The 115343-nt window shown below is 43.2% G+C and carries 128 protein-coding genes and 1 other RNA gene (1 of these 129 only partly in view); 101 read left to right on the top strand and 28 right to left on the bottom strand.

The annotated features are described in order from the left end of the window. The 14 genes from P8596_RS14345 to P8596_RS14280 form a co-directional block, all read left to right on the top strand. Positions 1–401: the 3' portion of a CCA tRNA nucleotidyltransferase gene (locus P8596_RS14345; protein WP_279724201.1), read on the top strand. It extends 793 nt beyond the left edge of the window; 401 of the gene's 1194 nt are visible here — the last part of the coding sequence; its start codon lies beyond the left edge, outside the window; its stop codon occupies positions 399–401. Beyond that, complete coding sequence (locus tag P8596_RS14340) at positions 386–1369, top strand: biotin--[acetyl-CoA-carboxylase] ligase (RefSeq protein ID WP_229592395.1); 984 nt, start codon at positions 386–388, stop codon at positions 1367–1369. Before P8596_RS14345 ends, P8596_RS14340 begins: the two co-directional genes overlap by 16 nt. Before the next feature lie 275 nt (positions 1370–1644). After that, positions 1645–2484, top strand: coding sequence for a 3-methyl-2-oxobutanoate hydroxymethyltransferase (panB, locus tag P8596_RS14335; protein ID WP_279724200.1), 840 nt, complete (start codon positions 1645–1647; stop codon positions 2482–2484). Further along, a complete protein-coding gene (panC, locus tag P8596_RS14330; RefSeq protein WP_279724199.1) occupies positions 2481–3350 on the top strand; it encodes a pantoate--beta-alanine ligase in 870 nt (289 codons plus the stop codon). Before panB ends, panC begins: the two co-directional genes overlap by 4 nt. After that, a complete protein-coding gene (panD, locus tag P8596_RS14325; RefSeq protein WP_224519640.1) occupies positions 3343–3726 on the top strand; it encodes an aspartate 1-decarboxylase in 384 nt (127 codons plus the stop codon). The genes panC and panD overlap by 8 nt, the downstream gene beginning before the upstream one ends. Before the next feature lie 108 nt (positions 3727–3834). Next, positions 3835–6624 carry an ATP-dependent DNA helicase DinG gene (gene dinG, locus P8596_RS14320; RefSeq protein ID WP_279724198.1) on the top strand — a complete coding sequence of 930 codons (2790 nt, stop codon included), beginning with the start codon at positions 3835–3837 and terminating at the stop codon, positions 6622–6624. A gap of 77 nt (positions 6625–6701) precedes the next feature. Then, complete coding sequence (locus P8596_RS14315; RefSeq protein WP_279724197.1) at positions 6702–7538, top strand: hypothetical protein; 837 nt, start codon at positions 6702–6704, stop codon at positions 7536–7538. Between the two features lie 133 nt (positions 7539–7671). After that, positions 7672–7842: a YpmA family protein gene (locus P8596_RS14310; protein ID WP_079533122.1), complete on the top strand. Its 171-nt coding sequence runs from the start codon at positions 7672–7674 to the stop codon at positions 7840–7842. A 12-nt stretch (positions 7843–7854) separates the two neighbouring features. Beyond that, complete coding sequence (locus tag P8596_RS14305) at positions 7855–8331, top strand: cell wall elongation regulator TseB-like domain-containing protein (RefSeq protein ID WP_229592407.1); 477 nt, start codon at positions 7855–7857, stop codon at positions 8329–8331. 18 nt (positions 8332–8349) lie between these two features. Beyond that, positions 8350–9540, top strand: coding sequence for a pyridoxal phosphate-dependent aminotransferase (locus P8596_RS14300; protein ID WP_224519644.1), 1191 nt, complete (start codon positions 8350–8352; stop codon positions 9538–9540). A gap of 142 nt (positions 9541–9682) precedes the next feature. Then, a complete protein-coding gene (gene asnS, locus P8596_RS14295; protein WP_224519645.1) occupies positions 9683–10975 on the top strand; it encodes an asparagine--tRNA ligase in 1293 nt (430 codons plus the stop codon). Between the two features lie 494 nt (positions 10976–11469). After that, complete coding sequence (locus P8596_RS14290; RefSeq protein ID WP_224519646.1) at positions 11470–12180, top strand: DnaD domain-containing protein; 711 nt, start codon at positions 11470–11472, stop codon at positions 12178–12180. 88 nt (positions 12181–12268) lie between these two features. Beyond that, positions 12269–12925: an endonuclease III gene (nth, locus tag P8596_RS14285; protein ID WP_224519647.1), complete on the top strand. Its 657-nt coding sequence runs from the start codon at positions 12269–12271 to the stop codon at positions 12923–12925. Continuing rightward, positions 12922–13425: a YpoC family protein gene (locus tag P8596_RS14280; protein ID WP_279724196.1), complete on the top strand. Its 504-nt coding sequence runs from the start codon at positions 12922–12924 to the stop codon at positions 13423–13425. The genes nth and P8596_RS14280 overlap by 4 nt, the downstream gene beginning before the upstream one ends. Before the next feature lie 45 nt (positions 13426–13470). Here the strand turns inward: P8596_RS14280 and P8596_RS14275 are convergent, their stop codons facing one another. Next, complete coding sequence (locus P8596_RS14275) at positions 13471–16215, bottom strand: transglycosylase domain-containing protein (protein ID WP_279724195.1); 2745 nt, start codon at positions 16213–16215, stop codon at positions 13471–13473. A gap of 104 nt (positions 16216–16319) precedes the next feature. Continuing rightward, positions 16320–16928 carry a Holliday junction resolvase RecU gene (recU, locus tag P8596_RS14270; protein ID WP_034758455.1) on the bottom strand — a complete coding sequence of 203 codons (609 nt, stop codon included), beginning with the start codon at positions 16926–16928 and terminating at the stop codon, positions 16320–16322. A 115-nt stretch (positions 16929–17043) separates the two neighbouring features. Here recU and P8596_RS14265 point away from each other — a divergent pair, with 115 nt between their 5' ends. The 3 genes from P8596_RS14265 (at position 17044) to P8596_RS14255 (ending at position 19344) form a co-directional block, all read left to right on the top strand. Next, the gene (locus P8596_RS14265) at positions 17044–18081 is read left to right on the top strand and encodes a DUF2515 family protein (RefSeq protein WP_279724194.1); all 1038 of its coding nucleotides are present in this window, start codon (positions 17044–17046) and stop codon (positions 18079–18081) included. A gap of 581 nt (positions 18082–18662) precedes the next feature. Continuing rightward, positions 18663–18917 (top strand): hypothetical protein, encoded by a 255-nt coding sequence (locus P8596_RS14260; protein ID WP_224519651.1) that lies wholly within the window; start codon positions 18663–18665, stop codon positions 18915–18917. Positions 18918–18987: 70 nt separating this feature from the next. Further along, a complete protein-coding gene (locus tag P8596_RS14255; RefSeq protein WP_224519652.1) occupies positions 18988–19344 on the top strand; it encodes a YppE family protein in 357 nt (118 codons plus the stop codon). 27 nt (positions 19345–19371) lie between these two features. Here the strand turns inward: P8596_RS14255 and yppF are convergent, their stop codons facing one another. Continuing rightward, positions 19372–19554: a YppF family protein gene (yppF, locus tag P8596_RS14250; protein ID WP_279724193.1), complete on the bottom strand. Its 183-nt coding sequence runs from the start codon at positions 19552–19554 to the stop codon at positions 19372–19374. Between the two features lie 209 nt (positions 19555–19763). On the opposite strand from yppF, the gene P8596_RS14245 reads away from it, so the two are divergent. Then, a complete protein-coding gene (locus P8596_RS14245) occupies positions 19764–20261 on the top strand; it encodes a YppG family protein (protein ID WP_224519654.1) in 498 nt (165 codons plus the stop codon). Between the two features lie 37 nt (positions 20262–20298). On the opposite strand, the gene P8596_RS14240 is transcribed toward P8596_RS14245, so the two are convergent. Beyond that, positions 20299–20748 carry an Hsp20/alpha crystallin family protein gene (locus tag P8596_RS14240; RefSeq protein WP_224519655.1) on the bottom strand — a complete coding sequence of 150 codons (450 nt, stop codon included), beginning with the start codon at positions 20746–20748 and terminating at the stop codon, positions 20299–20301. A gap of 211 nt (positions 20749–20959) precedes the next feature. Between P8596_RS14240 and P8596_RS14235 the strand changes: the two genes are divergently transcribed. The 11 genes from P8596_RS14235 to P8596_RS14185 all read left to right on the top strand — a co-directional run bounded on the left by P8596_RS14235 (position 20960) and on the right by P8596_RS14185 (position 32629). Then, on the top strand, positions 20960–23224 hold the full coding sequence (locus P8596_RS14235) for a DEAD/DEAH box helicase (RefSeq protein WP_279724192.1): 2265 nt from the start codon (positions 20960–20962) through the stop codon (positions 23222–23224). Positions 23225–23246: 22 nt separating this feature from the next. Further along, a complete protein-coding gene (locus tag P8596_RS14230) occupies positions 23247–24539 on the top strand; it encodes a ribonuclease H-like domain-containing protein (protein ID WP_279724191.1) in 1293 nt (430 codons plus the stop codon). A gap of 309 nt (positions 24540–24848) precedes the next feature. Continuing rightward, the gene (locus P8596_RS14225) at positions 24849–25160 is read left to right on the top strand and encodes a CotD family spore coat protein (RefSeq protein ID WP_079534565.1); all 312 of its coding nucleotides are present in this window, start codon (positions 24849–24851) and stop codon (positions 25158–25160) included. Between the two features lie 251 nt (positions 25161–25411). Next, positions 25412–25969: an SLOG family protein gene (locus tag P8596_RS14220; RefSeq protein WP_224519658.1), complete on the top strand. Its 558-nt coding sequence runs from the start codon at positions 25412–25414 to the stop codon at positions 25967–25969. A gap of 116 nt (positions 25970–26085) precedes the next feature. After that, positions 26086–26397, top strand: a complete 312-nt coding sequence (gene gpsB, locus P8596_RS14215; RefSeq protein WP_034758475.1) for a cell division regulator GpsB — start codon at positions 26086–26088, stop codon at positions 26395–26397. 60 nt (positions 26398–26457) lie between these two features. Next, an RNA gene (gene rnpB / locus P8596_RS14210) (RNase P RNA component class B) lies at positions 26458–26845 on the top strand. A 134-nt stretch (positions 26846–26979) separates the two neighbouring features. Next, complete coding sequence (locus P8596_RS14205; RefSeq protein ID WP_481900298.1) at positions 26980–28134, top strand: THUMP domain-containing class I SAM-dependent RNA methyltransferase; 1155 nt, start codon at positions 26980–26982, stop codon at positions 28132–28134. Positions 28135–28231: 97 nt separating this feature from the next. Then, positions 28232–28402: a hypothetical protein gene (locus tag P8596_RS14200; protein ID WP_156029993.1), complete on the top strand. Its 171-nt coding sequence runs from the start codon at positions 28232–28234 to the stop codon at positions 28400–28402. Between the two features lie 190 nt (positions 28403–28592). Continuing rightward, positions 28593–30518 carry an ATP-dependent DNA helicase gene (locus tag P8596_RS14195; RefSeq protein WP_279724189.1) on the top strand — a complete coding sequence of 642 codons (1926 nt, stop codon included), beginning with the start codon at positions 28593–28595 and terminating at the stop codon, positions 30516–30518. 110 nt (positions 30519–30628) lie between these two features. After that, the gene (locus P8596_RS14190) at positions 30629–32143 is read left to right on the top strand and encodes a carboxypeptidase M32 (protein ID WP_279724188.1); all 1515 of its coding nucleotides are present in this window, start codon (positions 30629–30631) and stop codon (positions 32141–32143) included. A gap of 18 nt (positions 32144–32161) precedes the next feature. Beyond that, positions 32162–32629 (top strand): GyrI-like domain-containing protein, encoded by a 468-nt coding sequence (locus P8596_RS14185; RefSeq protein ID WP_229592433.1) that lies wholly within the window; start codon positions 32162–32164, stop codon positions 32627–32629. A gap of 168 nt (positions 32630–32797) precedes the next feature. On the opposite strand, the gene P8596_RS14180 is transcribed toward P8596_RS14185, so the two are convergent. Both P8596_RS14180 and P8596_RS14175 read right to left on the bottom strand, forming a co-directional pair. Then, the gene (locus P8596_RS14180; RefSeq protein WP_279724187.1) at positions 32798–34444 is read right to left on the bottom strand and encodes a b(o/a)3-type cytochrome-c oxidase subunit 1; all 1647 of its coding nucleotides are present in this window, start codon (positions 34442–34444) and stop codon (positions 32798–32800) included. Next, positions 34445–34921, bottom strand: coding sequence for a cytochrome c oxidase subunit II (locus P8596_RS14175; RefSeq protein ID WP_279724186.1), 477 nt, complete (start codon positions 34919–34921; stop codon positions 34445–34447). Between the two features lie 371 nt (positions 34922–35292). On the opposite strand from P8596_RS14175, the gene P8596_RS14165 reads away from it, so the two are divergent. Both P8596_RS14165 and P8596_RS14160 read left to right on the top strand, forming a co-directional pair. Further along, positions 35293–35427: a hypothetical protein gene (locus P8596_RS14165; RefSeq protein WP_256503891.1), complete on the top strand. Its 135-nt coding sequence runs from the start codon at positions 35293–35295 to the stop codon at positions 35425–35427. 55 nt (positions 35428–35482) lie between these two features. Beyond that, positions 35483–36253, top strand: coding sequence for an SDR family NAD(P)-dependent oxidoreductase (locus tag P8596_RS14160; protein WP_034758496.1), 771 nt, complete (start codon positions 35483–35485; stop codon positions 36251–36253). Between the two features lie 52 nt (positions 36254–36305). Here the strand turns inward: P8596_RS14160 and P8596_RS14155 are convergent, their stop codons facing one another. Continuing rightward, entirely contained in the window at positions 36306–36755 is a 450-nt protein-coding gene (locus tag P8596_RS14155; RefSeq protein WP_279724185.1) for a chemotaxis protein CheX, read from the bottom strand. A gap of 192 nt (positions 36756–36947) precedes the next feature. Between P8596_RS14155 and P8596_RS14150 the strand changes: the two genes are divergently transcribed. From P8596_RS14150 to P8596_RS14125, 6 genes are all read left to right on the top strand, one after another. Next, on the top strand, positions 36948–38018 hold the full coding sequence (locus tag P8596_RS14150; RefSeq protein WP_224519666.1) for a type III polyketide synthase: 1071 nt from the start codon (positions 36948–36950) through the stop codon (positions 38016–38018). A 2-nt stretch (positions 38019–38020) separates the two neighbouring features. Continuing rightward, positions 38021–38584 carry an isoprenylcysteine carboxyl methyltransferase family protein gene (locus P8596_RS14145; protein ID WP_224521063.1) on the top strand — a complete coding sequence of 188 codons (564 nt, stop codon included), beginning with the start codon at positions 38021–38023 and terminating at the stop codon, positions 38582–38584. Between the two features lie 1305 nt (positions 38585–39889). Further along, positions 39890–43501 carry a dynamin family protein gene (locus P8596_RS14140; protein WP_279724184.1) on the top strand — a complete coding sequence of 1204 codons (3612 nt, stop codon included), beginning with the start codon at positions 39890–39892 and terminating at the stop codon, positions 43499–43501. 21 nt (positions 43502–43522) lie between these two features. Next, positions 43523–43702: a hypothetical protein gene (locus P8596_RS14135; protein ID WP_034758519.1), complete on the top strand. Its 180-nt coding sequence runs from the start codon at positions 43523–43525 to the stop codon at positions 43700–43702. Further along, positions 43699–44529 (top strand): sulfurtransferase, encoded by an 831-nt coding sequence (locus P8596_RS14130; protein ID WP_224519668.1) that lies wholly within the window; start codon positions 43699–43701, stop codon positions 44527–44529. Before P8596_RS14135 ends, P8596_RS14130 begins: the two co-directional genes overlap by 4 nt. Positions 44530–44606: 77 nt before the next feature. Beyond that, positions 44607–45539, top strand: coding sequence for a 5'-3' exonuclease (locus P8596_RS14125; RefSeq protein WP_481900341.1), 933 nt, complete (start codon positions 44607–44609; stop codon positions 45537–45539). 49 nt (positions 45540–45588) lie between these two features. On the opposite strand, the gene P8596_RS14120 is transcribed toward P8596_RS14125, so the two are convergent. Beyond that, positions 45589–45726: a small, acid-soluble spore protein L gene (locus tag P8596_RS14120; protein WP_224519670.1), complete on the bottom strand. Its 138-nt coding sequence runs from the start codon at positions 45724–45726 to the stop codon at positions 45589–45591. 108 nt (positions 45727–45834) lie between these two features. Between P8596_RS14120 and P8596_RS14115 the strand changes: the two genes are divergently transcribed. Next, a complete protein-coding gene (locus tag P8596_RS14115) occupies positions 45835–46323 on the top strand; it encodes a divergent PAP2 family protein (RefSeq protein ID WP_224519671.1) in 489 nt (162 codons plus the stop codon). A 34-nt stretch (positions 46324–46357) separates the two neighbouring features. Then, a complete protein-coding gene (locus P8596_RS14110; RefSeq protein WP_034758529.1) occupies positions 46358–46624 on the top strand; it encodes a DUF6123 family protein in 267 nt (88 codons plus the stop codon). Positions 46625–46735: 111 nt separating this feature from the next. Here the strand turns inward: P8596_RS14110 and P8596_RS14105 are convergent, their stop codons facing one another. Continuing rightward, complete coding sequence (locus P8596_RS14105; protein WP_034758532.1) at positions 46736–47122, bottom strand: reverse transcriptase-like protein; 387 nt, start codon at positions 47120–47122, stop codon at positions 46736–46738. Between the two features lie 141 nt (positions 47123–47263). After that, positions 47264–47944 carry a queuosine precursor transporter gene (locus tag P8596_RS14100; RefSeq protein ID WP_279724182.1) on the bottom strand — a complete coding sequence of 227 codons (681 nt, stop codon included), beginning with the start codon at positions 47942–47944 and terminating at the stop codon, positions 47264–47266. Between the two features lie 103 nt (positions 47945–48047). Here P8596_RS14100 and P8596_RS14095 point away from each other — a divergent pair, with 103 nt between their 5' ends. Together P8596_RS14095 and P8596_RS14090 are read left to right on the top strand one after the other, a co-directional pair. Then, positions 48048–48704 (top strand): reverse transcriptase-like protein, encoded by a 657-nt coding sequence (locus tag P8596_RS14095; protein WP_224519673.1) that lies wholly within the window; start codon positions 48048–48050, stop codon positions 48702–48704. Between the two features lie 70 nt (positions 48705–48774). Next, the gene (locus P8596_RS14090) at positions 48775–48972 is read left to right on the top strand and encodes a zinc-finger domain-containing protein (protein WP_224519674.1); all 198 of its coding nucleotides are present in this window, start codon (positions 48775–48777) and stop codon (positions 48970–48972) included. A 55-nt stretch (positions 48973–49027) separates the two neighbouring features. Here P8596_RS14090 and cspD read toward each other — a convergent pair whose 3' ends face one another. Further along, positions 49028–49228, bottom strand: a complete 201-nt coding sequence (gene cspD, locus P8596_RS14085) for a cold-shock protein CspD (RefSeq protein ID WP_034758543.1) — start codon at positions 49226–49228, stop codon at positions 49028–49030. A 298-nt stretch (positions 49229–49526) separates the two neighbouring features. On the opposite strand from cspD, the gene mntR reads away from it, so the two are divergent. Further along, positions 49527–49943, top strand: coding sequence for a transcriptional regulator MntR (gene mntR / locus P8596_RS14080; protein ID WP_279724181.1), 417 nt, complete (start codon positions 49527–49529; stop codon positions 49941–49943). Positions 49944–50037: 94 nt separating this feature from the next. On the opposite strand, the gene P8596_RS14075 is transcribed toward mntR, so the two are convergent. Beyond that, on the bottom strand, positions 50038–50256 hold the full coding sequence (locus tag P8596_RS14075) for a DUF3892 domain-containing protein (RefSeq protein ID WP_224519675.1): 219 nt from the start codon (positions 50254–50256) through the stop codon (positions 50038–50040). Positions 50257–50452: 196 nt separating this feature from the next. Between P8596_RS14075 and P8596_RS14070 the strand changes: the two genes are divergently transcribed. The 9 genes from P8596_RS14070 to P8596_RS14030 all read left to right on the top strand — a co-directional run bounded on the left by P8596_RS14070 (position 50453) and on the right by P8596_RS14030 (position 59580). Beyond that, the gene (locus P8596_RS14070; protein WP_279724180.1) at positions 50453–51127 is read left to right on the top strand and encodes a class I SAM-dependent methyltransferase; all 675 of its coding nucleotides are present in this window, start codon (positions 50453–50455) and stop codon (positions 51125–51127) included. Positions 51128–51298: 171 nt separating this feature from the next. Further along, positions 51299–52990 carry a formate--tetrahydrofolate ligase gene (locus tag P8596_RS14065; RefSeq protein ID WP_279724179.1) on the top strand — a complete coding sequence of 564 codons (1692 nt, stop codon included), beginning with the start codon at positions 51299–51301 and terminating at the stop codon, positions 52988–52990. Between the two features lie 27 nt (positions 52991–53017). Continuing rightward, a complete protein-coding gene (locus P8596_RS14060; RefSeq protein ID WP_254651719.1) occupies positions 53018–53515 on the top strand; it encodes a hypothetical protein in 498 nt (165 codons plus the stop codon). 43 nt (positions 53516–53558) lie between these two features. After that, entirely contained in the window at positions 53559–54416 is an 858-nt protein-coding gene (locus tag P8596_RS14055; protein ID WP_224519679.1) for a DegV family protein, read from the top strand. A gap of 98 nt (positions 54417–54514) precedes the next feature. Beyond that, a complete protein-coding gene (locus P8596_RS14050) occupies positions 54515–55159 on the top strand; it encodes an HD domain-containing protein (RefSeq protein ID WP_279724178.1) in 645 nt (214 codons plus the stop codon). Then, positions 55156–57042 carry an ABC-F family ATP-binding cassette domain-containing protein gene (locus P8596_RS14045; protein WP_279724177.1) on the top strand — a complete coding sequence of 629 codons (1887 nt, stop codon included), beginning with the start codon at positions 55156–55158 and terminating at the stop codon, positions 57040–57042. The genes P8596_RS14050 and P8596_RS14045 overlap by 4 nt, the downstream gene beginning before the upstream one ends. 73 nt (positions 57043–57115) lie before the next feature. Continuing rightward, entirely contained in the window at positions 57116–58243 is a 1128-nt protein-coding gene (locus P8596_RS14040; RefSeq protein WP_279724176.1) for a conserved virulence factor C family protein, read from the top strand. A gap of 21 nt (positions 58244–58264) precedes the next feature. Next, a complete protein-coding gene (locus P8596_RS14035) occupies positions 58265–58699 on the top strand; it encodes a BrxA/BrxB family bacilliredoxin (RefSeq protein WP_224519683.1) in 435 nt (144 codons plus the stop codon). 104 nt (positions 58700–58803) lie between these two features. Beyond that, a complete protein-coding gene (locus P8596_RS14030) occupies positions 58804–59580 on the top strand; it encodes a class I SAM-dependent methyltransferase (protein ID WP_279724175.1) in 777 nt (258 codons plus the stop codon). A 494-nt stretch (positions 59581–60074) separates the two neighbouring features. Here P8596_RS14030 and P8596_RS14025 read toward each other — a convergent pair whose 3' ends face one another. Beyond that, entirely contained in the window at positions 60075–61355 is a 1281-nt protein-coding gene (locus P8596_RS14025) for an IS110 family RNA-guided transposase (RefSeq protein WP_279724108.1), read from the bottom strand. A 515-nt stretch (positions 61356–61870) separates the two neighbouring features. On the opposite strand from P8596_RS14025, the gene P8596_RS14020 reads away from it, so the two are divergent. The 5 genes from P8596_RS14020 (at position 61871) to P8596_RS14000 (ending at position 65453) form a co-directional block, all read left to right on the top strand. Further along, a complete protein-coding gene (locus P8596_RS14020) occupies positions 61871–62461 on the top strand; it encodes a YpjP family protein (RefSeq protein WP_254651713.1) in 591 nt (196 codons plus the stop codon). A 164-nt stretch (positions 62462–62625) separates the two neighbouring features. Beyond that, entirely contained in the window at positions 62626–63315 is a 690-nt protein-coding gene (locus P8596_RS14015) for an anthrax toxin lethal factor-related metalloendopeptidase (protein WP_254651712.1), read from the top strand. Positions 63316–63337: 22 nt separating this feature from the next. Next, complete coding sequence (locus tag P8596_RS14010; RefSeq protein WP_254651711.1) at positions 63338–64132, top strand: thymidylate synthase; 795 nt, start codon at positions 63338–63340, stop codon at positions 64130–64132. Then, a complete protein-coding gene (locus P8596_RS14005) occupies positions 64129–64614 on the top strand; it encodes a dihydrofolate reductase (protein WP_279724174.1) in 486 nt (161 codons plus the stop codon). Before P8596_RS14010 ends, P8596_RS14005 begins: the two co-directional genes overlap by 4 nt. Positions 64615–64730: 116 nt before the next feature. Next, a complete protein-coding gene (locus P8596_RS14000) occupies positions 64731–65453 on the top strand; it encodes a lysophospholipid acyltransferase family protein (protein ID WP_279727008.1) in 723 nt (240 codons plus the stop codon). 52 nt (positions 65454–65505) lie between these two features. Here the strand turns inward: P8596_RS14000 and trhA are convergent, their stop codons facing one another. Next, positions 65506–66144 (bottom strand): PAQR family membrane homeostasis protein TrhA, encoded by a 639-nt coding sequence (gene trhA, locus P8596_RS13995; protein WP_279724173.1) that lies wholly within the window; start codon positions 66142–66144, stop codon positions 65506–65508. A 182-nt stretch (positions 66145–66326) separates the two neighbouring features. Between trhA and P8596_RS13990 the strand changes: the two genes are divergently transcribed. The 3 genes from P8596_RS13990 to P8596_RS13980 all read left to right on the top strand — a co-directional run bounded on the left by P8596_RS13990 (position 66327) and on the right by P8596_RS13980 (position 68375). Then, positions 66327–66989 carry an SOS response-associated peptidase gene (locus P8596_RS13990; RefSeq protein WP_254651709.1) on the top strand — a complete coding sequence of 221 codons (663 nt, stop codon included), beginning with the start codon at positions 66327–66329 and terminating at the stop codon, positions 66987–66989. Positions 66990–67082: 93 nt separating this feature from the next. Further along, positions 67083–67334 carry a DUF2535 family protein gene (locus tag P8596_RS13985; RefSeq protein WP_034758584.1) on the top strand — a complete coding sequence of 84 codons (252 nt, stop codon included), beginning with the start codon at positions 67083–67085 and terminating at the stop codon, positions 67332–67334. Between the two features lie 198 nt (positions 67335–67532). Further along, positions 67533–68375: a DegV family protein gene (locus P8596_RS13980; RefSeq protein ID WP_279724172.1), complete on the top strand. Its 843-nt coding sequence runs from the start codon at positions 67533–67535 to the stop codon at positions 68373–68375. 79 nt (positions 68376–68454) lie between these two features. Here the strand turns inward: P8596_RS13980 and P8596_RS13975 are convergent, their stop codons facing one another. Next, entirely contained in the window at positions 68455–68940 is a 486-nt protein-coding gene (locus P8596_RS13975) for a PCYCGC motif-containing (lipo)protein (protein ID WP_224519692.1), read from the bottom strand. Between the two features lie 216 nt (positions 68941–69156). On the opposite strand from P8596_RS13975, the gene P8596_RS13970 reads away from it, so the two are divergent. From P8596_RS13970 to P8596_RS13960, 3 genes are all read left to right on the top strand, one after another. Beyond that, positions 69157–70146: a nucleoside hydrolase gene (locus tag P8596_RS13970; RefSeq protein ID WP_279724171.1), complete on the top strand. Its 990-nt coding sequence runs from the start codon at positions 69157–69159 to the stop codon at positions 70144–70146. 78 nt (positions 70147–70224) lie between these two features. Next, complete coding sequence (locus P8596_RS13965; protein WP_034758592.1) at positions 70225–71055, top strand: SGNH/GDSL hydrolase family protein; 831 nt, start codon at positions 70225–70227, stop codon at positions 71053–71055. Beyond that, positions 71052–71639, top strand: a complete 588-nt coding sequence (locus P8596_RS13960) for a YpmS family protein (protein WP_224519694.1) — start codon at positions 71052–71054, stop codon at positions 71637–71639. The genes P8596_RS13965 and P8596_RS13960 overlap by 4 nt, the downstream gene beginning before the upstream one ends. Positions 71640–71702: 63 nt before the next feature. Here the strand turns inward: P8596_RS13960 and P8596_RS13955 are convergent, their stop codons facing one another. Then, on the bottom strand, positions 71703–72443 hold the full coding sequence (locus tag P8596_RS13955; protein WP_061811463.1) for a DUF4397 domain-containing protein: 741 nt from the start codon (positions 72441–72443) through the stop codon (positions 71703–71705). Positions 72444–72770: 327 nt separating this feature from the next. Here P8596_RS13955 and rsgA point away from each other — a divergent pair, with 327 nt between their 5' ends. The 5 genes from rsgA to P8596_RS13930 all read left to right on the top strand — a co-directional run bounded on the left by rsgA (position 72771) and on the right by P8596_RS13930 (position 75914). Further along, the gene (gene rsgA, locus P8596_RS13950; protein ID WP_279724170.1) at positions 72771–73796 is read left to right on the top strand and encodes a ribosome small subunit-dependent GTPase A; all 1026 of its coding nucleotides are present in this window, start codon (positions 72771–72773) and stop codon (positions 73794–73796) included. 153 nt (positions 73797–73949) lie between these two features. Beyond that, positions 73950–74495: a peptide-methionine (S)-S-oxide reductase MsrA gene (gene msrA / locus P8596_RS13945; RefSeq protein ID WP_159362136.1), complete on the top strand. Its 546-nt coding sequence runs from the start codon at positions 73950–73952 to the stop codon at positions 74493–74495. Continuing rightward, complete coding sequence (gene msrB / locus P8596_RS13940) at positions 74488–74910, top strand: peptide-methionine (R)-S-oxide reductase MsrB (protein ID WP_061811462.1); 423 nt, start codon at positions 74488–74490, stop codon at positions 74908–74910. Before msrA ends, msrB begins: the two co-directional genes overlap by 8 nt. Before the next feature lie 109 nt (positions 74911–75019). Then, the gene (locus P8596_RS13935; RefSeq protein ID WP_061811461.1) at positions 75020–75520 is read left to right on the top strand and encodes a PTS sugar transporter subunit IIA; all 501 of its coding nucleotides are present in this window, start codon (positions 75020–75022) and stop codon (positions 75518–75520) included. 247 nt (positions 75521–75767) lie between these two features. Continuing rightward, positions 75768–75914: a YjcZ family sporulation protein gene (locus P8596_RS13930; protein WP_079531961.1), complete on the top strand. Its 147-nt coding sequence runs from the start codon at positions 75768–75770 to the stop codon at positions 75912–75914. Positions 75915–75980: 66 nt separating this feature from the next. On the opposite strand, the gene P8596_RS13925 is transcribed toward P8596_RS13930, so the two are convergent. Further along, positions 75981–77771 (bottom strand): methyl-accepting chemotaxis protein, encoded by a 1791-nt coding sequence (locus P8596_RS13925; RefSeq protein WP_279724169.1) that lies wholly within the window; start codon positions 77769–77771, stop codon positions 75981–75983. A 329-nt stretch (positions 77772–78100) separates the two neighbouring features. Here P8596_RS13925 and P8596_RS13920 point away from each other — a divergent pair, with 329 nt between their 5' ends. The 9 genes from P8596_RS13920 to P8596_RS13880 all read left to right on the top strand — a co-directional run bounded on the left by P8596_RS13920 (position 78101) and on the right by P8596_RS13880 (position 86059). Continuing rightward, positions 78101–79408, top strand: coding sequence for an aspartate aminotransferase family protein (locus P8596_RS13920; protein ID WP_224519698.1), 1308 nt, complete (start codon positions 78101–78103; stop codon positions 79406–79408). Continuing rightward, positions 79409–80107, top strand: coding sequence for a 3-oxoacid CoA-transferase subunit A (locus P8596_RS13915; RefSeq protein ID WP_279724168.1), 699 nt, complete (start codon positions 79409–79411; stop codon positions 80105–80107). It begins immediately after the preceding gene. Beyond that, the gene (locus P8596_RS13910) at positions 80086–80748 is read left to right on the top strand and encodes a 3-oxoacid CoA-transferase subunit B (protein ID WP_279724167.1); all 663 of its coding nucleotides are present in this window, start codon (positions 80086–80088) and stop codon (positions 80746–80748) included. The genes P8596_RS13915 and P8596_RS13910 overlap by 22 nt, the downstream gene beginning before the upstream one ends. A 14-nt stretch (positions 80749–80762) precedes the next feature. Next, complete coding sequence (locus P8596_RS13905; RefSeq protein WP_279724166.1) at positions 80763–82028, top strand: peptidase; 1266 nt, start codon at positions 80763–80765, stop codon at positions 82026–82028. Between the two features lie 237 nt (positions 82029–82265). Beyond that, positions 82266–83099 carry a putative beta-lysine N-acetyltransferase gene (gene ablB, locus P8596_RS13900; protein ID WP_279724165.1) on the top strand — a complete coding sequence of 278 codons (834 nt, stop codon included), beginning with the start codon at positions 82266–82268 and terminating at the stop codon, positions 83097–83099. A 53-nt stretch (positions 83100–83152) separates the two neighbouring features. Then, complete coding sequence (kamA, locus tag P8596_RS13895) at positions 83153–84580, top strand: lysine 2,3-aminomutase (protein ID WP_224519702.1); 1428 nt, start codon at positions 83153–83155, stop codon at positions 84578–84580. Continuing rightward, positions 84573–84863, top strand: coding sequence for a YokU family protein (locus tag P8596_RS13890; RefSeq protein ID WP_224519703.1), 291 nt, complete (start codon positions 84573–84575; stop codon positions 84861–84863). The genes kamA and P8596_RS13890 overlap by 8 nt, the downstream gene beginning before the upstream one ends. Positions 84864–84966: 103 nt before the next feature. Then, positions 84967–85191 (top strand): YozE family protein, encoded by a 225-nt coding sequence (locus tag P8596_RS13885; protein ID WP_279724164.1) that lies wholly within the window; start codon positions 84967–84969, stop codon positions 85189–85191. Positions 85192–85399: 208 nt separating this feature from the next. Continuing rightward, entirely contained in the window at positions 85400–86059 is a 660-nt protein-coding gene (locus tag P8596_RS13880) for a germination protein YodN (RefSeq protein WP_034758621.1), read from the top strand. Here P8596_RS13880 and P8596_RS13875 read toward each other — a convergent pair. Next, a complete protein-coding gene (locus tag P8596_RS13875) occupies positions 86043–86213 on the bottom strand; it encodes a hypothetical protein (protein ID WP_156029996.1) in 171 nt (56 codons plus the stop codon). The genes P8596_RS13880 and P8596_RS13875 overlap by 17 nt on opposite strands. A gap of 124 nt (positions 86214–86337) precedes the next feature. On the opposite strand from P8596_RS13875, the gene P8596_RS13870 reads away from it, so the two are divergent. Continuing rightward, positions 86338–86514 (top strand): YozD family protein, encoded by a 177-nt coding sequence (locus tag P8596_RS13870; RefSeq protein ID WP_079531952.1) that lies wholly within the window; start codon positions 86338–86340, stop codon positions 86512–86514. A 124-nt stretch (positions 86515–86638) separates the two neighbouring features. On the opposite strand, the gene P8596_RS13865 is transcribed toward P8596_RS13870, so the two are convergent. Then, positions 86639–87730 carry a DUF2515 family protein gene (locus tag P8596_RS13865; RefSeq protein WP_279724163.1) on the bottom strand — a complete coding sequence of 364 codons (1092 nt, stop codon included), beginning with the start codon at positions 87728–87730 and terminating at the stop codon, positions 86639–86641. 373 nt (positions 87731–88103) lie between these two features. Here P8596_RS13865 and P8596_RS13860 point away from each other — a divergent pair, with 373 nt between their 5' ends. Both P8596_RS13860 and P8596_RS13855 read left to right on the top strand, forming a co-directional pair. Beyond that, positions 88104–88874, top strand: coding sequence for a sporulation protein (locus P8596_RS13860; protein WP_279724162.1), 771 nt, complete (start codon positions 88104–88106; stop codon positions 88872–88874). A gap of 97 nt (positions 88875–88971) precedes the next feature. Beyond that, positions 88972–89292, top strand: coding sequence for a YodL domain-containing protein (locus tag P8596_RS13855; protein ID WP_224519707.1), 321 nt, complete (start codon positions 88972–88974; stop codon positions 89290–89292). A 71-nt stretch (positions 89293–89363) separates the two neighbouring features. Here P8596_RS13855 and P8596_RS13850 read toward each other — a convergent pair whose 3' ends face one another. Continuing rightward, on the bottom strand, positions 89364–89507 hold the full coding sequence (locus P8596_RS13850) for a hypothetical protein (RefSeq protein ID WP_167562123.1): 144 nt from the start codon (positions 89505–89507) through the stop codon (positions 89364–89366). A gap of 17 nt (positions 89508–89524) precedes the next feature. Then, the gene (locus tag P8596_RS13845) at positions 89525–89647 is read right to left on the bottom strand and encodes a hypothetical protein (RefSeq protein ID WP_263497516.1); all 123 of its coding nucleotides are present in this window, start codon (positions 89645–89647) and stop codon (positions 89525–89527) included. A gap of 131 nt (positions 89648–89778) precedes the next feature. Here P8596_RS13845 and deoD point away from each other — a divergent pair, with 131 nt between their 5' ends. The 5 genes from deoD (at position 89779) to P8596_RS13820 (ending at position 94895) form a co-directional block, all read left to right on the top strand. Next, positions 89779–90483, top strand: a complete 705-nt coding sequence (deoD, locus tag P8596_RS13840) for a purine-nucleoside phosphorylase (protein WP_034758629.1) — start codon at positions 89779–89781, stop codon at positions 90481–90483. Between the two features lie 148 nt (positions 90484–90631). Continuing rightward, complete coding sequence (locus tag P8596_RS13835; RefSeq protein ID WP_224519708.1) at positions 90632–91477, top strand: M15 family metallopeptidase; 846 nt, start codon at positions 90632–90634, stop codon at positions 91475–91477. A gap of 178 nt (positions 91478–91655) precedes the next feature. Then, positions 91656–92243 carry a YitT family protein gene (locus P8596_RS13830; RefSeq protein ID WP_279724161.1) on the top strand — a complete coding sequence of 196 codons (588 nt, stop codon included), beginning with the start codon at positions 91656–91658 and terminating at the stop codon, positions 92241–92243. Positions 92244–92360: 117 nt separating this feature from the next. After that, a complete protein-coding gene (locus tag P8596_RS13825; RefSeq protein ID WP_254651701.1) occupies positions 92361–93821 on the top strand; it encodes a lmo1851 family serine protease in 1461 nt (486 codons plus the stop codon). 135 nt (positions 93822–93956) lie between these two features. Next, positions 93957–94895, top strand: coding sequence for an LCP family protein (locus P8596_RS13820; protein WP_279724160.1), 939 nt, complete (start codon positions 93957–93959; stop codon positions 94893–94895). On the opposite strand, the gene P8596_RS13815 is transcribed toward P8596_RS13820, so the two are convergent. After that, the gene (locus P8596_RS13815; protein ID WP_279724159.1) at positions 94883–95608 is read right to left on the bottom strand and encodes an AlbA family DNA-binding domain-containing protein; all 726 of its coding nucleotides are present in this window, start codon (positions 95606–95608) and stop codon (positions 94883–94885) included. The genes P8596_RS13820 and P8596_RS13815 overlap by 13 nt on opposite strands. A gap of 201 nt (positions 95609–95809) precedes the next feature. Here P8596_RS13815 and P8596_RS13810 point away from each other — a divergent pair, with 201 nt between their 5' ends. The 5 genes from P8596_RS13810 (at position 95810) to P8596_RS13790 (ending at position 99740) form a co-directional block, all read left to right on the top strand. Further along, positions 95810–96730: a CobW family GTP-binding protein gene (locus P8596_RS13810; RefSeq protein WP_224519712.1), complete on the top strand. Its 921-nt coding sequence runs from the start codon at positions 95810–95812 to the stop codon at positions 96728–96730. A 27-nt stretch (positions 96731–96757) separates the two neighbouring features. After that, positions 96758–97051 (top strand): hypothetical protein, encoded by a 294-nt coding sequence (locus tag P8596_RS13805; protein ID WP_229592525.1) that lies wholly within the window; start codon positions 96758–96760, stop codon positions 97049–97051. A 12-nt stretch (positions 97052–97063) separates the two neighbouring features. Then, a complete protein-coding gene (locus P8596_RS13800; RefSeq protein ID WP_279724158.1) occupies positions 97064–97423 on the top strand; it encodes a DUF2085 domain-containing protein in 360 nt (119 codons plus the stop codon). 138 nt (positions 97424–97561) lie between these two features. Next, positions 97562–97939 carry a MarR family winged helix-turn-helix transcriptional regulator gene (locus P8596_RS13795; protein WP_051758245.1) on the top strand — a complete coding sequence of 126 codons (378 nt, stop codon included), beginning with the start codon at positions 97562–97564 and terminating at the stop codon, positions 97937–97939. A 181-nt stretch (positions 97940–98120) separates the two neighbouring features. After that, a complete protein-coding gene (locus P8596_RS13790; protein ID WP_061810783.1) occupies positions 98121–99740 on the top strand; it encodes an MDR family MFS transporter in 1620 nt (539 codons plus the stop codon). A gap of 67 nt (positions 99741–99807) precedes the next feature. Here the strand turns inward: P8596_RS13790 and P8596_RS13785 are convergent, their stop codons facing one another. Continuing rightward, a complete protein-coding gene (locus tag P8596_RS13785; RefSeq protein ID WP_224519717.1) occupies positions 99808–100056 on the bottom strand; it encodes a DNA alkylation repair protein in 249 nt (82 codons plus the stop codon). Between the two features lie 71 nt (positions 100057–100127). On the opposite strand from P8596_RS13785, the gene P8596_RS13780 reads away from it, so the two are divergent. The 4 genes from P8596_RS13780 to P8596_RS13765 all read left to right on the top strand — a co-directional run bounded on the left by P8596_RS13780 (position 100128) and on the right by P8596_RS13765 (position 102953). After that, entirely contained in the window at positions 100128–100412 is a 285-nt protein-coding gene (locus tag P8596_RS13780) for a hypothetical protein (RefSeq protein ID WP_279724157.1), read from the top strand. Between the two features lie 102 nt (positions 100413–100514). Beyond that, positions 100515–100874 carry a rhodanese-like domain-containing protein gene (locus P8596_RS13775; RefSeq protein ID WP_279724156.1) on the top strand — a complete coding sequence of 120 codons (360 nt, stop codon included), beginning with the start codon at positions 100515–100517 and terminating at the stop codon, positions 100872–100874. Between the two features lie 320 nt (positions 100875–101194). Continuing rightward, the gene (locus P8596_RS13770) at positions 101195–101995 is read left to right on the top strand and encodes a CAP domain-containing protein (protein ID WP_279724155.1); all 801 of its coding nucleotides are present in this window, start codon (positions 101195–101197) and stop codon (positions 101993–101995) included. A gap of 181 nt (positions 101996–102176) precedes the next feature. After that, a complete protein-coding gene (locus tag P8596_RS13765) occupies positions 102177–102953 on the top strand; it encodes an SDR family oxidoreductase (protein WP_279724154.1) in 777 nt (258 codons plus the stop codon). 42 nt (positions 102954–102995) lie between these two features. On the opposite strand, the gene P8596_RS13760 is transcribed toward P8596_RS13765, so the two are convergent. After that, positions 102996–104354, bottom strand: coding sequence for an MATE family efflux transporter (locus P8596_RS13760; RefSeq protein WP_279724153.1), 1359 nt, complete (start codon positions 104352–104354; stop codon positions 102996–102998). A gap of 148 nt (positions 104355–104502) precedes the next feature. On the opposite strand from P8596_RS13760, the gene P8596_RS13755 reads away from it, so the two are divergent. The 7 genes from P8596_RS13755 (at position 104503) to P8596_RS13725 (ending at position 110806) form a co-directional block, all read left to right on the top strand. After that, positions 104503–105270: a carotenoid biosynthesis protein gene (locus P8596_RS13755; RefSeq protein ID WP_279724152.1), complete on the top strand. Its 768-nt coding sequence runs from the start codon at positions 104503–104505 to the stop codon at positions 105268–105270. Then, a complete protein-coding gene (locus tag P8596_RS13750; RefSeq protein WP_224519725.1) occupies positions 105267–105983 on the top strand; it encodes a lysophospholipid acyltransferase family protein in 717 nt (238 codons plus the stop codon). The genes P8596_RS13755 and P8596_RS13750 overlap by 4 nt, the downstream gene beginning before the upstream one ends. A 13-nt stretch (positions 105984–105996) precedes the next feature. Further along, positions 105997–107091 (top strand): glycosyltransferase family 2 protein, encoded by a 1095-nt coding sequence (locus P8596_RS13745; RefSeq protein ID WP_279724151.1) that lies wholly within the window; start codon positions 105997–105999, stop codon positions 107089–107091. Continuing rightward, positions 107088–108575 carry a phytoene desaturase family protein gene (locus P8596_RS13740; RefSeq protein ID WP_279724150.1) on the top strand — a complete coding sequence of 496 codons (1488 nt, stop codon included), beginning with the start codon at positions 107088–107090 and terminating at the stop codon, positions 108573–108575. Before P8596_RS13745 ends, P8596_RS13740 begins: the two co-directional genes overlap by 4 nt. A 139-nt stretch (positions 108576–108714) precedes the next feature. Then, complete coding sequence (locus P8596_RS13735) at positions 108715–109785, top strand: undecaprenyldiphospho-muramoylpentapeptide beta-N-acetylglucosaminyltransferase (RefSeq protein ID WP_224519728.1); 1071 nt, start codon at positions 108715–108717, stop codon at positions 109783–109785. 60 nt (positions 109786–109845) lie between these two features. Then, on the top strand, positions 109846–109995 hold the full coding sequence (locus P8596_RS13730) for a YflJ family protein (RefSeq protein ID WP_079531931.1): 150 nt from the start codon (positions 109846–109848) through the stop codon (positions 109993–109995). Between the two features lie 232 nt (positions 109996–110227). Next, complete coding sequence (locus tag P8596_RS13725) at positions 110228–110806, top strand: hypothetical protein (protein WP_279724149.1); 579 nt, start codon at positions 110228–110230, stop codon at positions 110804–110806. Positions 110807–110868: 62 nt separating this feature from the next. Here P8596_RS13725 and P8596_RS13720 read toward each other — a convergent pair whose 3' ends face one another. The 4 genes from P8596_RS13720 to P8596_RS13705 form a co-directional block, all read right to left on the bottom strand. Continuing rightward, positions 110869–111426, bottom strand: a complete 558-nt coding sequence (locus tag P8596_RS13720; RefSeq protein WP_254651691.1) for a GNAT family N-acetyltransferase — start codon at positions 111424–111426, stop codon at positions 110869–110871. 275 nt (positions 111427–111701) lie between these two features. Next, entirely contained in the window at positions 111702–112832 is a 1131-nt protein-coding gene (locus tag P8596_RS13715; RefSeq protein ID WP_279727007.1) for an amidohydrolase, read from the bottom strand. Positions 112833–112895: 63 nt separating this feature from the next. Continuing rightward, a complete protein-coding gene (gene uptA, locus P8596_RS13710; RefSeq protein WP_279724148.1) occupies positions 112896–113495 on the bottom strand; it encodes an undecaprenyl phosphate transporter UptA in 600 nt (199 codons plus the stop codon). A 10-nt stretch (positions 113496–113505) separates the two neighbouring features. Continuing rightward, positions 113506–114285, bottom strand: coding sequence for an undecaprenyl-diphosphate phosphatase (locus P8596_RS13705; protein ID WP_279724147.1), 780 nt, complete (start codon positions 114283–114285; stop codon positions 113506–113508). Between the two features lie 223 nt (positions 114286–114508). On the opposite strand from P8596_RS13705, the gene P8596_RS13700 reads away from it, so the two are divergent. Beyond that, the gene (locus P8596_RS13700) at positions 114509–114832 is read left to right on the top strand and encodes a DUF4870 domain-containing protein (protein ID WP_254651689.1); all 324 of its coding nucleotides are present in this window, start codon (positions 114509–114511) and stop codon (positions 114830–114832) included. The last annotated feature ends 511 nt before the right edge of the window (positions 114833–115343 follow it).

Genomic DNA, 115343 nt, shown 5'->3' with positions numbered 1-115343 from the left:
TGCAGACCTTTCTGAAAGGGTGGAGACTTCCTACCAAAATGATCAGGCTCCGTTCCAAAGAGCTAGATATTCTAAAGGAACGTCAATCCGGATGGACAAAGACATTATTATATCGTGCCGGGCTCGGTGCAGCCCTCAATGTTGAAAAGGTATACGGATGCCTGGAACCGTCATCAGACTTTTCGGTGGAGAGAGTGATGGAGCAATATCACAAGCTCGCAATCTCGTCCAGGCAAGAACTCGATGTAACAGGTACAGACTTAATGGCTTGGGCCGATCAAAAGGGTGGTCCGTGGGTGAAAGAACGATTATTGGAAATTGAATCAGCTATCATCAATGAGACGATACAAAATGACAAAGAAGAGATAAGGAGGTGGCTGGAATCATGCAATCGACTATAAGAAAAAAAGTCCTTCAGGCATTATTCGAATCGGACCGGGAATTTTTATCGGGACAAGCACTTGCTGATATTGTGGGTTGTTCACGGACTGCGATCTGGAAGCATATCGAAGAGCTTCGTAAAGAAGGGTTTGTATTAGAAGCTGTGAGGAAAAAGGGATACCGGATCATCGAGACGCCTGATAGTGTCACAGAAAGTAAAATACGTTTAGGCTTACAAACCCGGACGTTAGGAACCGTGATCCATTATGAAGAGTCTGTTCAGAGCACCCAGCGGATCGCTCACACCCTTGCAAGTGATGGAGCGGAAGAAGGGACATTGGTCATCGCAGACGAACAGACCGCCGGACGGGGCAGATTGATGAGGGAATGGCACTCCTCGAAAGGTACTGGGATTTGGATGAGCTTAATCTTAAAGCCGCACCTTCCGCCTCAAAAGGCCCCCCAATTCACACTCATTGCTGCCGTGGCCGTGGTCCAGGCAATCGAGGAAGTTACCGGTCTCCATCCCCAGATCAAATGGCCAAACGACATACTCATCGATGGGAAAAAGGTGACGGGCATCCTGACGGAACTTCAGGCTGAATCGGATAAAATCAATTCCATCATTATAGGGATCGGGATGAATGTCAACCAGACGAAAGACCATTTCCCCGATGAGATTCAAAAAATTGCAACCTCGCTTTCCATTGAGGAAGGACGTACTTTATCAAGGTCTGTCATTGTTCAGAGGTTGCTGGAACGGATAGAGGCGTTGTATTCCCTTTATATGAAAGAAGGATTCACACCAATCAAGCTTTTATGGGAAAGCTATGCCATCAGTATCGGGAAGAAGATCCGGGCAAGAACCATTAATGGTACCATTGAAGGAAGAGCACTCGGGATCACGGACGAAGGTGTGCTGAAAATCGAAGACTCAAGTGGGACGATCCACCAGATCTACTCCGCCGATATTGAAGTGAATGTTTGAACTTGCAGCGGGATGGAAATCTGTGTAGCCATCCCGTTTTTTTATGGTATAATCCTATTGGGCAGTATCCTCGGAACTGCACCTTTAATGAACGTACATTTACTATTCAATACTATTTCTGCCTTGATCCATTGTGGACTGGGACAGAGGGTCGAAACAATGATATCAACCACTTATGATCCTTCTGTCATTTTTTACAGGAGGTTTTTTTATATTCATCATGAAAGTGCTTTCATTTCGTTTCGTCACCTCTGACTGAAAAGAAGGAGGATCACATGAAACAAACAACCGATTTTCTTAAGATGAAGAATGAAAAAGAAAAGATTGCCATGGTTACAGCGTATGATTATCCAAGTGCGAAAGTAGCCGAGGAAGCGGGAATCGATGTCATTCTGGTGGGAGACAGCCTTGGGATGGTCGTTTTAGGATATGACTCTACGGTACCTGTAACGGTATTCGATATGATTCATCATACGAAAGCCGTAAAAAGAGGGGCATCGAATACGTTTATCGTGACGGATATGCCTTTTATGTCATACCACCTATCGAGGGAAGAAACCCTTAAAACAGCTGCGGACATCCTTCAACAGGGAGGAGCCCATGCCGTCAAGGTCGAAGGAGGCGCTCACGTCATCGATCGAATAAGGGACCTTACCAGTGCGGGAATTCCCGTGGTGGCCCATTTAGGGTTGACTCCTCAATCTGTTGGGGTCCTTGGAGGTTATAAAGTTCAGGGGAAGACGGCAGACACAGCGAAGAAGTTGATCGAAGATAGTATGAAATGTGAAGAAGCCGGTGCCTTTGCACTGGTCCTGGAATGCGTACCGAAACAAATCGCAAGGGAGATATCAGAAGCCTTGACGATCCCGACGATCGGCATCGGGGCCGGGGTTGATACTGACGGTCAGGTATTGGTATTCCATGACCTTGTGACGTATGGTGTGAACCGCGTCCCTAAGTTTGTCAAGCAATTCGGGAATGCATCTGACGTCATGCATGACAGCCTTGAGAGCTATATTCATGAAGTAAAGGACAGTAGCTTTCCGACAGGTGAGCATTCCTTCACTATGCGGGATGAAGAACTTCATTCTCTCTATGGCGGGTTGAAAAAATGAAGGTCATAACCAAAATAAACGACTTGAGAGTAACGATAGATCATATGAAAAATACGGGGGAAACGATAGGGTTTGTCCCTACAATGGGATTCCTTCATGAGGGGCATCTGACCTTGGCGAAGGAAGCAAGGGCTAACAATGAAGTCGTTGTGATGAGTATTTTTGTGAACCCCCTGCAATTCGGGCCGAATGAAGATTTTGACCGCTATCCCCGGGATGTGGAGAGGGATACGGAGTTAGCAAGGATGTCAGGGGTGGATATTCTTTTCATTCCTGATGTGGCTGACATGTACCGGGGGAAGCAGTCAATCACGATGAACGTGAACGAGCGTGTGGATGTACTGTGCGGCCGGAAGCGGGAAGGTCATTTTGACGGGGTTGTGACCGTCCTGACGAAATTGTTTCATCTTGTGCAGCCTACGAGGGCCTACTTCGGGCAGAAGGATGCGCAACAAGTTGCTGTGGTGGAAGGCTTGGTGAGCGATTATTTCTTTCCGCTTGAAATCATCCGGGTCCCTACAGTCAGGGAAAAGGATGGACTGGCCAAGAGTTCAAGAAATGTCTATCTGTCACAAGAGGAAAGACAAGTTGCCCCTTTCCTTTATGCAAGTTTGAAAGAAGCTCATAAAAGGATTGAAGACGGAGAGAGGATCCCTTCAGTCCTTACGGGGATGATTTCTAAAATCATACAAGAAAACACTTCTGGTACCATCGATTATGTAGAAGTGTATTCATACCCGGAGCTCGAGGAACTGAAGCGGCTGGAAGGCGACATCATCATAGCTGTAGCCGTTCAATTTCAACAGGCCAGGTTAATAGATAATATAATCATCAGTGTACAACCGGAGGAGGATTCAGATGTTTAGAACGATGATGAGTGGAAAAATTCATAGAGCGACTGTAACCGAGGCAAACCTTGAGTATGTCGGGAGCATTACCATCGATCAGGATATTCTCGATGCAGTCGGAATGATGGCAAATGAAAAGGTTCAGATCGTCAACAACAATAACGGGGCCCGCCTGGAGACCTATATCATACCGGGGGAAAGAGGAAGCGGCGTCATCTGTCTGAACGGTGCGGCTGCAAGGCTCGTGCAAAAAGGGGATATCGTCATCATCATTTCGTATAAACTGGTTGCTGAGGAAATGGTTCATGACCATATTCCTAAAGTGGCGATCATGGGAGAAAATAACCGGGTGATCGATATGATCGGAACAGAACCCGAAGCGACAATACTATAAAAGATGGGCAAGTCTTCTAATGTGGGAATAGAAGACTTGCTTTTTTGTTTATGGTACACTTATTTAGAAAATCATAAGAGTAGGATCTATATAAAGGCAGTGAATAACATGTACCCATTTAAACTGGTTGTCATCGACTTGGAAACAACAGGAAATTCCCCTAAAAAGGGTGAAAAAATCATTCAACTATCAGCGGTTATTATAGAAGGTGGGAAAATCATCGATCAATTTACGTCCTTCGTATCTCCGGGAAAACCCATTCCTGCATTTATAGAGGAGTTAACCGGGATCAATGATGACATGGTGAAGGACGCGCCGTTCTTTCACGAAATTGCACCGAAAATCCTGGAATTATTGGATCATGGTATCTTTGTCGCCCACAACGTCCAATTTGATCTTTCTTTCCTTCAGGCAGAGCTGGAAGAAGCAGGGTATAACCCATTTAAGGGACCTGCCTTTGATACAGTGGAGCTCGCAAAGGTGGCTCTGCCATCGGCGGACAGCTTTAAACTGACGGAGCTATCCAATTCATTGAATTTGAGCCATGTCAGGCCGCATCAGGCGGACAGCGATGCTTATGTGACAGCTGAAATCCTTCTTTATTTTATCGAAGAACTTTCAAAGCTTCCCCTGGTCACCCTTGAAAAACTTCATAAACTCTCAAATCACTTAAAGAGTGATATTGACTTGTTGTTTGACAGCATCGTGACAAATAAACAAAAGCATGTAGAGGATCTCTCAGAAGACCTGGAGGTATACCGGGGCCTTGCCCTTCGGAAGAAGAATCTCCCGGTGACAAGCGATGCAGAGGTCGATTTTGACCTATCCGATATAGAAGGACACCTGGCGCAGCATGTTCCTTTCTATGAAAAAAGAGAGCAGCAAATGGTCATGATGAAAGAAATAGGGCATGCCTTTGATGAAGCACAGCATGTGGTCATCGAAGCGGGTACCGGTGTTGGAAAGTCACTGGGTTACTTATGGCCAGCCGTTCTGTTTGCCAAACGCACACACGAAAGAGTGGTCATCAGTACATATACCATTCAATTGCAAGAGCAACTGCTTCATAAAGAAATTAAATTACTGGAGAAAATGAGTCCAACCCCTTTTAGGACCGTTCTTTTGAAGGGGAAGAATCATTACATAAATCTGTTTAAATTCGAGCAGTCCCTCAGGGAAGAAGAATCCCAGTACGATGTGGTCCTGACAAAGATGCAGATTCTTGTATGGCTGACACGGACCGAGACCGGGGATATGGATGAATTGAACCTCACTTCCGGGGGGCAGTTGTTTTGGAATCGATTAAAACACGACGGCTGGCACCTCGCCCATACAAAAGATCCCTGGATCGGGAAGGATTTCTATCTTGCCGCAAGAAAGAATGCCCAGGAAGCAGATATCATCATCACCAACCATTCAATGCTATTAACCGATATGGTGAGGGAGAGCAGCATGCTCCCTCCCTATGATTATTTAGTGATCGATGAGGCCCATCATTTGGAAAAATCAGCGCGGCAGCATCTAGGAGTAATCATGGATTATCTCTCCATTAAGTTCAGCACTTCACAGCTGGGGACGTTGGATCATAAACAACTGTTCTACCGGTTGGATCAGCTTCTTTCCAGTCACTCTGTCGATTTGAAGACCCATACCTTTGTATTGGATAAAATCATCGGGCAGTTCTATCTGGATCTGGAAGAAGCGTTTTCTGTCTTGACAAGTATATTCTACAAAAAGGCTAAAAAGAGAACCGGGATACAGAAGATCCAGCTGCGCATTACCGATGAAATGAAAAACAGCCGTTATTGGCAACCTGTCCTCATGTCGATGGAACGTGTGATTTCAGGAATGAAGCATATGGAAAGGGAGTTTCAGCAGGTGCTGGATACCATCAAGGAGAAGAAAGTCAAACTCCTTGATAAAGAAAAGGCACTAATTGAAGAATTCTATAGCTTTTTGGTGGATTTGAAGGAATTGAGAACGAACTTTCAAACCGTGTTTCTAAAAGATATGAACAATCATGTTCTCTGGCTTGATGGAGATACACGGTCGCTGCCGAACAGCCTGACCATCCAGGCTCAGCCGATCATGGTCGACGGGAATCTTCAGAGTGAGATTTTCGCCAAGAAGAAAAGCGTGGTGTTGACATCTGCCACGTTGACCGTCAGCGGATCATTTCAATACTTCCTGAATGAAATCGGACTTGCAGACAATGTGAAAAAAGTGCAGCTGACTTCCCCCTTCGACTATCATGAGGTCTCAAGGCTTTTCGTCCCAACGGATGTACCTGAAATTCAACAGGTTCAAAGCGAGGAATATATTGAGGCCATCAGTTCCCATTTAATAGGGGTCGCCCAGGCGACAAAGGGACGGATGCTCATATTATTCACGTCCTACGATATGCTGAGGAAAACATACGAGCTCATGAAGGAAAGTGGCTTATTGGAAGAATATGTGTTGATGGCACAGGGGATCACATCAGGCAGCCGGACCCGGTTGACCAAGAACTTCCAACGGTTCGACAAGGCGATTTTATTTGGGACGAGCAGTTTCTGGGAAGGGGTGGACATTCCAGGAGAGGACCTGTCCTGCCTTGCCATGGTGAGACTGCCGTTTTCCCCACCGGATGAGCCGGTCAATCAGGCGAAATCTGATATCCTGAAAGCCCAGGGGAAGAACCCGTTTTCTTTACACTCTTTACCTGAAGCCATCATCCGCTTCAAACAAGGGGTAGGAAGGCTGATCAGAAGAAGCAGTGATCGGGGGATCGTGATTGTGTATGACCGTAGAATCAAGACAACAAGGTACGGTAAAGCATTCCTGCAGTCGATCCCTTCAATGGAAGCCAAAGAAGGCGATCTATTTGATCTTGTTTCCTGGATCGAGGATTGGCTCTGAAATCCGTTTGAACTTCAGTGATAAAATCTCTCCTTTGACACAATCTAAAGGGGAGATGTGAAACTGGAGGATTGTAAATGAGAGTGATTTTACTGGCCGTGCTGTCTTTTCTCCTGATGACGTCAAATGCTTATGGAATGAAAGTACCCAAGGTGAATTTACATATCTCCCAAGAAGAGTATGCGCTTAGTTTCCTCCCTGTCGAAAAAGGGGAAGTCGCTGTCCTTCACCTGGCATCTGGCAATCATTATTTGATCAATACAGGATCATTTAAGGACCGCAGGCAACTTTATTATTATTTCAATCAAATTCATATAGGCACCATCAAGGGTTTGATCATTACGGAGAAGAATGAAGTCGACGTGAGAATGATCGTTGAACTGGTGAAAAAGTTCGGCATTGAAGAAATCATCGTAGGGAAATCCCTTGAAACACTTATGCCGAAAAGAGTCTCCCGATACCTTCATACGATACAAGAGGACCAGACCTGTACATTTTCAGATGAATTAACCATGAGGGCTCTACACGAAGGAAACGAAAAGAGAGAAGGGTTGGACTTTTCCTTCACTTTTTTTCAGCATCGCTTTCTCTGGCTGAGTTCCCAATCATCACATGCTGAAGGGGTGCTGCTCAGTAAACCCTTGAAAAACGTTAACATCGTGAAACTGCCGGTCCATGCCAAATCAGAAGGTATGTCTCACAGGCTTCTTAAGCATGTTGACCCACAAACCGCCATTCTCTACCGTTCTAAAGAAAGGCTGCTGAATGGTGAAATGCTTGAAGCTATCAACGAAGCGTGGATCGACCTTTACTTAACGGGTCAACACGGGCTGATAGCAGTAAAATTTAACAGAAGAAACTACGAGGTGCTCACGTTTGATCAGGAAGATGGAGTATTCAAGGAGGGAGGCTGACAGCTCAGCCTTCCGTGTATGAATTCATCACTGTTTTTATGATATTCCCCTACCAAGGTGGCCCCTTATGTTGTTATAATGTGTGTAGAGTTTTTTTACTCGAATGAGGGTAATAGTTAAAAGGAGGACCAACATGGAAAGCCGAATTGAAGTTCTTTCCACTGTTCGTATCGAGTATACGGATAACTTATATAAAGTGGTTGATACATTGAATAGAACGTTAAAAAAAGATGATTATATGTTTGGTTTAGCATTAGATCCGGAAGATCAGAATCAAGCAGTATTAACAATTTATCGTACATAAAGAGTGATTGTAATGAAAAAATGGATAACCATCATCGTACTATTGTTCCTCGTCATTGGAATCTCAGCCTCTGTACTTGTGTACCAGCTTTCCCGGAATCCTCTTGATCATCAGAGGGACCTGGCCTTGAAGCGGGTGGAAGATGAAACTGCCATCGTGAAAGTGGAGGACACGAGCTTTTATAATGGCTCGAAGTCCTATGTAGTGGTAACCGGCCAAAATGAAAAGAGGGAAAAGCTGGTTGCCTGGGTCCCGGGTAAGAAGGGGAAAATTATTGAGAAAAAATGGGCCAATGGCATTACAAAAGATCAGGCAATCAATAAACTAAATGATGAAAAGAAACCAAAAGAATTACTATCGGTCCGTTTAGGGTATGAATCCGTCGGTCCGGTATGGGAAATGACCTACTTAGATCAACAAGACAATTTAAATTATTATTATCTGCTGTTTTCTACCGGGGAATGGTGGAGAAAAATTGAAAATTTATGATCAGGGGGAACAGGACAAATGAAATTCACGTTAGCTGATAGAGTCAGTGCATTAACACCATCCACGACATTAGCAATCACGGCTAAAGCGAAGGAAATGAAGTCACAGGGTATCGATGTCATCGGTTTGGGTGCCGGAGAACCCGACTTCAATACACCGGAACATATCATCAAGGCGGCCTATGAGTCCATGACGGAAGGTCATACGAAATATACTCCGTCCGGTGGGATGGCCAAACTGAAAGAAGCGATCATCCATAAGTTTGAAACCGATCAGCACCTGATCTACAAACCATCCGAGCTCATAGTGACAAGCGGGGCAAAGCATGCCCTATATACATTATTTCAAGTTTTATTAAATGAAGGGGATGAAGTCATCATCCCTACACCATACTGGGTAAGCTATCCTGAACAAGTGAAGCTGGCCGGTGGGACTCCTGTCATTGTCGAAGGAAAAGAAGAGAATGAGTATAAAATCACCCCCAAACAGCTGGAAGAGTCAGTCACTTCGAAAACGAAGGCAGTCATACTCAACACACCAAGCAACCCTACAGGTATGCTGTATTCCCGTGAAGAGCTTGGGGCCATCGGCGAAGTGTGCTTGGAAAAGGGCATCATGATCGTGTCTGATGAAATATATGAGAAGCTGGTTTATGGTGGGAACACCCATACGTCCATCGCAGAATTGTCCCCGGAATTGAAAGAACAAACCATTGTGATCAATGGAGTCTCTAAATCACACTCCATGACGGGATGGAGAATCGGGTATGCGGCAGGAAACGAATCCGTCATCAAAGCGATGACCAATCTTGCCAGCCACTCAACTTCCAACCCCACTACGACCTCACAATACGGGACCGTTGCAGCTTACATGGGGGACCAGAAGCCTGTAGAGGATATGAGGGAGGCATTCGAAGAGCGCTTAAACATTGTGTTTGATAAATTGAACCGTATTCCAGGGTTCCATTGTTTGAAACCTCAAGGTGCTTTCTATCTATTCCCAAATGTGTTGGAAGCCGCAAAGAAAACAGGCTATCACACTGTTGATGAATTCACGAAGGCCCTCCTTGAAGAGGCGAAGGTGGCCGTCATCCCAGGTTCAGGATTCGGGTCGGAAAACAATATCCGCCTTTCATATGCCACAAGCCTCGATGCTCTTGAAGAAGCGATCGGGCGCATGCATAAATTTGTTGAGGATAAAAGCAGATAATGCAGGGAATCGCAGACCGTATACCGGTCTGCTTTTTCCTTAAACTCATCTCGTTTCGCTCTATCTATTGCGACGGGATAATGGTAAATGTATAATAAATAACGATACATAAGCGTCTTAGTTTTTTTGGAGGGAAAAAATCGTGAAAACTACTATATCTCAAGTAAGTAAGTTCGTTGGTGAAGAAGTAACCATCGGAGCATGGCTTGCCAACAAACGTTCAAGTGGAAAAATTGCCTTTCTTCAGCTTCGTGACGGTACTGGATTCATTCAAGGTGTTGTCGTCAAAAGTGAAGTGGAAGAAGAAATCTTTCAAAAAGCAAAATCATTGACTCAAGAAACGTCTCTATATGTAACAGGAACGGTTTCAGAAGATTCCCGTTCACCATTTGGATACGAGCTGCAGGTGAAGAGCGTGGAAGTGATCCACGAAGCCGTGGATTATCCCATCACACCGAAGGAGCATGGAACTGAATTCCTGATGGACCATCGTCACCTTTGGCTTCGTTCCCGCAAGCAGCATGCCGTGATGAAAGTGCGGAACGAAATCATCCGTGCTACATACGAATTCTTCAATCAAGAAGGATTCGTCAAGGTGGATCCACCGATCCTCACTGGAAGTGCACCGGAAGGAACGACTGAATTATTTGCCACTAAATATTTTGAAGAAGACGCATTCCTTTCCCAAAGTGGTCAGCTTTATATGGAAGCGGCTGCCATGGCATTAGGGAAAGTATTCTCATTCGGCCCTACATTCAGGGCGGAGAAGTCTAAAACACGTCGTCATCTGATCGAATTCTGGATGATCGAGCCAGAAATGGCTTTCTATGATTTCAAGGACAACCTTGAAGTTCAGGAGCAGTACGTTTCTTATATCGTTCAATCCGTACTGGATAATTGCAAGCTTGAATTGGACCGCCTTGGAAGAGACGTGTCTAAACTTGAGCAGATCAAAGCTCCGTTCCCGCGCATCACATATGATGATGCCCTGAAATTATTGCATGAAAAAGGCTTTGATGATATCGAGTGGGGAGATGACTTTGGTGCTCCGCACGAGACGGCCATCGCTGAAAGTTATGATAAGCCTGTGTTCATCACCCATTATCCGACTTCACTAAAACCATTCTATATGCAGCCGGATCCGGATCGTGATGATGTGGTACTATGTGCTGACCTGATTGCTCCTGAAGGGTATGGGGAAATTATCGGTGGTTCAGAACGTATCCACGATGCAGAGCTGATGAAAGCGCGTATCGAAGAGCATGAACTCGCTACAGACGCATACAAGTGGTATCTGGAATTAAGGGAATATGGATCAGTCCCTCACTCCGGCTTCGGACTTGGACTTGAACGAACAGTAGCCTGGATCAGCGGAGTAGAACACGTAAGGGAAACCATCCCATTCCCACGTCTGTTAAACCGTCTATATCCTTAATTACACTGACCCTAGAGCTGGCTGGATTGCTTAAGAGCATTCCAGCCGGTTCTTTTCTTTTATAACTGTCGTTAGGATCTTAATTTAGAGCCTAAGGGTTTTGGCTAATGTGAAAACCACTTCTCCTTTTGATTTCAAATTCTTATAACACCATGGTTTTCGAATTTAAAATTCTGTGCAAAGCGATCTCTTTTAGTTAGGTTTATAATTTGACAGTCAGTATGTAGAAGCACAGAGTGGATTGAAGCGGAAGGCACTTGACTCCTGCGGGAAAAAGAGGAAAGGTCGAGACCCCGCAGGGCAAAGCCCGAGGAGGCTCGACTTCCTCCCCGCGGAAAGCAAGTGGCTGGAGCGGAAAGGAACGGTCGATGTTTTACACTAAATTTGGAAATAAATGAATCATGAGATCTTTTGTTTTTCCAACTTTCTTCTAATCCATAACCATGTCCACATATATTGAATCATGATATACTAATGAGTGAGGTGTACTGAATATGGATTATAAACAATTAATGGTGTCCTGGATCGAAGAGGGGACACTGAACATCCCGCAATTATTATTATCAAACTACCATACACTGGGCTTAAATGAATCAGAATTTGTCCTGCTTTTGCATATTTACGGGCACTTGGAAAAGGGAAACTATTTTCCCACACCGGAAGAGCTTTCCAGTCCCATGAGCATTTCCAGTGAATTTTGTTCATCCCTATTACGAAAGCTCATTCAACAACGATTTTTATCGATTGAAGAAGGTTCATCAGCAGAAGGGATCCTATTTGAGAAGTATTCTCTCAATCCACTATGGGAAAAGATGGCGGAATTCGTCATCCAGGATTCGAAAATGAAACAAATGCAGCAATCGATGGAAGAAGAAGCGGATATCTATACGACATTCGAACAAGAATTCGGCCGCCCTCTTTCTCCATTAGAATGTGAGACCCTGGCCATGTGGCTGGATCAGGATGATCACAATGCCATTATCATTAAAGCGGCATTGAGGGAAGCGGTCATTTCAGGGAAGCTGAACTTCAGATACATCGATCGGATCCTTTTTGAATGGAAGAAAAATGGTGTGAAGACCATTGAAGATGCACGGAGCCAAAGTCAACGCTTCAGGTCTCACCAAAAACCGGCTGCTTCGAATGAACCAGCTTCTTCTCCAAAGCGAAAATCAGTACCATTCTATAATTGGCTTGAGCAATAAAACAATGAAAGGGGACTGACTCTCACATCTTTGGGTTGGTCTCTTTTTTTGATACAATTCATTCCTTGGGTTGGAGGTAGCAGGAAACATGTTAAATAAAAAACAAATACATATTTGTCTCGATGAAATGAGAAAGATGTTCCCCGATGCACATTGTGAACTCCGTCATGACAATCCCTTTGAACTCGTCATAGCAGTCCTTCTATCGGCGCAGTGTACGGATGTCCTGGTGAATAAAGTGACAAAAGGTTTATTTGAGAAATATAAAAAACCTGAGGACTATCTGGAGGTCTCATTGGAGGAAGTTCAACAGGATATACGCTCTATCGGTCTATATCGTAATAAAGCTAAAAATATCCGCAAATTATGTGAAATACTCCTTACTGAGTATGGGGGAGAAGTGCCGAAAAGACATGAGGAATTAGTGAAGCTTCCCGGCGTGGGCAGGAAGACGGCAAACGTCGTGGTTTCCGTTGCCTTTGGAGAACCCGCCTTAGCAGTCGACACCCATGTGGAACGCGTCAGTAAAAGGTTGGGAATCTGCAGGTGGAAAGACAGCGTATTGGAAGTGGAAAAAACATTAATGAAAAAAATCCCGAGAGAAGAATGGTCAGAAACCCATCACCGGTTGATTTTTTTCGGTAGGTATCATTGTAAGGCGCAATCTCCTCAATGTGAGGTTTGTCCCCTGGTAGACCTGTGCAGGGAAGGTCAGAAAAGATTAAAGAAAAAGGGCCGCATATGAGTGATACTGTCTTCCCCATTCCGAAAGAATTGCGAGATCCTTTTTTCTTTGCGGGGGATATTGTAAAGATCGATGAGAATCACGTTAAACCTTGTGAACCATTTTTCGCATATGAACTCCTTTATTACAATGGGAGGGGTGCTGATTCCCCGCCTTGGCTGGTTCAAGGGTCATGGGTTAAAGACATCCTCATGGAGTGGAAAAAAGAAGAGGAGCATCTTAACGTGCTATTCAAAGGCCGCTTAAAAGGCATACCGGAGTCAATGAAAAAAAGTATCGCCAGGTTTTATGTGCTTTTGTATTGGAGCAATAAGCATCCGGTCAGGTTGGAGAATTGGCAGTCATCAATTGAACACTTTTCCTTAAAGCCTGTTAATGTCATTGAACGTTTAACCTTCATCAGAAATAATCCGGCACTCTATCACTCGTTTATTCAGCTGTCCCAGCTTTTTGAAGAACAGCATAAGCAATATGCCAAGTATCAGGCTTTGAATCAATAGGCAAATAAATAAGGCAACGAGAGAAAATCTCTCGTTGCCTTATTTTTATTCTTGATTTCTTCTAGGTTCAGATTGAGTAGCAGGTGTACCATTGCCATCACCTGTTCCGGTCCCGGCCCCGGCCCCGGTATCATCTCCGGTTCCAGTTCCGCCAGTGCCATCACCGGTCGTTCCGCCATCACCGGTTCCAGTGTCACCCGCGCCGCCTGTTCCTCCGTCTCCGGTCCCGTCTCCTTCAGGTGGGGGAGTGGTACCATCCTCGTTACCTGGAGTACCGCCGTCATTGCCGGAGTTATCATCATTTCCGTTTCCTTGACCGTTACCATTGCCATTTCCATTTCCTTGGTCATTTCCGTTTCCTTGACCATTGTCGTTGTTGCCTTCATTGTCATCTTCCGGCTTTCCTTCATCCTTTTTATCCCCTTTAACTTCTACGTTTACGGATGCAGGGTTACTTCGTTGATCACCTGAAATGGCTACAACTTCAAAGGTGAAGGTACCTTCGGACTGAATGTTTTCGACATTTAATCCTTTTTTATCTGTAGTCGTCAAGACTTGTTTCGCTTCACCATTGATGGATACGGAAACTTCGAACTGTACTTCTTTTTCTTTACCGTAATCCCATGCAAGGGTGATGGTTTTATCCTTCTTATTAAATTTCCCTTTCAGTTTGGAAGGGGCATCGATTTTATCGAATTCCTTGGAAACTTTGGAAGGTTCCGTTCCCTTCACGAATAGTTCTGTGATGATTCTGTCATCAGGTGTATATTCGCTTGGCAGTCTCGCAGGATCGCTTCCCATTTCCACTTTCGATTCCACTACGCTGTCAGGCTTTTTGAAGTCAGCTGTATCGACGCCATCATGAACATAGCTCATCAAGTCACTTACGATATATTGAGCGACATGGCGATCAGTAGGGGACAGTGGAATGGATTGAGTCTTGTAACCGGTCCAAACGGCTGCCGTGTAATTGGTCGTGTATCCTACAAACCATGAATCAGGTGCACCTGATTTTGCGATGCCATATTTATCCCGCTCTTCTTGGGAATAGTTGGTCGTACCTGATTTACCTGCCATCGGTAACCCGGGCACTTTAGCGAATTTACCCGTACCTTGCGGGTGATCGATGACGCTTTTCAGCATATCGGAAACCATATAAGCCGTGTATTCTTTCATCGCCGGTTCTGGTTTGTTCTCATTCTTAATTTCTGTTTCTCCATCGCGCAGGACGATTTTCGTTACGGTGTGAGGCTTATTATAAACACCTTCATTACCGAATGCACCATACGCACCGGCCATTTGTACGGAGTTTACACCAGGTGAAACCCCTCCAATGGAAGCTGATTCATAGTAATGGTCGAACTTCAGTCCCAAGCCATTGACGAAATCCGCCGCCTTCTCAGCTCCAACTGCCTGGAAGGCTTTTAAAGCTGTGATATTGCGGGAATCCCACAGTCCTTCACGGATGGTGATCGGTCCTTTGAATTGACCGTCGTAGTTGTTGATTTCTGTACCGTTTGAATATTCATAAGGCTCATCTTTTAAAATATGGTAGGTTGACCATTTTAAATGTTCGATGGCAGGAGCGTAGTCAAGCAATGGCTTGATAGTCGATCCCGGCTGACGTTTGGAGTCAATGGCGTAGTTGAAACCACGCTTGACCTCGGGATCTTGTTCCCTTCCGCCACCAATGGCCCTGATTTCTCCGGTTTTCGTATCCATGAGGGTTACACCGGCCTGCATTGGCTCTTCACCATTTTCAGGATAGCTGAAACTCGTGTTTTCACCTGCCAGGATTTCTTCCAATCGTGTTTGGGCATCCGGGTCGACGGTTGTATAGACTTTTAAGCCATCGGAAAATAGGTTGTAATCTCCCATCTTCTGAACTTCATCTATCACCGCATCGACAAATGCAGGATACTTATCTCCGTTTTTCTTTTCCACATCTTCAGCCGATACCAGTCCTTTTGTAATCGGGACGGCTTGTGCGGCTTTCTTTTCTTTTTCCGTAATTTTACCGTGCTGAGCCATTAATGACAGAACGATATTTCGTCTTTTCTCTGCACTTTCAGGGTGCTTAAGAGGGTTATAATTATTCGGGCTTTGTGGAAGTCCCGCAATCATAGCTGCTTCGTGCAATTTGATATCCTTGATGTCCTTACCGTAATAATGATCTGCAGCTGTCGCCATCCCATTGATTCCGTCGGACATATAGACCTTATTGAAGTACATTTCAAAGATTTCTTCTTTTGTATATTCCTGCTCAAGTTTCAGCGCAAGCCACGCTTCCTGAGCTTTTCTCTTCAAGGTTTTCTCAGGGCTTAAAAAGGAGCCCTTGATGACTTGCTGGGTGATCGTCGAAGCACCTTCTGAACCGAATCCACCGGTCACATTGGCAATGACTGCACCACCTAAACGGATGAGATCGATACCGTTATGTTTGTAGAACCGGTTATCCTCCGTTGCAATGACGGCGTCCTGCATGACCTGAGGAATGTCGTCGAAGTTTGCGTACTCCCGTTTTTCTTTTCCTACAGTCGTGATCAGGTCTCCGTTCATATCATAAATCTCCGATGCGATCGGATCCTTCAGCAACTTTTCGTCAAGCTTTGGTGCGCTTGATGCGTAATAGGCAAATAACCCTGCACCCGCGAGCATCCCGATGATCCCGATAATAAATAATGATATAATGACGCGCTTAACCATAGAGCCTTTTTTCTTGCCCTTAGGGGATTTAGACTTCTGTTGGGCCAGGCGTTTTTCTTCCCTTGACTTATATTGACCAGCCATATTGTTTCCTCACTTTCAGGTCTTCTCTGTTTTTAGTATTGTCTAAGATTAAAAATATACTACTCATAATGAGATAAAATATAGATTAACTCATTTTTCATAAACTAAAAATATAACTGATGGACTATTTTTAAATAATCGACCCTGGGATGGAGTCCCAGGGGAATGGAGAACCCTTTCTCTTCCATTTCCTCCCGCTTGATTGATTTTCTCCCGCCACCTGCCATGCGGTCCCAGTAAACACGCAGTGCCTCGTAGGGGAGGAGGAATACCTCTTCTGAGAGGGAGAACCTTATTAGTACGAAAGTGATACCTTCCTGCTTATGGACGGACTCCATGTGAAGAATCTGGTGTTCATGAAAATTTTGAAGGGGGAAGGACGTCTTATTTTTCGTTTCCTTCGCTTCAAAGTCAATGTATCTTCCTTTGAAGACCCCGTTATAGTCTGTCGTTGACGGCTGTTTAAAGTACGCTTCCTTTATGACGGCGGCACTCCTTGAAGGATAGTGGACATCCACAATTTGAACCGGGGTGGGTTTTTTGTGAATCACCGCTTTTTGAAACGTCAAATAATATTGATTGGTTTCATTGATATCTTCTTCCAGTGTCATCCCTCTATTGCTGTACGATACTTGTTTCGGTTTTGCCTTTGGTTTTTTTGAGGGTAATGTCGCTTCCACATATTTCTTCCCATTGGGATAATGGAATTTCATGGTAATTCACCTCGCAGACTAATCTATATCATAACAGAAACCACTCCATTTTGTGTGAATAATTGTTTACAAATCTCCTCATTCTAGGATTAGATGGGGAGGTGGGATAGGAAGGATGGATAAATTCAGCAATACTTATCGCTTTTTACCCTATTTACCTGAACCTAAACGTACAAAAGAATGGATACACGATGTAAATCATCTGGTGGATGAATACAATCAGGATAATATATCACGCACAAAAGCTTATCAAACATTTTTTCTCCTTCATCCTGAGATCAAATGGTCTTTCCTTGCCTCTATGGTATCAAGGAATGCAGGATGGAATATGACCGATTTAAAGGGGGATATCTTTCCCGACCTCTTGAGTCATAAGACATGCGATCTTCTGTTTATGACATATGAAAGGGCGAATTGGAGCATCTTTCAGGATGCATTCCCTCAACTCCTTCTCTATCATTATTCGACGTTATATAAGAAGAAAATGTTTCATCTCTTTCAAGACTTTCACATTTCGCATTTTATGGAAGAGGAATGGAACCGGTTCTGGGAGGAGAGGGATGAAAGGCGATTGGTCCAGTCACTCATCATAAATGAACAGCATCTTATCCAGGGGCCGGTCATCGAGCATGGGCTGTACAAGAGAAGGGTGTTTGGCACGTCGCTCTTCTTTATAGAAGATCACCTGCATTTCAGTTCCGTCCTTTTCCCGACTTTACATGGAGACCTTTACGGGGCGAGTGTACATGGTTTCAGAAAAGTTGAAAATAGAATCAAGTTGGGTAACCTCTTATTTGAACTATTATTTCATCCTGAATACCATAGTCTTTTTCTTGAATTTGCTTTAAAGGTCGAGCATACAGGTACCAGGACGGATTACGAGAAATACTGCCGTGGAGTACCTGATACGAATACACCTTTTCTTAAAAAGGCATACGGTCCAATAACCCATAATTGGGCTCATCGCAAAGACTGGTCCGTCGACAAAATCATTGAGGGGAACTGGTATGAAAAGCAGGAACTCCCTGGAGACGTCATCATGACAAAGTGGTTTTTCCATAAGCAGCGGCAACTGCAGAAAATGGCAGTCACCAAGAAGTTTTTCAAGGGGATATGGCCTGGTCGAAAGAAAAAGAAGATGCGGACATTTTGAAACTGTCCGCATCTTCTTTTGAAAGTTGAATTGTTTAGCGTAGTCCAGCTCCGGGGCTTAGAGGCTCGAGGTCATAAGTCAAGAACACCAAAAAGGCAAAGGGCGCCTTTCCGGTGTTCTCGCCTTATGCTTGTCGCCTCTGGGCAAAGCCCCTCCGCTTTCTTATTTAGTCCAGCTCCGGCGGCTAGACCCTCGAGGTCATAAGTCAAACCATCCAAAAAGGCAAAATGCGCCTTTCCGGATGGTTCGTCTTATGCTTGTCGGGCCTGATCAAGCCGCCTCCGCTTTCTTAGGTAGAGGGCCTGTTTTCGCCTTCTAGTTTAGGGTTGCCTTTGGATGCTTTGGTTTCGGCTTGTTGCGGCTTGGTTTGTTTGTTTTTTGGATTTTTCATTGAGTAACACCTCCACCCATAGTATTTTGAGTTTTGCTACCTTTTATTCAGGAGGTGTCGAAACATCCTGTAGGAATGTCCTATTTGCACTTTCTTTGGCGAAACGCTTCTAGTTTTGTCAGGGGGGGAGGGAAAGGAAAAAGGACGGAGAATTACTGTATTAATCCAAAAAAAAGGTGGGAGGATTCACATGCTTCCAAAACAAGATATTATGTTAAAGTTAGCTGAAATCGAAGAAAGCCTCAATCAGTTGGAACAGAGCCTGCATGACCGAATCTCAGTCGAAGAGGAAGAAGGACTTGGCACCCTAACCGATCAAATACAGAAAATGGACAGTCAATTAAGTTCATTGGAGAGAAAGACCGGATCTAAAACGGTTCTTTTGAAGAATAGAGAAAAGTCCTATGTCTTACAAAAACTTGAATTATCCTTTAAGACGTCTTAAACTGATTTTATAAGAAAGTAGCATGGTGCTACTTTTATTTTTTGTCTAGATTTTTCATGGAGGGCTTTTTTTGAAAGAATTGATACAAGTGACGGAAGAACTTCTTGTCCTGTCCGAGAAGATGATTAGTGAATATAAAAGCAGGCGCGAGTCAGGTGAAAAAGGGGACTTTTATACTGAAGTGAAGCCGTTTGCGGACGAAGTGAAAGAAAAGAATGACCGATGGAAAGACCTGTCCCTGAATTGGATCAAAGATACGAAGCCGAAGCACATCCATTTACCTCAGATTCTCAATACGTTCGATAATATAGAAATGTTATCAGTCCACTGTTTCTTTCCTGAGTCCAGTTACAACCGGTTCATCAGTCACTTCCAATCTGTTTCGTACGTTCTCGGTACCGAACTCGATGAACTGAAAGGAAAATAAGAGGCTGCCGTATTGGCAGCCTCTTTCTTATGGAGTTGAAATCGCATTTTCTTCTATTGTATTGATCTGCTTCGCTAATCCTTTGTAGTGATAAAAGGAGATTTCATTCGAAATATAAAGTTTTTTGGCCAGTGTAATAAGTTCTTGTTGGTCGGTTGCTTGATACTGTTTACTGCTTTCATATCTTTTCAGCAATTCGTTAAGGTCCATCTTGATTCCTCCCAATACACATATTTCTTATGAATGATCATAGCTCTTTCTATCTTCATCCTATCATAGATTACCCTTTCTTTAAGTTGTAAGAATAGTGTAACTTCCGACATTCTTCTCAGGGTTGTCGAAAAATCTTTATGGGTTCTTTCACCATTTTTCCATTCATACATAAAATATAGTAACCACTAAATGTAGGGGGGCTAAGTATGAATTCTTCACCATATTCGAGACAGATGCAATTTCAGCCATACCCATATCACCATTTACAGCCTCAGAATATGGGTCCGATGGTGAACTATCCGACGCAGGGGATGAGACCGCCGAATTATGGACCTTATCAACCCAATTATTTACCACAGCCGGATGGACCTTATTCAGGACCCTCGAGTCAGATGAATCAATATCAGCAGATGAATCAGCCTCAGCAAATGAATCCATATTTTGAAAATCCTCTTCAGCACAAAGAATATAATCCATATCAAATGAAAGCGATGGAACAGCAGTCCTACGCGAATCCCTACCCGAAAGCATCTTTTATGACGAAACCTTCTTCAGGAGGGGTAAGCGGCATCATGAACTCCTTTAAATCGCAGGACGGATCGCTGGATTTCAACAAAATGATGAATACGACTGGACAGATGATGGGTGCCATCAATCAAGTTTCATCTCTTGTAAAAGGCTTAGGCGGGATATTTAAATTCTAAAGAGAAAGGAGCTGCATTCACGCAGCTCCTTTCTCTTTTATTCAATTTCTATCCGCTTTCCTGATTCCTTTTTTACTTTTACTGATAATAAACCATCTTTATAGGAAGCTTTCACATTCTTTTCGTTAACGGTTCTTGGAAAGGATACGGTCCTGCTGCTTTTTCTCATGGATTGCTTTCTTCTGATTGTCTGGTGTTTTTCATTTTCTTCTGAATATATTTCTTTATGGATCACAGAAATCGTGATGTACTGAGGAAACACATCGAGTTGTATTTGCTCTCGGTTTACACCGGGAAGTTCCGCAGTGACGAGATAATGATCGTCGGCTTCACTCAATTCAACTGGGAACGAGCCAAACGGGTTGGCAGAAGATGTGAAGAATTCATCGATACTTTGTAACATGCCTTTCATCGGTCTTTCATGGAAGAATTCATTCATGGAATGCATCAGGTCACCAAAACCGCCTTTGTTTGAATCCTTGGACATGGGTATGCTCCTTTCACGGGAAACGTATTCATACTAGCCTATGCCACACCAACAAAAATGTGCATTTGTCCTATACAACCAATAAGAAAAAAGATAGAGTGTCTTTTCCCTCGTCGCATTCCCTTTTGGACAAGGATGAATATGGAAAGGTGGTTTTTTTACTTTAGTTTCGAACATAGATTCGGTAAAATGAGTAGGAGAGGTGATAGAGATGTTTAAGAGGAACAACCTTCAGCAGTTGATTGAATATTTTAAGAAAGATCCTGATTTCAATAAACAGATTGTTCATTGGCATACAATTGATGAAAAACCTGCTCAATTGGTAGACTTGCCATTTGAAATAGATGAAAGAATTAAAAAAGCGTTGCACAGGAGAGGGGTGGAACGGCTATATACCCATCAAAGTTCCGCTTTCCAGCTTGCCATGGAAGGGAAAAGTTTCACAGCCGTCACACCAACCGCTTCTGGTAAGACCCTTTGCTACAATCTTCCTGTACTTCAAACCATTCTGGATCAGCCGGATTCCCGTGCATTGTATATCTTCCCTACGAAGGCACTTGCCCAGGACCAGAAGAGTGAGCTGAACGAAATCATCGCAGAGGCCGAGGTTTCCATCAATAGCTATACATACGACGGGGACACAGCTGCAAATATCCGTCAAAAGGTGAGGAAGGCCGGACATATCGTCATTACAAATCCTGATATGCTGCATTCGGCGATCCTTCCTCACCATACGAAATGGGTGTCCCTCTTTGAGAACCTGAAATACGTCATTATCGATGAACTTCATATATATAGAGGGGTGTTTGGGTCCCATGTAAGCAATGTGATCAGAAGACTGAAACGCATTTGTGAGTTTTACGGAGCTTCACCCGTATTCATCTGTACATCCGCAACGATCGCCAATCCTAAAGAACTGGCGGAGCAATTGACAGGAACGGAAATGAATTTAATAGACAATAACGGGGCCCCTAGTGCAAAGAAACATTTCGTTTTCTACAATCCCCCCATCGTCAATAAACCCCTCAATATCCGTCGCAGTGCAACGCTCGAGGTGAGGAGAATCGCTGGCGAGCTATTGAAAAATAAAGTGCAAACCATCATATTCGCGAGAAGTAGAGTGCGGGTGGAGATCATTCTGACCTATTTACAAGAGTTGGTGAAAAGTCAATTAGGTGCGAAATCGATCAGGGGCTACCGGGGAGGGTATCTTCCCACCCAGCGAAGAGAAATTGAAAGAGGCTTGAGGCAGGGTGATATATATGGGGTTGTCAGTACAAATGCCCTTGAACTGGGTGTCGACATCGGCCAATTGCAAGTATGTATCATGACGGGATATCCCGGCACGATCGCAAGTGCCTGGCAGCAGGCAGGAAGGGCGGGGAGAAGACATGGTGAGTCCCTGGTCATCATGGTGGCGAGCTCCAGTCCGCTGGATCAATTCATCATCGAACACCCGGATTATTTCTTTGAGCAGACTCCTGAAACCACGCGGATCAATCCTGATAATTTAATCATTCTCATCGATCATATCAAGTGTGCTGCTTATGAGTTGCCCTTCAGGGAAGGAGAGCAATTTGGCAGTCATGAAATGGAAGATATACTGGAATTTCTCGTAGAAGAGCGGGTCGTTCATAAAAATGGTGACAAGTGGTATTGGATGAACGATGTTTTCCCTGCACATAACATCAGTCTTCGTTCGGCGTCTCAGGAAAATGTCATCATCATCGATCAAACCGATATTTCAGCCGTGAAGGTCATCGGGGAAATGGACCGTTTCTCAGCCATGACTTTACTTCATGATGAAGCGATCTATTTACATCAAGGTGTACAGTTCCAAGTGGAGAAGCTGGACTGGGAGGAAAAGAAGGCATTCGTAAGGGAAGTGGACGTGGATTATTTTACGGACGCCAATCTGGCCGTCCAATTAAGGGTACTCGAAACAGACAAAATGAGAGAGTCAGACATGTTCGATGTGGCATTCGGGGATGTGACAGTTCAAGCGATGGCCACGATTTTCAAAAAAATCAAATTTGATACCCATGAAAATATCGGATCAGGTCCGATTCATCTACCTGAAGAGGAGCTCCATACAAGTTCCAGCTGGATTTCATTAAAAGACGCAGAATCTTTCAGCCAGGAAAGGCTTGAAGAGGGGCTTATCGGGGCTTCCCAAAGCTTGAAATCGATCATCCCATTATTTGTCATGTGCGACCCGAGCGATATTTTTGTGGTTCCACAAATCAAGGCTGCCCATAATGAGCTGCCCACCATCTTTATTTACGACCGGTATCCTGGCGGCATCGGGCTCAGTGAAAAGGTATATGAACAGATAGAGAAGATTCTTGTAGAGACGACTTCCATGATTGAGCGATGCCCATGCCAAAGCGGCTGTCCGTCCTGTATCGGGATGGAGCATTCTATGGATTCGGCGAAACTTGACTCTTTGAAACTTCTTCGTCAATTCCTTCAATGAAAAATGGAAGGAGGAAACCGATATGTCATTGAAAAATAAATTAACAAGAATGAAAAAGCATATTATCCGGGAAGAAGACGGGGAGCCTGCAGGTCGACCTGCAGACCATTCAGCAGATCTCCCCTTTTGGGATCTATGGAAAGAAAATGGAACGACTGCGTATTATATTGATGATGATTATTGCCTGGTAAAGGAAAAGCGTTATCCCATTCATCACCAACATGGGGATTACACCTTTAAGGATTTTATAAAAGCCGTTGATGCATGGCAGGGGTTTACAGGGGACCATCCCCTGTCTTCCAAAGGTCTTAGTCATGAAGATATGTTTTTTTTCGATACGGAAACGACAGGACTTGGCGGAGGGGTGGGAAATACCATCTTCCTTTTGGGACATGGAAGAGTAACGGATAAAGAAGTGATCGTCACGCAGCACTTCCTTCCGCAGCCGGGAAGCGAAATCCCTTTATACCACAGCTTCTTGAGCAATGTGGATTACAATACCCTGGTGACGTACAATGGGAAAGCCTTTGATTGGCCCCAGGTCAAGACAAGGCATACCCTTATTAAGGATCATGTACCGAAACTGCCTGGATTTGGGCATTTTGACCTTTACCACGGTTCCAGAAGACTCTTTAAGCATAAATTGGACTCCGTCAAGCTCATGAACGTTGAAAGGAACATCCTTGGGTTTAACAGGATTGATGATGTGCCCGGATACCTTGCACCCATGATTTATTTCGACTATATCGAGCGTAGAGATCCTGAAGGGATCTTCAAGGTCATGACCCACAACGAGCTGGATATCTTATCCCTCATCACGCTTTATACACATCTGACGTTCCAGCTCTTGAACGTCCATGACAAGGCGACAGGGCATGAACGGTTCGAAGTCGGCAGATGGCTTGAGTATACGGGTAACAGGAAAATAGCCAAGGAACGCTACGAGGAAATCATTAAAGAGAACGGAGAGCCGAACTTTAAGGCAGTACACCAGCTTGCCCTTCAATATAAAAAAGAAAAACGGGAACAAAAGGCTATTGAGTTGTGGGAGGGCATCCATGAAAATGCACCTGTTCCCATACGGAAAGTGGTCCTGTTGGAATTGGCCAAATTGTATGAGCACAAAACAAAGGACCTGCAGCATGCACTGGAGATGTGCAACCGCCTTCTGGCCCTGGCGGAACATACAGGGGAAACAAAGGGGAAGCACCTCAAAATAGTAGGAAATCTGAATCATCGCAAGGTTAGGATCGAGAATAAAATAGACAAAAATATAGGTTTTGTTACCCGAAGGAGCGAAGAGGAAAATTTATAGAGTGAAAGTGGTTCCATCTTCTTATTTTTATATTGAGAATTTTCTAAAGTAGATGTAAAATAATTAATTGTGTTGAAAATTTTTTATGAAAAAAGGAATGATGAAAGTGAACCGTGCCATCTTAATTTTGTTCTTTGTCGTCATTGGTTTAACAGCCTTTGTTTTTACCAATTATTCACAAAGTTTATATAGCTTGATGTAAGTATTCGCAAATAACTCCTAAAAATAGGTATTTGCATTAGTACATGTACCCTCTTCGTTTCATAGGCTATAAGTGTAATCACTAAGAGATGAAAGGAGAGCGTTACGATGTATTGTAGACCAAGACCTAATCAAGTGCTTCCTGCAGTTATGCACCCGACGAAATGTTGTGTGAATCACAACATGACTACCTATGAGGTGCCTCATATTCACCCGACACACACAACCAATGTGAATAATGTCATGTATCAACATAAACATTATTTCCCTCACACTCAATCTCAAGTAGACAGTGTGTCTCACCAGCAGTTTAATTGTGGTGGGGGACCAGGAGGCCCAGGAGGCCCAGTAGGACCGGGAGGCCCGGGATTCGGACCTCGTCCAAGACCGCCATTCGGACCATACGGTATGGGAAGATAATATCATCATGATATCAGAGGGATGCCTCTAAAGACTGCATTCAGTGATACAGTGCCCGGCACTGTATCACTTTCCTAAGGAGGATGCAGTATTTATGGAGGCATCTCTTCTTTTTTATGGCGAGAGATCCCGAGATGGATATTTCCCCGTCTCAGAAATCCGTGAAATATGATACAATAGAGTGAGAAGGTTTGGGGTACGCTAGTAAAGAGAATCGAAGGTGCCCAAAGTTTATTAAAGGGGTTTTCCATGTGGGGAATGTTGCATGCATTACTGGATATAAATCCTTTGAATTAGGAATTTTCAAGCAGGATGACAAAGCGGTTCATTACATAAAACAAGCATTGAAGAAAGAACTGGTATCCCTCCTGGATGAAGGATTAGAATGGGTCCTCATCAGCGGGCAGCTTGGTGTAGAGCTCTGGGGAGCGGAAGTTGTATATGAGCTTCAGGAAGACTACGCTGATCTTAAACTTGCCGTTCTGACCCCTTTTATTTCTCAGGAGGAAAACTGGAACGAACAGAATAAGGAATACTATGAACTGATTCTTTCTCAAGCCGATTTTGTCGAAACCATCTCGAAGGATCCTTATAAGAATCCTCAGCAGTTCCGTAACAAGAATCAATTATTTTTACACAAAAGCCATTCGTGTGTGATTCTATACGATGAGGAAAAAGAAGGCTCGCCTAAATATTTCTATGAAGAAGCGAAAAAAAAGAAACAATCCGACCCATCTTTTGACCTCAGGGCAATCAGCTTCCATGATTTACAGTGGATCGTTGAAGAGGAACAGTGGAAGAGAGACTGATGAATCATGCTTTCACGATTTTTTTAGAGGGGTTGGAATCACGGAAGTATGAAATACAATTGACAAATTGACGGTTATTTGAAAAAATGATAGTGATAAATATAGAGGTGAATAGAATGATCTCAGATAAAGTGAAGTTAACGGCAAAGGATATTCTTGAAAAAGAGTTCAAAAGTGGAATGCGGGGATATAAGCCGGAAGATGTGGATAAATTTTTAGATTTGATTATTAAAGACTATGAAACCTTTCATCAGGAGATAGAAGACTTACAGCAGGAAAACCTGCGATTGAAAAAGCAGGCTGAGGGTGCTTTGAAACAACAGCGTTCAGCGGCTCCGCCTCAACAGACCGGAACCACGAATTTCGATATTTTAAAACGTTTGTCTAATTTAGAGAAACACGTTTTTGGTAACAAATTATACGACTGATATTTCCAGTTGAATTATTGGGGGATTTACCGTATAATTAGGTATTGCTGATCCTTAATGGTGTTTGGGTAATCGCTGCAACGATTCGTTGTAGAGGAAAGTCCATGCTCGCACGGTGCTGAGATGCACGTAGTGTTCGTGCCTAGCCAATTCATAAGCTAGGGCAGTCCAACCCGGGCTGACGGCAGGGAAAACACCTACGTCCTTTACGGAGGATATGGTGTGACTACTTTGAAAGTGCCACAGTGACGAAGTCCTGTTAGAAATGGCAGGAGTGGAACGAGGTAAACCCCACGAGCGAGAAACCCAAATTTGGTAGGGGAATCCTCTCAAAGGAATTGAACGAAGAGAGGGACAAAGGAATTTCCTTTGTAGATAGATGATTACCACCCGAGTACGAGACGAACAGTCGCCTGCAGTACAACGGAACAAAACATGGCTTACAGAACACTATTACGGGATAAGAGCAATATGGATTAAATAATGCAAGTGACTGATACATGCAGGTAATACACTGCTCTTTTGTATCAGTCCTTTTTATTTTACAGGAAACCGGACCATACTAGTGGTAGTGGCATATTAATGAACGGGGTGACAAAGTTGAGTACATATACGTTGATCGCAACGGCAGCGATGGGCTTAGAATCCATTGTTGCCAAAGAAGTGAAGGAATTGGGATATGAATGTCAGGTCGAAAATGGAAAGGTCATCTTCAAGGGAGATGAAACGGCCATTGCACGGGCCAATATGTGGTTGAGAACCGCTGATAGAATCAAAATCCTTGTCGGTGAGTTCAAGGCTTATTCCTTTGACGAACTATTTGAAAATACAAAGAAGCTTCCGTGGGAGAACTTTCTCCCTGTAGATGCAGAGTTCCCGGTGCAGGGGAAATCCGTTAAATCAAAACTTTACAGTGTCCCGGATTGTCAGGCCATCGTGAAAAAAGCGATAGTGGAACGGCTGCGAACGGCCTACAAGCGATCGTCATGGCTGGACGAAACCGGTCCTCTATTCAAGATTGAAGTGGCCATCCACAAAGACGTGGCAAGCATCACCCTGGATACAAGTGGTCAAGGTCTCCATAAACGGGGTTATAGAATCGGACAAGGTGAAGCGCCTTTAAAGGAAACGCTGGCAGCTGCCCTTATTCAATTAACGACCTGGAATCCAGATCGTCCTTTCGTGGATCCATTCTGCGGTTCAGGGACCATTGCCATCGAAGCTGCGCTGATCGGACAAAATATCGCTCCCGGCTTCAATCGTGAATTTCTGTCAGAAAAGTGGCCGTTGATGCCTGCCGATGTGTGGGAGAAAACGCGTCTGGAAGCCGAGGATTTGGCAAACTATGATCAGCCCCTTGAAATACTGGGTACCGACATCGATCATCGAATGATTGAAGTTTCCAAAGAGAATGCCCTGGAAGCAGGACTTGGGGACCTGGTGAAATTCAAGCAAATGCAAGTGCGTGATTTCACTTCGGAATTAGAATACGGCATCATCGTCGGAAACCCTCCATATGGTGAACGTCTGGGTGAACGGAAAGAAGTAGAGAAAATGTATCAAGAAATGGGAAGGGCCTTTGAAAAATTGGATACATGGTCTGTTTACATGCTGACGTCCCATGAAAATTTTGAACAATGCTACGGGAAACAAGCTACAAAAAAACGGAAATTGTTCAATGGATTTATAAGGACAGACTATTATCAATTTTTCGGGCCGCGCCCCCCAAGAAAGTGATCTGATTCGTATTGTTGGAAAAAGATGATGAAGTTGAGAATAACCCTTTCATTTCCTGCGTATAATAGTTCTATCATTTTTAGAGGAGTGAAAGAGGATGGACCATTCTTTCATCGATTTCCACAAAATCTATCAAGCCTTACAAAGCTCTATTTCTTCCATTTCAGGTGAAGAAGCGGAGGCCGTACATCTTGACCTTCATGAAGCATCCAAAAACCTGGATCAGGCATTTCAGTATGAATTATTAAAAAAGAGAATATACGACTGAGTGCACTCTCTCCGAAGCTAGAGACATCCATACAACTGGTAGACTCACCCTTTGTATGGAGAGTCTCTTTTCTTTTTGGGTAGAATGTACTTCTTATTATAGAAAGTCCTTAGATAAAATATCGGTTACACCTTTTCAATAAGAATGAATTCTAGTAAATTAGAAATATTGTGTCATGCAGGAGGTTCATATGAGAAGAAAATTACCATTCGAATTAACCAAGGAGCAATCCTTTTATGAAGCATTATCCGATTGGGTCGGGGATGTTTTTTATGATATATTGCCAGAGAAAGGATTTGACCTGCGGGATGAACAGGTTTTCATGGCCTTTCAACTAAATCAGGCATACAAGAATAAGCAGGTCATGTTTGCAGAAGCAGGTGTTGGAACAGGGAAAACCCTTGTGTATCTGTTATATGCCCTTTCCTATGCAAGGTATACGGGAAAGCCTGCCATCATTGCTTGTGCGGATGAAACCCTCATCGAGCAGATCGTCAAAAAAGAAGGGGATATAGAGAAGCTTGAGAATGCACTGGATCTTGATATAGATGTCCGTCTGGCCAAATCGAGGGAGCAATATCTTTGTATCAAGAAGTTAGAAGAGAATGCTTCTCAAAAGGATGTCTATCAGGAGATGTGGGAAGAATTGCCGGGCTTCGTCCATGACAATTCCTCTATGAGAAGCTTCACTCATTACGGGGATCGTAAAGAATATGCCGGCTTGTCAGATGAAGAGTGGAGTTCTGTAGGCTGGGATTCCCTTCAGGACTGCATGTCCTGTGCCTATCGTCATCGCTGTGGACTTACGCTTCATCGTGAGCATTATCGGAATGCGTCTGACTTGATCATTTGTTCCCATGATTTTTATATGGAACATATCTGGACGAAAGACAGCAGAAAGCGGGAAGGTCAGCTGCCGCTCCTTCCGGAAGCAAGCTCAGTGGTCTTTGACGAAGGGCATCTGTTGGAATTTGCTTCACAGAAAGCGATGACCTACCGGATGAGGATGGAGACTCTTGAGGGACTGTTAGAAAAGCTGTCTTCATCTGATATGAGGGAGGAGACTCTTTATATCATTGAAGATATCATGCTCGACAATGAAAAGTGGTTCGGGCTTCTGGAGAAAGAATCCAAAGGGGAAACTGGATCCGACAGGCAGTATATCACGCGTTCAGAGGCGATTTTGCAGCAGGCCAGGTCTCTTACGGAAAAAATCGAGAACCTCTTGAATGAGCTTGTTTTTGAAAGCGAAATGTATGTGATGGATGATTACCTGTTAAAAGTAGTGGAAGAATATCTGGAACAGATTCAGTATTCTTTGAAACTGTTCTTAGATGATGAAAAAGGAATCTACTGGCTGGAAACATCAGAGGAAGAACACACCTTTGTGGTGATGCCGAGATTAGTCGAAGAAATTCTAAAAGAACAGGTTTTCAGTCAAAACATCCCATTTATCTTTTCTTCAGCCACCCTTTCCTATAATGGGGACTTTTCTTATGTGTCCCGATCACTGGGGATTGAGACATATGAAAAATTCTCAGTGGAATCCCCTTATGAATATGAGGAGATGATGAGGGCACATATTCCTTCATTGGATTCCGGTGTCGATTCGAAAAATCAATATGTTTGGGAAAAATTACAGAGTAATCAAGGGAAATCATTGATTCTTTTTACATCCAAGGATGAGATGAACGCCTTTAGGGACTATCAGATTCAGCAGCCGGATCAAAACTGGAGTGTCATCTATGAAGGTGACCGTGAAATCAGTGATACGGTGGAACAGTTCCAGCAGGAAACGTCTACGGTCCTATGTTCCTATCACCTATGGGAAGGATTGGACGTGCCGGGGGATTCCCTTTCACAAGTGATCATTTACTCACTTCCTTTCCCGCCAAAAGACCCCGTCTTTGATGCGAAACGAAAGCATGCCACTCATTCCGTGGAAGAGGTGGATCTTCCTTACATGATGCTTCGTCTGAGACAGGGAATCGGACGTCTGATTCGGACAAGTGATGACAAGGGGAGTGTTCACGTTCTGTTGAATGATGATGAAACCACATATAGAGAATTGGCAGAGTCCGTCCTTCCCGTTGGAATCGAAATGTTAAACGCATAATAGAGTGAACCGAAACCGCCTGAATAGGCGGTTTTTTAAATTGTTCTGGACCCAAGTTGCCAGAAAAATATGATAAAATAGATTGAATGTTAAAAAAGGGGGCTTTTTGAATGAAAGAATCTATACTAGAGACAAAAGATCAATTTCACGAATATGCAAAAAAAATGTCGGCCTACAACGAAGCACTTGGGTTGATGTTCTGGGATTTGCGTACAGGCGCACCGAAAAATGGGGCGGAACAACGGTCAGAAGTGATTGGGATGCTTTCATCGGAGTTGTTCGAGATGTCCACTTCCAATGAAATGGCCGCTTACTTAGCGAAACTATCTCCAGTGATGGATCAACTGGATCCCATGACACAAAAACTGATAGAAGAGTGTCAAAAAGAGTACGATCGAAATAAAAAGATTCCCGCCTCTGAATACAGAGAATACGTGGTATTGCAGTCGAAAGCGGAAGGGAAATGGGAAGAAGCGAAAGAAAAAGCGGATTTCGATATGTTCAAGCCTTATTTAGAAAAGCTTGTGGCTTTCACAAAACGCTTCATTGATTATTGGGGATACGAAGATAATAAATACAATACATTACTGGATATGTATGAGCCGGGTGTGACGGTAGAAGTATTGGATAAGGTGTTTGGAGATCTTCGTGATCAGATTGTCCCACTCGTACATAAGATTTCAAAATCGGAACATAAGCCAAAAACCGATTTCCTTTTTGAACACTTTCCAAAGGAACGTCAAAAGGATTTCAGTTTGAAAATTCTTGAACAAATGGGGTATGATTTCAATTCAGGAAGACTGGATGAAACGGTCCATCCGTTCGCGATTGGTTTGAACCCTGGTGATGTAAGGGTAACAACTAAATATGACGAAAAGGATTGGAGGACAGCCGTCTTCGGAACAATCCACGAAGGTGGACATGCCCTGTATGAACAGAACATTTCAAAGGATTTAATGGGCACACCCCTTTGTACAGGAACATCCATGGGTATCCATGAGTCTCAATCCCTGTTTTATGAAAATTTTGTTGGCAGGGACCATTCTTTCTGGAAGCAAAATTATGAGTTATTGAAGGATCATTCGACTGGACAGTTTGATTCTGTTGAATTGGACGATTTCTACAGAGCGATCAATGAATCGAAGCCTTCGTTGATCCGGATCGAAGCAGATGAATTAACATATGCCCTCCATATCATCATCCGCTATGAAATTGAAAAAGGATTGTTCAATGATGAGATTGAAGTGAAGGATCTTCCTGAAATCTGGAATCAGAAGTATGAAGAGTACTTAGGTATCCGTCCTTCCCATAATGGAGAAGGTGTCCTCCAGGATGTTCATTGGGCAGGTGGAAGCTTTGGTTATTTTCCGTCATACGCGCTTGGGTATATGTATGCTGCTCAGTTAAAGCGTGCAATGGTAGAAGATATTCCCCATTATGAAGAGCTCCTGGAAAAAGGGGATCTTGCTCCCGTGAGAGAATGGTTGACCGAGCATGTTCATCAATGGGGCAAGATGAAAAAACCGCTTGAAATCATCAGGGAAGTGACTGGAGAAGGGCTCAATGCCCAATACTTGGCCGATTATTTAACGGAGAAGTATTCAAAGGTATATTCCTTAAATTAACTATTGGAGGCAAGAATCATGGAAATTAATGTAGCATCACTAGAGGATAAATTGCTTGTTGGAATAGGCTGGACAGGTCCATATGGAAGAGGGTCCGAGATCCCGAGACTATTCACGAAGTTTCAACAGATGATCCCATCCATTCACTATATAAATGGAGATGAATGCATATACGCACCATTCCATGATAGGGCAACTGATTTTACGTATTATTGTACCGTTGAAGTTGATCGTGTGGAGAAGCTGCCACCTGGGTTGGTGGAACTGTCACTTCCTGCAGGTGAATATGCACATGCCCTTTATGAAGGACTGTCGACGGAAGTGGAACAAGCCTATTTCGCCATCTTTAATTGGATTAAAGAGAATGGGTATGAAAAAGACTACTCCAGACTGAGTGTCGAGAAGTACCTATCCCAGGACCGTGAAATCAACGAAACGGAAGATAAAAGGAAATTAGAGCTGTTTGTCCCAATTAAACTGAAATAAAAAGGAGGCTGCTTCATTTGAAGCAGCCTTTTCTTATACTGATTGTCCAGCTCCAGGGGCTTGGGGCTCGAGGTCATAAGATGAGTCACCCAAAAAGGCAAAGAGCGCCTTTCCGGGTGACTCATCTTATGCTTGTCGCCCCAGAGCGAGCCCCTTCCGCTTTTCTTGTCACCACATTTTATAACCTTTAGATGCGGGTGGGGCGTTTTGGATCATGTCGATGAATGGGACGGTGTAGGCGACGAGGATGAGAGCGGCCAGGATGGTTAACCAGATCCGCCAGTTCTCGAGCGCCATCGGTGTCCTTTCTGCTGTATCAGCCGTTTCACCGACAGGGAATTCCTCCTCTCCCTTGGGAGCGAAGAATGCCAGGTTGATAAAGATGTATAGAACGAGAATGATACCCATGAAAAGGATCGTGCCCCCGATCGCCTGTGCTATTTGGTAGGGGATCCAATCCATTGCCTGAGGTGCATCCCCATAAGTGGAATATGAAGACCTTCTTGGTGCACCCAGTAATCCAACTGCATGCATGGCGCCAGACATGATGCTCATTCCGACGGCCCATACAATAGCCTGCACGATGGCCAATTTGTTCATTGCTTTCGTTAGGACGCGTCCCGTCAGATGAGGGACTAGCCAATAAGCAATTCCAAAGAAGGTCAAGACGACAGATGTGGCCAGTGTTAAATGAAAGTGACCGGTGACCCAAATCGTATTATGGACCACCTGATTCATTTGATTGGATGCATTGATCAATCCGCCTGCTCCTGCAGGGATGAAAGCAACCATTCCGATGAACGGCACTGTAAAACGGGCGTCACCCCATGGAAGCTTCTTGAACCATCCGAATAATCCCGTAGCTCCTTTGCTTCTCCCGTACATTTCAAATGTTGCGAACAAAGAAAATGCTGTCATCAGGGAAGGGATGACGACCATGAACGTCAGGGTCACCTGCAGGAACTTCCAATAAGCATCAATGCCAGGCTCCACTAGTTGATGGTGAAATCCGACCGGTATCGAGAATAGAAGAAAAAGGATAAAGGAAAGACGTGCCAAAGAATCTGAAAAGATTTTTCCTCCGATGATTTTCGGAATGATCACATACCATGCCATATAAGCGGGCAGCAGCCAGAAATAGACGAGTGGGTGACCGAAATACCAGAACAAGGTACGGCTGACAAGGACGTCGACCCTGTCCACCAGACCAAGGGACCATGGAAGGAGCTGAAATAATACAGTCCCCGCAACCCCGATGGTGGCAACAATCCATAAGACGGTGTTGATGATGCTCATGAAAGTCAGTAAAGGACTCGGTTGTCCAGGATGTTCTTTTCTCCAGCTAATATATTTCATGATCATCCCTGCGCCGCCAAACCAGCTGCCCACCACTACGAAGGTCAATCCTAAATAAAAGATCCAATGTGCCTGGAGGGGAGCATAAAATGTATAAAGGACCGTAGCTTCATTTAATAAAATCATGACTGCTGCCATGATCGTTCCAAGGAGCATGACCCAGAATCCCAGCCACCCTATGAAGCGGGATTTCCCAGAATAAGTTCCTGACGTGCGGGAAATGGCCGCATGCTGGAATCCGAGAATAAAGAATGTCGTCAGTACCAATCCGAGTAATACCCCGTGAACAGTCAATACTTGATAATACCCGATACCTGCAGGCAAAGTGAATCTGCCTGAACGGACCAAAACCTGTAACAGGCCGGCGAGTCCACCTAATGCCAGAGCAGCAAACCCTACGTAAATGTGAGCCATGGCCAGTGTAGCATCCTTTTTATCAATTTTTACAAATGGTTTCATCTACTCCACCACCCTTAACATAGATTTCATCGTGTGATGACCGACACCACAGTATTCATTACAAACAATGAGAAATTCTCCAGCCTTGTCGAGTGTGGTTGTATATTCACTGACATATCCAGGTTCAAGCATCATGTTGATATTGGTTCCTGCCACTTCAAACCCATGCACAACATCCTTTGTTGTAGCCGTGATTTTCAGAGTCGATCCTTTAGGGATTTCAATTTCCCCGGGGGTATAGAGAAAAGCGGAGGCCACAAATACCAATTCATAATCCCAAGCCTTTCCTTCCACTTTTTTAAGTCCGGGTTCGTTAAACGGAGCGATTTTGTCCACCTGCTCCGGATTGACGTATGCCTTTGCGCTTGGAGGCTGATGCCCCTGATGAAAAGCACTGATACCCAATATGATTAAAAATAAGATAAGAGACCCTGTTCCCAGTGTTAACCACCATTTCTCATAGCGATGCATATGCATATAAATCACTCCTTAAATTAAAAACGATTCAGAAACAGCAAGAATACCCCAAGCCATGTGAGGATTAAAAACCCTCCCAAAAATAATACCGAAGTAAATGTACCTTTTAATGAGGTGGGTTCCTTGACTTTGACTTCCGTTTTTTGATGTAATTCCGGTTTTCCCATTCCACTCATTCCTTCCATTCATTATTCACTGAATTGATAGTTCAATCATAAGCGGGTACACCTCTTTGAATCTGTGATAAATGTCACACCTAAAGGGATGGTTTGTGAAAAAAGTGTGAAATGATTAAAAATAGGCACTCGGATGTGTTCATTCTCGTGAACTCTTGCATAAGGTGTAGGAATGAAGAGGAAGGTGATGATCAAATGGAAAAATATTATTGTAAACAATGCTGTCAAATCTTCTCTGATAAGATGATGTGCCCTCAATGCCGGATGCCGGTGGAAGCGAAGATACACATCGAGGTCCATCATCAGCAAGTGAAAAAAGATCACCGATGAGGCTTACTGTGCTAAAATAAAGAAGATTCGAATAACAGATAAGGCGGTGGAGAATTTGTTTGTTCCTTCATTTTCATTGAAAGGTAAATTGGCCGTTGTCACAGGTGCAGGCCGGGGAATTGGACGTGCCCTCAGTATTGGATTAGCGGAGTCAGGATCCGATGTAGTCCTGTTGTCCAGAACCAGGGATGATTTGGAAGAAACAGCTGGTGTAATCGAGAAGCTGGGGAGGAAGGCTCATATCCTCCCGACAGATGTGACATCACGTGATGAAATAAACAAGGTGATCACCTACATAGAAGACCATGGCTTGTCCATCGATATCCTGATCAATAATGCAGGGATGAATATACGTTCGGAAGCGCTTTCGGTAACGGATGATGAATGGCAGAAAATCATGGATACGAACTTGAAATCAGCCTTTATGATGAGCCAGGAAGTAGGAAGGCATATGAAAGAGAGGGGCCGGGGGAAAATCATAAACATTGCCTCCGTCGCAGGCCACGTTGCCCTCAGAACCGGGGTCGTATATGCTTCCACGAAAGCAGCCATGATTCAAATGACGAAGGTATTAGCCATGGAATGGGGAAAACACAATATCAATGTTAACAGTATCGGTCCATGGTATTTCAAGACACCTTTAACAAAGGAACTTCTGCAAAATGAAGAGTATGTAAACGATATACTGGCAGTGACTCCTTTGAAAAGGATCGGTGAGCTCGAGGAATTGGTAGGCCCGGCGGTATTCCTTTCATCGGATGCCTCAAACTATATTACCGGACAAACCCTCTTTGTAGACGGAGGAATGACGATCAACGGTTTTTGATTCCAGGATAAAAGGCTGACCTTTCGCTGAAGGTCAGCCTTTTATCTATTTTCTATTCAATCATCAGTATCACTAAAAAATCACCAACATTTTCAATGGAAATCGGTAGTTTTAAGGCTTTGTCGAAACCATACATCTTCGATTGCCCCACAATCACGGTCGGTGGTGTGATGTCGAGTGAATGACCGGCCTGTGCAAGGAGAGTAGCTAGATTCCCTGCAATCATATTCCCGAGCTCACCCGCGAATGACTCAAGCATTTCACCTTCAAGGGGCATTCCAAACATGGATGCTCCCAAACCTTGAAAGCTCTCTTCTTCTCCATCAATGATCATTCTTCCTCTTACGTCACCCGTGAACCCGATGAGTACACCGATCTTATGCTGACTGAAGGGCTCTGTCAGCAATGAAAGTTTTAAAACAGTAACACTCAAAGGGATGACTCCTTTAATCGCTTCTACTGAACTATTAAGTATATCGGTGACACTTTTAGTTAAAATCATGTCGTATCCTCCAGTATTTTGTCACTATAATCATACCATACGGACTAGGATTAAAGGATGATATTTTCGTCCTCTTTTCATACTAAAGAACTATTTATAGAGAGGTGTTTAAAACAAAAATAACACTTCATACATGATTTTTGCCTTGGTGGAAAAGCTATCCTTATATGGAAGTGTAAGGAGTGGTCGTGCATGCCGAAAATACTCTCAGTGGAAACTGAGGTTCCGCCAGTTAAAATCACGCAAAATGAAGCCGCTGAATTTGCAAAGCAATTGTTTTCTTCAAGTTTTAAAGATATAGGACGTCTCATAAATGTGTTTCAAAACGGGGAAATAGCAAGCCGTTATTTCGTAAAGGACCTGGAGTGGTTTTCCAAGGAGCATACCTTTCAGGAAAAGAACGATGAATTCATCCACCATGCCGTAGAATTGGGGAGTAAAGTGGTCCATAAGAGCCTTTCACGTCATAGGCTCTCAATGGGAGATATCGATGCCATCATCACCATATCAACATCAGGTCTATCAACCCCGAGTCTGGAAGCCCGGATCATGAACAGGCTCCCATTTTCTCCCCATATTAAACGAATTCCGATATGGGGTTTGGGATGTGCAGGGGGGGCGTCGGGGTTATCAAGGGCGTATGAGTATTGCTTAGCCTTTCCAAAGGCAAATGTTCTTGTTCTTTCGATCGAACTTTGCTCATTGACCTTTCAACACGGAGATCGATCAAAGAGCAATTTGATCGGGACGTCCCTTTTCGCTGATGGTGTGGCATGTGCCCTTGTCTGCGGGGATGACAGCCCGGCAATAGAAGGCGTCCGGCATCCTTTGCCAACGATCTTTGCCACTCAGTCGACGCTGCTCCAGGATTCATTGGATGTCATGGGATGGGAAGTGAAGGAAAATGGATTATATGTTGTATTTTCGAAGGACATTCCCACATTGGTGAAAAATTGGCTGCGTCCGAATGTAGAGGGATTCATTGAAGCGAACGGGATCGGACTCCGGGACATTAAGCATTTTGTGGCCCACCCAGGTGGAAAGAAAGTGATTGAGGCTTACATGGATGCTTTAGGAATGGATGAAAGGATGACAACTGAATCAATGAGGGTATTGAAGGAATATGGCAACATGTCCTCTGTCACGATTCTTTATGTCCTCAAGGAATTTATGGAAAAAGGCTGTGAACGGGGAGATATTGGTCTTGGCACTGCTTTGGGACCTGGGTTCAGTTCGGAGCTTTTGTTGATGAGGTGGGAATGATGCTGTATTTTGTATTGTTTTTCTCGGTACTGATGATTCAAAGACTGGTGGAACTGTATATTGCAAGATCGAATGAAAAGTGGATGAAGGAGCGGGGCGCAAAAGAATACGGACAGGCTCATTATAAGCTGATGGTCGGCATCCATGTTGCATTTTTCATTTCCCTAGTCATAGAGGGGGGGTTCTATCACTCAGGTGTCAATCACTATTGGCCGTTATTGCTTGGCGGTTTTATCCTGACTCAGCTCGGGAGGATCTGGTCGATCGCTTCGCTTGGGAGGTATTGGAACACTAAGATCATTGTCCTCCCCGAGGCTAAGGTCATAGCCAAAGGTCCCTATAAACACTTGAAGCATCCGAACTATTTGATTGTAACCCTTGAGTTCCTGATTGTTCCATTGCTTTTTCAAGCCTATTGGACACTTTTCATCTTTGCATTATTAAATCAATTCATTCTTTCTATCCGAATCCCTCTCGAGGAACATGCCCTGAAGGAGGAGACGGAGTATGAGAAGGTCCATCTCAACACGAAGGGATGGATTCCCCTATTCAAAAAAGAAAAATGATTTTCTTATTGAAAATGATTATCAACTTTGATAAGATTCTAATTGAAGATGAAAATTATTCTCAAGTACAAGTATTTTTACAAAAGGGTGGGGACAAGAATGGTAGGGTTTTTGATATTGTTTACTGTAGTAGCGTATGGCTTCACGATGAAGTATGTATTATCTAATGTAATGAAGAATCCGGCACAGCGGAAGAACGTATCTTCATACCAGTCGAACTCGAAATCTTTTGTTCACTCAAACTTAATCGCAACTGAAACAACACGATAAACAGGGCCTTCTTCTTCGGAAGAGGCTTTTTTTTGTCTTTGTTTGTAAAAGTGACAGCTATTATACTTGGACCGTTCCTTTCCGCTTCAGGCACTTGCTTTCCTCGGGGAGGAAGTCAAGCCTCCTCGGGCTTTGCCCTGCGGGGTCTAGACTTTTCCTCTATTTCCCGAAGGAGTCAAGTGCCTTCCTCTCCAATCCACTCTGTGCTTCTATATGTGAAAAATCAGATTAAACAAATACCAAAAAGGTCTTGGGATTGATGTATTTGTTATAGATTGCAGAAAATCAGATAGATATTAGTCAATAATGATTCAATTGATCACCTGCTAAACCGTGACTTAGTTATTTTTAGAAAGCTCTTTTCGCAAAGATTGTTGTTTTCTAACATAGGAACTCTGAGGCCCTGTCTATGTATGTATGGATAGATGGGGAGGGGAACGGCTTCGCTTTCCGGCGGACGAACGGCCAAGCCTCCTCGCATTCGCTGCGGGGTCTTGTCTCGTCCGTTTTTCCGCAGGAGTCTACGCCGTTCCCCTCCCCATCTAAATGAGATAGCGTGACAGAGCCTACAGTGAAAAAACGAATAAAACAGCATTTTAATTTACTATTCAAACTGAAACTGACCTCTCCACACATAGAAAATGATGTTTTTTAGAGGTGTACAGAGGTAGATTAATCCTCCAATTACATTAAAGTTGATTGTAGCGGAAGGTGCTCGACTCCTGCGGGAAACGCTGGACAGGTGAGACCCCACAGGCGAAGCCGAGGAGGCTCACCGCCAGCCCCGCGGAAAGCGAGCACCTGAAGCGGAAATCAACCATTACTCTCTACCTTCCATAGCAACAAAGTTTACAAATATAGCCTTTTAGAAACATGATTCCATATTGTCTTTTCCCCTCATTCAATCCTTCGCATATACTGTTATCAATCTCAGATCACTCTTTCCGGTAGGATTTCATAGAGAATTTGATTCAAATACGATAAAATAAAAACGTTATCATTCTTCTTAAGTGCAGAAAGGAATTAGATTAGACTATGAGTCAGATTGAACATAAGAGCACACATTTACATAATACGTTAAACCAACTTACGGCTTACTACGACATCTTCCTCCAGAATGGGGATGGGGAGAGGGCTTCCAAGGTTGAACGGCTTGCAGAAAAGTTGAATAATCATGAATTGATCCTTGCTTTTTGCGGCCATTTTTCCGCTGGGAAGTCCACGATGATCAACCGGTTGATGGGTGAAGACATCCTGCCATCCAGTCCGATTCCAACCAGTGCGAATCTGGTAAAGGTGCATCATGCCCAAACGGACTTTGCAAAGATTCATTATCATCAGTCCCAGCCCCTCTTTTTTAAGGCACCGTATGATTTTGAGACCATTAAGAATTTCTGTAAAAACGGGGAAGACGTATACTCTGTAGAAATCGGTCGGGAGAGAAGTGCCGTGCCTGAAGGGGTTTCCGTTTTGGATACTCCGGGAGTTGACAGTACGGACGATGCCCACAGGCTGTCTACGGAATCGGCGATTCACCTTGCCGACGCAGTTTTCTATGTAATGGATTATAACCATGTCCAATCACAGGTGAATTTTGAGTTCACCAAGGAAATGGTGCGTCATGGTGTCAAATTGTATCTGATTGTGAACCAGATCGATAAGCATCAGGAGGAAGAATTATCTTTCAGCGAGTTCCAGGAAAGCGTCAAAAATTCATTCGCCTCTTGGGGAGTAGTACCCGATGGCACGTTTTTTACAAGTTTGAAAAATCCCGACCATCCTAACAATGACCTTGAAAAATTGAAGGCACTGATTGATGGCCAGGTCAAACAGAAGGATGAACTGATTGAAGACTCGGCAGTCTCGGCTATTTCGCAATTGAGATCTGAACATGAGAAATGGTATGAGGAAGAGCTTGAAAAACTTGAGGATAGAGCCCTGGATTTCCTGACAGACGAAGAATGGGAAAAGAAAGACTCCATCCTTCTAAAAGAAAGAAAGCTCGTCGATACACTGGCAAAAAATGATGTCGCATCCATAAAAGATCAATTCGAAGAAGAGCGAAGGGAAATCCTCAAGAATGCTTATTTAATGCCTTTTGAAACAAGGGAATTAGCAAAGGACTTCCTGGAAAGCAGGCAACAGGACTTCAAAGTCGGCTTCCTGTTCTCCAAGCAAAAGACAGAAGAAGAAAAAGCACTGAGACTTCAAAGGTTCAAAGAGGATATCAACTCACGGATCGAATCTCAACTCGAATGGCACTTAAAGACGCTTGGTAAAAACATCGTGAAAGAATATATCCCTTCATCTGATCAGCGGGTGGAATGGGACCGATTGAACCTTGAAGTGGACGATCATTTCCTTGTCGATTTAATTAAACAAGGGGCAGGAGTCTCGAGTGATTATGTTCTCCAATACTGTGATGATCTTTCTGAGGAGTTGAAAAGAAAAGCAAGAAATGAAACGAGCGGGTTGATCGAAGGACTGATAACCGAAATTGAAAACTCATCGCCCGAAGAGAATGCCGGCATGGAAGAAGAACTGGCAGAGCTTCAGAAAAAAACAGGCATCATTTATCAATGGAATTCACTCAATGAAGAGAAGGACGCTCAAATCAGAAGATTGAGGAAAGCGGAAGTTGATCCAACACGTGCGGAGACGATTATGTCAGAATGGACCGTGAAATGGAAAGAGAGAGAAGAAACCTATACACTTGCTTCCGATGTGGTTCTGGATCGTAAAGAGGACTCGGGACAAGAACGCGACATAAATCAATCCCCGGACATCAAGGAGCAGCTCTCGTCAAAAGACGAAGCGATTCAACGGTTAGAAACGATGGCGAATGTGTTCAGGAATTACAATGGGTTTACCAAGATGGCACATCTATTGGACGGAAAGAGAGAGCGCCTCTCGAGTCAATCCTTTACCATCGCATTATTCGGTGCATTCAGTGCCGGGAAATCATCGTTTGCCAATGCCCTGTTAGGAAGAAAAGTACTACCGGTGAGCCCGAATCCCACCACCGCCTCCATCAACAGGATCAATCCGGTATCGAAAGAGTGTGAGCATGAAACGGCCCATGTACACATCAAAACCGGTGAACAGCTAATGGCAGACATCAATCATTCCCTTTCGTTTTTTAATCGCAATGCATCTTCCCTGCACGAAGCCGCGGAAATGATACCAGATTTATCGACTGAAGGAAGCGGGAAAGAAAATGTACATCTTTCTTTCCTTCAAGCCTTTCTAACAGGGTATCCTTCATTTAAGGACACCCTCGGCAGCAGGAGGAAGGTAGATCTTGAAGAATATAAAGGATATGTAGCCGATGAGACGAAAGCCTGCTTTGTGGAGTCCATCGATCTCTATTTCGATTGTGAGATAACAAGACAGGGGATCACCCTCGTCGATACACCGGGTGCTGACTCCATCAATGCCCGCCATACCGGTGTTGCTTTCGAATATATCAAGAATGCCGATGCGATTCTATTTGTGACCTATTATAATCATGCATTTGCCAAGGCAGACAGGGAATTCCTTATTCAATTGGGTCGAGTGAAAGACACCTTCGAATTGGATAAAATGTTCTTTGTCGTCAATGCCATCGACCTCGCAAGTGATGAAAAAGAAAAAAATGAAGTCATTGATTATGTGGAAGACCAATTGATTCAATATGGAATCCGTTTTCCAAGGATTTTCGGAGTATCATCTCTTCAGGCACTTAAAGAATCCGCACGACTTCAATCAGGGATGGATGCTTTTAAGAAGGAATTCCAAACCTTCATCCAGAATGAATTAGTGAGCATGAGTATCGAATCCGCTCTTGGGGAGTGGGAGAGAGGGCTGAAGCGTTTTCAACAATATCTCCACTCCGCTTCCAGTGAAAAGACGTATAAACAATCAAGGAAGAGGGAGCTTCTGGAGCGGAAGTCCGAGGTTGAATCCATCATTGACGGCATATCCCGGGATCCCTTTACAGTGGAGATGTTGCAGGAATCCAAGGAACTCGTGCATTATGTAAAACAAAGAGTATTTTTCAGGGTGCCGGACTTCTATAAAGAAGCATTTCATTCCGGGTTATTTCTTCAATATCCATCTCAATCCCAGGCCATCCGTGAAGGATTAAAGGAATTTTTATCAAGTATCGGGTTTGATCTGGCTCAGGAAATGCGGGCTACCTCCCTGCGGATTCAGCAGTTCATTCAGAAGCAGCTCCGAGATCAATGGGCTGCAATGGAAGAAAAAATCCAGCGGGTGGAACAAGATCTCGTCCTGTCCCCAATGGATTATAAAAATGAAACGAGCATTGAATTTGAGAGCGCTTTTAACCAAACGGAATTGCGACCATTTGAAGAAGCTTTCTCCACATTCAAGAATCCAAAGCAATTCTTTGAAAAAGGCGGAAAGAAAGTGGTGCAGGAAAAATTGGAAGCCTTGCTTCAAGAACCTGCAGACCGTTACCTGACACAGGAACGGTCAAGGTTGGACACTTGGGGGCAATCCTATTTGGAAGAGAAATTCAAGTTGCTTAAAGAAGAGCTGCTAAGTCAGGTGACCGATCAGATTACATCCTATCTTGAAGCACTCGAGACCGTCCAGGACCTGGATCAGTTGAAACGAGATTTAATATGTCTCGAGGAGGCTTAGAAAAGAAGGAGGACATCCATAGTGAATCCTTATCATTGCTGTGCTACTTGTATTCACATAGAAGGGGTGAAAAAAGAGCAGAAGACCTCCTATTATTGTTCAAGATTAGGCTATGAGACCAAAACGACCTATCAGTTTTCTTGTTGGGAACCGAAGGAAGAAGTGCGGAGATTGATGAAGAAGAGGGGGATGAAACCATGAGTGTGCTGGTAGATGCGGAGTGGCTTAAAGAACATATGGACGATGGGGATGTCAGAATCATCGATTGTCGTTTTTCGTTAGGGAATCCTGCAGAAGGCCGGGAAGGATACAATGAAAGCCATATTCCCGGTGCCGTCTTTTTTGACCTTGAAAAAGATTTATCCGGTTATGCGAAGAAGCACGGGGGACGACACCCCCTCCCAAATATGAAGAATTTCCTTCGTAAAGTGGAGGATGCGGGGATCGATAAACAAACAACCATCGTGATTTATGATGAGAAGGAAGGGGCTTTTGCGGGCAGGTGCTGGTGGTTATTCCATTATATCGGCCATGAAAATGTCTTTATCCTGAATGGTGGATTTGCCGCGTGGAAGAAGGGTTCTGGAAAGACCGAATCCTCCGTTCCCCATTATCCTGCAACAAATTATCATCCGAACGTAAATGACGGCATTCTGGCCACTTTGGATGAAATACGGGAAATTGCTGATGGAGATAGAATGATCCCTTTGATTGATTCCAGGAGCAGAGAACGGTTCTCTGGTCAGGAAGAGCCGATCGACCGTATTCCGGGCCATATTCCCGGCGCGATCAACCTTCCATGGACGGAAGGGATGAATGAAGGGTATTTCCTTGGGCCCGATGAGCAGAAGGAACGTTTCTCGAAGCTTAAAAAAGATGAGCCCGTCATTGTCTACTGTGGATCTGGTGTAACGGCAACCCCAAATTTTATTGCTCTTAAAGAAGCCGGATTTACTGATGTGAAGCTATATGTAGGAAGTTATAGCGATTGGGTTTCGTACGAAGAGCACAGGGTGGAAAAAGAATAATACCGAGTAGCTAATTGGAAGAGATTCATCACTTTTCCAATTAGCTGTTTATGCTGATGTGTTATACTTTAAAAGGTATGTACGAAACGACGGGGTTAGGAGTGGATGACTTGGAAAATAAAAATGAGCATTTATTATTAATAGATGGAATGGCATTATTATTTCGTTCTTTCTTTGCAACGGCCGTAACGGGCCAATTCATGATGAACTCAAAAGGCCTCCCGACCAATGGGGTCCAGGGGTTCATGAAACATCTGCTCATGGCAGCGGATCATGTGAAGCCTACACACATCATTGTATGCTGGGATATGGGGAGCCAGACTTTCCGTAACGAAGTGTTCAATGACTATAAATCGAATCGGAATGCACCCCCTGTTGAACTGATCCCTCAGTTCGACCTTGCAAAAGAAGTGGCTGAAGGATTCAATCTTTCCAATGTGGGCGTAGTGGGTTATGAAGCAGACGATTGTATCGGGACACTGGCAAAGCTCCATCGATCCGAGCGAAAAGTCTCCGTTCTAAGTGGAGACCAGGATCTCCTGCAGCTTCTTGATGACAACATTGACATCATGCTCCTGAAAAAAGGCTTTGGGAATTATCAGACCTATACGAAAGACCTCTTTGTGGAAGAAAAGGGCATCACCCCGGAACAGTTCATTGATGTGAAAGCACTCATGGGAGATACTAGTGACGGATATCCAGGAGTAAAAGGGATCGGGGAGAAAACAGCCATGAAACTGATTCAACAGTATCAGGATATTTCCGGTATCCTTGCCAATCTGCATGAACTGACTCCTTCACAACGGAAGAAGATTGAGGAAGACCTTGACATGCTGCATGTTTCAAGGAAACTGGCTGAAATTCATTGTGAAGTACCTCTTTCAGTGTCGGTTGAAGAAGCCAGGTGGGAGCATGTATCACATGATACACTTACGCTTGTGGACGAATTAGAGCTTAAAGTTCTTAGAAGGTTTTTAGTTGGTTCGAATGTGCTGGCGGCTTCAAGCTAAATATGATAAGAGTGTCAGGGACTTAAGCCTGACACTTTTTTATTGAGGTTTATTTTTTATTCGATTTTTTAGCTGCATTCTCTAATGCGCTTTTCGGTTCGATCGCGAATTCAGCATCCTGTGAAATTCCTTGGGGGTTAACACTATTAGCGCTTTTCCCTTTATTTTTATTGTTTCCTTTAGTCATAGTAAAGACCCTCCTTTAGTGTGATCTTTACTATTTTGTCTTGGTTGCCTACAAATATCCCATGTACAGAGAATTTTAGGACACACTACGAATAAGGGAGGTGTTAGGGTGAATAAAGGAATCATTACCGCACTGATCAGTATTGCGTTTGCCCAAGGATTGAAGATTCCGTTGCACTTTTTGAAAAAGAAGGAGTGGAAGCCTGAGCTGTTTTTTCAGACAGGGGGAATGCCAAGCTCCCATAGTGCCGGAGTGGCATCTTTGACGACATTCATTGCGTTAAAAAGAGGGGTAAGAACGATTGATTTCGCTCTTTCCTTCATCTTTGGTCTGATCGTCATGTACGATGCCCAGGGAATTCGCCGCCAAACCGGTGAATTGACTCTTAAAGTAAATAGTCTCGATGAGCTTGTCAGGAAGGCGCATGAAAAGGAAACCGTTGAATTCGAAGAGAAGAAACCTAAGAGACTGAAGGAAATGCTTGGGCACCAGCCACAGGAAGTGGTGGGCGGTGCATTACTTGGTTCCCTTCTTGGCTTCATTGCCTTCTTGTTTTCCAAAAAGGATAGGCAAAAGAAGAGATTTTCTGTAAGATAAGAGATGACAAAGTGGCGATAAGGTGAGGAGAAACGTGAAAAAGACAACAGAAGAATTTCTCATAGATCTGGAAAACAAAGGCTTTAAATTTCAGGAAGATGCGATAGGCTTCATCTATTTCGGCAAAAAATACACAGACGCCCCGGATGAACTGGTCAATAGTGCCATTGAAATTACGTTAAAAGCACAGAAACAATTTGACAGCAGCTTCTATATGTCCATATTAGAAAGACTCCATTCCCAGAAAATCCCTTCCAGAAAGGAAGCTCTAAGGTGGATGGAGAAACAGGGATTGGCATAAGCCAGGGACCATCAGAAGGGGGATTGTAACCTTTCTGATGGTCTTTTTAGTAAGTGTTTGTAAAGCGCTTGTGAAATATTATAAGGGCGAAATCATATGGACGGGATCCCTTTAGTTCAGGTGGATGGCTTTACGAGCCAGCTCATCAGCTGCTTTATTTTCTTTGCTTGGGATCCATTTGACAAAGAAAAGGTTCATTTGCTTCGTCAAGCTCAATATATCTCCGAGCAATAATTTATATTGCGCATTACGTACAAACTCTTTCTCAATCGCATGAACGACAGCTTGAGAATCACTTTTCAACCATACGGTATCTGTCTTCTTCTCCAAGCAGATTTCTAGTGCCTTTTTGCAGGCGAGAAATTCAGCTTCATGATTGTCCATGATCCCTAAAGGAATCGAATGTTTTTCCACTTCACCGTTGTATTTGATAAATATACCGGCTCCACTTGGTCCGGGATTCCCGGCACTTGCACCATCAATATATACTTCTAACAATCGTATTCACCTCATACATATTCAGAATATAAATATAGTAGCATATTAAGAGAGAGGAAGGAGAATGCTTCATGGCATTTCACTCCATATCCTCCATATACATAGCAAAAGCCGGGTGAAAATGCCTACACCCGGCTTCGGTCATCCCATATTCTTTGGAAATCGTTTTGCAATATAGCCAAACGGGGTATCCATAAGGGAAATCACCCATTTGAGAAGGTAGGTAGTAACGAAAATCTCGAACCAAACGTGCATCGGATATTCACCAAGGAAGGCGATGCTTGTGAAGACAAGGGTATCCAATAGTTGACTCACCATCGTACTCCCGTTATTGCGGATCCAAAATTGGCCATCTGTCGGGAACTTCTTCTTCAGATACGTAAAGATATACACGTCCGTAAATTGGCTTACAAGATAAGCTGCAAGGCAGCCAAGTGCAATCCGCGGGATGATGCCAAAGATCGTCGCAAGGGATTCCTGGGCGAAATCGTCAGGATGTGGTTGAAATAAGAGTGCCAGTTGCATAATAATAGTCATGACGATCAACGTGAAGAATCCAAGCCAAACCGCTTTCTGTGCATCTTTTTTACCATACTTCTCGTTCAGGATATCCGTCACCAGAAAGGCGGTACCATACATGGCATTCCCGAGTGTCGCCGTCAGACCGAAGATTTCAATCGTCTTGACGACCTGAAGGTTTGCAAGTATGGTCGAAATCCCTATCCAAACAAAGAGTCCGGTTCGTCCAAACATTCGATACATGACAAGTAAACATGAGAATGTAATGAGTACAAAAACCAGACCAAACCATATATTAAACATAATAAGTCCTCCTATTGTTCATAAGTGAATGAAACAATAGTCCTCATTATACAAAGAAAAATGATTTTGAACAATAAAATGAAGAAAAGGGAGTGAAAGAAGAATGAAAATGAAAATTAAATTTAAATATAAAAGCAAAACCGCTTCCGATATATGGTTTGAATCCGGGTTTTTCAAGCGGAAAGAAACATTGATCCATGTAGATGATCTGATGAAAACGGGAAGGGTCGTTGATCTTGAAATCATTGATGAAATGGGAAACTCTTGGACAAGGAAAGAATACATCAAATTGAATCAGGAGTTAGAGAAGGAACCTGAAAACATCGTAGTGTTCTTTGATGGCGGGTTCGATAAAGAAACGAACTATGCGGGTGCGGGAATCGTCATCTATTATGAAAAAGGCGGGGAATCTTTTCGGATTAGAAAAAATGCACTTCTCGAGGAAATCGAGAACAATAATGAAGCTGAATACGCGGCATTGCATATAGCTCTCGGGCTGCTTGAAGAAATCGGGGTTAAAAATGTGCCCTGTACGATTAAAGGAGATTCACAGGTGGCAATGAAGCAGCTTGGGGGAGAGTGGCCTTGCTATGAAGAGGGGTTGAGCAGGTGGCTTGATCGAATTGAAGGATCGATCCAAAAGCTTGGGCTGAAACCCAATCTGATCGTCCTGAACAGGAAAGACAACAAAGAAGCCGATAAGCTTGCCAACCAGGCACTTCAAGGCATTAAGGTACACAGTAATAAACGATTAGAATAATTCTGCTGTGTATTATATACTCTATTAATACAATGATTGGTTGTGCGTGAATAAATCTAGGAGTGATCTCATGAATCGAAAAGAAGTGGTGGATAAAGTGGATGAGCTTATAGACACCTACTGTAACGACTGCTTACTGAAAGCACACTTTCGCAAAGAGTATGGTAAAACGTATGCTCACCGCTTTTGTATAGAACAATGCACCATCGGGGAACAAATCCGTCAATACGGAGAATATCTGAATAAGAACAACGCCTATCAAAAATAAAGGGCAGCCATTTTAGGGGCTGCCCTTCATCATGTTGATCTATTGTTTTGTACGATTATAATTTGACTACGTTTGCAGCTTGTGGTCCGCGATTTCCTTCAACAACATCGAAAGAAACTTCTTGACCTTCTTCTAATGATTTGAATCCTTCACCTTGAATCGCTGAGAAGTGAACGAATACGTCGTCTCCACCTTCAACTTCAATGAATCCAAAACCTTTTTCATTGTTGAACCATTTTACTTTACCATTTTGCATGTTAGAATCCTCCTAAATCGTTCAAGCACGGTTGTGCCTCTGGAAAATAGTTTTCACGAAATGAATGATGATTATGGCAGATATATAAGCCATAATCATCGGGTCACTTCAATGATGTCTTAACTATACAATATGACGTTTTTCGAGTCAACATTCGTCCAATTTAGAAAGGAATCAGTTGACTATGGAGAGATGACGGTGAACGAGTGAGTGATTTGGCGTTCGGGGTCCGGGTTGTATTCATCCTGTAGTTATAGTAAACTTTTAATGATATTTATGGGAATTTGGAGGGTAAAAAATGCCTACACCAAGTATGGAAGATTATATAGAACAGATTTATATGTTAATTGAGAACAAAGGTTACGCCAGAGTTTCGGATATAGCAGAAGCTTTATCTGTCCACCCCTCCTCAGTTACCAAAATGGTTCAGAAACTTGATAAGGATGATTATCTCATTTATGAGAAATACCGAGGTCTTGTTCTCACTCCAAAGGGAAATAAGATAGGAAAGCGTTTAGTTTACAGACACGAGCTGTTGGAACAATTCCTTCGTGTCATTGGAGTGAAGGAAGAACATATTTATGAAGATGTGGAAGGAATCGAACATCATTTAAGCTGGGATTCCATCGATCGCATTGGTGATCTCGTACAATTCTTCGAGGAAGAAAAGAGCCGGGTAGAAGGGCTGCGAACGATTCAAAATCGCAGTGAATAATGAATATATCCATTTAAAAGCCGCAAAAACATAAGAAAAGGGTAAAGGACTTTCATTTAAAATGAAAGTCCTTTTTGGATGGAGGATGCGGGAATCAAAATATAGAAGGATAGTCGTTAAAAGTTCCATCTTCGACTGCCAGACTGGATAACTCAGATTCTCCCCATTCATTCTCATTGAGTGTGACACCTTGAAGTAAACCTTCGGATGCTTCCAATACGGCTTTCCGGTAGGAAATGATACGGCCGGAAGAGGTTTGGAAGCTTATAATATCTCCATGATAATTCCGTTGCACCTTGGAGATTTCTTCCATATCTATCACCTTTTCTGTTCAGACTTTACCATTAGTATGAACAAATGAGAAAGAAATCATAATGTGAACGGCAGGATAATTTTAAGTTTACATAATAATATTATGTTCAGGTTTGGATTCATTATGCCTTCATGCAGGAATTAAGGCGATGAACTGAGAATATAGAACAGTATAGAAAAAATATTGAGGTGTACATATGAAAAGTTCAGAATGGCATACAAGCGCCAAAACCCGTTGGGAAGATAATGCCGACAATTGGCATTCAAAAAGCGTCGAAATGTGGACAACTGGAAGCAGAAAAGCCGTCATCCCTTTCTTTCATGATCACGCAGGGAAAGCAAGAACCGTTGCGGATTTAGGGTGTGGCGACGGATACGGATCTTATCTGTTGTATGAAAAAGGATACTGGGTCACAGGGGTGGACTTCTCAAGGAACATGATTGAACTTGCCAAGGAGCAGGAAAGGGACAATCTGTCCTTTGAACAAGGGGATCTGAATGCCCTTCCGTTCGAGGATGATCAATTTGATGCTGTGATGGCGATCAATTCGGTAGAATGGACGGAAGATCCTTTACACACATTGAATGAGATTGAACGGATAGTGAGGAAGGATGGATTTATTTGCATCGGATTATTGGGACCGACTGCTCATCCGAGGGAAAATGCCTATCCCCGTCTCCAAGGTAAAGAGGTCATCTGTAATACCATGATGCCGTGGGAATTGGAAAAGCTTGCCCATGATAAAGGATGGAAAAAGGTCGGTGAAAACTATATCTACAAAAAAGGCGTGAAACCGACGCACACAGACAATCTCTCCAATGAATTAAAGCAGGCTTTGACGTTCACGACATTATTTATGTTTCAAAAATAAACATGATCGATTCTCGTCCCGGGAGTCGATCATGTTTTACTATCCGCCATCATTCCCGTCAGGGGAGAAGCTTGAAGAGCAAAAGTGTTCATTTATAGTGTAAAATAAAGATACAATAGGAATAGACAAGCCGCGGTTACTTTAAAAATGAAGCTAAGAGGGTGAACTTCCATGACTACAATAAAGAAAAAAGTATTATCGGATATCGAGATAGCTCAACAATCCACTTTACTGCCGATCGTGGACATTGCTAAAAAGATCGGCCTGACAGAAGATGACGTGGAGCTTTATGGCAAGTACAAAGGAAAGATATCCTTTGAATCGATACATAAACTGAAAGACCATTCACCGGGGAAATTAATCCTCGTAACATCGATCAATCCAACGCCTGCAGGTGAAGGGAAGTCGACAGTGACTGTGGGACTCGGGGATGCTTTGAACCGATTGAATAAAGACACCATCATTGCCATGAGGGAGCCTTCCCTTGGGCCAACGATGGGTATCAAAGGGGGAGCGACAGGTGGCGGCTATTCACAAGTGCTTCCCATGGAGGACATCAACCTCCACTTCACTGGGGATATCCATGCCATTTCCACAGCGAATAATGCCCTGGCTGCCTTAGTGGATAATCACATTCATCAAGGTAATGAATTGAATATCGATCAAAGAAGAGTGGTATGGAAACGATCGATTGATATGAATGATCGTTCCCTTCGCCAGATCATCGTCGGTCTGGGCGGGCCTGTACAGGGGGTTCCACGGGAAGACGGCTTTGATATCTCTGTTGCGTCTGAGATCATGGCTGTTCTCTGTCTATCTCAGAGTATCGGAGAATTAAGAAAAAGACTCGGTCAGATGGTTGTCGCCTATAACCGGATCAAACAACCGGTGACCGTCGAGGATCTCGGGGTGGAAGGGGCTCTGACGTTATTACTGAAGGATGCACTAAAGCCTAATCTCGTCCAGACGATCGAGCATTCCCCTGCTCTTATCCACGGAGGTCCATTTGCCAATATAGCTCACGGCTGCAATAGTGTCATGGCGACAAAGACAGCTTTGAAGCTTGCTGATTATGTAGTAACAGAATCCGGGTTCGGGGCAGATTTAGGAGCCGAAAAATTTCTGAATATCAAGTCCCGTGCTGCAGGTAAATCTCCAGATGCCGTTGTACTGGTTGCCACCATCCGTGCGTTAAAAATGCATGGTGGCCAGTCGAAAGAGGACCTTCAAATAGAAAATCTTCCGGCCCTGGAAAAAGGATTGTCCAATCTGAAGAAGCATATGGAGACACTGGAGCAATTCAATGTGCCATTTGTCATTGCGATCAACAAGTTCAAAACAGACAGTGACCATGAAATTCAAGCCTTGATCAAGTGGTGTGAAAACCAGAATAAAAAGGTTTCATTAACGGATGTATGGGCTAAAGGCGGAGAAGGTGGTATCGATTTAGCACAGAAGGTCTTAGAGGAGATCGAAGGGAATAAAAAAGAATTCTCCCCCCTTTATGAACTGTCAGATTCCCTGCAGGTGAAAATCGAAACCATAGCCAAAAAAGTATACGGGGCAAGTGGAGTGGAGTACACGGTCAAAGCGAGAAAGCAGTTGGAAGAGTTTGAAACACGTGGCTGGGGCGTTCTCCCGATCTGTATGGCCAAGACGCAGTACTCCCTTTCTGATGACCCGGCAAAACTCGGCCGTCCGGAGAATTTCACCATCACGATACGCGAACTGAAACCAAAGATCGGAGCAGGCTTCATCGTTGCGTTGACGGGTGAAGTCATGACGATGCCCGGACTGCCGAAAAAACCTGCTGCCTTCGGAATGGATGTAGATGAAGACGGCAGGGCAATCGGACTGTTTTAACGAAGAAGAAGGGAAAGGAGGGCAAAGATGTTTGATCCGACAGCATTTGATAACTTAAAGGTAATCTTTGAAGGAGCAGTCTACGATCTTGACTTGACAGGGGATATTCAGATACTTGATCGGAAGGATTTGTTTGATTTTGCTCATTATGAGCGGTGTTATCAAATCCATTATTCACTCCCATACGAAAAATCGCTTTCAATCGAGTTTCATCTGAAGGCGGATATGGGGCATTTCCTGGCAGAAAGAAAGATGATGACTGAAAAGAATACGGCTGGAGCGGACATTCTTATCGTCTATAAAGGTGATGAAAAACTTCATCGTCATATGGAGATCCTGGAAGAAGCCTGGGGGAAGGATAAACATTGGGAGTGGCAAGAAGTGAAGTCCTCCATTAAACCGATCTCATATAAAGGGATTTTAACCTTCAACCGGGTGATTACGGAGGAAATGGTCGATGATGTGTTACAGATGATATCGTTCTCTGTAGATACACTGAAACAACTGAAGCGAAAGGACTTCTAGTCCTAAGTTGAGCTCATATAAATAGAAAAAAGGGGAATTTTTCATGAGAATAGCATGGGTAACGGATAGTACTGCATTTGTTCCAAATCAATCGGAGAGTGGGGAAAACGACATCTATGTAGTTCCGATGAGCATCCTGTTCGGGGAGAAGGAGTATATGGACGGCATTGACCTGTCCCCTGAAGAATTGTTCTCTAAATTAAGGAACGAAAAGGTGGAAGTGAAAACCTCTCAGCCTTCAATCGGCAGGTTTAAGGAATTATTTGAACAACTGTCAAGGGACTATGACTATATCTTCTCCATCCATGTTTCGTCTCATTTCAGCGGTACCTTTTCGTCTGCTTATCAGGCAGCGGAACTACTGAAGGACACCACTCCAAATATTAGCTGCATCGATTCGAAAATACTTTCCAACCCGTTGACAGAATTGATTCAGTACGGTAAACGTTTATCGGAGGAAGGTAATGATCCCCTTGGGATAAAAGAGGCGATTGAAGAAAGAATCAACTCCTGTGAGACGTATGTGATGGTAGGAAGCCTCGAGCAGCTGCATAAAAGCGGAAGGATGGGCGGCCTATCATTCTTCCTGGGGAGCGTCCTGAAGATAAAGCCCATGCTTTCCATTGAAGATGGTAAGCTTAAAGTGGAAGACAAGGTAAGAAGCATAAAAAAAGGCTTAAGCAGCATGAGCCACCAGTTGGATCTAGCTCTTGCAAATAGGAGAATAGGGAAAGTATCTGTATTACACGGTTTAAATCGGGAAGATGCTTTGGAATGGATGGAACAGCTGAGGCAAGCTTATCCGGAAATAGAATTTGGGGCCTATCCCCTCGGGGCAGTGATCGGTGTACATGCTGGTGAAAACACAATTGGTATAAGCTGGTTTTCAGAAAGTAAATGAAAAAATCAAAGAAGGAGTGATGTGTAGAGTCGGGCATCCACTCCTTTTTATTCTGAAAGTAGAACATCATTTGGTACAATGGAAGAGAAGGTGGAAATGTGGAGCGTAAAGAGCTGGACCAAGTAATAGACTATTTAAAACAAGAATACATAGGTGAATCAACCGGACATGATTGGTATCATTTAGATCGTGTGAGAAAACAGGCTCTTAGAATCGCGAGGGAAGAGCAGGTTTCCCATACATATATCATTGAGCTTGCGGCACTGCTTCATGATGTGCCGGACGAGAAATTCGTAGGTGAAGAAGAAGGAAAAAAGAAGCTGGATGATATCCTAATGAATCTCACACTCAATGAAGAAGACATGACGTTACTGAAATCGATCATCTATTCCATCTCATATAAAGGTGGTCATGAAGCGGAATTGACTGCGACCGAAGCGAAAATCGTCAGGGACGCCGATCGCCTTGATGCCATCGGGGCGATCGGCATCGCCAGGACATTTGCTTATGGGGGCAGGAAAGGCAGAGAGATGTATAATCCTGGTTTTCAAGTGAGGGAACATATGACCGTAGAGGAATACAGAAATGGGGATAGCTCCAGCATCCATCATTTTCACGAGAAATTACTGAAGTTGAAAGATTTAATGTGTACAGAAACCGGCAGGATTTTGGCAGAAGAACGCCATGAATTCATGATGCGGTTTCTAGAGCAATTCAATAAAGAATGGACTGGTCAAGAATGAGAATGTTAACAGCTGAGAATCTTTCCAAAACATATGGGGAGAAGACTCTGTTTAAAGAAATATCCTTTTCCATTACGGAGAAGGAAAGAGTCGGACTGATCGGAGTGAACGGTACAGGTAAATCAAGTCTGTTGAAACTGATAGCCGGAATGGAGGATTATGATACCGGTGAGCTTTCAAAGCCAAACGACTATTATATTGCCTACCTTCAACAGGAACCTGCATTTGATGGGGAATTAACCGTGCTTCAACAAGTATTCAGCGGAGAAGCGAAGATCATCCAGGCTATGAGAAACTATGAAACGGTGCTCATGGAGATGGAGAAGAACCCGGAAAGTCCAAGGGTCCAAGATCAATTATTTGAAGCACAAAAGCAAATGGATCTTCTCAATGCCTGGGATGCAAGTGCCAATGCAAAAGCCATCTTAACGAAACTCGGCATCCATGATTTCGGTAAGAAAATGAATGAATTATCCGGTGGCCAAAAGAAGCGGGTTGCCCTGGCGGGGGTCCTCATTGAAACTCCGGACCTGCTTATATTGGATGAACCGACCAACCATTTGGATTACCAGTCCATCAAGTGGCTGGAGGACTATTTGGGGAAATATAACGGATCGGTTTTACTCGTTACACATGACCGGTACTTCCTTGATAAAGTGACAAATCGAATATTTGAATTGGATGGAGGCAGCCTCTATGCCTATAAAGGGAATTATGCTTCCTTTATTGAAGCCAAAGCTTCACGTGAAGAAGTGGAACGCCAATTATCCGAAAAACAGCAAAATCTTTACCGGAGAGAGCTTGCATGGATGAGAAGGGGAGCAAAAGCCCGGACCACGAAACAAAAAGCCCGTATCCAGCGATTTGAACACCTCGAAGATACCATGTCATCCGGTCCGTCCAATGGACAAGTCGATATGGCGATTGGAGGAAATCGTTTAGGCAAGCAGGTGTATGAGTTCAAAGGCGCTTCAAAACAATTTGAAGACAAGCGGATTTTAAATGAATTCTCTTTTCTGATCAAGCCTAAAGACCGGATCGGGATAGTAGGAAAAAACGGAAGCGGAAAATCAACCTTCCTCAATCTCCTTGCAGGAACCGATGAGCTGACAAAAGGAGAATTGATCAAAGGACAGACCGTCAAGATCGCCTACTATACCCAGGGTCATGAAGAACTGGATGAAAATATGAGAATGATTGAATATATAAGAGAAGCGGGAGAGTATATAACGACAGATAAGGGGGAACAAGTTTCCGTTACATCCATGCTCGAGAGATTCCTTTTTCCAATGAGCACCCATGGAACGTTGATCCGAAAGCTGTCTGGCGGTGAAAAACGAAGGCTCTTCCTGTTAAAACTATTAATGTCAAAACCCAACGTCCTGCTGCTGGATGAGCCTACCAACGATTTAGACACAGAAACCCTGACAGTGCTTGAAGATTATATCAATGAATTTTCCGGTGTCGTAATCACGGTTTCCCATGACCGCTACTTCCTGGATAAGACAGCAGATCAGTTGTTAATATTCAATGGTGATGGACAGATCGATTTCTATTACGGGGAATATACTGAGTATCTGGAGAAGAGTGAAGCTTTAAATAAGAAGCAGCCGACAGATTCAACGAAAGAACCCGTCCCTGTTAAAGAAGTGAAGGAGAAAGAGAAAAAAAGGCTCTCTTATATGGAAAAAAGAGAGTGGGATGAAATTGAAGATAAGATGGCAGGAATTGAAGCAAAAATAGAAGAAGCGGATGCCGAGCTCCAAAAAGTCGGCAGCAACTTCGAACGGGCACAAGAGTTGATGAAGGAAAGCGAACAGCTGAACGAAGAACTGGAAAGACTCATTGAGAGGTGGACCTATCTCTCTGAATTTGCCGAATAAGTCTCTTTCTTTAAGGCAACAAGGATACTGTGTTAAGATGGAAACGAACAGTTTAGAGAAAGGGGTAACAGTCTTGAGGATTTTATCAATTGAACCTACTCCAAGTCCGAATACGATGAAAGTTCTTCTCGATCAGGAAATGAAGGCCGGGAAGAGCAACAACTATAAAAAAGATGAAGCGGAGGGGGCTCCTCCCGTCATCAAAGAGATCCTGGCCATCGAAGGTGTGAAAGGGGTTTACCATGTTGCCGATTTCCTGGCCGTCGAACGGAATGCTAAATTCGATTGGCAAGAGCTTTTGCCACAGGTGAGAAAGGCTTTCGGTGAAGATGCAGCCGATGAGAAAACGGAATCCCCTATGGAGGAACATTTCGGTGAAGTGAATGTCAGTGTGCAGATGTTCAAAGGAATTCCGATGCAAGTAAAGGTGACAGATGGGGAACAAGAAAAGCGTTTTTCCCTGCCTTCTTCATTCCTTGAAGCGATCGGTCAGGCCCAAAAAGAGGGGGATAATGTCGTCCTTCTTAGAAAGTGGAAAGATTACGGCATCCGGTACGGCGATCTGGATGAGATCGGCAGCGACGTGAGTGAAGAATTAGTGGCAGCCTATCCTTCTGAAAGACTTTCCGGGCTTATCGCGGAAGCAGAGGAAACAACAGATGCCAAGGGACCACTCATTTATAAGAAAAAGCAAAAGGTGACCGTCGAAGATTTTGAATCGCCGGAATGGGAAACCAGGTATCAGAAACTGGATGCGATGGAGGACCCTACATTGGGTGACTTACCTCTCCTTCAAAAAGCCCTTGAGGACGAGAAAGTATCGATCCGCAGATTAGCCGTTGTGTACCTTGGAATGATTGAAGATGAAAGAGTCCTTCCATTGCTGTACAAAGGATTGCATGATAGGTCCGTAACAGTGAGAAGGACGGCGGGTGACTGTCTTTCTGATCTGGGCTTTCAAGCGGCCATTCCTGAAATGGTTGCAGCCTTGAAGGATAAGAGTAAACTGGTTAGATGGCGCGCGGCCATGTTCCTTTACGAAGTCGGTGATGAATCTGCCCTCCCTGGTTTAAAAGAGGCAGAAAACGACCCTGAATTTGAAGTGAAACTTCAGGTGAAAATGGCCATTGAACGAATCGAAGGCGGCGAAGAGGCAAAAGGATCGGTTTGGAAACAGATGACAGAAGCACGTCACCAATAAAAAGGAAAGGATTGATTATGCATGTCTATGGCATATGAAGAATATATGAGACAGTTGGTTACGCCGATGAGGCAGGAATTGACACAAGCAGGCTTTAAAGAGCTTGGTACAGAAGAGGAAGTCGAGGATTACATGGAAAACACAGAAGGAACGACCCTTGTCGTCGTTAACTCTGTTTGCGGATGTGCAGCTGGACTTGCACGTCCCGCTGCCACTCAATCCGTCATGCATAACGATAAGACCCCTGACCAACTTGTCACGGTATTTGCAGGACAGGACAAAGAAGCGACTGCCAAGATGAGAGAATACTTCGACGGTTACGAACCTTCTTCACCGTCCATGGCTCTACTAAAAGGAAAAAAGGTCGTGCACTTTATCCCCAGGGAAGAAATTGAAGATCACGACATTTCTTCCATTATTTCAAATCTGGTGACTGCATTTAACGAAAACTGTTAACAGACCATCATAAAAGAGCGGATGACAGAGTCATCCGCTCTTTGTTTGTGGTAGGATAATGAAAAGATGATAGAAAAATGAATATCCAAAGGAGAATCACTAACGTGTTTGTCACCACTTGTGGAAGAACCAATCAGAACGTAATAGATAAAGCGCATGAGGCGGCCGATCTCCTTTCAATACCGTATATCCCGAGGAAAAAAAGATCGATCCGTCACCATATGGAAAAAGCTGATGGTGACTGCCTTGTCATCGGGAAAGAACGGCTTGAGCTTCATACGCGGGAAGGGAAGGGCGAGCCATTCTTTTTCCATCCAAATTCAGCATCCTTCCGAATCAAGAGGCTTATGAGGGGGGAAAAAGATCCACTCATCGAAGCGGCAGAACTTGAGGAAGGCATGAGCTTTCTCGACTGCACCCTTGGACTTGCTTCAGACAGCATCATTGCGAGCCATATCGTAGGGGAAGAAGGGTCGGTAACAGGGATTGAAGCGAATAAATTCATTGCCCATATCGTTCATCAAGGACTGCAGGAATGGAACTCCCCGCTTTCTGCGTTAAATCGGGCCATGAAACGTATAAACGTCCTGAATGGGCATTTTGACCAAGAACTAAAGAAATTCAGGGATGATGCATTCGACGTCGTTTACATTGATCCCATGTTTGAAGAAGCATTGACCGACTCACATGGAATTAATCCCATCAGACAGTGGGCAAGCTATACCGGGGTTACAAAAGAAGGAATAAAAGAAGCGAAACGAGTGGCCAAGAAGCGGGTCGTACTAAAAGAAAACTATCAATCACCCCTATTCGAAGAAATGGGCTTTGAAGTCATAAAAAGGCCATCAGCCAAATTCCATTTTGGCGTCATCCGGTTATAAAGGGCTTTGATTGCATAGATTGCTGGGATTATTATGCAGAATGTGATTTGTAATCTGTAACAGTGATAAACGTATGCTTGGACAGTTGATTGTAGCGGAAGGTGCTCGACTCCCTCGGGAAAGGTTATTATATCAGGGCTTACAACCGGTTTATTCTCTTTTAAAAATTTTTTAAATATCATATTAGATAAACGCATTCCCTTTTTTTCTTATTTGTTCAAAATAAAGGGATTTACGCTTACGCGTTGCGTTAAGAGACTGGAAGGGTCTCCCTTATATTCAGTGATGGGCACTTTTGATCTCTGCTTGTTTAGGTAGACTTACCCTCCCATATCTCCTGGCATCGAGTGCCTACATTCCTTCGTTGGGTCTTTCCCTAACGCAGAGGCCAGCGTATGCTCCTGCATGGACTGATCAGTAGATCGTCGAAAGTCGTGTATGGGCCGGCTTCTCAGTGTCTGGGTTGTAGAAGAACTACGTTCTAATTCAAATAGTTAGGCTGCTTTGAGATGAGAGAGGAAAGGCATATCTCGCATCATGCGCTCTAAATCAAAGGTCGTTTCATAATGGCTGAGTCCGTGACAAATTTGAAGTAATTTACGACACAGAATCACAAGTGCTTCTTTTTTCGTTACTGGTTTCTCGCGATCATTGCTGTAGTAGTCATAAAGTGCTCGAAACGCCGAGTTTGAGTGTAGTAAAGGGAACACTGCTTTGTACAATAAAGCTCGAAGCCTTCTTCGCCCTCGCTTAGATATTCTTTTTCTACCCTTTGATTCACCAGAAGAATTCGTTACCAGTGTTAATCCCGCGAGTTTAAATAATTGGCGTGGATCCTTGTAACGTTTGAGTGAACCTGTCTCGGAGAGTAGCTCCAATACGGTTGTTTCACTAATTCCGGGAATCGATGTTAGGTAATCAAAGTCAGGCAATTGGCGGGCAAGGGTGACAAGGTTTTCAGTAAGCTCTTGGATCTGTGATTCATACATGAATAACTGGTCAAGCAACATTCTGATTTCCATGCGTGCCATTTCAGGACTGTCTTTCAATCCTATAGACTGCTCTGCCACTTGAAGGAGTCGCTCTACTTTATTCTTTGACAGATAGCGAACACCCTTTGTCTGAAGAAAGTCAATCAGCTCTTCAGGCGAGAAGATCACAAGATCTTCTGGTAAAGGGGCATATTTTAAGATAGCTTGAGCCTGTTTTCCAAGACCTTTGATGACGGAAGCGAACTCAGGGAAGTAAAGGTCGATCCATCGTCGGATGCGGTTTTGAATAGAGGCCGATTCTTCTTTTAAACGGACTCGATAGGCCGTCCCCCGACGAAGTTCAGAATCGATTTGAGTCATTTCCCTTGGCATACTGTAATATCCTTGTGGCATCATTTTTGCGATGACCCGGGCATCTTTCAGATCATTTTTACTCTGTAGGTTATCGTCTAGCTCTTTGGTTTGTTTAACGTGAAGAGGATTGACAAGGACATATGGAATGCCATGATCTGTTAGAAAAGCTGCGAGATTCATCCAGTAATGGCCGGTAGGCTCAAAACCAATGATGACTTCCTTTTTATTATGAATACTTATTAGCTTTAGGATAGTAGCGTAAAAGCTTTCAAATCCTTGAAGGGATTGGCGAATGACAAAGCTTTTCTTGAGTTCACGTCCACGCTCATCTACGGCACAGGCGTAATGATTCCGCTTCGCTATGTCAATACCAACAACCAGTGTAGTTTCAGAAATTTGATTAATACGTTGATTTCGATTATCATGCATGTGAAGATCCTCCTTAGTTATGAGCGATTGGTTAGCACCTGCATCATAACGGAGGGTCTTTTTTTATGCAATAGATGAATTCTCACCTCACAGGAATAGCTCCTGCGGGGAATGCTGGACAGGTGAGACCCCACAGGGCTTTAGCCCGAGGAGGCTCACCGCCAGCCCCGCGGAAAGCGAGCACCTGGAGCGGAAATCAACCACTTCTCGCTCCATTTAAACGCAGCAATGAATTACGGAAATAGCCAATAAAATAGACAGGCATCCATCGCCTGTCTAATCCCATACATATTAATCAGTGAATCCCAGTACAATAAAATAACCTAACAGAAGTATGTATCCGATGTTGATCATAATTCCAGTATCCATCTAGTTATCCTCCTTACAAAGTATCCTCATTAATATACTACCACATAAAGATTTTTATATCCTACAAAAAAATGAAACCTTTTTCACTTTTTACTCGTAAGAAGTAGTATAATAATAGACGTAATACATAGGAAAGGACGTTATCTATGTCGATCTGGCTCAAGAAATCGTTTTTTATCTTACTATCCATCCTGACATTTGGACTTGTTTCACCATCACAGGCCTTCCTGAATGAAGAAAATCATGCCCTTGCCAAAAATAATGGCAAGCCTTCCACGGTGGAATCGACTCCAGAGGAAACTAGGGAAGAAGAGTTAGCCCTAACCCATGATGGTTTCATCGAATCGATGCTGGTACAAGCAGAAAAAAATGCATATGAAAAATTCGGGACCAAGATCAAGCCTGTCATAGAGGATGAATTCAGATCGTTGATCCTTCCAAAGATTGAAAAGGCAATAGCGGATACAGCAGCAGAGTTTCCGGAAGAAGACTTAACGTCCCTTACCATTTCAGAAGTACCTCAATATGCTAAAACAGAAAAGATCTTTCATATTTATGACGAGCGTTCGGGTGAAGATATCATTCGTTTTCATGTAAGAAAAGACCATCCACCAAAAGATGGCTATTATTTCAACTTTCACTACCATACGGTGCACGATAACTTCCAGGCCCACCATGAACTGGGAAGCATTTTTTGGGACAAAAACACCCCACCTCAATGGATGAGCGTGTCCTGATTTACCATATATCAAAAGAAAAAAGCAAGCACGGTGATGAACGTGCTTGTTTTTTTGCTCATTTTAAGAAATGGAAATAATACTCTCTGAAATCGGGTCTATCATTATGGTAAAATAGTAATAATTGTATCATTGTCGGATCATAAGAAAAAGGAGGGATCAATGTGAAACGTACCTTCATCATCCTTCTGAATATAATCACTCTTGTCATTCTCTGGACCCATACAAATGCTACTTACGATGGTACCCTCTTAAAACACTCACCCCTTAAAACACAGCTAAATCTTCAATCCAGTGAGCAACTGGAAAATATGATCCTCTTACCAGAGTCAACGTTTGATCAAGAAGAGGCCGGTGCTATGATCAAACGACTGGATCATATTCCGACCTCGCTCTTGGAGTCCGCCGAATCGCAGAATATCAAGATTCGATTATTCCAAACCAAGTTAACCGATTTTTCTACCACAAGTCACTTGAAAGGAGTCACCCCGAGAGGGTACACTAATAAAAGTATCACGTGGGATGATGTCCCTGGAATAGGTGGTTCCAAGCTTGTACTGGTAAAGATCGGTCATAGCGGGAAAGGAAAAGGGCACAACTCATATAATCTGGAACTTCATGAGTTCGCCCATAGCATTGATCGGTACGTGTTGACGGATCTATATTATGAGCTGGAATTCCTACCCCTTTGGAAAAGGGAAGCACCCCGGGTTTTCCCGGGTGAAGAATATTTCATTCAATACAAAGAAGAATATTTTGCAGAAACATTTGCGATGTACTATTTGAATCCCGAAACTAGGAATCTACTGAAAGAAAAGGCACCCGCAACATATCGATTTTTTAAAGAACTATAAACTAGTAAAAGGTGTGGTCACTGTGAAGCAGTATTTAGACTTGTGCAAACATGTACTGGAAAATGGGACAAAGAAAGAGGACCGGACGGGGACGGGTACGATCAGTACGTTCGGTTACCAGATGCGTTTTGACTTACAGGAGGGATTCCCTCTTCTTACAACGAAGAAATTGCATGTCAAATCCATCATCCATGAACTGCTTTGGTTTTTAAAAGGGGATACCAACGTAGCCTATCTACAGGAAAACGGAGTCCGTATCTGGAATGAATGGGCAGATGAGAATGGTGAATTGGGACCTGTATACGGGCATCAGTGGAGATCTTGGTCAGGTGCAGACGGTGAAACGATCGATCAGATCACAAACCTCATCGAAACGATCAAACATAATCCTGACTCCAGAAGGATGATCGTCAGCGCATGGAATGTCGCCGATGTGGATCACATGGCTTTACCTCCTTGTCACTGCCTTTTCCAATTCTATGTGGCAGATGGTAAGTTATCCTGTCAGTTATATCAACGATCTGCCGATGTATTCCTTGGTGTTCCTTTTAATATTGCCTCATATGCTCTTTTAACGATGATGGTTGCACAGGCTTGTGATCTGGAAGCAGGTGAATTCGTCCATACATTCGGAGATGTGCATATCTATCAAAATCATATAGATCAAGTGAACTTACAGCTTTCAAGAGAGCCTAAATCGTTGCCGAAGCTTGTAATCAATCCTGAAGTGAAGGACATATTCCAATTCACTTTCGAAGATTTCAAACTGGAAGGATACGATCCCCATCCGCATATCAAAGGAGTCGTGAGTGTATGATCTCGTTTATTTGGGCGATGGATCAGAATCAGCTGATCGGGAAAGATAATGCATTACCTTGGAGACTGCCTGAGGATCTGAAATTCTTTAAAAAAACGACGAACGGACATGCCATCGTCATGGGGAGAAAGACATTCGATTCCATCGGTAAGCCGCTGCCAAATCGTGAAAATGTCATTTTGACCAGAAATACAGCATTTCAACAAGAAGGCTGCCTTGTGATGCATTCTGTTGAAGAAATTCTGGAGTGGTCTAAAGAAAATGGCGGAGAAATCTTTATCATGGGTGGAAGAGAAATATATAAACAATTCATCCCCCATGTAGAAAGACTATATGTCACACAGATCCATCATGAATTTGAAGGGGATACGACCATGCCGGCCATTCCATGGGAAGAATTCACTTGTATCTCATCAGAAAAGGGTGTAAGGGACGAAAAGAATCCTTACGACTATGAATTCAGGATCTATGAAAGAAAATAGATGATTGTCCGGTGGAAGCTCAGATCATAATGGGCTTCCCCTTTTTTTATTCTCCTGACGAATCGTATCCTGTATAATAGATAAGGAAAATCAAGGAGGATCATACTGTGTTCAGAATGGTGTATGTGTTGATCTATATGGGGCTATATCTTCTATATAGCATCCCGACACTTCAAAAGGTAAAAAGACTGGATAGGGATATGTCAGTCGAGGAACGGGACGGGATCGTTCATGATCTACCTAAAAGGTGGTCCAGAGGTATCATGAAACGGACCGGAAGCAATGTACATATTAAGGGGCAGGAGGCGATTCCTGCGGGGCCGGTCCTGTTTGTAGCCAATCATTCAGGGGATTTTGACGTTCCTGTCCTGTTAGGTTCCATTCCAAAGCCTTTTGGATTTATTTCAAAAATGGAAGTGAAGAAATTGCCGATCATAAGCGGTTGGATGGAAATGATTTCATGCATTTTCATTGATCGGAAGAATCGGAGACAGGCCGTGCTGTCGATCCGTGAAGGTGGTATGGTTCTGAAAAATGGACACTCCCTTTTAATTTTTCCTGAGGGTACCAGAAACAAGGGTGGAGCGTTGAAGGAATTTAAGACAGGAGGGATCCGGATGGCGAAGGATGCCGCCGTGCCGATCGTCCCGGTCGTCATACAGGGGACGGCCGACATGTTTGAAAAACAAAGACTCGGCATCAAGCCCTGCGACATATATGTCGAAGTCCTCCCCTCCCTTTCTTCCGCGTATATAGCGGATAAAGACGTAAAGGAGTTATCAATCGAGGTTCAAGGAATCATACAGGCTGCCTTGGACGAAATGAGAATCGCAGCATAATAAAAAAGGTCCAGCCAGACGCTGGACCTTTTTATCCATTGGAATGATGAATTTACACATAGAACAAGATACAGAAATACATAAAACCGCTGCCGGCAAGGACGAACAGGTGCCAGATGGCGTGATTATAAGGAAGCTTGTTCCACACGTAGAAGATGGCACCAACGGAGTACATGATCCCTCCTGTTAAGAGAAGTCCGAATCCTGCACCTGTTAAACTGGCATAAAGTGGTTTAATCGCAATGATCACGAGCCAGCCCATCACAAGATAGAATAGGGTGGATACCACTTGGTAGCGTTGAACAAAATAACACTTGAACACGATCCCCACTATGGCAAGACCCCATACAATTCCAAATAACGTCCATCCTAATGCGCCTCTCACACTGACAAGCATAAATGGCGTATACGTTCCTGCAATCAGAACATAAATGGCCGAATGATCCAATACCGCAAATAAATTTTTCACCTTAGAAGGCTTAAAGCTGTGCAAAAGTGTCGAAAATAAGTAAAGAAGTATCATCGAAGCTCCGAATATCGAGAAGCTGACGATATGCCAGGCAGACCCTTCGTGAACGGCAAAAATGATTAACATCACTAATGCCGGAATGCTGAGAATCAATCCGATACCATGGGTGATGGCGTTCGCAACTTCTTCTTTCCAATTTGAAAAATCGAAATCATATGTCAAGGTGGTTTCATCCTTTCTACGATCGTCAAATTGATCGCTTAACGAGTCTCATGTATTCATGATAATCCTCTTTAAGCTATTGTGCAATCATCAACATAGTAAAGGAGTAAAGTGTTATGGTTGGATTCGAGTGCGGAATGATGTATATTCCTAAGTAAAGAAACGATGATGAGGTGCCAAATATGTGCGGTAGATTTTCTTTGACGACCCCCTTGGAAGAATTGGTAAAACTCTATTTGATTGATGAATTTCTTGAAGACTGGCAGCCGAGATACAATATCGCTCCATCCCAGAACGTCCTTTCCCTTATTTCTCATAAGGGGAAGAGGAGGGCAGGTGAAATCAAATGGGGGCTTGTTCCCCATTGGGCTGACGCTTCTAAGTGGAAGCCATTGATCAATGCCCGTAGTGAAACGCTCCTTGTCAAACCCAGTTTTAAATCCCTTGTGCATTCAAGAAGGATGGTGATCTTTGCTGACGGTTTTTATGAATGGAAGAAGGAGGAATCAGGGAGGATTCCGATAAGGTTCAAATTGAAAGAAGAACAGCCATTTGTTTTTGCCGGATTATGGGACAGGAATGGGGAGGTCACCACATCGACCATTCTGACAACCGAAGCCAATTCTCTGGTTGAAGATGTACATGAAAGAATGCCTGTGATGCTAACAAACAGTGAAGATATTGAGAAATGGCTCAACACCGATGAATATTCCTTTGATCAGGCTGCATCCGTATTAAAGCCACTCCCACGTGAAATGATGGAGGGTTACCGGGTGTCCACCTACGTGAACTCTCCTAAACATGACACCTCTGAATGCATTGTTCCGGTATCATCTGTAGGATAAAAAATTTTCATACTTTTGCACGGTTTGACATTTTATGCGGACGTAAATAGGGTATAATATAGGCATAAACGGGTGAAAAAGAGGATTGATACTTTGCTTACCAAAACCATCGAGTTCAAATCAAAGTATGGACGGAAGGTCAAAATCTCAGAAGTTCCTGTATTGAAGAAAGACAGCCCTCTCTACCTAAGGGTAAATCTCAGGCTGCATCAATTTATCACGAAAGTGATGAATCATCATGGGCCTAAGACCATCTTCAGCTTTAGAGAACATTTAAAGAGAACGACGAAATGGTCAGAGTACGAAGAAATTTATCAATCAGAAGAGTTAAAGAATAATGCATAAGTTTTGCGGGGTTCTGATCCTGGAGGCATAGATATGCCCATGGATCAGACCTTTTTATATGACTTCCATTCTGTTAGGGGCTTATCCCGGCATTTATATATCGATTCATGTCCAATGAGTTAAATGCTTACTATCTATTTAAATCCTCAGCGATTAACGATATAATACTAATGATATGGGAGATAGGATGTGGCAAAATTGACCAAAATTAAGATTGTAACAGATTCGACAGTTGATTTATCTGATGAAGTCGTAAAAGAATTGGATATTCATGTGGTTCCTCTGTCCATTTCAATTGATGGAGAAACATACTTAGATAGAGTAGATCTTTCACCTTTGAGCTTCTTAGAAAAAATGAAGGCCTCGAAAGAATTACCAAAAAGTTCTCAACCGCCTGCAGGGTCATTTGTTGAACTGTATGATGAATTAGGTAACGATGGATCACGCGTTTTATCCATACATATGACCGGTAATATGAGTGGGACCGTTCGATCGGCAGAGTCTGCTGCGGAAATGTCTTCAGCAGATGTGACGGTAGTAGATTCCCGTTTCATTTCAAAAGGCTTGGCCTTCCAGGTGATTGAAGCCGCCAAACTTGCTCAAGAAGGAAAGTCTATGGATGAAATCCTTGAAGTCATCGAAGAGATCCGTTCCAACACCAAGTTGTTTGTCGTGGTGGATACCCTTGAAAACCTTGTAAAGGGTGGGAGAATCGGGAAAGGGCGCGCCATGATCGGTTCCCTGCTCAATATCAAGCCGATTGCATCACTGGAAGGAGCAGAGTATACTCCGGTTGCAAAGGTTCGAAGTCACTCACAGGTAGTGAAGTATTTAACGGCACAATTTGTGGAAGATGTGAAAGGAAAGACCATAAGGGGAGTTGGACTCGTCCATGCGGATGGGATGAATCTCGCTCAAAACCTGAAAGCCAAGATCATAGAGAAAACAGGATACGATCAAATCGAAATCGCACCGACAACGCCTATCATCAGTACACATACAGGTATCGGGGCCATCGGTTTCATGTATTACACAGACTAATGAAAAAAGACGAAGGGGAATTGATCCTTTCGTCTTTTTTTTGGATGAAAAAGACAGCAGGTAAACCTGCTGCCTGTTATCATGATGGCATCGGAGTCGGGGTGGGCTTTGCGTAGCCTTCTTTATATTGTTCATCAATGAATGTTCTGATTTGCTTGATGGACTCGCCATTTTTATATTTTACGATGGATTCAGCTGCGATTTTCAAGCAAAGCTCACATCTGGTACCGTGGTCGTCCCACACCACTTTGTCCCCCTCCGTTTTATAAACAAAGCAATTCAGGTTGCTTTCGTGCCCGGCTGAATCCCCGCACCCGCAATAACAAGGAATATATTTTAGGAGATCAGGGTTTTTAGCTGCCGAGGAATAGATGAGTCTCATATTGTCATCCTTATCGTCAAGAAATGAGGGAAGGGTGTCGACAGAAGCGGTTTCTTCCCTGATGTCCCCGTTTGCCGCAGTATGGTCCTTATGAGGATCTTCATTCTGATCACTTGAACAACCGGCAAGTAATCCTAATAAACCAATCAAACATGTGAAATACAAAAAGAGATTTTTCTTCATTCCAATCACCTTTCATTTTAGATATATAGTTATTGTAGCATGGTAACCATCACGGGTTCGTCCATGTTATGGTTGATTTTATGAATATTCTTGCCACCTCATAACTACAATCAACATATCATAGAAATATAATAGGCAAGAAAGGCTCAGATAGAATCTTGAACGACAGCATTTCCTCCTTATTAGAGGATGTTTGATGAAGGGAAGTGTATGTGCTTGTCTGATAAAAAAAAAGTCTTGGTGATTTCAGATTTTGGAATCGATGATATCGTCGCAGTACTGTATGCTTACTATAGCGATACGATTGAAGTTGTTGGGATTGTTTCGGACTATGGGAATGTTTCCAGAGAATCCGCATTGAAAAATGTAAAATACCTGCAAAGCATTACGGGGATAACCGATATCCCGGTTATTGGGGGTGCAGTCTCTGCCTTGACGGGTACCCGGCCGAATTTCTATCCGGAAGTTCATGGGGTGGCTGGACTCGGGCCGATCGTCCCGGATGAGATGGCATTCGACCCTTCCGACATAAGTGAAAGTTTCTATGAAATCAAGGAACTCATCAATCAATACGCAGGAGAACTCTATATTTACTCTGCCGGCCGATTGACCTCATTGGCCACTGCTTTCATCTTGTACCCGGAAACGATGAAGAAAGTCAAAGAATTTTATGTGATGGGTGGGGCTTTCAATGTTCCTGGGAATGTCACCCCGACCGCAGAAGCCAATTTCTATGGAGATCCTTATGCCGCGAATATCCTGATTCAGCTTGCCCCGAAGAAAATTCACCTCATACCTTTGGATGTTACAATGTATGCACTCATAACTCCCCTAATGATCGATCAACTACACGAATTTTATCTGAAATCAAATGATAAAGTTGGCCAGATCATTAAACCAATGGTTGATTATTATTACGGGTTTTATAAGAAGACGTATCCGGATATTACTGGAAGTCCCCTTCATGATCTAGTGGCCATGTGGGCCCTTGCCGATGGAGGGAAGATGATATTCGAGGAAGTCCCGATACGGGTGGCCGTCAATACGGGCTGTACATTTGGTCAAAGTGTCGGGGATTTCAGGAAGTCAACGGATAAGGAACCATGGCGGGTTCATAAAATTGCAAAACAATTCCATTACGGACAATTTATAAAGGAAGTTTTTTCTACTTTACAATCAGGACCGAGCCGTCAGGATTGGCGATGACCGATGGATGAGTGTATTAATGTTTTACAGGTGAAGAACCGTGATATAATAATTAAAAGAGTAAGCGAGGTGACACATATGAAGAAAATGTCCATTCTCATGCTCGCTTTTGTTTTTTTCCTGGCAGGGTGTTCGTTGGAAGATGCTGCTGATCATATTACAAGGGAAGTATCCAAGTGGGATAAAGAAAGTCCCAATGAAACATTTATACCGAAAAACTTGAAGGTGGTTTCAATAGGAGATTCATTGACTCAAGGTGTCGGTGACAGTACGAAAAAGGGTGGGTATGTTCCTTATCTGGAAAAAAGTCTCGAAACATTGGATGGGGTTAAGGATGCCCAGTTTCATAACTACGGAGTAAGGGGAAACCGTACCGATCAACTACTGAAAAGACTGAAGAAGGAAGATGTGAAATCTTCCATTAAAGAATCTGATTTAGTGATGATCACCATCGGTGGAAACGATGTTATGAAAATTTTTCGTGAAAATTTATCACACTTGAAGTTAGAGGTATTCCAGGAGGAGAAACGACAATATCAACTCCGGTTACAAGAGATCATTGAAACGATCAGAAGTTATAACCCCGATGCAGGCATTGTCCTGGTCGGTCTGTATAATCCTTTTAATACTTGGTTTTCGGATATTGATGAAGTCAATCAGGTGATTCATAATTGGAATGAAGCAAGCATACAGATACTGACGGGTTATGATAAGACGTTATTCGTGAAAATCGAGGACTTATTTATCGATGCAGGGGATACTTTGTTGTATGAAGACTACTTTCATCCGAATGATGAAGGGTATAAGCTGATCGCAGACCGAATGTTTACGGATCTTGCAAAAGGGGAAACATTAGCTACATTGACAGATAGAAAAGATTCTGTTGAGGAAGAGGAGCAGCCGTCATGAAGAACAAATGGAAGGTGGGGTTCTTTGTCCTTTTAGGTATGATCATACTTGGATTCGTCATCATCGTATCCATGATCTTTATGCCTGTAAAGGATGATGCACTGCCTGACAACAACAATAATACAGATCAACAAGTTGGATTTAATGTAGAGACCAACAAGAAAGATTTAAATCTAATCATTGAACATTATATTGAAGAAGAAGGGATGAAAGGGCCGGTGGATTACGATGTTCAGCTCAAGGATGATGTTGAACTACTGGGATCCGTCCCTGTCTTTACTTCAGATCTGGACTTTAAATTGAGTTTTGAACCGAAGGCGTTGGATAATGGGGATATTCTCTTAAAACAAAAATCCATTTCAGTAGGTTCACTGAATCTTCCGGTCAACTATGTATTGAAAGTGATCAGAGATTCTTATAATTTTCCGGATTGGGTAAAGATTCAACCCAATGATGAATTGATTTACGTCTCACTGCAAGACATGAAACTGAAGAGTGATGTGAAAGTACGGGCAAACAAATTTGATTTGAAAGAAGATAATATTTCTTTCAGACTACTCGTCCCTGTCGACCGTGCTCAATAAGAAAAAGGTGGCTTCCTTCTGGAGTCACCTTTTTTGTATGGTAAACCTCTTTATGCTGTGACTCTATCCTTTCAGCAATAGAGCTTCAAGTTCCGGTGTTCCATTGGCTAATCCAACGGCAACGATCGTGTATGCCTGATTTGGGCTCAGCTTCACATTCGGAACGCTCAGTACACTGTTTTTACTTCCGGCGACCCTTGCTTCGAGATTGACGGTCATTGGAGTCAACCCAAGATAATCGGTGGCTTGTTTAAAGGATATATCCGGGAATATAACATCCCCGCCTTTCACAGCTATATCGACTGCCGGGGCATCAGGGGAAAGGTGAATGAACTTTACCTTTGTTTCTCCGCTTGGCACTGTTGGATCATCCAGATAAGGAAGTAATTGCATTTTATTCAGTGTTCCAACAGCTGCGAGAGTGTAGATCTTTCCTGGATCGATTTTCACTTTTTTACTAATGACTGTCGTCACACTTGTACCTGCAGGATAGACATCAATATGATACTTTCCGGCTGGTAAAGTTAAATAATCGCTCACATCCTTGAAGGCTACATCCCGTAATACACGATTTCCGTTCACATATACATCAACATTCGGTGCATCAGGGACGGCATGTAACACACGGACGTACGAAGGCTGTGTAGAGGTTGTCATGTCAGCTCGCTGCGCCTGCATGGCAAGCCTCATATATTTAAGGTGCTTCTGGTAGTAATGAACGTGCATGGACGGATCGGAATATTTATAATAACCGGATAACAAGTCATACATCGCAGCTTTCGTCAAATAATCATGTTGGCTCATCCGTATCTCTCCCTTAACAGTATTAACACAATAGAATATGCCGGGGAGAAAAAATGGTGAAAACACCTATTTTTATAAAAATCAGAAATATAGCTTGCAAACCGGATGAAAATATTGGATAATAAAAGTACTAATTGAGAAAGTGGGTGATGTCATATGAACCTATCATTAATTGAGCAAAAGGCTAATGTAAATATGTATAATATCGGTTCTGCACGTCAACTCACTTTAAACGGGATTCTTTGATTTTTTTCATTTCTTCTTTCGTGAAAAATCCGTTGACGTGTCGAACCACGCAACGGATTTTTTTATTTGGGAGGAAACAAGTTGAATACGAGAGAAACAGTTTTTGAAATGATGAACCACCTGACAGAAGAAGGCTTTATATTGGGAAGGGTTGTGACTGAACAAAGGGGTGCCTTTATGGTCATGACACGAACAGGGGAAGTGTTAAGTAAGATTTCAGGGAAACTCAGGTTTGACACCATTCAGCGCGAAGATCTACCCGCAGTAGGTGACTGGGTACTCCTAAGCAAGGAAGGGGCGGTCATTGAAAAAGTACTGCCACGGATTAGTAAATTCTCGAGGAAAAAAGCAGGAAATGAAGCAGAAGAGCAAATCATCGCCGCGAATATCAATACAGTCTTCATCCTATCTTCATTAAACGATGATCTCAATAGCAAACGGATGGAGCGCTATTTACTTCTATGCTGGGAAAGCGGTGCAAATCCTGTCATCGTCCTGACAAAATCGGACACGTGTTCCGATATAGAAGAAAAGAAAAGAGAAGTGGAGAATACTTTGCTTGGGGTGAAAGTCGTTACCATAAGTGCCGTCAGTCGGGAAGGGATAGAGAACCTGATGCCTTATTTTAATAAGGGGCAAACCGTCGCCCTCGTTGGTTCTTCAGGAGTGGGAAAATCCACACTGACCAATCTTCTTGTAGGAGATGATGTCCAGAAGACAAAGGAAATAAGGGAATCCGATGACAAAGGCCGGCATACCACGACTCATCGGGAACTGTTCCTGTTAGAAAATGGTGCTGCGATCATTGATACACCGGGGATGAGAGAAATCCAATTGTGGCAGGGGCAGGAAGGATTGTCCACACAATATCATGACATTGAGGAATTAGCCCTTCACTGCCGATTCAATGACTGCCAGCATGAAGATGAACCAGGCTGCGGGATTCGCATGGCCATTGAAGAAGGAAGTCTTTCAGAGGAGAGGCTCGAACACTATCAGAAGCTGCAAAGGGAAATCGCTTACATGGAAAGACGGGGAAATAAGCGGTTAGAATCTTTGGAACGAAAGAAGTGGAAAAGTATAGGGAAGCAGAGAAAGCTTAAATAAAGGACGAAAAGAGTGACCCTTTGGTGGGCGCTCTTTTTTTTAATCATGGTGAGGTTTGATTCAAGCTAATTGCTTTCCCTTTTTAACAGGAATGCGTTAAAATCGCATACAAAGGGAATAGTGAAAGAGAATGTTATGGAAAGGATGACGAGCATGTCAGAAACTGAAATGTATCAAAAAGCCACGTTTGCCGGAGGATGTTTTTGGTGCATGGTAAAACCATTTGATGAACAGCCCGGAATCGGAAGTGTGACATCCGGATACACAGGGGGACACGTTCCAAACCCATCTTATAAAGAAGTATGTTCAGAAACGACAGGGCACTATGAAGCTGTTCAAATCGAATATGACCCCTCCGTTTTTCCTTACGAAAAGTTATTGGAACTGTACTGGCAGCAAATCGACCCCACGGATCCCGGCGGTCAGTTTTTTGACAGGGGCCAATCGTATAAAACGGTCATTTTTTACCATGACGAAGAGCAGAAGAGACTTGCTGAGGAATCAAAGGACAGGCTCGGGAAGTCAGGGATCTTTTCCAAGCCAATTGCTACAGAGATTTTACCTGCCAAGGAATTTTATCCTGCAGAGGAATACCATCAGGACTATTACAAAAAGAACCCGGGTCATTATCAACGATACAGCAGGGGATCTGGAAGAGTTGCATTCATTGAAAATCATTGGGGGGATAAGAATGAGTAAAGATGATTTAAAGAAAAAGCTGACACCCGAGCAATATGATGTCACCCAGAATAATGGGACGGAGCCGCCGTTTAGAAATGAGTATTGGAATACGTTCGAAGAGGGCATCTATGTGGATGTCGTGTCAGGTAAACCTCTTTTCAGCTCGAAGGACAAATATGATGCCGGCTGCGGTTGGCCGAGTTTCACCAAACCGATCGATGAAGAAGAGGTTTCGGAAAAAGAAGATAGAAGTCACTTTATGGTCCGGACGGAAGTTAGAAGCAAAGAGGCCGATTCTCATCTGGGTCACGTGTTCAATGATGGACCCGGTCCGACAAAACTCCGGTATTGTATCAATTCTGCAGCACTCAGATTTGTCCCCGTCGAGAAATTGGAAGAGGAAGGCTACGGGGTATACAAGAAGTTATTCTAACATAATGAATTACTGTGAAAACATTCACATATGTGCTAAAATAGACTTTTCATGTTTACTTTGAGTTACATATGTGTATATAAAAATATGAAGAGGAAGGTGAATATTGATGCTTAAAAAGCTTTTTGGCAAAAAAGAAGAAGCACCTAAAACGGTTAATGCTGTAGCACCTTTAACAGGTACCGTGAAATCGCTTGAAGAAGTGCCGGACCCTGTATTTTCACAAAAAATGATGGGGGATGGAATTGCCATCGATCCGACGATAGGAAAAGTCGTTTCCCCAGTAGACGGTGAAATCATGCAGCTTTTCCCGACTAAACACGCAGTTGGAATCAAAGCGAAAAACGGCGCTGAGATCCTCATCCATATTGGACTTGAAACGGTCTCGATGAACGGTGAGGGGTTTGAAGCCCATATCTCAGAAGGTTCAAAAGTGAGTATCGGAGATCCATTGATCACGTACGACCTGGAACTTGTAAAAGAAAAAGCGAAAAGCACCATCACACCTATCATCATCACAAACGGTGATGACATGGGAGATCTTGTGAAAAAAGACGTGACTAGTGTGACGGCAGGACAGGAAGAAGTATTGGAAATCTCTTCAAAATAATTGTAAGTGGAAAGACCGGCGAAGATGCCGGTCTTTTTTTTTATGGGATAAGTTTTCGGTGGGATAGGAATGCCCATATTTTGAATTTGGTAAATGAAGCAAAAAATAAAAATGATCCATTGAATGACCCTCATAAGATATGCGTAAAGAAGTCTCATGAAATAAAAATGGGCGGATGCACAAACACATTCTAGGTGAATGACATAGAGTATAAGGTAAATAAATAATTTTTTGAGGAGAGATAGGTATGAACTATGGTTATGGCTGTGATCCATGTTATCAAGGTGGATATGCTTATCCGGTTGCCGGTTGTGGCGGTAGTGGTTTTGCGTTAATCGTTGTGTTATTCATCCTGTTGATTATTATTGGAGCCGTTTGTTACTGCGGACATTAATCCGTTTAGAGGATAGTTGAAAATAATGATGAAAAAAAGAGCTGTCGCTAGACAGCTCTTTTTGGATTATATTTTGAAGCTGGAAATTAATTCTTTCAGTTTTTCAGCTTGCTGTGAAAGTTCAGAAGCACTTGCCGTGACTTGTTCCATGGCAGCGGATCCTTCCTCTGATGCAGCTGCAGTGGTTTCAGTGTTAGATGCGGTAGATTCGGCAATTTCATTGACATGGGCAAATGAAGTGGCCACCTCTTGACTGAGATTCAGTGTTTCCTGAATATGGTCGACCATTTCATCCACGACTATTGTTGTTTTCGTCGTTTGGCTCAGGATATCTTCAAGTGATGCATTGGTCTCATTGGTGATTTCTACTCCTGCGATGACTTCCTTCACCCCGTCGGAGTTTTGCTTGATGATGATATTGACTTCTTCCTGAATGCTGTGGACGATTTCCGTTACACCCTTGGCAGCCTGGCGGGATTGTTCAGCAAGCTTTCTGACTTCATCTGCTACAACTGCAAATCCCCTGCCGTGTTCCCCTGCCCTTGCTGCTTCGATGGCAGCATTCAGAGCGAGAAGGTTGGTCTGTTCGGCAATGTCAGTGATGGTTCCGATAATAGTGGTGATCTGTGTTGAACGTTGTCCCAGGGCTTCAACGGTTTCACTGGTATTGGACATGGTTTCTTCAATGCTCATCATTTTAGTTGAAGAGGCATGGACAGTCTTTCCACCTTTTTCAGCAACGACTCTCATGTCACAAGCGGTTTGTCTGACAAGTTCTGCCTGGTTGAATAAGAAGCGGGCGGCTTCCTCCAAGCTGTTCATCTTCTCTAATGAAGAGGACATGCGATGTGTCGTCTGGTCGCTTCCAGCGGCAATTTCACTCGATGTTTCCGCAATGGACGTGATTGTGCGCGATGTTTCCTCTGCAGATGCGAGAAGCTCCTGGCTGCTTGCAGATACATTTTCTGCCATCTCTGAAACCTGTTTTACAAGCAATGCGATCCCTGCGATAAGCTGATTCGTATCCGACGCCAGGTCAGCCAGCTCATCTTTTGATTTAACATGGATCCGTTTCGTTAAGTCTCCACCTGCATTGGCAATCTCCAAAATGGATGTACTGATTTTCTTTGTATTGGTTTTAATCGTATGAGATAAAATGATTCCAAAGAATACCGCCAATAGAACGGCGAATGCCGATAAGCCGATGGTGACGACTTGCGACAGTTGGACTTGGCGGGTCAGGGAGTCGATCCGTGCATCCAGATCTTTTTGCTGGTCGACGACGATCATATCTACATATGAGCGGATCCCGTCCAGATATTTTTTACCGACTCCGGTTTCGACAAGGTTCGCAGCCTTTTCGAGGCCTTTATCTTTCCTGGTCTCGATCACCCGATCAACAAATTGCATCCAGAAACCGTACTGTGCTTCGATTTTTCCCATCTTCTCAAGCTGTTCCGGGTCATCTTTCAAAAGTGAATGTAAATCTTTGATTTGGCCTTCCACTTCTTTTTTTCCATTTTGATAGGGTGCAAGAAAACCAGTTGCACCTGTAATCACGAACCCTTGCTCCCCGATTTCGATATCGTTTAATACTTTTGAAAGATCCTTTAAGTTGGTATCGACTTTCATATCATATGTGATCAGCGTGTCGATTTCTTTCTGGAGCTTCATCATATTGAGATAAGAAGTAGACGCTAGGACCAACAGGACAATGGTCAAAAGGCCGAATGACAGGACGACTTTCCCTCTTATAGTACGAAAGTATGAGAATATACCAAAACTTCTTTTTGGTCTTTCTTTTTTCATTTTCTTTCTTTTTGGCGATTTCAGCCATTTTTCTCTCGTTTTTTTCACCGTTTCCCCTCCTGAAGATAAAGAAAAAAGTAGCATCAAAGGATGAACTTACCATTATTTTATACATATCGACCTAATATATCTAGTCAATTTGCAGAAATTTTGTCGAATTTTTGAGAATTTTAGTATATTTCAATCATAGAAAAAAGGAAACTCTCTTTCGATCATTGCCTGATTTCCGGGAAAATCCAAAGATAAGATGATTTTTTAATAAAAAATGAAAGATTCGGCTTTTCACACATATGAATAATGTATGGGAAATCTTTATGAGCATCCAGATGAGCGAATCGAAAGAGAGTACGAATCTGATTCTTTCAGGAGGGGGAACAATGCCTCATTCGCATTTAATAAAACCGTTGATTGGGGAGCAATATCCAACGATCGATTATGGAAAGGGTGTTTTCTTGTATGACACCGATGGACATGAATACGTAGATGCCTGTTCTGGAGCGGTGACGGCAAATTTGGGACATGGTATGGAAGAAATCCTTCAATCAATCGTGAATCAAGGAAACAAAGTGGCTTTTGTGTACAGGTCTCAGTTCAGCAATCAGCCGGCAGAGGAGTTAGCCTCCTTTTTGAATGATAAAACTGGTTATCCCTGGACCTTCTTTGTCAATAGTGGATCAGAGGCAGTGGAAACAGCCATCAAGATCGCCATTCAACATTGGCAGGAGAAAGGGAAGCCCCTGAAGAGAAAGATATTATCACGGTGGCTCAGTTATCACGGCATCACCTTTGGGGCATTATCTGCTTCAGGCCATCCATCAAGAAGGGAACGGTTTGATTCTTTTTTAGGGGACTGGCCAACCATCGAACCCCCTTATTGTGCACACTGTCCATTTGGGAAGACTTACCCTTCATGCGGTTTGGCATGTGCGTCCCAACTGGATACCATGATTACGAGGATTGGCGCTGAGAACATAGCTGCATTTATGGCAGAACCGATCATCGGAGCAGCAGGGGGGGCTATCACTCCTCCAAAGGGATATTATGAGCGGATTAAAGAAATCTGTGAAGCCCATGACATATTATTCATTTCCGACGAAGTCATGACCGGATGTGGGAGGACGGGAACTTTTTTAGCTTTGGAACAATGGGGGGTCAAGGCAGATATCGTCGCTGTCGGTAAAGGTCTCAGTGCCGGATATGCCCCGATTGCTGCCACCCTCATTTCAGAAAAGATCATGGAACCGATCGTACAGGGAAGTAAAGTGATCATGAGCGGCCATACCTTTAGTGGGAACCCCATGTCTGCCACTGCGGCATTGGCCGTACTTAAGCTGATCGATTCAGAAAAGATCATTGAAGGTGTCGATCAGAAAGGGACCTATTTAAAGAATCTCCTGGAAAAATGCAGGACAGAATTTTCCTTTATTCAGGACATCAGGGGACGGGGCCTCATGTGGGGGATTGAATTTGATGAGCGGGGTGCGGGATTTACGTCTTTCATCGTGCAGAATGGAGTGGATAACGGGATATTGTTATACCCTGCTTCAGCTGGAATTGATGGCAGGAAGGGCTCTGCCATCATGGTGGCACCGCCATTGAACAGTACGAAAAGAGAGCTTGAGGAGATGGTTAAAAGGTTGAGAAGGACTTTTCAAATGGCAGCAGATAATTGGAAGGTGACGTAGATGTCCGCACATCACAATAAGTTGAGCGACTATAAGGGAATCCGCCACTTTTTTCATGATGAAATGACGATGATGTTTGGAGGGTTTGGTGGGGTTGGCTCCCCGCCTGGCATGATAAAGCATCTTGTGGAGTGGGGTGTGAAGGATCTTACCATCATCGGAAACGACACAGGGTTCCCTCACATCGGCATCGGTCAATTGGTTGCTAAGAATCGAGTGAGGAAAGTGATTGCTTCACACATAGGATCTAATCCGATTGCAGGAAGATTGATGAGTGAAGGGAAGCTTGAAGTTGAATTCTCCCCACAAGGTATCTTAGCTGAAAGAATCAGGGCAGGCGGAGTGGGATTAAAAGGGATCATAAGCGACATCGGGGTGGATGACCCCTATTTGAATAAGGGGAAGACATTCGTTGAGGTAGAGGGTGATCGTTTTGTATTCGAGGCGGCACTGGTTGCTGAAGTGGGGATTGTCTATGCGAAGAAAGCCGATACATTCGGGAACCTTGTCTATGATAAGAGCGCAAGGAATACGAATCCCCTGATCGCCATGGCCTCGGATGTGACGATTGTCGAGACGGAGGAAGTGGTTGCTTACGGAGAGCTGGATCCCGAGGAAATCGTCACTTCAGGAGTGTTTGTAGATCATATCGTCTTGTCTAAAGGAGTCGATTGGAAATGGGCCTGGGAAACGTATTGAAGGAAAAGATGGCAAAACGTGCAGCGCTTGAGGTGAAAGAAAATATGATTGTGAATCTCGGGATCGGTATTCCCTCCCTCGTTCCAGATCACCTTCCTCAAGGATTTCCAGTCATTTTTCAATCTGAAAATGGAATCATCGGCATCGGTCCTGTACCCTTGGAAGGAAATGAAGATGAAAATCTGTGCAATGCCGGGGGGTTCCCGGTTTCGTTAGTGGAGGGGGGATGTTATACAGACAGCTCCATCGCTTTCGCCATGATCCGCCGGGGGAAGATCGATCTTACGATACTTGGATCCCTGCAGGTCAGTGAAAATGGGGATCTTGCCAATTGGATCATCCCGGGCAAAAAGGTCCCGGGGATGGGAGGGGCAACGGAACTAGCCTCTAAAGCAAAGAAAGTCATTGTACTCATGACCCACTTAGACAAAAATGGCGGCAGCAAGATCGTAAGGGAATGCACCCTTCCATTAACGGCCAGGCGCTGTGTTTCGATGATCATCACCGACCGTGCTGTATTCTCACGTGAAGGTGATCAATTAATTCTGCGTGAGATATTCAATCCATACACATTGAAGGATATAGAGGAGACGACAGAAGCCCGTTACATCTTAAGCCCTGATATCAAGTTTATAGGGTAGGGGGAGGAATTCAAATGGATACTCATCGCCTCATAAAAGATAAAATAGAAGAAAAAAAGAAAAGGACGATCAAGCTTCTGCAAAGACTGGTCCAGGAAGATAGTGTCAGGGGAAACGAATCAAAGGCACAGGCAATCATCATAGAGAAATGCAGAAAGCTCGGATTGGATCTGGACATTTGGGAAATAAAAGAGACTGATATCAAGCATCATCCCTTTTACAAATGTGACCGGACTAATTTTAAAGGTAATCCCAATGTGGTAGGGGTTTTAAAAGGCACAGGCGGCGGAAAGAGCCTTCTTTTAAATGGACATATCGATGTTGTACCGGAAGGGGATAGAAGAGATTGGATTCACGATCCCTATAGCGGACTCATCGAGGACGGGAAGCTTTACGGGCGGGGAGCAACGGATATGAAAGGCGGTTCGGTCGCTTTGCTACTCGCCATCGAAGTGATACAGGAGTTGAATATTCCTTTAAAGGGAGATGTGATCTTTCAAAGTGTCATAGAAGAGGAAAGTGGGGGAACGGGTACCTTAGCCACATTGACTAGAGGCTATAAGGCGGATGCTGTCATCATTCCTGAGCCGACCAATATGAAGATCTTCCCTAAACAGCAAGGATCCATGTGGTTTCGCCTAAAGGTAAAAGGAAAATCTGCACACGGGGGAACGAGGTATGAAGGGGTAAATGCAATAGAGAAAGCATATAAGGTCATTGGAGTTCTTCAGGAATTGGAGAATGTACGTAACGAGAGGGTGGATGATCCATTGTATCGGAATATTCCCATCCCGTTACCCGTTAATATCGGAAGAATCGAAAGTGGGAAATGGCCATCTTCCGTTCCTGATACGGCTATCATTGAAGGCAGGATAGGAGTCGGACCCTGGGAGACACTCCATGAAGTCGAACAGGAATTCACAACTGAAATTTCCAAGCTGAAATCAATCGATCCATGGTTTGATGAACACCCTGTCGAGGTGGAATGGTTTGGCGGGCGCTGGCAGCCAGGCAACCTTCCAAGTGACCATGAATTAGTTAACACCCTGTCGCTGCATGCTAAGCAGGTAATGTCGTCTGAGCCGATCATTGAAGCCTCACCCTGGGGAACGGATGGGGGGATTTTGTCTCAAGGAGGCAATATGCCTGTGGTGATTTTTGGACCGGGCACAACCCAAGTGGCCCATAATGCAAATGAATACATCGAATTAGAGAGGGTTTACCAATCGGCTGAAATTTTTTCTCGATTTATGATCGATTGGTGTAATAAACCCTCATGATTTCTATCCCAATGGGGTAGAAGGTAATAAGATGCTATACTCATTCGCCTGAGAGAGGATTAGTCATGACCCGGACACACCAGGACAAAAGAACGAAGTCAAACACCCACCCCTTTCTTCACCCTTAGACAGGAACAACTCACTTGATTCAAGTATGAGGTTGTTCCCTTTTTATGGTGGTTTGTTTCATAACTTATCTCATGCCTTCATATGTTTGTTAAAAAGGGGCTTAAAAGAATGCAAACATATGAATATATACAACAACCAAAAGTGGAAGCGACCATTTATAAAGATGATTATAATCGTAGACTCCGGGTGGATGAATTCAGGGGGAATGCAGGAAGGCTATTGGAGCTCATGGTGAATATTGCTGAGACCCATCAGTTCGAAAAGTTCATTGTGAAGGCAAAGTCAAATCAGGTTGCCCACCTGATAGAAAAGGGATTTATTGTAGAGGGGGGAGTAAACGGTTACTTTAGGGGAGACAGTGCTTTCTTTATGAGTAAATTTCTGACGGATGATCGAAGGAATAGTTCTTTTTGGAGAAAAGAGGATGACATTCTTCAAGCGGTTCAACAGCTGGATAGTAAAACCATGGAAGGATCAGGATTGATATCTGTAGCCACCGGTGGGCACGCAGAGAAATTAGCAGATCTCTATCAAGAAGTGTTCACGCTATATCCTGTACCATTACAAGATCCCGATTATATAAAAGAATCCATGAAAAATGGGACAATCTTTGTATATATCGAGGAGGATGGAAGGATCATCAGCGCCGCTTCTGCTGAAATATCTGCAACCAACAAGAATGCTGAACTAACGGATTGTGCTACGAGATCTTCTCATCGTAAAGGCGGGTATATGAAGCATCTGCTGACGAAGCTTGAGGATGAATTAGTGAAACAGAACATTTTTTGCGCTTATACGATTGCCAGAGCACTTTCATTTGGGATGAATGCTGCATTCCACCAGCTTGGGTACAGATATGGTGGGAGACTTGCGAATAACTGCATCATCTTTGACAAAATGGAAGATATGAACATTTGGGAGAAGGATTTAAGTGAAAGGTAGAAGGATTCTCCTGGTCTTGTGGAACGAAACTTTCTGGAAAGTTGGTGGAATAGATGAAAATGAATCTCTATAAACCAAAAAGGGATTGGAAGGATATTGAGCTTTGGAAAGATGTCACGGATGAACAATGGAATGACTGGTTATGGCAGCTGACAAACACAATCAGAACCCTTGATGACTTAAAGAAAGTGGTGAACTTGACGCCGGAGGAAGAAGAAGGGGTCAAAATTTCAACCAAGACCATTCCGTTGAATATCACTCCTTACTATGCATGGCTGATGAATGAGGATGACCCCCGCTGCCCGATCCGGATGCAATCCGTTCCGATTGGCCAGGAGATCCATAAAACAAAGTATGACCTGGAAGATCCTTTGCATGAAGATGAGGATTCACCGGTACCGGGGTTAACGCACAGATACCCGGACAGGGTGTTATTCCTCGTCACCAATCAATGTTCCATGTACTGCAGATACTGTACGAGAAGGAGGTTTTCCGGGCAGATCGGAATGGGTGTCCCGAAGAAGCAGCTTGACGCGGCCATTGAATATATAAGGGAAACGCCGAGCGTAAGGGACGTCCTGCTTTCCGGCGGGGATGGTCTCTTGATCAATGATCAAATACTCGAGTATATATTAAAGAACCTGAGGGACATCCCCCATGTCGAGATCATCCGGATCGGAACGAGGGCTCCTGTCGTGTTTCCACAACGGATCACTGAAAACCTGTGTAATATATTAAAGAAATACCATCCGGTTTGGTTAAATACTCACTTCAATACATCCATTGAAATTACGGAAGAGTCCAAAAAGGCATGTGAGATGCTTGTGAATGCAGGGGTTCCTGTAGGGAATCAAGCTGTGATCCTGGCTGGCATCAATGACAGCGTTCCAATCATGAAGAAACTTATGCACGATCTGGTTAAAATTCGCGTGCGCCCGTATTATATTTATCAATGTGACCTATCGGAGGGAATCGGTCATTTCAGGGCACCTGTCAGCAAAGGGCTTGAAATCATTGAAGGATTGAGGGGACACACATCGGGTTACGCCGTACCGACCTTCGTGTTGGATGCTCCCGGAGGCGGAGGGAAAATATCCCTTCAACCGAATTACCTGATATCCCAAAGTGCTTCGAAAGTGGTCGTAAGGAATTTCGAAGGCGTCATTTCCACCTATCCGGAACCGGAGGAATACGTAGCAGGAAGGGCGGATGAATACTTTAAAGAAGTTTATCATGATGAAGAAATCAATGAACCTACCATAGGGATCGCTGGATTGATGAATCAGACACATTCCTCTCTTACACCTGCAGGTCTCAAGCGTTTGGAACGTCGCAAGGAATATCAGGAGAACCCGGATCATAACTCTCTCAAGGACTTCAGGGGAAAAAGGGATCAGCTGAAGGAAAAGAAGCATAAAGCGATGCTTTCAAAAATGAATCAGGACAAAAATGATGATAAGGAAGAAACCATCAATGGCTGAAAATACGGTGAAACTGTGCGAATGGTGTGAAGAGAACACGGCTCATGCTCATCAGTCAAGTGTGTATTGGGAGCTGCCCGATGGCTCACGGGCGGTTCAGATTGCGAATGTCCCGAGCCTCTCTTGCAGTCATTGCGGGATGGACTATCAAGAGGAATCCATCATCAATGAAATCGAGGACCAACTGATGCTGATTGATACGAGGGTAATTGATAAAGTGATTTCTTATAAAGAGCTAATGGCTCTTCCCCGCTTACTTAAGAAGAATTATTTTCGGTTTTAGCAGGTAGAGGCACCGATATGCTCTCTTTTGATGCAAACACTTTACGAATTCATCTTCTTCCGCTATCCTTTTAGAAAAGAAAGAACGAGGGCAGGTGGAAGAGATGAGAAAATCCTTTTATCATTATTTGATGAAATACAGGCAACCTACTGCCAAGGATGATATAACCCGATTTGCGAATTCAGCTTATGATGATCACAGCTTTCCGAAACAGTCCGGGCAATACCATGAAATCAGCTCCTATCTCGAAATGAATGGGCACTACCTTGAAAACATGTCCATCTTCGACATGGCCTGGGACCAGTACCAATTAGAAGAAAAAGATTAACGATAATCCAAGCCAACGGACTGACATTTGTTTCCCGCAAACGTCGGTCCTTTTTTAAAAAGTCCCGCGGTATGCTTATTGATTTGTTTTTTGGCCATTACATGAAAACATTTCTTACCCTAAAGAAAAGATAGTCAGGGATTTCGTGTATACCGATATGATTGTTATTGCATATCATATAAAAAAGGCGATTAAGGGTGAGGGGAGAATGAAGAAACGAAAAGAGCCTAGATTCAGAGTTGGGGAAACGGTAGTCGTTACAATCTATGGTACCGTCGGGAAAATCACAGACATTAAAAAGATTGACGGAGAGTTTTTATATGAGGTCAACGAAAGTGAAGGGTTATTCAAGGAAAAAGCATTAGAACTGCTTGATTCTTATGATGGATATATTTTTGAACAGGAACAGATCGATATTGAATACAAATTTCTGTTTGGTGACCTTGTCCTTGTAAAGGGATACGAAGAGGATCTCTTTAAAGTGGTGGGTTTCAGAACAGAGATATGGCGATATAAAGATGATGCATGGGAAGACGTGATCTATGAATTAATGAGGATCACGGATGGGGAATGGCTGGAGGCGGACGAAGATGAAATTACCCTGGTTGCCGATGAAGAGCAGGCGGAAGCTTTCATAAAGAAATATGGATTTGTCTTCCCGCAAAAAAAAGAAGGTAAATCCAAATCTCTCCATTCACCTGCATTTCCAAAGCCAACCTGGATTGATCAGCTCCTTGATCATTACAATGACTACAAAACACTGTATCTATTATTCAATGATAGTAAATACAAGAATAAAATGGATTATGTGTTAGAACAGTTGAAGAATCATACAAACACACAGTCTATCGTCAAAGAGAAGGAATAAGCCACATAATATATAGAAAAACCGGGACGCTTATGACCAGGAATGATAATAGTATGACACGAAGGATCCATTGCATGCCTGAAACAATGATCCCTTCTCCATTTTCCAGGTCTCTTACCATCGATTTCGTTTTTTGGGTAAATGTATGTAACATACTATCCGCTCCTCTACCTTTGATGATAAAGTCTATGCTTGTCTTTAAAGTGTTATGAAAACTTTTTTTCCTGGCATAACCGGGATAGTATTGTCATAAATTGAGAATCAAAGGGGGCGATCACATGCGGGAGATAGAAGTCTTTATCGACACCGAGGAAATTGCTGAGTTCTTTATGAAAGAACTGATCCAAAGAGGATATGCACCATCAGAAGATGAGCTGGAAGAAATAGCGGACATCACATTCGAGTATCTGATTGCCAAATGTATCATTGATGAAGAATGGGAAGATGAGGTTTAGATTCTATTCACCCATCGATCTGGATTTCAATTAGTATGCCAACGACCATTCATATAACGGGGATTGACTCTGATGTGTCGCCCATACCTTCATGTATGAAGGAAGGGGGGCACATTATTTTGTGTCAATCCCTCTTTAGTTTCAAAAGAATAGTCGTTCTTGCCTTCCATTTACGGGTCATAGAAAATCGATGAGGGTTCGTCATCGTCAAAAGGGGAGACATCACATCAATCGGTTGCTCTCTAAACCAATCCGGCGACGAAGGATCTTCATAATGAATATTTTCCCAGACGGCTCTTAGCTCGGGGCTGAATAAATGCTTTCTTTTCTTCACAGTTGAGTAAATATGCGGCCAATAATCTTCCCTGGATCCCGTATGAGGATGGTGAAGGGAGAAAGATAATGCAGTGGGGTAAACATTCGGATGGAATAATACTCTATATAATTTCTTGCCTAATTGTATTCTGCGATCCACTTTCTCAAAGTGGGAAACGGAAAGGCCGGCCAGGGAGAATGGGGACTGCTTGCCATAAGGGAAAAGGATGGAAGTGAATTCAAGCCGGTCCTGTAGAAAAAACTTCCACTTTTCAATTCCCATATTAAGCTCGGGACTGGATAATATCTTGTTTTGAATCAGGTGCTGCTCATTCATAATGAGTGCGGTGGTCAATACTGGGTGATTCCCTGTCTTGAGATAATCTGCCCATAGCTTCCGCATGAATATTGAAACGTTGAACTTTTTCAGGAGGTGAAAGGAGTGGCGGCCGGTTAATTTCCAGTTTTCATAAAGTAATAGTTGAGGATACGCGTCTTCAAAGATAGCTGCATTACATTGCTCCAGGAACTCGAATAGAGATTGTTGTTCGGTGTGACTCATTAGATGTGAGAGCAGATCGTTCTGGATATCTGTCATATGATAACCGGCATTTCTCGATACCATGTGGGCAAGAAAGGACCAGTGCAGTTCAGGGTGTCTTTTGAATAAATCAAGATAGGAAGAAGTTCTTGTCAGGTTATTGACATTGCCTTTTTTCACTTTGATGAAAATCTCCTCGAACAAAGCTTGCTCTTCAGGAAAATAGACATAAGGGACCGGTTCCTGCTTCATTTCGCCGTAAAGCCTGTTAACCGCCTGAACATCAAGAAGGGGGGAAATATTCAATTGTTTACCCGGTTTGAATAGGTTTGAGATGACTTGAAACGGTGAATAACCCAAGTAATCACACCTCTCAAAAAAAATGAAAAATATTCTCTCGTGTGAAACTAAACTTGAGGTGAATCGTATATAGATACATATATAGAAACACTTCTTGATTAACTCCTTTACAAGAAGTTATTTTCTAATCACGTCCAATATTCGGGAATGGAAGGGATGCACTGAAACTTTATCTTCCCCGCATCTTTAGGAATTGTTATAGCAAGAAGGAAAAAAGTGTTTGGTGGAAGAATTCCTTAAAAGTAGATTTATAATGTAGATTTGTAATCTTGAAAAGAGGGAACGAAGAAAATCATGTAGGATCTAAGTCTACCGGGGATTTATTAAAGGGATTGAAATATTTCACAACCAATAAACGAGGAGGAATTTTCATATGTCATTTTTTAATAAAGTATTTGCTTCAATCGGTATTGGAGCAGCATCAGTGGATACGAAATTGGAGAAATCAAGCTACGTTGCTGGGGAGACGGTAAACGGGGTGGTGGAAATTACGGGGGGAAGTACGGAGCAGAGTATCGATGCCATCTATTTAACCCTTTTCACTACATATATTCGTGAATCGGATGACAAGAAATATACAGATTACGCACCGATTCAGAAAGTGCAAATATCCAATCCATTCACCGTTTTGGAAAATGAAAAAAAAGATTTTCCATTTACCTTCACCCTGCCCTTTGAAACCCCGATCACATATGGGAACACCAGGGTATGGGTAGCCACAGGGGTCGATATTAAAAATGCAGTGGATCCAAAAGACAAAGACTATATTGAAATCGTGCCGAATCAGTTGACGAATGCCGTCCTGACTTCTGTAGAGCAACTCGGCTTCAGAATTCGTACAGTGGAATGTGAAGAGGCGCCGAAACGTTACAGAGGGAGATATCCTTTTATTCAGGAGTTTGAGTTTGTACCGGTAAATGGACCATATCAGCGTAATTTGGATGAACTTGAAGTGATGTTCCTGAATCAAACGGAAGACCGGGTGGACCTGCTTCTGGAAGTGGACAGACGGGCGAGGGGACTGGGTGGGTTCCTGGCTGAAGCTCTCGAAATGGATGAATCCATGGTCAGACTGACCATAAGCTCGTCCGATGTCCCCCATTTAGCATCGAAACTTCAACAAGCCATCGACAAATTTGCGTAAAATACTCCATTCGACAAAGATTCCTATGATTCTGTGAAGGATTCGACACGCAGTTTGTGTAATTGTATGAGTACAACATAATGACGGAGGGGTGCTCATGCCATTACTTGAAAAAATCATTCGTCCAAAGCTTTTGAGATCGACTTATGACGTGACCATTTTCCAAACCCCTAAATATGGGGAGGATAAAGGGTACGAAAAGGTTTATCGTATCTCGGTTGAAGCAAATAACCATGAAGAAGCCCTGTATCAGACATTTAGAACGTTTAATGTACCAGACTTGATTCCAAAGGATTATCAAGGCAGATATATTGCTACACGTGACATCGTTTTCATTGATGAAGGGCGGAGGGGCCATCATTATTATCGTCTCCAACCAAATGGATGGAAGCGGGTGAACCGGATCGTCATTCATTAGATAAAGTACTATTCGAAAAAAGGAAAGAATCTGCCTCACAGGCCGGATTCTTTCCTTTTTTATATAAGTCCTTACATATTATGTCCCGGACCATTTTTTCTATTTAGACCTGTGTTCTCTTTCCCGTGTGCATTATGCTCGGCATCCAATGCTTCTTTTGGGATATGATTATTTTTCTTAGGGGCATTGATTCTATTTCGGTGTTTTTTTCCCATCCATGTGTCCCCCTTTGTTATGATTTAAGCTTTTCTGTTCTTGAAGAAGTTGGTTGGGTCCCCGACCGGGTAGAAGGGTTGGTTTCATTTGCATGTTGTACTGCTTGCTTCAGTTTTTTGCTCATTTTTTCTTTAGTCATGTTCAATCACTCCTTCTGCCTTTATTTTGACCTCTCATTCATCATTCTATCCTTCCATTTCCTAGCGTTGCATATGTCCGGAAAAAGAATTACAATGGTCTTTCAACAGTCTTAATAGGAGGAATATTTAAGTGAGTATACATATTAATGCGAAAGAAAACGAAATTGCAGAAACAGTTCTTTTACCTGGGGATCCACTTAGAGCAAAGTATATTGCGGAAACGTTCTTAGAAGATGTAACATGCTACAACGAAGTCCGTAATATGTTTGGATACACGGGAACGTACAAAGGAAAAAGAATTTCGGTACAGGGAACTGGAATGGGTGTCCCGTCGATTTCCATTTATATCAATGAATTGATGCAGAGTTATAACGTTCAGAACTTGATTCGTGTCGGTACTTGTGGTGCCATTCAAAAGGACGTCAAAGTACGTGACGTCATCCTGGCTATGACTTCGTCCACTGATTCTCAAATGAATAAATTAACGTTCAACGGGATCGATTATTCTCCTACCGCGAACTTCGACCTTTTAAAACGAGCATACGATGCAGGGGTAGAAAAAGGTCTTAATCTGAAAGTCGGAAACGTATTCACTGCCGACATGTTCTACAATGACAATGCGGAGCATGAGAAGTGGGCTCAATATGGTATCCTTGCCATTGAAATGGAAACGTCCGCCCTTTACACATTGGCAGCCAAATATGGTCGAAATGCCCTTTCAGTTCTGACAGTAAGCGATCATATCCTGACAGGGGAAGAAACCTCTTCAGAAGAGCGTCAGACGACTTTCAATGAAATGATTGAAGTAGCTTTAGAAGCAGCCATTCAAGAATAATTTATAGAAGCAAAAGGAAAAAACTGCTTACAATCCCATGTCGGGTTTATAGGCAGTTTTTCATTTTGTGAAGTTTCTCCTGCTTACATATTGCCCCGGGCATGGTAAGATGGAGAATGGAACCATTATAGAGAAACTAGGTGAAAGTATGAAAAAGATCATCTTCATAACTGCTGCCTCCCTGGTTATGTTATCAGGTTGTTCGCAAGTGGAAGAGTGGTCAGACGAATTATTTGGCCAAAAACAGCAAGAGACACAGGAAAAAGAACCAAAGGTTCAAACGCCTGACAACGAACAGGATGAACAATCATTGCCGGAACAGCAGCCTGCCGAAGAAGCGGTACCTAAAGAGCTGCAATTAGAGTCCCAATACTTCAATGACGTAAAAGTCGTGGACGGAAAACAGGTTATTCAAAATCCATCCAATTTACTGGCATTGGTAAATAAGGAATATGCTTTAGATGAATATAAACCTGCCGATCTAGTCCGTCCAAACGTTCCATTCGTATTCGGGGATCAGGACCTTGAAAAAGCGCACCTCCGTAAAGAAGCGGCAGACCAGCTGGAAAAGATGTTCGCAGATGCCAAAGCTGGAGGGGTATTCCTGACAGCCATTTCAGGTTACCGTTCATACGAATACCAAAAAATGCTCCTTGATAGGGAAATAGCCCAATTCGGCGAAGAAAAGGCGGTCATGGCCGTTGCGCCTCCGGGACAAAGTGAGCATCAATCTGGATTGGCTATGGATATTTCCAGTCAAAGTAACCAATTTCAAGTGAACATAGAATTTGCTGATACGAAAGAAGGAAAATGGCTGGCAGAGAACGCATATAAGTACGGGTTCATTCTTCGCTATCCCGAAGATAAGGTGTCCATTACCCAATATCAATATGAACCTTGGCACTATAGATATGTCGGGATGGAAGCCGCTAAAGTGATTCATGAAAACGATTGGACACTTGAAGAATACTTTAATAATGTAAAGAAAATCTAATGATGATTAGGGGTCAGGGCCAACGGTTCCTGACCCTTTTTTAGATGGGGTTTTAAGGATTTCAAGTTCTTTCTGCTTTTAAAGTGGACGAATTCCGTTCCGCTTTGTTCTCTTTTATTGCGATTCCACATACAACAGTAAGAAGGGATGTCCAATTTGGAATGGGTGGGTGGATGGTATGATAAGGGTGTTCAGTATAATCATCATTGGCAGTATTTTCGTAGGTATAGGCATCAATCTATTTTTTGTCCCCCATCATTTTCTTGATGGGGGCATGATCGGGATCGGTTTGATTGCCCACTACTGGCTTGGTGTGAAACCAGGTCTTACCATCATTCTCCTGAGTATCCCCCTTTATCTGCTTGCCTTCTTTAAAGATCGAATCCTTTTTTATAACAGTATTCACGGCCTGTGGTTATCCTCTTTAATGATCGATTACTTTTATCAATGGCATACCCTCGTACATCTTCCCCAATTATTGAGTGCTTTTTTTGGAGGAGCTTTTGTCGGAATCGGAGTCGGCCTCATGCTAAGGGGGAATTCTGCTACAGGTGGATCTGACTTATTAGCACAATTAATTGGAAAGAGTTTTGGATGGAATGTGGGTAAGCTGATCTTCGCCTTTGATAGCATCGTCCTCATGGCAGGATTCCCCATTATTGGAATGGGACCATTTTTATATTCTTTGTTAGCGGTAAGCACGGTGGGGTTTTTTACGACGATTTTGACGCATCATAAGGGGGAAGATGGATTTTCCTTTCGCTAACATGGAAAAGCTGATAGAATGAAGAAGTTATGAGCTTAAGATTGCTCAGGGGAATGTTTCATGATATTCTAAACGAAAATTCACACAAGATACATAGCAACGAAAGTGGTGGAAGCTTTGGAACAAGATAAGACAGAACAGGCACAACAGGAAACCCAGTCAAGTTATATAAAAATGAAAAAATTCAAATTCGTCATGCTCTTATTTTTCCTTGTATTCCTAACGGCAGGAATTACAACATTTGCATTGGCGTTTGGAGATGAAAAAGCAGTTAACGTAGGGGTTACAGAACGCTCTGAATTTCAGAAGCTTTATGAAGCCTATGATAAGTTAAACCAGAACTATTACAAGGACCTGGATCAGGACAAACTTGTGAACGGTGCGATCAATGGGATGATCGATAGCGTCGGGGACCCCTATTCGGATTATATGAACGAAGAAGAGGCTAAGAAGTTCCAGGAAAGCATTTCTTCTTCGTTTGAAGGGATCGGAGCAGAAATTCAGGAGAAAGATGGTTACATATCCATCGTCTCTCCAATTAAAGGGTCCCCTGCAGAAAAAGCCGGCCTGCAGCCTAACGACATCATCACGAAGGTGGATGACAAAAGCATTCAGGGAATGTCTGTGACAGATGCCGTTCTTCTCATTCGTGGAGAAAAAGGGACAAAGGTAACGCTGACCATTCAACGGCCAGGTCAGGATAAACCGATGGAGGTAACCATCACCAGAGATGAGATCCCGATCGAAACGGTTTATGCTGAGATGAAAGATAATGGTGTAGCAGAAATCCAAATCACAAGTTTTTCAGAAAATACGTATAAAGAATTGACAGAAGCGTTAAATGAAATGAACGATAAAGGCATGAAGAAACTTGTTCTGGATCTTAGACAAAATCCGGGTGGATTACTTGATCAAGCTGTAAAGATCTCGAATCTGTTTGTACCTGAAGGTGAAGTCTTATTCCAGGTGAAAGACAGTAACGGTAAAGTGGAAAAGTATGTATCAGAATCAGGTCAGAAGGTAGAAGTCCCTACAGCCGTCCTGGTTGATGAAGGAAGTGCAAGTGCTGCAGAAATTCTTTCAGCAGCTGTAAGCGAATCCAATGATATACCTTTGGTTGGGACGAAGACATTCGGTAAGGGGACCGTCCAAACGGCCGAAACCTTCAAAGATGGCTCAAATATGAAGTTTACGACGGCTAAATGGCTGACGCCTAAAGGAAACTGGATTCATGAAAAAGGAATCAAGCCAGATGTCGAAGTGAAGATGCCTGATTATGCCCAGCTTCCTTATATCAACCCGGACAAGGAACTAAAGGAAGAAGATTTATCAGATTCTGTGAAAACAGCAGAGCAAATGCTCGAAGCTCTGGATTTAGATCCAGGGAAAGTAGACGGCTATTATGATGCAGATACAACGGCAGCCGTTAAGGAATTCCAAGGGGAGAACGACCTGGAAGTGACGGGCACACTGAACGGGGAAACCATCTTGAAGCTTATGACCGACCTAAGAGAAAAGCTGAAAGAAAACGACCCCCAACTGAAAAAAGCGATTGAAGTGTTAAACAAAGATCAATAAATCAGAGGTCTCAGGTGATATCACCTGGGATCTTTTTTTGTCCTGCAGCAGCGGCCGATTGCCGAATTGGTTTCTGAATCCTCGTATAGAATGTTCATTCCATACCAACAATGAAAGTATATATGAGGTGATTCAATGAAAAAGATAGTGTTAATCCTTTCAATCCTACTTTCTCTCTTTGTAGCGGTGAGCTGTTCTCCGATTTGGAAGGATGAAGGAGTGCCTGCTGTAGAAAAGGGGTCTACCCCGAAAAAAGTATTAAATACTTCCGATGGATCGGTTTTTCCTTTTACCCTTGATGAAAATAAGCAACCGGTAAACTTCCTCCTGATAGGTTCAGATCAGCGCGAAAATGAGCCTGCACGGGCTGACGTACTAATGGTTGCTCAATACTGGCCAGAGTCGTCGACTATTAAAATCGTTTCCATCATGAGGGATACATTCGTCGAGATTCCCGGTTATGAAAAGAGCAAGATCAATCACGCATATTCCTGGGGAGGGGAAGAATTATTAGCTGATACGATACAAAAAAACTTCGATCTGAACATACACCATACCATTAAAATTGATTTCAAAGAGTTCATCAGTATGATGGACCTTGTGTTTCCTGAAGGGGTACCGGTTACGGTGACAGAACCAATGATCGCTCACTGGAATTGGTCGAGAGAACCGGGTGAAAACGTACTGAAAGGAGAAGAAATTCTGCAATATGTAAGGTTCAGGGGGGATAGTCAGAACGACTTTGGGAGAGTGGAAAGACAGCAGGAGATCATGTCATTGGCAGAAAAGAGCCTGATGGAAAAAATGGAGACGGGTGAAGGGATGAAGACTCTTGTATCTCTCATCAGAGAGGGATTGAAAAACGTGGAAACCTCCACTCCTATAAGTGAGATTCTGAAATATGGGATGTCTGTCATGCTTCATCCAATCGACAAAGTGGATACGATCAGGATACCGGTTGAAGGAAGCTTCACTGATCTTAAGGCTGCCCGTGCAGGACTGGTCCTCGATATGGATGAACAAAAGAATCGGGAAGCCATCATGGATTTTCTTGGTTCAAGTCACCATGAATGAAATTCAGAAGAATCAAGGTCCAGGAACGATTCAATTTTTTTCATTTTCCTTATGATCAATTCGTGCAGATAGTCTTTATATTTCTGATCTTCTGCCAGATCATGTTCCGTATGAAGGATTTTTAAGTGCTCAAGGTGTTCCTTCAATGTTTTATCATCGCTGTCTGACCCTCCTGACTGCACTTTCCGGAGAATGACATCCACTAATTTGTCGTGAGTGGCTTCAATCGTCTTGGTTCCTTGCCTTGCATAAATTGCTCCATATCTCAATTCCCCCCTTGTGACAATGGAAGTGTAAGGAACGTACCTTGGATCATAATCGATGATAAGGACTTGGAATCGTTTAAGGCTCACCAATGGATGGGTGCTTTCAGGGAAAATGAAATCTTCGGTGCGATACCGCACATATTTAGGCAGCAGATGTTGGAGTTTATTATCAACATCTGCTTTATCGAGAAATTCTTCATCGGTCAGTCCTTTTAAATCGACTGATCCGTCATCAAATTGCATCACCCCGACGATGATACATCCACCTCCTGTATTGGAAATGGCAAGGATATGTTTTGCCATCTTGGTGAATTCGATCCAATCGGACTTGAAATCCACATAATCTGTTTCCCCTGTATTATGAAGTAACAGATCCTTCAATGTTTCATGAGAAGGATTCTTCAGGAAATCTCTAAGTTTAAGCGGAACAATCTTCTCATAATACATGAATCTTCCCACCTTTTACTGTTTCTTCAGGTATCAATACGACGGTACACAGCCATATTACATTCTATGCGTAAAAAAGTGGATAACGCTCATTAAACGAATAATTCTTCCCTGCCTATTGTCATCCATCGGTGATGTCCGTTGTGTTCCTATTCACTTTCTAATAAAATGTGTATAGGGATCATTGGAAAGGAAGATTACATGAAAAAAGATGTCTATATATTATCGGGATTTCTTGGCAGTGGAAAAACGACTTTACTTAAACAATTGCTGAAGTCCTTAAAGGATCATGATAAAAAACCCGCGGTGCTGATGAATGAATTAGGAAGTGTATCCATCGATAGTGATGCGGTTGATGATGACACAGCATTGCGTGAACTTCTTGATGGCTGTATTTGCTGTACCATTTCAGAAAAATTGGAGTCCCAGCTCCAGGAACTTCTACTGAACGAAGACTTTGATGTACTGGTCATTGAAACAACGGGTGCTGCACACCCAGTTGAGGTGGTCGATTCCATCCTGTCCCCTCTGTTTGCCGATCGTTTTGAATTCAGGGGTATCCTCACGGTGGTGGATGGTCTTCAATGGCGGAACAGGGGCGACTTCAGTCCGGCTGTCTTACATTTGATGAGAGAACAAATCCGTCATGCACAGTTCATCATTGCGAATAAAATGGACTTGCTGACTGAAATGGAGCAAGGGACATTCTCGTATGAACTACAACAATTGAATCAAAATGCCAAGGTGTATTTAACGAATTACTCTCAAGTGTCCATGAAAGATATTCTGTCTTTAAAAGCACAACAAGAAACACATACGTATGATCGAGCTTCCATTGGGGAACATCTGACTCTCCAAGCGGTAGTTTATACGTTCAGCGGAAAAGTGAGTGGAGAAGCCTTTGAGGAATGGGTGAAAAGCCAGCCTGATTCCATATACAGGATGAAAGGATACGTCCCTTTGAAAGGCAGGAACTATCCAACGTTGTTTCAGTACTCATACGGGATGCCCCTCTTTATGCCCGGAGATATGAAATACCCTACCAACTTCGTCATAATCGGAGAAAATTTACATAAAGAAGAAATAGTACAGTCTTTACAGAAGATTGACCTGACGGAGTAATTCTTAAGGGGGTAGGGGAGTCCTTATATGGTTTTCTTAATGTTTTGTGTGGAACTCATATTATTTATTGCGGGGGTTTACGGCTTAAGTGTTCATGAAACCTCACTGCAGCTGTTCATCTTCTCCGGCATGATCGTGGTCAGTATCCTGTTGTTCATCTGGACGATCGTCTATTATCAGCGCAAAAATCATGGCAGGCAAAGAACGAATGACTGTTGGGATTGCGCCATTTATTCCCCTGACTGCCTGCCCTCGCCAAGAGGGAATAAATTCGACTGCGATTCACCGGACTGTGACTGTACACCGGACTGCAGCCCATAGGAGGGGAATGAAGTGAAAGAATGGTATACCCTCTCCTTTATGCCGTGTCACAGAATACCGGAACGTTCACTGATTGTGAAGGGGAAGCAATTCCCGGTATGCTTCAGATGCATGGGAATACTCATGGGAATACTTTTGGGGATCCCGATCATCTGGCTTGTGGTTCCCTCCTTATCGTTTATCACTCTTGTGACGGCTGGTGTGCTGACTTTCCCCCTTTTAGCTGACGGGTTCACCCAGAAGTGGGGGTGGAGGAAGAGTACAAACATACTTCGATTGTTGACAGGTCTGTTGTGCGGAACGGGATTATCGATAGGGATCGTCCTTTTTTCCAAATGGGGAGTAGACATGATCATGACCATAACAAGATAAAACCATTGACAAGATCGAATAAAATGTATATTATTTAATAGTTAACTTAGTGAAGTATTTATTGAGTGTAAGAAAGGTCGATTTTTAGTGGGAAAAGAATTGTTCGAGCTAGAAGGACTGTTTAGGTCCGTGTTTAGAATGATGAAATCAGATATTCGAACCATCTTTGGAGAATTCATTTCAAATGGGGAGTTCCGGGTGCTTCAACTCATCAGGGAAAATGGTGCACTGAAATCCTCGGAAATTTCAAAGCGAATGGAAGTCTCTGCAAGTCACATTACGTCTATTACTGATACACTAGTTGAAAAAGGCTATATTACAAGACAACGATCCAATGAAGATCGTAGAGTCGTAGAGTTGGCGGTTACTCCTGAAGGAGTGGAAGTGCTGGCACAATGTGAAGAGAAGAAGTCGCACTATTTTCAGCAGTTATTCCAAACCTTTGAAAAAGAGGAGATCGAGCACCTGATCGAACTGTTCGAGAAACTGTTGAGTTCATCCGTTCGTAAGTCATAACGTGTTACAAGATAATGTCCTGTAAATGTCACTGTTCTGCTTCAGAAACAGAGGTGTTCAGCCATATATTTGACAGGAATGAAAAAAGGGTTGACCTTTAGATTGGTCATCCCTTCTATTATGCTCATTTACTTAAGTTGGTTAATTATTCATACTATAAATATTGAGGGAGACAGAGAATATGGAGCATTTAGAACATCGTAAAAAAGTACTGATCATGATTGCGATCATGTCAGCCATGTTATTTGCCGCATTGAATCAGACCATTGTGGGGACTGCATTGCCGAAGATCATTTCTGAAATCGGAGGCATGGATTATTATAGCTGGGTATTCACCATCTTCATGTTGACCAGCTCCGTAACCGCCATATTGGTCGGTAAATTATCCGATATGTATGGAAGGAAGCCTTTTATTCTACTTGGAATAGGAGTCTTTATGATTGGTTCGTTCTTAAACGGGCTTTCCGCTTCCATCATACAGTTAATCATTTTCCGGGGGATTCAAGGATTCGGGGCCGGAATGATCATGTCCACCGCCTTTACTGCTGTCGGGGACTTATTCTCTCCACGTGAAAGAGGGAAATGGCAGGGGCTGATGAGCAGTGTGTTTGGTTTAGCCAGTGTATTCGGTCCGACACTTGGGGGTTGGATCGTAGATAATGCCGATTGGCACTGGGTATTCTGGGTATTCCTTCCGGTAGGTTTCATTGCATTTGGGATGATTTATAAAATGTTCCCTTCCCAAGAACCAAATAGAGGCTTGAAAGTGGATTACCTGGGATCGATCATGCTGACTTTAACGATCATTCCGTTATTACTTGCCTTTACGTGGGGTGGAAACGATTATGAATGGGTTTCCCTTCAAATCATTGGACTACTGACCATCTCGGTTGTAGCACTGGTCCTATTCATCATAACGGAAAAAAGAGCAAGTAACCCTGTACTTCCACTGCAATTGTTTAAAAATAAGATCTTCACCCTTTCCAATATCATTGGATTCATACTCGGAGCCGGAATGTTCGGGGCCATTATGTATATGCCGTTCTTCATTCAAGGCGTAATGGGTACCTCTGCGACAAAGTCCGGACTTGTGATGATGCCTATGACATTGAGTATGGTATTTGCCAGTACGATCGGGGGACAAATCATTACAAAGACAGGGAAATATAAGTTTCTTGCACTGATTGGTTTGTTCGTCATGAGTACGGGTATGATCCTATTATCCTTTATGGATACGGATACGACCAACGCCAGAGCCCTGATGAATATCATTATAGTAGGAACGGGACTTGGACTGAGTTTTCCCGTCTTTACACTGACGGTTCAAAACGCAGTGCAGCATAAGTTCCTTGGTGTCGCTACGGCTGCTACGCAATTGTTCAGACAAATCGGAGGGACGATAGGGGTAGCCATCATGGGGACTGTGATGAATTCTTCCATGACGTCAAAGATGACAGAGAAAATGTCTGCAGTAAAAGACTCTCCATTACTGACAGATCCTGAAACGGCTGGCGTCATGAAGCAGCTTCAAGATCCACAGAACATCATGAACGGCGGGAAATTAAAAGAGCTTCAATCAACATTGCCACAAGAATTCCAAGGGATCTATGCATCCATTCTGGATGGTGTCAGAGAATCATTGAGCTATGCGTTAACGAATGTTTTCTTTATTGGAGCCATGGTTCTCCTCGTAGGATTTGTTTTAACCTTCTTTATGAAAGAGATCCCATTAAGGATGTCAAATAAAGATGTTCCAGAGGAAGAAAAGGAAACGAAGCTTAAAAAAGCTTCCAATCACTGATGACCATGAAATAAAAGAGGGTGACCATGTCTGCTGCAAGTAGCAGGCTTGGTTACCCTCTTTCTGATTATGACATTGTGCTTTCTCCAAATTTCTTAAAGGTCATTTCATCCTCCACCAGGCCGCAAGCCGCACATTGAACTTTTAACTGGGGACCGTTGTAAGCGAGGTGGAACGGCTCGAGTTGATTTTGCTCGTAATTCTGAACGACTTCTCCTGAAGCAGGATCAAGTTTCACACTCTGAGGTACTTGTTGTATAATATTAAATCGTGTTCGATTCGTTTTACAGCTGGGACAGCGATAGGGTGTAGTCATTAAGATCACCTTTCTTCGTTTTTTTTTAGTATGGTTAAAAAATAAAGATTTTATGTAAAGGATGATTGAATATGTCAGTAGTATTCAACGATTTGCTGATATCATACAGACAAATATGGAAAAACCGCATGTTAGCAAACAATGACGTATCACCGGAACAAGTATTGAAAGAAGCCATTAAACGTGAACTCCAAGATGCTAATAGTCACCCGAGGGTTCGTAAGTCTATTGAGGTTAAATATTATTTGGCCACTAAAAGAATTACTGAATCCGACTTGTCAAACGATGATAAAGTCCGTTTAATTCATCTACATATCGAAATGGCCGCACAATTAATGAAAGACAGGAATCTCTAATCAGGATTGATCATCATGAAAGTAAATACGAGCAGTTCGCTTTTCAACTATACCTGCTCAGGTATATAATGAGAGGAGTTTAATGAAAAGGGTGATACCAGTATGCCTCTACTAACCATATTATTAGTCAGTATACTCTCATATATGATCTATTATCGATATGTTCCCGTACGAACAAAACAATGGAATTCCCTTGAAGTGACGACAGAACATGTCGTAGTGGATGTCAGGGATTATCAGGACTCGTCCAAAGGAGATTGCGAAGAGGTCATAGCCTTGCCTTGCGGATACATTCGAAGATATGCAAGTGATATTCCAAAAGGGCCTGTCATTGTGATGGGAAGCAATTTCGTCGAGTGTAATGTGGGCGTGAGACAATTAAAACGGCTAGGCTTCGGTGTGAAGGGATACCTGCTCATCGATTCTGACAAAAAATGCAATGAATACCTTTCTTTGGGATGAAATCCTTCCTGTTTTGAAATGTTCCTGTAATATCCGTTACATTGGATGGGCTCTTAAAAACCTGTCAAGAATAAGATACCGGTAATAATTAGTTGCAGCATCCAATTCATTCAGCTGTTGGAAATGTAAGTAAATCATTTAAAAAGTGCTTTTCTCCCTACTAGAATCAGTGGTTACTATCTTACTATAAGGAAATTGTCTTTCAAAATAGAACAATTGATTACTAGTTACCAAGTTCTCCCGTAAATGTAACAAAAACAGGGTGGTATGATGAATGTGCAGCAAAGAAAAACACATTCACTAAGGAGGAATTCATTTTTATGAATAAGAAAATGATGGTTTCAGCAGCAACAGCATTAACATTATTAGCAACTCCATTCGCAGCAGGTAAAGCTGACGCTGCAGCACCGTGTCCAGCACAAGATAAGGTCGCTCAAAAAGTGAACGCCTTTAAATATAATGGTAATCAAGAAGATCTAAACAAATTTGTTCAAGATGTTCTATCAAAATACCAAATCAACGGTCAAAATATAAATGTACAAGAATTATTGAATGGACAGGCTCCAAAAGCAGAGGCGGCGGCACCTGCTCCGGCTAAGGAAGCACCAAAAGCAGAAGCACCTGCACCGGCAGAAGCACCAAAAGCAGAAGCACCTGCACCTAAGTCAGAAGCACCAGCTCCAGCTCCGGCTTCAAATGAGCAAAAACAACAGTCAGAGCAAGCAAGTGAACAATCTGGTCAATTAAGCCAGTTTGAACAAAAAGTAGTGGAATTAACTAACCAGGAACGTGCAAAACAAGGTCTTCCAGCTCTTAAAGTAGATGCAGAATTAAGCAAGGTAGCACGTGAGAAGTCTCGTGATATGCAAGCGAACAACTACTTCTCTCACACAAGCCCTACGTATGGTTCACCATTCGACATGATGAAGCAGTTTGGTATCGAGTACAGCTCTGCAGGTGAAAACATCGCTATGGGTCAACAGACTCCTGAAGAAGTAGTACAGGCATGGATGAATAGTGAAGGTCACCGTAAAAACATCATGAGTTCAAACTACACTCACATTGGTGTGGGATATGTAGAGAACGGTAACTACTGGACTCAACAGTTCATCGGTAAGTAATTTCATGAACGAAAAGCAGTCTCTCTTTGGAGAGGCTGCTTTTTTTAGTTTTCCGTAATCAAATGATGCTATACGCCTCTTTTTTCATACCATGTTGAACGAGTTATGTAAGAGCTTAGATTTGCATTTCATGATAATCATTCTTACTATTGAAATATAACGAGTACGTGGAGTGAGCTTGATGAAAGAAGTTAAAGTTGTCCTGATAACGGGCGGATCAAAGGGAATCGGAAGAAAGACCGTGGAGGAATTCTCTAAACAAGGTTACACGGTCATCCTGAATTATAGAAGTGAGGATTCTTTTGTAGAAGGGTTGGTTGATGAATTAACCCAAACCTACTCCAATTCCATCATCCCGGTTAAGGGGGACATTTCCGTGCCGGAAGAATGTGAAAGGATGGCATCCGAAATCTGGAATAAGGTGGAGAGCGTCGACATCCTGATTCACAATGCCGGACCCTATGTTAAAGAACGAAAGTCTTTTGCCGAATATTCCCCAGAGGAATGGAATTATATTGTGAATGGGAATTTAAATAGTGTATTTTACTTATCCAGGTTATTGATTCCAAAGATGCGTGAAAAGCAATGGGGAAGAATCATCACATTTGGATATGACAGGGTCGAATCAGCACCGGGCTGGATTTATCGTTCTGCCTTCGCTGCGGCGAAAGCGGGACTCGCTTCCTTCACAAAAACGATTTCAATCGAAGAAGCAGAAAACGGCATAACGGCAAATATGGTCTGCCCTGGTGACATAATAGGTGATTGGAAAGAAGGCGAAATCAGCAGGGCCAAAGAACAATATGATCCACATACACCGATTGGCCGACCCGGAACAGGGGAGGATTTGGCGAGGATCATTTCGTTCCTGTGTCAGGAAGAATCCGATTTCATTACCGGTTCCATTATTCCCGTTACAGGTGGTAAGGATGTTCTAGGAAAGGTATTTCATCAATAAAGAGCAACGGCAATGAATTCCGTTGCTCTTTCAGTCACTATTCTAATGACTATATTGTTTTCTATATTTCTTTTGTATAAATAGGAGCCGACCCGACAATGTGATGGCGCCTGCCGTTAAGCCGGATGTAAGCCCAAGCCAGTAGCCGTATGGACCAAAAGTAGTGTAGTTAGCAAGGATATAACCCAATGGAAGGCCAATCACCCAATACGATACAAGAGCCATGATGAAGGTGATATTGACATCCTTATATCCTCTAAGGGCACCTTGCACAGGGGCTTGTATCGCGTCTGAAAGTTGGAAGAAAACGGCATACAATAAGAAGTGAGCCGTTAATTCTAATACATACCCATCATCCGAGTACAGATAGGCGATTTCAGAACGGAAGACGAGTAATATGATTCCATATATGACCGCTAACAGCAATGCAAAGCTGACGCCCATCCAGCTGTAAACCTTTGCATCCCTAAGCCTCTTGGCACCGACCTCAAAGCCTACGACGATGGTCAAGGCCATGGAAATGCTCAGAGGGATCATATAGAGGAAGGATGCAAAATTGATCGCTGCCTGGTGAGCAGCAATGACCACTGTATCGTAATTGCTCATCAACAAAGTAACAGCTGAAAAAATACTTACTTCGAAGAAAATGGATAAACCAATCGGTACCCCGATCACAAAGATTTCTTTCCACTTAGCCAGGTCAGGCTTATGGAAGGTACGGAAGATCGTATATTGGCTGAAAGGCCCTTTTGTATGGACGACCCAGAAGGCGATGAGCGTAATAAGCCAATAGGTGATGGCAGAGGCAACACCTGCACCCACACCTCCAAGTGCAGGGAGTCCCAACTTACCAAAAATAAGAAGATAATTGAATACGACATTAATCGGCAGGGACATGAGAGTAATGAACATGGTCACCCTCGTCATCCCAAGGGCGTCGATGAATGATCTTAATACATTATAGATGAATAAGGGAATCATTCCGAACGAGAGGGCAATGAGATACTCCTTCGCCACCATACGGACTTCAGGTTCTATATTCATACCATTTAATATCGGATTGAGGGCGAGTCCCCCAGTCACCATGACGATAAGGGATAAAGCGATGGCAGCATACACACCTTGTAACACGGTATGGGGAACTTCTTTTTTATTGCCACGTCCATTCAATTGGGCGACGATGGGCGTCACGGCCAAAAGGATCCCGCTTAATCCTGTGAAGACGGGTACCCAAAGGGAAGAGCCGATGGCGACACCTGCCAGATCAATGGGAGAGTATTTCCCTGACATGATCGTGTCGAAGAAATTCATGGCAAACATCCCGAGCTGCGTGACTAGGATGGGGATGAGTATGATGGATAGTTGTTTGATCTTATCTTTCATTGTATGAGTTTCTCTCATTGAACGTACTCCTCCTGAATGGCTTCAGATACAGCATGGTGATTTCACTATCATACTGTACCATATTTTCCTGTGGATAGAGAGTGAAATATACTTAACAAACGAGTACTCATGATGAATGAGGAAAAACACCCTATGGGAGGAAAGAATGACTAAACATTGGCAGGACTGGATTTGGATAGTGTTTATTATATGGTATGGGGTGGGGATCATCCTGGTTTCTCTCGACTTGCTGCCTCCGTCCATGCATTGGGCAAATGCCATTTTTTTATATTTAGCAGGGGTATTGGCCATTCTTTATGCCATGAAGAGGCTAGGGACCCGGCCCGGACTGATCATTTCTTTAGGCATCATGCTGCTTACGATTATCGCCGAGAGTTTAGGTGTCCATTACGGTCTTATATTCGGGTCCTATCATTATGAAAGGGATTTTGGGTTTCAATTATTCGGAGTGCCAGTGACAATTGGCTTCGCCTGGGTCATGGTGGTGTTCACCAGCATGTCACATTATGAGTTCCTCTTGCACAGGGAGAAGACTGTCAGAGGAGCGTTATTCTATAGTACAGTGACCTCTCTGTTAGCGGTGACAATGGATTTGATCATCGACCCCGTTGCCTTTAAAGGCAGGGAATACTGGATATGGGATCAAGGGGGAGCATATTATGATATCCCTGCACAAAACTTCCTTGGATGGTTTTTTGTTTCATTTTTCATCCAATGCTTCCTGTATGTATGGATGGAGCGTGAAGGATTCACTACCAAATGGAGCGGCCGGATGAGGAAGCTATACCTCCTTGTGATCTTGATGTTTATGGTGACGGCTATGGTGGAAGGGCTATGGATTGCGGTTCTTGTCACTTCGTCATTTTACACGGCATCTCTTATTCTAAGAACACGATTGGAGAAGGTAGCATGATTGAACCGAAAAAAAGTAAGAGATTTCAACAACTCCTGTCGGGCTATCTTACTTACCAGCTCAAGAAGCATTTTTATCGAGTGTGGATCGAAGACCAACGAGATTCGCTTCAACAGGGTTCAGGTCATCTGGTACTTGCCAATCATTCAAGCTGGTGGGATGGATTGATGGTCTTTTACTTAAATCATCATGTCATAAAAGAAGACAGCTTCGCCATGATGAGTCAGAAAGGAATGGAGGATTTCCCCTTCTTTCGGAAAATCGGCGCATTCTCTGTCAATCCCCATTCTCCGAAAGACCTCGTCACTTCTTTGAAATTCGCTGAGAGGTGTTTACAAGAGAAGAAAACGGTTTGGATCTTTCCTCAAGGGAAGGAAGAGCATCTTGAAAAGAGACCCTTATCCTTTATGAGTGGACCGGGTTATTTGTACGAGCGGAATGCGGAGATCATGGTCACGATGGTGACATTTTATTATACCTTTCGTCATGATCAAAGACCCGAGTTGTTCATCCGGATTGGCCGGGATGACTTGGATACAAGTCAGCTTTCAACACGGGAAGAGGTGACAGGGCACTTAAGAATGGGTATGGAAACGAGGCTTGATGGCTTGAAGAAGGATATCATTCATGAAAACATATCCTCATTTGAATTGTTGCTTAAAGGATTTCCGACTAATAGTGAGTGGTTGAGTTTTTGGAAGGGAAGAAAGTAGGGGTGGAAAGAACATGATGTATTATATACTGATCACCTTCCTATTTGTACTGGCCACGATGATCAATCTGCTCTTTTTACCAAAGCTATCCCGTAAGTTGACTGTAAATGACTTGGTTTCTGTACTGGTACCAATGAGGAACGAGGAAAGGAATGTAGAAGGGCTGATCGAAAGCATCAAACGAATCACCCATTCCCCCGTGGAATTTATCATATTGGATGATGGGTCGACGGATCGTACAAGAGAGCTCCTGACACACTTAACGAAAGACGATCCCCGTTTTAGGATCATCGATGGAAAGCACCTCCCAAAAGGATGGGTGGGAAAGGTCCATGCCTGCGACGAGCTAAGTCGGCATGCCTCAGGTTTGTATTATCTTTATCTGGACGCCGATGTGAGGGTTTCTCCATCCATCATCGAGAAAGTACTATTCCAAATGGAACAATATGATTCGGGGCTTGTAACGGGATTTCCCCATTTTCCCTTACCGACCTTCCTTAGTAAAATGCTCGTACCGTTTCAGCACTTTCTCGTCTATTTTCATCTTCCCCTCGCTGTGGCAAATCATACGACCAGAAGTGCATTCACGGCAGCTCATGGAGCATTTATGTTTTTTAAAAGGGAAGCGTACAATGATTGCGGTGGACATGAGGCTGTTAAGTCGTCCCTTCTGGAGGATGTCCACCTCTCAAGGAAAGTAAAGGAAAACGGGTGGATGGTGACACTTGTCAATAATAGCTTTGACGTGACCTGTCATATGTATGAAACGAATAAGGAAGTATGGGAAGGATTTTTGAAGAATATCTATGTAGGCACGGGAAGAAGTCCAATATCAGTTATTCTTCTTTCCCTGTTTTATTCCATTTTCTTCATCCTTCCTCTGCCTTTAGCTCTTTACGGGTTGATGTCGGGTGAGTTCGGGTACGTTCTTCCCCTGTTGGGAATATGGGTGCAAACATTCATGATCGATATCGCCTCCAATCAATCAAAGTGGCATTTTCTTTTGATTCCTTTCGCTTCCGTCTTCTTTATCTTCATCATGTGGGCGTCTATGCTGAGAGGAATGAAAAATCAGGGATACACGTGGAAAGGAAGGACCTATTCATGAAGAATATCATCATCATTGGCGGGGGATTAGGGGGATTGTCAGCAGCGATATCCCTCCAAAGTAGAGGATATCATGTTACGGTCGTAGATCAGAACCAGCACCCGGGAGGGAAAATGATGCGCGTTGAAATCGACGGCTACTCCTTTGATTTCGGTCCGAACACGATTACGATGCCACATGTCTTTCAATCAGTGATCAATGATGCTGGAGGGGACTCCTCCCGTTATTTTGAGTTTGAAAGACTTGTAAAACATACGAAAAACGTTTTTCCGGATGGAAGGATCCTTTATCAATCAGCCGACCCCGAAGAAATGATGAACGAACTTAAAGGCATCGATCCCTATGGGGCAAATCGATATTCAGAGTATTTAAAAGAGGTAGAAAAACTTTATACATTGGCGGAGAAAGGATTTTTTTACCGGGTATTTGGTTCTTGGAGGGATTATCTGTCACCAAGTCTTTCCTATAGCTTTATGAAGGTCCGTCCCTTTGAGAAAATGGATCATTTTCATAGAAGGTTCTTTCAGGATGAAGAAGTGTTGAAGGTGTTCAATCGGTATGCGACGTATATTGGCTCATCACCTTATGAGTGCCCTGCCACCTTTTCATTGATCGGTCATCTTGAGATGAAAGATGGGGTGTATTATACAAAGGGTGGAAACCCAAGGATTGCGGAAGGGTTTAGTTCTTTCTTCCAGGAACTCGGGGGGAGGATACGTCTCGGAGTCCGAATGAAAGAGATCGTGGTGAAGGGGAAAAGGGCAGTAGGTGTGACAACGGAAGATGGAGAATTTCTTCCTGCTGACGACGTGATCGTAAATGGGGATTTTATCACGGCTACGAAAGAATTGATAGAGGAGGAGGATCGACCGAGTCATCCTGACGTGAAGCTTGATTCCTATGAACCGTCGATTTCGGCTTTCGTGATATTAGCGGGTCTCAGAACCTTCCAGGAATCCATTCATCATCATCAGGTTTATTTCACAGGGGATTATCATAAGGAATTCACAGAAATATTCTCAGAAAAGAAGCTTCCGAGTGATCCAACGATCTATATCAGCCATTCGGCAGCGACAGATCCAAGCGTCACAAAGGGAAGTAATTTATTCATCCTTGTCAATGCACCGGCCATCGAATTGACAGATGAAGAAGTTCAGTCGTATAAAGAGAAGATTTATCATACATTAGAAGAAAAGGGACTGGCCATAAAGGAATCTCTGGAAGTGGAGAAGATCTACACACCGGACACCATAAAACATAAATTCTCTGCCTATAAAGGATCTCTTTACGGCCTGGCCTCTCACCGTATGACCGAAGCATTTCTTCGTCCTTCCAATGTCAGCAAGGATATCCATCACCTTTTCTACACGGGTGGAACGACACATCCCGGAGGCGGATCCCCGATGGTGACGATAAGTGGAAGAAATGTAGCCAATTATATTATAAAAAGGGATGGGGGCCATACATCCCTGTCATTCTCGTGAAAGAGTCCCTTCATTCGTTGCAAAAAGGGTCTCTTTTCTTTTTGTCAAATTTTCGTAGTTCTATCCCGCTTCTATTTTTGGTAAAGTGTATAATGGTTAGAGAGAAAGAAATTAGAATATGAGTTAGGAGTTTATACATATGAAGAAACGTATATTATTTACGGGCGGAGGATCTGCGGGCCACGTCACGGTTAATACAGCACTGATTCCACACTTTGAAAAAGAAGGTTGGGACATAACATATATAGGTTCGGAAGATGGGATTGAAAAGGAAATCATCACTGAACAATTTCCCCATATCCCATACAAAAGCATTTCCAGCGGCAAGCTGAGAAGATATTTTTCCTGGAAAAACTTTTCAGATCCGTTTCGAGTGATGAAAGGCGTGTTTGACGCATTATCCGTCATCAGGAAGACGAAGCCGGACATCATCTTTTCCAAAGGGGGATTCGTTTCCGTCCCGGTCGTGATGGCCGCAAAGATGGCGAAAGTTCCTGTTGCGATCCATGAGTCCGATGTGACCCCTGGACTTGCCAATAAATTAGCCGTCCCATTCGCAACTAAAATTTTCACCACCTTCCCTGAAACGGTTCAATCCCTTCCGAGTGAAAAATCTTTATGTGCAGGAGCCATCATCCGCGAGGAATTATTCACGGGTGATGCCCGTGAAGGGAAGAGACTAACCGGTTATTATGAGGATAAACCCGTCCTGATGATCATGGGAGGAAGTCTTGGAGCGAGAAAAATTAACGAAGCGGTAAGAGGGAATCTGGAGGAGCTGCTGACTGCCTTTCAAATCATTCATATATGTGGGAAAGGCAATGTGGATGAAAGCCTCGTACAAAAAGGGTATCGTCAATACGAATTCATCAAGGGTGAACTGCCTCATTACCTGGCGATGACAGATTTCGTGATTTCCCGTGCCGGTTCAAATTCAATCTTTGAATTCCTGGCATTAAAGAAACCGATGTTATTGATCCCCCTCTCCAGGGAAGCGAGCCGTGGGGATCAAATCCTCAATGCCAACAGTTTCGTGAAACACGGTTATGCGATAAAGCTGGAAGAAGAAGAACTGGACGAAAAGAGCTTCTTGGACCGTGTTAATGAGCTTAAGTCAAATCGCGACACAATGATCCGTAATATGGAAAAAGGTGAAAAAGCCTACACCATCCAGGATATGTATGAGGTGCTTTCCTCTATGTCCAGATAAAGAGTCATTGTACTCCCCCTTAAGCATATAGTATACAAATGGTTGAAGGGGAGAAGTGGAATGGCGTATCAATATTCAAAAGGATGGTACCTTCAAGAGCTTAAAAAGATGGGAATCAATCATCACCCATTAGAAAAAAGAAAATTGGAGAACTATAAAACATTCGTGGTAAGAAACCTGTACTTCGAAAAAATAGCTAAACAGAAATAAAAAATAGGGGCTGACTGTTTTGGTGCTGATCCTAAAGAGTAAGATCAGGCATCCATACTGTCGGCTTTTTTTAGTACATATTCAATTTTTGAAAGGTGACAGAGCCCAGGAGGAGCGGCAATCAACCACCACTCGCTTAATCAAAAGCAAATATTCATGAGATTTTCATTTAATTTTCATGTTTGAGGGTTATAGTAATCGTATAATTCTTAATGATAATAGGAGAACGTAAATGGAATCCAAATCAAAAATCAGCCATCCATCATTTTTATCGAAATTCATCCCGAATCCTAAGGAACGAAAAAATGTCATTTTTTATTTGGCATTAAGCATTTGTTTAACGGCTGCAGGAATCCTCCTCATTTCTGTCTACAGGGAAATCCTTATGGGAATGAATGAGGAATCATATAAGGAATTTCTCAAACAATTCGGGTCCGCAGCAAGAATTATTTACTTTGTCGTCCTCAGTATCTTTCCGGTATTCCTGTTAATGAAATGGAAAGGCTTGAAAGGGGTAAAGTGGAAGGGTGTAGAAATAAAACGCCTTGTCCAGTTTGTAGGAAAGCTGTTGAGGAAATGGCACGTTCCCTTAGCACTATTGGCATCGGCAGGTGTGGTGTTACACGGAATTCTGGCCATCATCAGAGATTTCGATTGGGACTTTACCAATATTACGGGGATCCTTTCGAGTATCGCGCTCTTCTTCCTTATAAGCATGGGTTTTAAGCGCTTCAAAAGGAAGGACCGAGCATGGCATTTAAAACTTGCCATCACCTTTACCGTATTCTTTATGATCCATGCCTCTTTTTAATCCGACCTAACAAAAAGGTTATCACAAAGGGTAAATACCTTTATGATAACCTTTTTCTGTTTTTAAGCTTCGAGCGCCTGCTCTTCTTCAGGCGACTGCTGAAGCTGATATAAATAGAGGGTGTACAAATCTTTAGGGATCTCATACAGATCATACACATCATCCTGAGCATTTAATTGGTCATAGAGAGATTTCCTTGATTCATTTGCCTTTACGACATAAGGAAGCTTTTCTGCGGCCTTTTGTGAACGGGTATTCACCTTTCTGATTCTCATAAAGATGGTTTCCATTCCCAGCTCAAAAAATAACTCGGAAAAGAATGCATCCTTCGCCGGCTGGTTATACCCTTTGCCATGAAACGGCTTCCCGAGCCATGTACCAAGGAATCCTGCATTTTCCTGGATATCGAATAAATTAATCGTTCCGATAGGGTTGCCCCACTCGTCCAAAATCGTGCGGGAAATAAGTTCTCCCCGCTCTTCTGCTTCAATAGTTTGTTTTGTCAGGAAAAGAAGCTCCTCATAGGAATACGCCTTTTGACGCACAAAAGGGAAGACATCCGGGTGCACCATCAGGTCATAAAGTTCATGACACTCATGTAAATCACGTTTCTTGATCATAGTAGACCCTCCTTGAGGGCAGTCTACTCGCGTACAATCCCACCCTCGAAATTTTTAAATGGTAACTAAAAAATTTCGGGGTGGGAATCGAACCCACTAAGACCAGTCAAGAAACTGGTGGCGCACCTTTTGCCTTCCCTTCATTACAGTCGCTAAAATATATGAATAGATCGCTTTGTAATCGGAAATAAATTATCCATCTGTATCATATACGAAATATCTTAAAAAGGAAATAGGTAAAATGCTGATTTTTGAAGAAAATTTTTAACAAATTTCTACACGTTTTGATAAGCGATTTCCCCGTTGACGAAAGTCAACATAGGCTTTGCCATAAAGTGAAATGGGTGGTGGCTCCACAGGACCAGATCGGCATCTTTATTTACTTCAATACTGCCGACCCGGTCAGATACACCAAGGTTTCTGGCAGGAGCGATGGTGATTCCTTCCAATGCCTTCTGTTCCTCCAATCCTTCACGCACGGCAATCGCCGCACACATGTTCAGATACTGGATGGGTGTGTAAGGGTGATCGGTCGTAACCGACACTTCGACACCTGCTTCCGTCAATTTCTGATAGGTGATCCAGCTCTTGTTTTTAAGCTCTACCTTCGAGCGTCTTGTGAACGTCGGACCGACAGAAACCTTTAAGTTTTTTCCTTTCAGCTCATCCGATATGAGGTGGCCCTCCGTGCAATGTTCTATCCGGAGGTCAAGGCTGAATTCTTCAGCGAAACGCACTGCGGATAAAATATCATCTGCCCGGTGAGCGTGGATCCGAACAGGAATTTCCCGCTTTAAAGCGGAAACGAGAGGAGCGACTCTCAGTTCCTCTGGCTGGTCACAATATTTAGCAGAGAAAAAGGCTTCCCTGAGCATCCCCATGATCCCCATCCTTGTAATGGAATCATTGTTTCCATTGCTATGGATTCGTTTCGGATTTTCCCCTAAAGCGATCTTCAATCCGGAGGTTTCTTTGATTAGCATGGATCTGATGTTAGAACCATGTGTTTTGATTACCGCTGTGGTACCTCCGATCACATTCGCGCTTCCGGGCATGACATTCACGGTGGTGACGCCGTATGTAAGGGCGTCTTTAAAGCCAGGGTCCAATGGGTATACCCCGTCGAAGGCCCTGATATGAGGGGTCATCGGTTCGATCGTTTCATTGGCGTCGTTACCCGCCCAGCCTGTACCTTCATCATAGAGTCCCAGATGAGTGTGGCAATCAATGAATCCGGGAAAAAGGAATTTCCCCTGACAATCGTACACGGAAGCGTGGTGGAATCCCTCCACGTCATGGGGGAATATTTGTTTGATTTTTCCGTCTTTTATGAGTAAAGCTCCATTATGAATAGGCTTGGATGTTATGGGATAAATGGTTACGTTTCTTAAAAGTATGGGATTCATCGTTTTTCCTTTCATGAGGCTTGTTTCCTTATTATTTTAAACAATTTTGCGTAAAAAAAGAAGTTAATCCATCCTTTTATTTCTTCTATATGAATAAATTAGATAAATAAGGGTTGAAATGACAGCTATTAAACTGAGGGGTTTAATATAGCGCGTCCCGATGACTTCAATATGCTCCCAGTGTGTACCGAGCTCCATCCCGATAATCATGAACAACAAAGTCCAGGGCAGCATGGCTGCAAAAGTGTACAAAGTGAATGTAGAGAAGGGCATGCGGCTTATTCCGGCGGGTATACTGATGGCATGCCGGACGATCGGTATGAAACGTGCCGTGAAAATGACGATCGTCCCGTGCTGCTCAAACCACTTCTCTGCAGCAAGAATATGCTTTGAATGAATAAACAGATATTTTCCGTATTTTTCAAAAAACGGTCTGCCTCCATAGTACCCCAGCCAATAAAGAAATAACTGAGCCACGGTCCCACCGACGACCCCGCTGATGAAGGCCCCGATAAACGTGAGTTTGCCGGCGGTTACCATGAAGCCTGCATAGCTCAGGACAAGCTCGCTGGGGATGAATTCTATCATAAGTGCGAGAGAGATTCCCGCATATCCCAAATCGGTTAAGAATGTAAGGATGTGTAAAATCCATTCATGGTTCATATTTTTCCTCCTACATGAATCCTGAGTATTGAAGAATGAGAATCAAGAGTCCTAAAGCCCAAACGTAATAGGAGAATATTTTCAGAGAGTGCTTTTTTAAGAAATTCACCATGGTCATAATGGCGAAATAGCCGAATACTGCAGCACTGACTGTTCCAATGGCTAAACTTGCGAAGGGAATCGCTTCAGGGGCGCCCCCGATCATTTCTTTACCCTGTAACACGATACCTCCCAGAATGGCAGGGGTAGAAAGGAGAAAGGAGAAATAGGCTGCAGTCTCTCTGTCCAATTTCCTGAATAATCCTGCTGCTATCGTTAAACCGGACCTTGAAAGGGCGGGGAATATGGCTGCCGCTTGGAAGCTGCCAATCACCAAAGCATCTGTATACGAAAGATCATCCAGCTTCTTGTATCCGTTCTTCACCCCGTCAGCGACATACATAATGCACCCTGTCACAAGAAACTCCCAACCGATGGTAGCCCCTGTCTTTGATATGGCGTCAAAATAGTCTTCGAACATAAATCCTATAATCACTGCAGGGATGGTCCCGATGATGAGAATCCAGGATAATTTACTGAAAGGGTGCCTCAGCATGTATAAAAGTTCCTTCTGATAAACGACAAAGACGGCAATCAAAGTACCGATATGAAGCATCGTATCCAGGAAAAGCCCGGCTTCTTCGAGTCCGAAAGCAAGTCTCCCGAGATAAAGATGCCCGGTGCTTGAGATGGGAAGAAACTCTGTTAACCCTTGTATAACGCCGAGGATAAAGGCCTCGATTTTGTTCATATTCACCACTGCCTTTCTTCAAATACTCTAAGGACAAACTCCTCTTCTAAACGTATATTCCGATTCGTCACATTTCATGAGAGTTGTCATGAAGAAACAAAAAAAGACCACATAAAGAAAATCTTCAAAAATAGGTGAAACTTTATGAATGAAAGGACGTAAATATAGAGGGGGATACAATTAACGTGTCTTTCTAACAGGGTTTAGACAAGGAGGAATTGACATGCCGGCAAAAGATGAAAGAATGATGGCAGCTCTTATCTATATATCAAGCTTTTTTACCGTATTCATCGGTCCACTGATCATTTGGCTCATTAAAAAGGACGAATCGGAGTTCGTGGACTTTCATGGGAAAGAATACTTGAACTTTCTCATTTCGTATGCCGTTTACGGATTTGTAAGCAGCATTCTCATGGTGGTATTAATCGGGTTTGTGCTAGCTCCCATCGTAGGGCTGATGGCCCTGATCTTCACCATCCTGGGTGCGGTAAAGGCATATGAAGGTGACTATTACAAAATCCCTACTGTCTTTCGATTATTGAAATAAACAAAGAAAGAGGCTGGGAAATATGTAAATCCATTTCCATTAAAGACGATCAGTCAAAAAAGTAGTAAGGATTACTTGTTACGCCGCTATTGATTTCCGTGCCAGACTTCGCTTTCCTCGGGCGGAAGGCAAGCCTCCTCGTCGCTGTCGCTCCTGCGGGGTCTTACCTATTCCGCTTTTCCCGTAGGAGTCTTCGTCTTGCACTCCAATCAATAGCTAGATCCTGCTATATCCACTGAATACGACTTAGCAATAATAATAAAAGTCGCGTTTTCACCAAGGTAGTTATCCATATTCAGAATATTGTTTCCCATTGATTGATCATCAGTGGTGTGTCTTAGAATGGGTCATTCACAATATGTAAGAATGAATATTTGTATTATTAACAGGATTCTGTCACTGAATCTAATAGAGTAAGAGTTCATCTATGTAATGTTGGACACTAGATAGTAATAGAAAAACACTTATACTTGGAAAGTTGATTGGAGCGGAAGGTGCTCGACTCCTGCGG

The sequence above is a fragment of the Rossellomorea sp. DA94 genome (assembly GCF_029834455.1).
GTDB classification, from domain to species: domain Bacteria; phylum Bacillota; class Bacilli; order Bacillales; family Bacillaceae_B; genus Rossellomorea; species Rossellomorea vietnamensis.
The sequence above is the reverse complement of the archived record's forward strand: the minus strand, read 5'-3'. Positions and strand labels throughout refer to the sequence as shown.

Coding starts and splice junctions, on each gene's coding strand:
- P8596_RS14340 (WP_229592395.1), top strand. CDS start 386: ATGCAATCGACTATAAGAAAAAAAGTCCTTCAGGCATTATTCGAATCG.
- panB (WP_279724200.1), top strand. CDS start 1,645: ATGAAACAAACAACCGATTTTCTTAAGATGAAGAATGAAAAAGAAAAG.
- panC (WP_279724199.1), top strand. CDS start 2,481: ATGAAGGTCATAACCAAAATAAACGACTTGAGAGTAACGATAGATCAT.
- panD (WP_224519640.1), top strand. CDS start 3,343: ATGTTTAGAACGATGATGAGTGGAAAAATTCATAGAGCGACTGTAACC.
- dinG (WP_279724198.1), top strand. CDS start 3,835: ATGTACCCATTTAAACTGGTTGTCATCGACTTGGAAACAACAGGAAAT.
- P8596_RS14315 (WP_279724197.1), top strand. CDS start 6,702: ATGAGAGTGATTTTACTGGCCGTGCTGTCTTTTCTCCTGATGACGTCA.
- P8596_RS14310 (WP_079533122.1), top strand. CDS start 7,672: ATGGAAAGCCGAATTGAAGTTCTTTCCACTGTTCGTATCGAGTATACG.
- P8596_RS14305 (WP_229592407.1), top strand. CDS start 7,855: ATGAAAAAATGGATAACCATCATCGTACTATTGTTCCTCGTCATTGGA.
- P8596_RS14300 (WP_224519644.1), top strand. CDS start 8,350: ATGAAATTCACGTTAGCTGATAGAGTCAGTGCATTAACACCATCCACG.
- P8596_RS14290 (WP_224519646.1), top strand. CDS start 11,470: ATGGATTATAAACAATTAATGGTGTCCTGGATCGAAGAGGGGACACTG.
- nth (WP_224519647.1), top strand. CDS start 12,269: ATGTTAAATAAAAAACAAATACATATTTGTCTCGATGAAATGAGAAAG.
- P8596_RS14280 (WP_279724196.1), top strand. CDS start 12,922: ATGAGTGATACTGTCTTCCCCATTCCGAAAGAATTGCGAGATCCTTTT.
- P8596_RS14275 (WP_279724195.1), bottom strand. CDS start 16,215: ATGGCTGGTCAATATAAGTCAAGGGAAGAAAAACGCCTGGCCCAACAG.
- recU (WP_034758455.1), bottom strand. CDS start 16,928: ATGAAATTCCATTATCCCAATGGGAAGAAATATGTGGAAGCGACATTA.
- P8596_RS14265 (WP_279724194.1), top strand. CDS start 17,044: ATGGATAAATTCAGCAATACTTATCGCTTTTTACCCTATTTACCTGAA.
- P8596_RS14260 (WP_224519651.1), top strand. CDS start 18,663: ATGCTTCCAAAACAAGATATTATGTTAAAGTTAGCTGAAATCGAAGAA.
- yppF (WP_279724193.1), bottom strand. CDS start 19,554: ATGGACCTTAACGAATTGCTGAAAAGATATGAAAGCAGTAAACAGTAT.
- P8596_RS14245 (WP_224519654.1), top strand. CDS start 19,764: ATGAATTCTTCACCATATTCGAGACAGATGCAATTTCAGCCATACCCA.
- P8596_RS14240 (WP_224519655.1), bottom strand. CDS start 20,748: ATGTCCAAGGATTCAAACAAAGGCGGTTTTGGTGACCTGATGCATTCC.
- P8596_RS14235 (WP_279724192.1), top strand. CDS start 20,960: ATGTTTAAGAGGAACAACCTTCAGCAGTTGATTGAATATTTTAAGAAA.
- P8596_RS14230 (WP_279724191.1), top strand. CDS start 23,247: ATGTCATTGAAAAATAAATTAACAAGAATGAAAAAGCATATTATCCGG.
- P8596_RS14225 (WP_079534565.1), top strand. CDS start 24,849: ATGTATTGTAGACCAAGACCTAATCAAGTGCTTCCTGCAGTTATGCAC.
- gpsB (WP_034758475.1), top strand. CDS start 26,086: ATGATCTCAGATAAAGTGAAGTTAACGGCAAAGGATATTCTTGAAAAA.
- P8596_RS14205 (WP_481900298.1), top strand. CDS start 26,980: ATGAACGGGGTGACAAAGTTGAGTACATATACGTTGATCGCAACGGCA.
- P8596_RS14200 (WP_156029993.1), top strand. CDS start 28,232: ATGGACCATTCTTTCATCGATTTCCACAAAATCTATCAAGCCTTACAA.
- P8596_RS14195 (WP_279724189.1), top strand. CDS start 28,593: ATGAGAAGAAAATTACCATTCGAATTAACCAAGGAGCAATCCTTTTAT.
- P8596_RS14190 (WP_279724188.1), top strand. CDS start 30,629: ATGAAAGAATCTATACTAGAGACAAAAGATCAATTTCACGAATATGCA.
- P8596_RS14185 (WP_229592433.1), top strand. CDS start 32,162: ATGGAAATTAATGTAGCATCACTAGAGGATAAATTGCTTGTTGGAATA.
- P8596_RS14180 (WP_279724187.1), bottom strand. CDS start 34,444: ATGAAACCATTTGTAAAAATTGATAAAAAGGATGCTACACTGGCCATG.
- P8596_RS14175 (WP_279724186.1), bottom strand. CDS start 34,921: ATGCATATGCATCGCTATGAGAAATGGTGGTTAACACTGGGAACAGGG.
- P8596_RS14165 (WP_256503891.1), top strand. CDS start 35,293: ATGGAAAAATATTATTGTAAACAATGCTGTCAAATCTTCTCTGATAAG.
- P8596_RS14155 (WP_279724185.1), bottom strand. CDS start 36,755: ATGATTTTAACTAAAAGTGTCACCGATATACTTAATAGTTCAGTAGAA.
- P8596_RS14150 (WP_224519666.1), top strand. CDS start 36,948: ATGCCGAAAATACTCTCAGTGGAAACTGAGGTTCCGCCAGTTAAAATC.
- P8596_RS14140 (WP_279724184.1), top strand. CDS start 39,890: ATGAGTCAGATTGAACATAAGAGCACACATTTACATAATACGTTAAAC.
- P8596_RS14130 (WP_224519668.1), top strand. CDS start 43,699: ATGAGTGTGCTGGTAGATGCGGAGTGGCTTAAAGAACATATGGACGAT.
- P8596_RS14125 (WP_481900341.1), top strand. CDS start 44,607: ATGTACGAAACGACGGGGTTAGGAGTGGATGACTTGGAAAATAAAAAT.
- P8596_RS14120 (WP_224519670.1), bottom strand. CDS start 45,726: ATGACTAAAGGAAACAATAAAAATAAAGGGAAAAGCGCTAATAGTGTT.
- P8596_RS14100 (WP_279724182.1), bottom strand. CDS start 47,944: ATGTTTAATATATGGTTTGGTCTGGTTTTTGTACTCATTACATTCTCA.
- P8596_RS14095 (WP_224519673.1), top strand. CDS start 48,048: ATGAAAATGAAAATTAAATTTAAATATAAAAGCAAAACCGCTTCCGAT.
- P8596_RS14090 (WP_224519674.1), top strand. CDS start 48,775: ATGAATCGAAAAGAAGTGGTGGATAAAGTGGATGAGCTTATAGACACC.
- cspD (WP_034758543.1), bottom strand. CDS start 49,228: ATGCAAAATGGTAAAGTAAAATGGTTCAACAATGAAAAAGGTTTTGGA.
- mntR (WP_279724181.1), top strand. CDS start 49,527: ATGCCTACACCAAGTATGGAAGATTATATAGAACAGATTTATATGTTA.
- P8596_RS14075 (WP_224519675.1), bottom strand. CDS start 50,256: ATGGAAGAAATCTCCAAGGTGCAACGGAATTATCATGGAGATATTATA.
- P8596_RS14070 (WP_279724180.1), top strand. CDS start 50,453: ATGAAAAGTTCAGAATGGCATACAAGCGCCAAAACCCGTTGGGAAGAT.
- P8596_RS14065 (WP_279724179.1), top strand. CDS start 51,299: ATGACTACAATAAAGAAAAAAGTATTATCGGATATCGAGATAGCTCAA.
- P8596_RS14060 (WP_254651719.1), top strand. CDS start 53,018: ATGTTTGATCCGACAGCATTTGATAACTTAAAGGTAATCTTTGAAGGA.
- P8596_RS14055 (WP_224519679.1), top strand. CDS start 53,559: ATGAGAATAGCATGGGTAACGGATAGTACTGCATTTGTTCCAAATCAA.
- P8596_RS14045 (WP_279724177.1), top strand. CDS start 55,156: ATGAGAATGTTAACAGCTGAGAATCTTTCCAAAACATATGGGGAGAAG.
- P8596_RS14035 (WP_224519683.1), top strand. CDS start 58,265: ATGTCTATGGCATATGAAGAATATATGAGACAGTTGGTTACGCCGATG.
- P8596_RS14025 (WP_279724108.1), bottom strand. CDS start 61,355: ATGCATGATAATCGAAATCAACGTATTAATCAAATTTCTGAAACTACA.
- P8596_RS14020 (WP_254651713.1), top strand. CDS start 61,871: ATGTCGATCTGGCTCAAGAAATCGTTTTTTATCTTACTATCCATCCTG.
- P8596_RS14005 (WP_279724174.1), top strand. CDS start 64,129: ATGATCTCGTTTATTTGGGCGATGGATCAGAATCAGCTGATCGGGAAA.
- P8596_RS14000 (WP_279727008.1), top strand. CDS start 64,731: ATGGTGTATGTGTTGATCTATATGGGGCTATATCTTCTATATAGCATC.
- P8596_RS13990 (WP_254651709.1), top strand. CDS start 66,327: ATGTGCGGTAGATTTTCTTTGACGACCCCCTTGGAAGAATTGGTAAAA.
- P8596_RS13975 (WP_224519692.1), bottom strand. CDS start 68,940: ATGAAGAAAAATCTCTTTTTGTATTTCACATGTTTGATTGGTTTATTA.
- P8596_RS13965 (WP_034758592.1), top strand. CDS start 70,225: ATGAAGAAAATGTCCATTCTCATGCTCGCTTTTGTTTTTTTCCTGGCA.
- P8596_RS13960 (WP_224519694.1), top strand. CDS start 71,052: ATGAAGAACAAATGGAAGGTGGGGTTCTTTGTCCTTTTAGGTATGATC.
- P8596_RS13955 (WP_061811463.1), bottom strand. CDS start 72,443: ATGAGCCAACATGATTATTTGACGAAAGCTGCGATGTATGACTTGTTA.
- msrA (WP_159362136.1), top strand. CDS start 73,950: ATGTCAGAAACTGAAATGTATCAAAAAGCCACGTTTGCCGGAGGATGT.
- msrB (WP_061811462.1), top strand. CDS start 74,488: ATGAGTAAAGATGATTTAAAGAAAAAGCTGACACCCGAGCAATATGAT.
- P8596_RS13935 (WP_061811461.1), top strand. CDS start 75,020: ATGCTTAAAAAGCTTTTTGGCAAAAAAGAAGAAGCACCTAAAACGGTT.
- P8596_RS13930 (WP_079531961.1), top strand. CDS start 75,768: ATGAACTATGGTTATGGCTGTGATCCATGTTATCAAGGTGGATATGCT.
- P8596_RS13920 (WP_224519698.1), top strand. CDS start 78,101: ATGCCTCATTCGCATTTAATAAAACCGTTGATTGGGGAGCAATATCCA.
- P8596_RS13915 (WP_279724168.1), top strand. CDS start 79,409: ATGTCCGCACATCACAATAAGTTGAGCGACTATAAGGGAATCCGCCAC.
- P8596_RS13910 (WP_279724167.1), top strand. CDS start 80,086: ATGGGCCTGGGAAACGTATTGAAGGAAAAGATGGCAAAACGTGCAGCG.
- P8596_RS13905 (WP_279724166.1), top strand. CDS start 80,763: ATGGATACTCATCGCCTCATAAAAGATAAAATAGAAGAAAAAAAGAAA.
- ablB (WP_279724165.1), top strand. CDS start 82,266: ATGCAAACATATGAATATATACAACAACCAAAAGTGGAAGCGACCATT.
- kamA (WP_224519702.1), top strand. CDS start 83,153: ATGAAAATGAATCTCTATAAACCAAAAAGGGATTGGAAGGATATTGAG.
- P8596_RS13890 (WP_224519703.1), top strand. CDS start 84,573: ATGGCTGAAAATACGGTGAAACTGTGCGAATGGTGTGAAGAGAACACG.
- P8596_RS13885 (WP_279724164.1), top strand. CDS start 84,967: ATGAGAAAATCCTTTTATCATTATTTGATGAAATACAGGCAACCTACT.
- P8596_RS13880 (WP_034758621.1), top strand. CDS start 85,400: ATGAAGAAACGAAAAGAGCCTAGATTCAGAGTTGGGGAAACGGTAGTC.
- P8596_RS13875 (WP_156029996.1), bottom strand. CDS start 86,213: ATGTTACATACATTTACCCAAAAAACGAAATCGATGGTAAGAGACCTG.
- P8596_RS13870 (WP_079531952.1), top strand. CDS start 86,338: ATGCGGGAGATAGAAGTCTTTATCGACACCGAGGAAATTGCTGAGTTC.
- P8596_RS13860 (WP_279724162.1), top strand. CDS start 88,104: ATGTCATTTTTTAATAAAGTATTTGCTTCAATCGGTATTGGAGCAGCA.
- P8596_RS13855 (WP_224519707.1), top strand. CDS start 88,972: ATGCCATTACTTGAAAAAATCATTCGTCCAAAGCTTTTGAGATCGACT.
- P8596_RS13850 (WP_167562123.1), bottom strand. CDS start 89,507: ATGGGAAAAAAACACCGAAATAGAATCAATGCCCCTAAGAAAAATAAT.
- P8596_RS13845 (WP_263497516.1), bottom strand. CDS start 89,647: ATGACTAAAGAAAAAATGAGCAAAAAACTGAAGCAAGCAGTACAACAT.
- P8596_RS13835 (WP_224519708.1), top strand. CDS start 90,632: ATGAAAAAGATCATCTTCATAACTGCTGCCTCCCTGGTTATGTTATCA.
- P8596_RS13830 (WP_279724161.1), top strand. CDS start 91,656: ATGATAAGGGTGTTCAGTATAATCATCATTGGCAGTATTTTCGTAGGT.
- P8596_RS13820 (WP_279724160.1), top strand. CDS start 93,957: ATGAAAAAGATAGTGTTAATCCTTTCAATCCTACTTTCTCTCTTTGTA.
- P8596_RS13815 (WP_279724159.1), bottom strand. CDS start 95,608: ATGTATTATGAGAAGATTGTTCCGCTTAAACTTAGAGATTTCCTGAAG.
- P8596_RS13810 (WP_224519712.1), top strand. CDS start 95,810: ATGAAAAAAGATGTCTATATATTATCGGGATTTCTTGGCAGTGGAAAA.
- P8596_RS13805 (WP_229592525.1), top strand. CDS start 96,758: ATGGTTTTCTTAATGTTTTGTGTGGAACTCATATTATTTATTGCGGGG.
- P8596_RS13795 (WP_051758245.1), top strand. CDS start 97,562: ATGATGAAATCAGATATTCGAACCATCTTTGGAGAATTCATTTCAAAT.
- P8596_RS13790 (WP_061810783.1), top strand. CDS start 98,121: ATGGAGCATTTAGAACATCGTAAAAAAGTACTGATCATGATTGCGATC.
- P8596_RS13785 (WP_224519717.1), bottom strand. CDS start 100,056: ATGACTACACCCTATCGCTGTCCCAGCTGTAAAACGAATCGAACACGA.
- P8596_RS13780 (WP_279724157.1), top strand. CDS start 100,128: ATGTCAGTAGTATTCAACGATTTGCTGATATCATACAGACAAATATGG.
- P8596_RS13775 (WP_279724156.1), top strand. CDS start 100,515: ATGCCTCTACTAACCATATTATTAGTCAGTATACTCTCATATATGATC.
- P8596_RS13770 (WP_279724155.1), top strand. CDS start 101,195: ATGAATAAGAAAATGATGGTTTCAGCAGCAACAGCATTAACATTATTA.
- P8596_RS13765 (WP_279724154.1), top strand. CDS start 102,177: ATGAAAGAAGTTAAAGTTGTCCTGATAACGGGCGGATCAAAGGGAATC.
- P8596_RS13760 (WP_279724153.1), bottom strand. CDS start 104,354: ATGAGAGAAACTCATACAATGAAAGATAAGATCAAACAACTATCCATC.
- P8596_RS13755 (WP_279724152.1), top strand. CDS start 104,503: ATGACTAAACATTGGCAGGACTGGATTTGGATAGTGTTTATTATATGG.
- P8596_RS13750 (WP_224519725.1), top strand. CDS start 105,267: ATGATTGAACCGAAAAAAAGTAAGAGATTTCAACAACTCCTGTCGGGC.
- P8596_RS13745 (WP_279724151.1), top strand. CDS start 105,997: ATGATGTATTATATACTGATCACCTTCCTATTTGTACTGGCCACGATG.
- P8596_RS13740 (WP_279724150.1), top strand. CDS start 107,088: ATGAAGAATATCATCATCATTGGCGGGGGATTAGGGGGATTGTCAGCA.
- P8596_RS13735 (WP_224519728.1), top strand. CDS start 108,715: ATGAAGAAACGTATATTATTTACGGGCGGAGGATCTGCGGGCCACGTC.
- P8596_RS13730 (WP_079531931.1), top strand. CDS start 109,846: ATGGCGTATCAATATTCAAAAGGATGGTACCTTCAAGAGCTTAAAAAG.
- P8596_RS13725 (WP_279724149.1), top strand. CDS start 110,228: ATGGAATCCAAATCAAAAATCAGCCATCCATCATTTTTATCGAAATTC.
- P8596_RS13720 (WP_254651691.1), bottom strand. CDS start 111,426: ATGATCAAGAAACGTGATTTACATGAGTGTCATGAACTTTATGACCTG.
- P8596_RS13715 (WP_279727007.1), bottom strand. CDS start 112,832: ATGAATCCCATACTTTTAAGAAACGTAACCATTTATCCCATAACATCC.
- uptA (WP_279724148.1), bottom strand. CDS start 113,495: ATGAACCATGAATGGATTTTACACATCCTTACATTCTTAACCGATTTG.
- P8596_RS13705 (WP_279724147.1), bottom strand. CDS start 114,285: ATGAACAAAATCGAGGCCTTTATCCTCGGCGTTATACAAGGGTTAACA.
- P8596_RS13700 (WP_254651689.1), top strand. CDS start 114,509: ATGCCGGCAAAAGATGAAAGAATGATGGCAGCTCTTATCTATATATCA.